Origin of the sequence: Agromyces tardus (assembly GCF_003710805.1) — a bacterium.
Classification (GTDB): Bacteria; Actinomycetota; Actinomycetes; order Actinomycetales; family Microbacteriaceae; genus Agromyces; species Agromyces tardus.
This window is the reverse complement of sequence record NZ_RHHB01000005.1, coordinates 57,092-153,241: the sequence shown is the minus strand read 5'-3', so window position 1 is coordinate 153,241 and position 96,150 is coordinate 57,092. Positions and strand designations below refer to the sequence as shown.

Below are 96,150 nucleotides of genomic sequence, written 5' to 3'. Positions count from 1 at the left end.
GGCCGCTCGGCACGCCGCCGGCCCCGCGCGCGGGCTCGGTCGCGGGGCGAACGGACCGCGCACCCGGCCGCCGCCGCGCCGCGCGGCGGAACCTGTTCTCGGCGCTCCTGTTCCTGAGTCCGTGGCTCATCGGATTCGTCGTGTTCACGGCGTGGCCGATGATCTACAGCGCCTACCTCTCGCTGACGGACTACGACGTCATCAACAGTCCGGAGTTCGTCGGCTTCGCCAACTACGCGCAGATGGCGGCGGACCCGAAGGTGCTCATCGCGCTCGGCAACACCGTGTACTTCACGGCGCTGCAGGTGCCGCTCTACGTCGTGGTCTCGCTGGCACTCGCGTTGCTGCTCGACCGTGCCGGCCGCGCGTCGGGGTTCTTCCGCACCCTCTTCTTCCTGCCCAAGATGACGCCGCCGGTCGCAGTGGGCGTGCTGTTCCTGCTCCTCTTCAACGGCCAGAACGGGCTCATCAACTCCGTGCTCGGCTGGTTCGGCATCGATGGGCCGGCGTGGACGACGGATCCCGCCTGGGTGAAGCCCGGCCTCGTGTTCATGTCGCTCTGGACGGTCGGGGCATCCGTCATCATCCTGCTCGCCGCCCTGCGGAACGTGCCGACCGAGCTGTACGAGTCCGCCAAGCTCGACGGCGCCGGCTTCTGGCGGCAGTCGTTCAGCATCACCGTGCCGATGATCAGCCCGGCGCTGTTCTTCGTGATCATCGTGAACACGATCGCGGGACTGCAGACGTTCGACGAGGCGTACACCGCGTTCTTCGGCGCGGGCAACACGACGTACAGCAACGATGCGGCCCTCTTCTACGTCATCTACCTGTTCCAGCAGGCGTTCGAGTACCTCCACATGGGCTACGCCTCCGCCTTGGCGTGGGGCCTGTTCCTGGTGATCATGATCGTCACCGCGGTGCAGCTCGTCGTCTCGAGGCGGCTCGTCTACTACGAGGGGGACCGATGACCACCGACATCCGCCCGACCGCCCCCGCAGCGTCGGCCGCCGCGCAGGCCGCCGCCGTGAACTCCACGACGGATGCCGCGGCGCGAGCCGCCGGTCGCGGCCGGTACCGCGCTCGCAAGCGCGCCGGCACGATCGTCGCGTGGGTCGGACTCTCGCTGCTCGGCGTCGTGTTCCTCTACCCGTTCGTCTGGCTCGTGAGCGCCTCGTTCAAGCCGCGCGGCGAGGTCTTCGACAACCAGTTGATCCCGCAGACGTTCACCCTCGACAACTACGTCCAGGTCTGGCAGGAGGCGCCGCTTGCGCTGTGGCTCCTCAACACGTTGCTCGTCACCGTGCTCGCCGCCGTCACCGTCACCCTGTCGAGCGCCATGGTGGCGTGGGGCTTCGCGTACTTCCGGTTCCGCGGCCGGGGCGCGTTGTTCGTACTCGTGCTGGCGACGATGATGCTGCCGGGCGCGGTGACCATGATCCCGGTCTTCCTGATCTGGAACGCGCTCGGGCAGGTGGGCACGCTGACACCGCTGTGGGCGGGCAACCTCTTCGGCAGCGCGTTCTACATCTTCCTGCTGCGCCAGTTCTTCCTGGGTCTGCCGCGCGATCTCTTCGAGGCGGCGCGCATCGACGGCGCGTCGCAGTGGGGCGTCTTCTGGCGCATCGCCCTGCCGCTCACCAAGCCGGCGCTCGCCGTGGTGCTCGTGTTCGAGGTGCAGGCGGTGTGGACCGACCTCATGCGTGCGCTGATCTACCTGCGCGACTCCGACACGTTCACGGTGCCGAGGGGACTCAAGTCGCTCGTGGACGCCTACGGCTTCGGCGGCGAGTGGCACTGGGAGGTGATCATCACGGCGAGCGTCATCACGACCGTGCCGCTCATCATCGTGTTCTTCCTCGCGCAGCGGAAGATCATCGACGGCGTCGCTTCGACGGGCATCAAGGGCTGAGCGGGCGGATGCCGCGGGGCTCCTGCCGCGGCCGCGGCCGTCAGCCGTCAGCCGTCAGCCGTCGGAGGTTCGCGGGCCGAGCGCCGCGTCGTGGCGCTCGTAGCCCGCGCGCAGGGCGACGCGACCGACGTCGACCATCGACACATCCTCCCAGTGCACCAGGAAGAGGCCGCGGTGCAGCCACCGGAGCCACTGCGCGATCGGCCAGGGCCCCGTCGCCCCACTGCGTTCGTAGCCCCACGTGGACGAACGCCCGTGCGGACTCACGAGGAGACCGGCCAGGCGCGCATCCGCGAGCAACTGGCCGGGGTTGCCGTCGATGACGAACCGCACGTCGACGACGGTGCCGACGTGGGTGCCCTCGGCATCCGCGACCTGCGCTCCGATGAGATCACTCAGGATCATGGCGGCCTCCCGGGATCCGAGCGATGATGTGCTCGCTCACCCAGCGCTCGACCCAGCCCGCATCGAGGGAGTCGCCGGCGACGCCGAGCCGCACGACCGTTCCCACGTCCGAGACGAGTCGCCACGAGATGGGCATGCGACGCGATGCCGGCGGCCTGCCGCCGAAGATGCGGGTCGCGATCTCGGTGCCCACCAGCAGGTCGGTGATGACGGGCGGCGGGGCGGCGGGGTCGACGGGCTCGCCGGGCCGGATGCCGCCCACCTCCACGTCGTCGACGGTCGAGACCGGCACCCCGTCGCGGTCCAGCACCTGCCGGTCGAGCAGGTGCAGCTGCGCGTCGAGCACGAGCCCCGCGGTCTGGTCACGTCGGATGGTCATGCGCCCGCTCCCGTCAGGATGAGCAGTGGGATCGCCGCGAGGGCGGCGATGAGGATGATGACGAGGTAGACGACGCCGAGGGCGTTGGCGCCGCGGCCGTTGACCTCGGTTCCCATGTACTCGCGGTCGTTCGCGACGAGCAGGATCGGCAGGTACGTGAGCGGCAGCGCGACCGCGGAGAAGACGACCGAGTACTCGGTCACCGCGATGGGGTCGACGCCGGTGAAGAGGATGAGCACGCCCACGACGATGCACACGATCATCGAGAGGTGGAAGCGGGCGGCGCGTGCCGGGCGGCGGAACTTGCCCCACGACCAGCCGAAGTACTGCGCCAGGGTGTATCCGCTCGACAGGGTCGTCTCGAGCGCGGCGCCGAACGTCGCCGCGAGGATGCCGACGATCGCGAAGCTCAGCGCCACCGTGCCGCCCGCCTGCGCCACGGGCAGCACCACCTGGCTGAGCGAGGTCACCGAGATCGCCTCGGGCAGCAGCACCACCGCGGCGCAGCCCGCGATCGCGATCGAGAGCAGACCGCCGAGCGGGAACCCGACGAAGACGTTGAGCCGTTCGGTCATGAGGTCCTTGCGCTTCCAGCCCTCCTCGATGGCGCCCGACGAGAAGAAGAAGACCTCGTACGGCGTCATCGCCGCGCCGAACAGGGCGACCGCGTAGAACCAGTACGTCGCCACGGACTCACTGGACGGGACCGTGGGGGCCAGCGCCTGGCCGGCGAGCGAGCCCCAGTCGGGCGACAGCAGGAACAGGGCCACGGCGAACACGATGAGCGTCAGCCCGAGCATCCCGGTGACGTTCTCGAGCAGGTCGAACTTGGCCCGCCAGACGACGATCCACACGCCGAACGCGGCGAGCGGCACCCACAGCATGGGGTCCACACCGGAGGCGAGCTGCAGCGCGAGCGCGACGCCGCCGATCTCGGCGGTGAGGGTCAGCAGGTTGATGAGGAACGAGGCCGCGAGGTTGGCGAAGCCGGCGCGGGGGCCCAGGCGCTCGCGGATGATCTCGAACGTCGCTCGTCCGCTCACGGCGGCGACCCGGCCCGCCATGTTCGCGTACAGGCAGATGCCCACGACGCCGACGAGCACGACCCACACGAGCCCCAGTCCGAACCGCGAACCGACGACGGCATTGGTCACGAGATCCCCGATGTCGACGAATCCGCCGATCGCGGTGAGGATGCCGAGGGCGACCGCGAAGATGCGCTTCACGAGGCGTCCTCCTTCGCGAGGTCGCGGAGCACGGACTCGGCGTGCTCCACCTCGCGGAGTGCCGTGTCGAGGTCTCCCACGCCGGCGAGCGCGTCGGCCGCGGAATCGACCGCGACGATCGCGTCGGTCACGGCGGCCTGGGTCTCGTCGCGATGGTCGGCCTCGGCGGCGGTCGTGGCATCCGTCTCGGCCACCGATCGCGACGCGCCGATGAGCTCGCGGCGGGCGTCGGTGACCGTCGCGCTCGCCGTCGTGGTGAACATGCGTCCGTCGCCCTGCAGGTCGAGCGCGATGCGTGCGGACGCGATCGCGGCGATGGACTGGTCCACGGCGTCGTCGACCCGTGCCGTGGGGGAGGTGCACGCGGTGAGCGCGACGATCGAGAGCAGCGCGGTCGCCGCCATCGCCCCGACCCTGCGTCGCATGCCCGCTCCTTCGTCCAGTCCGATGCTGCGACTTGGACGGGGTCGGCGCTAGGCCTTGACGCAGCGCCCCCGATTGGCGTGCGCGCGCGACGTGCGTTAGAGTAACGGGGTTGCCTGCTCGCGAAGCTCGCCCAGGCGGCATCTGATGCGCCCGTAGCTCAATGGATAGAGCATCTGACTACGGATCAGAAGGTTGGGGGTTCGAGTCCCTCCGGGCGCACACTGGTTGAGACAGTGAAGAGGAAGCGGTCCGCGGATGCGGACCGCTTCGCTCGTCTCCGGGGTCGCTGACCGTCCATCTCCTGGGCCGGTCCCCGTCGCTCACAGGTCGTCGTACCAGCGGTCCACGCTCGGATAGCGGACGCGCTCCCGCGGGTCGTCGTGCCGGCGCTCGAAGCCCCAGATGCGCTCGTCGATCTCGGCCACCGTGGGCTCGTCGACGAGTTCCTCGACATCCAGGGGGCCGGGCGTCGTGACGATCTCGCTGGCCGGACCGAGCAGCAGCGTCGCCTGTCCGACGTCGCCGCCGAGCAGCTGCATCGGGATCCGGATGCGCGCGGCGGAGCGGTGCTCCGCCGCCACCTCCGCGAGTTGCACGAGGGCCTCCGCGATGGCGTCGCCGGTCAGGAGTGTCTCGCCTGCATATCGCACGTACCTCATGCGGGCCATGCTCATGCACTCCGGTGGGAGCCTCTACGGGGTTGACAACCCGGTTCCGGATGTCGGGGGCGTGCGCGTCGCGAGCTCAGCGGTGTTCCAGCGGGATCCTCACGTGGTGCTCGCCGTCGGCGAAGTGCGGGGTCGGAATGGTGCGGGTGTGCCGCGTGAGGTCGGCCGTCGCGAGGCAGATCCCGCCATTGCTGTTCGCTGCGATCATCAGGCACTCCAGCCACGCGTGGTCCAGGCGCTCCTTGCGCGAGGAGTCGTAAGTGGCGCGCAGCAGCGCGGCGGCCTGCACGAGCACCTGCTCGAGTCGGCCGTCGGGGTCTTCCCAGCTCAACAGCACCGGCTCGTTCCGCCGCAGTTTCGCGACCAGAACGGCGAAGACGTGCTCCAGCAGGTCGTCGTCGAGATCGACGACCGCTTCGTGTCCGATGTGCAACGTACCCATGACGACCTCCTCGACTGCGACAGTTGTGGAGCTCCGGCGAACGGCGATCCGCCGCTTCCGATGAGCTGGATTGCAGGGGCTGTTGACCCGATTCCAGTGTCGCGCTCGCGCTCGATCGGCGGTAGGTCTTGACCTTCTCCGACGACTGCGTTATACGCCGCACAACCCCCCATTCGGGGGAGCATCGACAACGCCGAGCCGGTACTGGCACACCGCAGGCGGCGACGCGTCAACCGGGGATGCCGACTTCGGGTCGAGACGTCTCGCGCCCGGTTATACGCGCCCCTTCCTGATGTCGCAAGGGTCTGTTTCCCGACGAACCGCCGACCTAGCGTTGGCGTTCCGACAGCGGCTCGACGGTCGCGCCACCGCGATCTGCTCGGTCGTCCTCCACAGGAAGAGAGCCACCATGAACATGAGCAACCCCTACGATCAGGGCGGGATCGCCGCGGACGAGCGGTTCCCCACGACTCCGGTCGAGCCGACCGGCTCCACGGCAGGAGCCGACGCCTCGACGCTCGCCTCCGATGCGGGCGACGCCACCAAGCACGTCGCCGGCGTCGCGAAGACCGAGACCAAGTCGGTCGCGGCGGAAGCCGGCCGACAGGCTCGCCGACTCCTCGGGCGCGTTCAGGGCGAGCTGCGCACGCAGGCCACGACCCAGCAGTCCCGTCTCGCCGACGGACTCCACTCCACGGCCTCCTCGTTCTCGACGATGGCCGAGACCCCCGGGGCGAACGGCTACGCGCCCGAGCTCGTCCGTGCGGCCGGACAGCGCCTCGACGCTGCGGGCAACTGGCTCGGACAGCGTGATCCCGGTGCCCTCGTCGAAGAGGTCAAGTCGTTCGCGCGACGCCGCCCGGGCGTCTTCCTCGCGATCGCCGTCGGCGCAGGAGTCGTCGTCGGACGGCTGACCCGCGCGCTGGCCACCCCGTCGGAGGACGGCGACCGGAGCGCCGCGGCATCCGACCGCACGCTCGAATTCGACGCGCCCGCCGCAACCCCGCCGCGGCTCACCCAGCCGCCGGTCGCGACGACCGTCGGCGCGGGGGCGGGAACCACGGACTCCAACCTCGGATCCGGCCTCGGCGACCAGTCGGACGGCACGGGCGCAGGCACCCTGCCGCCTGCATACCAGCAGCCGAGCTACGAGACGGGTGACTTCCGATGACCCATGCCTCCCTCCCCGGCGAGCGCATGCCGTCGGAGCGCCGTGCGGCGCAGACCGTGCAGACGGGGCTGGCTGACGATCAGCCCACGCCGTCCGAGGTGCAGGCCGAGCGGACCTCGCTGGGCGACCTGCTCGCCGAGGTCTCCCGCGACATCTCGACGCTCATGCGCCAGGAGGTCGAGCTCGCGAAGGCCGAACTGCGCGAGTCCGCGAAGCGGGCGGGCAAGGGCGCCGGGTTCTTCAGCGGCGCCGGCGTCGCCGGCATGCTCGCGCTCGTCTTCCTGTCGGTGGCGATCTGGTGGGGGCTCGGCTTCCTCATGGGCCTCGTCTGGTCCGGCATCGTCGTCGCCGTGATCTGGGGCATCGTCGCCGCGATCCTCGCGGTCGTCGGGAAGCGGGAGATCGACGCGATCTCGGGCATGCCCAACACCGTGGACACCCTGAAGGAGATCCCGGACACACTGAAGCGAAATGAGGAGAACCGATGAGCAACACAGATCAGATCCGCGAGGACATCGAACGCACCCGTGCCGAGCTCGGCCAGGACGTCGACGCGCTCGCCGACAAGGTGAACCCCGGCAAGGCGGCGCAGCGCCAGGGCCGCAAGGTGCGCCGCGCCCTCACCTCGGTCAAGGACCGCGTCATGGGCGTCGCCGGCGACGTGGGCGACTCCGCCCATGACGCGCTCGAGAACGCCGGATCGGCCGTGGCCGACGCACCGCACAAGGTCGCGTCGAGCACCCGCGGCAACCCGATCGCGGTCGGTCTCATCGCATTCGGCGCCGGCCTGCTCGCGGCCTCGCTCGTGCCCGCGTCGCGGCCCGAGCAGCGGCTCGCCGACAAGGCGAAGGATGCCGCGGAGCCGCTCATCGACGAGGTGAAGGACGTCGCCGCCGAGTCGGCCGACCACCTGCGCGAGCCCGCTCGCGAGGCGGTCGACTCCGTCAAGGACCGCGCCGCCGAGGCGGTCGACACGGTCAAGGCCGAGGGTGCTGCCGCCGCGGACAGCGTGTCCGGCGAGGCGAAGCACGCGGCGGGCCCGCCGGGTTTCTGCGTCCCCCCCCGAGACGCGGCGAAGGCCGGTGACAGGGTGCCGCCGCGGCATCCGTCACCGGCCTTCGCCGCGGCTGTCGAACGTGCACTCGGTGGCGCCTCCTCGAGATCCGGCCTTGCCCGCGGCCGTGGCGCCGTGCCACGATCCCCGCAGGGGGAAGGGGCCTTCGCATGACCGACGAGTACCCGAACATCAGCGACCACGGGATCATCGGGGACCTGCAGACCGCAGCGCTCGTGGACGTGAACGGCACGATCGACTGGTTCTGCTGTCCGCGATTCGACTCGCCGAGCGTGTTCGCGTCGCTGCTCGATCCCGAGCGCGGCGGGCACCTCCGGGTCAAGCCGGCGGTCGACGACTACGTGACGAGGCAGCTGTACCTGCCGAACACGGCGATCCTCATCACCCGCTTCCTGACCGAGGCGGGCGTCGGCGAGGTGATCGACTTCATGCCGGTCATCGAGGGAGCGGCGACCGATCGCCACCGGCTCGCGCGCCTCATCCGCGTGGTGCGCGGGTCCATGACCTTCGAAGCCGACATCCAGCCCCGATTCGACTACGGGCGGATGCCGCACCGCACCGAGATCACCGACGAAGGCGCGATCTTCGTGGCCGACGACCTCTCGCTCACCGTGCACCGGGTGGGCGACCCCGTCATGCACGGCGACGAGCGCGCCGGCCGCGTCGAGCCCGACGGCGACGGCGTCCGCGTGACGGCCACGCTGAACGCGGGTGAGATCACCGGCATGCTGCTCGAGTCGGGCGGCGCCCCGCCGCGCAAGATGGCGAAGAAGCGACTGCTCTCGATGTTCCTCGAGACGCGACGGTACTGGCGCGACTGGAACAGCCGCTCCACCTACACGGGCCGCTGGCGCGAGATGGTCGAGCGATCGGCGATGACCCTCAAGCTCATGACCTACGCGCCGAGCGGCGCGCTCGTGGCGGCGCCCACGGCCGCCTTGCCCGAGCAGGTGGGCGGCGAGCGCAACTGGGACTACCGCTACACGTGGATCCGCGACGCGTCGTTCTCGGTCTATGCGCTGCTCAGCCTGGGCTACACGGAGGAGGCCGAGGCCTTCGTCTCCTGGCTCATGGACCGCATCCACGAGAGCGTGGGCGACACGTCGGGACCGCTGAAGATCATGTACCGCGTCGACGGCTCGTCGGACCTCGTCGAGGAGACCCTCGACCACCTCGCCGGATACCGCGGATCGAGGCCCGTGCGCATCGGCAACGGCGCGGCCGACCAGCTGCAGCTCGACATCTACGGCGAGGCCATGGACTCGATCCACCTCGCCGACACCCACGGTCTGCAGCTCCCGCACGTGGGATGGACCCAGATCCGGGAGATGCTCGACTGGGTCTGCGACCACTGGGACTCGCCGGAGGAGGGTATCTGGGAGACCCGCGGCGGCCGGCAGAACTTCACGTACGGCCGGTTCATGTGCTGGGTCGCCCTCGACCGCGGCATCCGCCTGGCCCAGTCGCGCGGTCGGCCCGCGTCGATCGACCGGTGGACGGAGGAACGCGACCGGATCTACGAGCAGGTCATGTCGAAGGGGTTCGATGCGGAGCGGCAGGCGTTCGTGCAGCACCAGGAGACCGACGTGCTCGACGCCTCGCTGCTGCTCATGCCGCTCATGGGGTTCGTCGCGCCGCGGGATCCGATGTGGCTGTCGACGCTGCGCGCGATGGACGAGGAGCTCGTCTCCGACAGCCTCGTCTACCGCTACAACCCGAGCGCCTCGCCCGACGGGCTGCGCGGCTCGGAGGGCACGTTCACCCTGTGCTCGTTCTTCTACGTCGACGCGCTCGCCCGGTCGGGGCGGCTCGACGACGCGCAGCTGACCTTCGAGAAGATGCTGACCTACGCCAACCACCTGGGTCTGTACGCCGAGGAGATCGGCCTCACCGGCGAGCAGCTGGGCAACTTCCCGCAGGCGTTCAGCCACCTCGCGCTCATCAACGCCGCGGTGAACCTCGACTACCAGCTCGATCACGGCTCCGGCTACGTCGACCCCGTGCTGAAGAAGGGCCGACGCGCGGGCTGACCGGCGCTCGGCGACGATGCGGACCGGGAGGGGCGGATGGTGCGAGCGGATGCGGACGACCGACGCGAGGCACGCGGCGACATCCTCGTGATCTTCGGGATCACGGGCGACCTGGCCAGGGTGATGACGTTCCGCTCGCTGTACCGGCTGGAGCTGCGCGGGCTGCTGGACTGTCCCGTCGTCGGCGTGGCCTTCGACGACTGGACCGTCGACCGGCTCGTCGAGCGGGCGCGGACGTCGATCGACGAGACGGGCGAGCCGCTCGACGAGGCGGTGTTCGGGCGCTTCGCGGCCCGTCTTCGCTACGTGCAGGGCGACTTCGGCGACCCCGCCACGTACCACCGGCTCGCGGTCGCGATGGACGGAGCGAACACGCCCGTCTTCTACCTCGAGACCCCGCCGAGCCTCTTCGCGACCGTCGTGCAGGGCCTCGCGGATGCCGGTCTCGCCGCGCACGGCCGCGTGGTCATCGAGAAGCCCTTCGGGAACGACCTCCCCTCGGCTCGGGCGCTCGCGGCAGAGCTGCACCAGTACGTGGACGAGTCGCAGATCTACCGGATCGACCACTACCTCGGGAAGATGGGCCTCGAGGAGATCCTCTACCTGCGCTTCGGGAACACCATGCTCGAACCGGTCTGGAACCGCAACTACGTCGACTGCGTGCAGATCACCATGGCCGAGGACTTCGGCATCGCGGGGCGCGGTCACTTCTACGATCCCGTCGGCGCGCTCCGCGATGTCGTCGTGAACCACCTGATGCAGGTGGTCGCCGCCGTCGCGATGGAGGCGCCGTCGCACGGGGATCCGGGGACGATCAAGGACATGCAGCTCTCGCTGTTCCGGGCCATGGTCGAGGCCGACCCGCGGCGGTACGTGCGAGGACAGTTCGACGGCTACCGTGACGTCGACGGCGTCGCCGCCGACTCCACGACCGAGACCTTCTGCGCGCTGGAGCTCGAGATCGAGAACTGGCGCTGGTCGGGCGTCCCGTTCTTCATCCGCACCGGCAAGCTCCTGCCCGTCACCCAGACGGAGGTGCGGTTGGTGTTCGCGCACTCCCCGAGACTCGGCTTCGGCCTGCGCGATGCCGAGACGGAGCCCGACCAGCTCGTGATCCGGCTCGACCCCTCGACGGGCGTGCGCATCGTGCTCAATGCGCAGCGGGCGGATGCCGCGATCCCTCGCTCGGTCGAACTCGACATGGAGTTCGCGGCCAAGGGCGGCGAGGGCCCGACCCCCTACGAGGTCCTGCTGCACGCCGCGCTCGTGGGCGCGAGTCCCCGCTTCGGCCGGCAGGACACGATCGAGGAGGCGTGGCGGGTCATGCAGCCGCTCATCGACGCGCCCCCGCCCGTGCGGCGCTATGCGCCGGGCACGTGGGGGCCGTACGACGCCGACTCCCTCGTCGCAGAGCACGGCGGGTGGCGCGAGCCCTGGGTCTGACCGGGTGGGCAGCCGGTTCGGGCGGCGACTTGGCCGGTGTCAGTGCGGCAGGTTCGGCACCCGCAGGTGGTGATCCCGCACGTCGGGGTGCCGGGTGGGGATGGCCCCGGCGCGGAGGGCGAGGGCGGCGACCGAGAGGCAGATGCCGCCGTTGCTGTTCGCGGCGAGCATCAGGCTGTCGAGCCACGCATGATCGAGTCGGTCGGGGCGCGTGGAGGCGAACTCCGCACGCACGAGCACGGACGTGCTCACGAGCACCTGCTCGGTGTGGCCGTCGGGGCAGTCCCACTCGAGCAGCACGGACTCGTGCCGCCGCAGCTTCGCGACGATGACGGCGAACACGTGCTCGAGCAGGTCGTCGTCGAGTTCGGCGGATGTCTCGTGACCGATGTGCAGTCTGCCCATGGCGATGGAACCTCCCCGCGATCCGGGATCGAGTCTGACCGTGCAGTCACGAGGAGGCAGGGACCTTCGGCCCGCGGCGGGACTCCCGTGCACGCCGACGCCGCAGCGCACGGTGCCGCCGGCTACTCCGCGCTCGAGGCGCTCTCCGCGTGGGGCGCTCCGACCGGCTTGGACTCCGACGATCCGCGCTGGCGGAGGAAGATCGACAACGCCACCATGGTGCCCACCGCGAGGAACTCCGACTGCCAGTTCTGCAGGGTGCGGTTCCAGAAGTCCGCGCTCACGACGTACCCGCTCCACGCGACGGTCGGCAGGTCGTGGTCGAGTTGTTCCTGGTTGTAGACGACCGTGCCGGCGATCGACTGCGCGAGCCACGAGAGCAGGAAGATCGCGCCCATCACGAGGAGGAGGGAGTTCGAGTAGACCACCTGGCGCCAGCCGCCGACGCTCGCCCAGCGCGGCGAGTCGGGCTTCGCATGCTCGCCGACGAGCTGCTCCGCATCGCTGTCGAGCCCCTCGTCGCCGGGCTTCTTCGACTCGGGGGAGCCCCGCTGCACGAGCCAGATGGTCGCGAAGATGAAGAGGAAGAACTGCAGGTACTCCGACTGCCAGTTCTCCGCGACATCCACGACGAACGCCGAGGACGTGAGGAAGGCACCCATCCCGACCGGCGGCGAGCCGTGGGCCGCCTGCTCCTCGTTGAACTGCGCGAACCCGGCGAACGCCTGGCCCACGAGGGCGAGCACGAAGGCCACGCCGAAGAAGAGGCTGAGGCCGTGCTGGCGCAGTCGCATCGCCCTCACCGCCCCGACAGGCCGATGGCCAGCATGTAGGCGAGCCCGGCACCGATCACGATCAGCCACGAACTGAAGACGACTCTCATGGGCTGAACGTATCCCGCGCCCGAGCGGCATCGCGTCCCCTTGACAGTCGACGGCGATGGTGCGGCGGCTGGGCGGCGCCGCTGGGTTCAGAACCGCGGCAGCGGAGCCACCGGCGTCACCCGGAGCCACGCCACGTGGCATCCGTCGAGCACGAGGCCGCGAGCGAGCGAGACCGTACGGCCCGTGATGAGCTCGTGCGCCTGCGGCGCGAAGCCCGAGAGCGTGAGCCCGTCGATCACGGCGGGCTCGTCGCCGAAGTTGGCGAGCACGAGCACGGTGGTCGCCGGGCCGCCCGCCGCCGTCGTTGCATCCGCCGCCGCCCGGCGCTGGTAGCCGAGCACGTGCGGATGCCGCGCGTCGAAGCCCACGAGCGGACCCACCGCGAGCTCGGGCGTCGCCCGCCGCGCCGCGATCAGCCGGGTGAGGCCCGCGTACACGGCGCCTGCGGGCGTCGTGGGGTCGGAACGGGACGCGTACGCCGCCGCGGGGTAGCGCGGCCGGTTCACCCAGCGGCTGTCGCCGGCGAGATCGGGGTCGTCGAGGTAGGAGTAGTCGTTGAGCTGCCCGACCTCGTCGCCGAGGTAGAGCAGGGGGATGCCGCCCGTGGAGAGGGCGATCGCGTGCGCGAGGAGCACCCGGTCGACGCCCCGGGGGTCACCCGCCTCGATGCCGGCGAGCGACGCCGTCGTGCCGGCCACCCGGGCGTCGCCGGTGCGCGGGTTCTCCTGGAACGGCACGCCGCGCGCGAAGCTCCCGGGATACCGGTTCACGTAGAACGCGTTGAGGAACCGGCGGTGGTCGAACCCGTCGATGCCGAACTCCGCGGCATCCTCGTCGGCGAAGGTCCAGCCGATGTCGTCGTGCCCGCGCACGTAGTTCACCCACGCGCAGCCGCCGGGCAGGGCGTGGCGCCGCTCGAGCGCCTGCGCGAGCATCTGCGGATTCCGCGTGGCGAGCGCCTCCCACGTGAGCGCCATCTGCAGCGGGTTGTACGAGAGTTGGCACTCCTCGAGGGAGATGTACTCGATCACCTCGTCGGGGTGCACGATCGCCTCGGACTTGAACAGGAGCGACGGCGCGGCGATGCGCAGCACCGCGTTGAACGCCTGCAGGAGCAGGTGCGCCTGGGGCAGCGACTCGCACGGGGTTCCGAGCTGCTTCCAGATGAACGCGACCGCGTCCATGCGCAGCACCTCGACGCCGAGGTTCGCGAGGAACACCATCTCGCCGGCCATCGCGCGGAACACCGCCGGGTTCGCGTAGTTGAGGTCCCATTGGAACGAGTGGAAGGTGGCCCACACCCAGCGCCCGTCGGGCAACTGCACGAACGAGCCGGGGTGGTCGTCGGGGAAGATCTCCCGCACGGTGCGCTCGTAGGCGTCGGGCATCGTGCGGTCGGGGAAGATCAGGTAGAAGTCCTCGTACCCGGGATCGCCGGCGACCGCACGCTGCGCCCACTCGTGGTTCGACGCGGTGTGGTTGAAGATGAAGTCGAGCACGAGCGAGATGCCGTTCGCGCGAAGCTCGGCTGCGAGCGCCTGCAGGTCGTCGATGGTGCCGAGGTGCGGCGCGACCGCGCGGTAGCTCGACACGGCGTAGCCGCCGTCGGAGTTGCCCTCCGGCACGGCGAAGAGCGGCATGAGGTGCAGGTAGGTCAGGCCGAGCTCCACGAACTCGGGAATTCGGGCCCGCACGCCCGCGAGGTTGCCGGCGTACCGGTCGACGTAGCAGACCCCGCCGAGCATGCGGTTCGACCCGTACCACTCCGGCTCGTGCTCGCGCCGGGCGTCGAGCTCGCGCAGGTCCGCGGGCCGTGCGGTCCAGGACGCCTCGGCGTCGCCGATCACGCCGGCGAGCGCTTCGAGGGCGTCCTCGCGCTCGCCGTAGAGTTCGGCGAAGAGGCGGTGGAGGGTGCCGAAGTGCTCGTCGAGCCGGCGATCGAAATCCGGGCCGCCGGGCGCGCGGCTCGCGGGGCTCGTGGAGCGCGCGGCTCGGATGCGGGCGAGATCGACATCGGCGTCGTGACCCAGACGTGCCATACGCACAGCCTGCCGCATCCGGCGCCCGAACGCGCGGTCATGACGGGGAGGATGGTCCCAGTCCTGCCCGCGCCCGGCCGCGGACGGCGGCGCGGCCCGCGAGCCGGCTCGGGCCGCCTCGTACCCCATTCGGGGGAGTGGATCCTCCGTTTTGCTGGGAATAGCCTGTTCGTCCCGCCGATTCCCCCTGATGTGGAAGCACCGGTGAACCCCGTTTGGGTAGGCTCCCACCCATCTGACTGTCCGCGATCGAGGATTCGGCTATGAGGATGCTGCGCAGCGGCCCCGGTCTCGATCGCGCGCCGGAAGCGGCGCTGCCGCGGTTCCGGCCGCGTCCGTCGGCCTCGGCGGGCGCGTTCGTCGGCGCGCTGGTGCGCAACGCCTGCCGCACGCTCATCCTCGCCGGGGTGCTGGTCGCGTGCGTTCGCCTGTTCGTCGTGCACTTCCACGACCCGGCCGGTCACTCGCCGGCCCTCGCCGAGGGGCCCGCATGGCTCATCCCGGTGGTCGCCGTCGCGGTCGCGCTGCTCGCGCTGCTCGTCGCGGTGACGCCGATCGTCGGCCCCATCTTCGGCGTCCTCGACGCCGCGCTGCGGGTGCGCGCCGGCCTCAACGGCCTCGCGTGGGGGGTCATCGTGATGCTGGCGGTCCAGTTCACGGGCGACGCGTTCAACGCGATCCCGGGGGGCCACGAGGTGGTCGGCCTCGTGCTGGGGTCCGCGATGGCGGTCGTCACGTCGCACACGCATCGACGCTCGGTCGCGAACGACACGTACCGCACCTTCAACCTGATGGCGATGCTGCTCGCCTCGGGCAGTCTCGCGAGCATGAGCCTCACGCCGACCGGTCACTGGTGGGCGCACAACTTCAGCACGCTCGGAACCTCCGACGATGTGGCGGCGATGTGCTTCAACGGCGCCGTCGTGCTCTCGGGCGGCGGGATCGCGCTGATGTCGGGCGCACTCACCCGCGCCCTCACGGCATCCCGGTTCGCCGTGCGGCGGCAGGGTCTCGTGGGCATGCGCGTGCTCATCTCCCTCATCGGCGTCAGCCTCATGGGGGTCGGCCTCGTGCCGATCGACGGTGCGACCGGCCTGCACGACTCGTTCGCGAGCACCGCGGGCGCGTCCTTCGGCGCGCTCGTGGTCGGCGCCCGGTGGTTCGCACGACGGATGCCGCGCACGCTCGTCGTGGTCTCCGACGTGTTCCTCGTGTTCCTGGCCACGGCATGGGTCGCCTATGCGCTGCTCTCGCTCGTGAACCTCACGCTGTTCGAGATCGTCGCCTTCACGCTCGTGTTCGTGTGGCTCATCACCCTCGTCGTCACGACGCACCGTGGAGCGGAGCAGGCCGCCCTCGCCGCCGCCGAACGGGGCGCGGTGCCTGCGGGCTCGCGCGTGCCCGCTCCACCCTTCACGCTCGCGACGGTTCGCGCGTTCGCCCTCAGCGCACGCGACCGCGGAATCTCCACGGTGATGGCGCGTTCTCCTCGAGTAGAAGTTGAGCCACCGGGGCTCAACTTGGTATCGTTAGGGCGAACCTGAGTCCCACCGACTCAACTTCGCTGATGGAAGGAGACCACCATGGCCAACCACGACCCGTTCCGCGACCTCGACCGCGTGGCATCCGCGCTGTTCGACAGCGCTCGCCGCGGCCCCCGTCGCATGCCGATGGACCTCTACCGCGACGGCGACCACTACGTGCTCACCGCCGACCTCCCGGGCATCGACCCGGGCTCGGTCGACATCGACGTCGACGGCCAGCTGCTCACGATCCGCGCTGAGCGCACGCTCGCGACCGGCGAGGGCGTCAAGTGGATCACGCGCGAGCGCGAGGCCGCGTCGTTCCTGCGCCAGCTGAGCCTCGGCCAGGGCGTCGACACCGAGCGCATCTCGGCGAGTTACGCCAACGGCGTGCTGAGCGTCACGATCCCCGTGAGCGAGAAGGCGAAGCCGCGCAAGGTCGCCGTCGAGACCCCGGAGTCGGGCGACTCGAGCGTGACCGCCGGCGACACCGTGCAGCCGGTCGAGTCGTGACCGACGAGCGGGTGCGGTACGACCGCGTCGAGGAGCGGCATCGCTACGAGATGTTCCTCGACGGCGAGCTCGCTGGGTACGCGGAGTACCGCGCCCGTCCGGGGCGCATCGTGTTCACGCACACCGTGGTGCTCCCCGGCCACGAGGGCCAGGGGCTCGGCACCGCGCTCGCCAAGCACGTGCTCGACGACGCCGTCGCGCGCGGCGAGCGCATCGTGCCGTACTGCCCGTTCATCGCCGCGTACCTCAAGCGACACGAGGGCTACGAGGCATCCGTCGACTGGCCCTGACCGGCCGCATTCGCGGTCGCCGAACGCGCTCGACCGTCCTCGGATCGGCACTGTCCCCCGGTCGGGGGAACTGCAACTGAGTGACCGTCGGGTTACGATTCGAGAAACCCGAGTCGGGTACCCGAACCCGACACACAGCCGTTCGCGGCCGCGATGAGACCGGATGTCCCAATGCTCCGGTCCCTCGGGAGGTGCTCGCCGAGCTCAGTTCGGGTCGCTCGGCGGGATTGGCCTCTCTGAGGCCGCGGTGGGGCGGGAGGTAGGGTTCCCGCCCCACCGTTTCAATCACGTTGATCGCGCCCGTTCGCGCTGAGTCACGGTGTTGGCGGCAGGTCGTCTCTCCATTGATTGCGCGGTTGCCCACTTTCCGCCCACACGTGCCACGCGATGTCGGTGTGTAATTGGGCCAATCTCACCGGCAAGGCACGAAATGTCCATGACCATCCGGGTCAGTACCTCTCGACCGCAAAGATCGTCCATTCGGCTCGATGAGTGGATCCCGGCGTCAAGGATTGGAGGTCGATACCCGTATTGAAGGCTGCGGGGGGACATGTCATTGGTTCAACGGCGAGTCCGGCCCGGTCGGAGCCATCCGCCGTGTGAATCTGCACCCAGCCGCACTCTGGACCCCACGCCATGCCCACGCCGGTGCCGTTGGGGCCAGTCAATCGCGCTGTCGCGCGGCTTTGCTGGTCACGTGCCAGCGATGTGTAGGCGTGATCGATAACGGTAGAAGCGATTGCACGACCTGCTCTGAAGTCAAGTTCGGAGGACGTGACCGCAACTCGATCGAGAGGAATCAGTCGGTCTTCTGTCACGGTCAGGACTTCATCGGCTGCCAGTTCGAGGACCCAATCGTCCACCACTCCATCTCCGGCGACCAGATATGGATGAGGACCGACACCGTAGGGGGCAGGACGGTTGCCCAGGTTGGTCGCGGCAACCGAAGTGCGGAGTCCTGCCTCATCAAGGCGGTACGTGATTCGTAACTCGACACGGAAGGGGTATCCGTCTTGGGGTTCGATGATCCCGATGAGTTGCAGGAGGTTCGTGGTCCGACGAGTCGGCGTGAACTCGAGCCAGACGACAAGCCCGTGCAGCGCGTGTTGCCGGTCAACTTCGTTGATTGGTAGCTGGTAGTTCCCGCCGTCCCACTCGTAGAGACCATCGATGACTCTGTTGGGCCAAGGTGCCAGAATTGCGCCAGAGTAGGCCGGTCGGATGCTGTCGACTTCGAACGGCAGCACGAGATCTCGGCCGCGGTACGTGAGCCGTCGCAGACTGGCGCCGATTCCCGTGATGGTGGCTTCGTATTCGCCGAAGCTCAGTTCATGCTGGTCACCGGAAGGTGGTCGCATCTTGTCTCTCCTATTTGACGGTTCCGTAGACGTCCGCGACTTGGCTGTGCCAGCCTGAAGCCGACCTCGGCGTCCCGAAGCGCACGCTCGCGTAGTTCAGTGATTCGAATTCCCATCACCCATGAGGACCGCTTCTCGGATGGCTTCGACCGGGATCTTCGGTGACCGATCCGCCCGCAGTAGGCCGTTCGTCTCCTGGCCGGTATCCGTGAGCTGTGTGTAGCAGAAGCCCGCAAGGACAGGCGAGGACTGCGCAGCGCGGAGGAGTCCCGTGACCTGTTCCTCGAACTGTGATGCATTCTCAGCGGAGCTGTATCCCCATGCACCCCTGATGTCATCCTCGATGAAGCTCACGCCGCCGAACTCTGTGAGCATCACCGGCTGATCGCGGTCTTCGAGCGTCGTCGACATTCGCCGGCCCGCCGGCCCGAAGCCGGCGAGCAAGTCGGCGACCGCCTCGGTTGATCCGTAGCGTGCGGCGAGACTCTGGGGGTTGCCGTCATAATCATGAACGGTCCAGATGTCGGAATCCGTGTGCTCCCAGCCATCATTGGAGATAACCGGCCGCGTCCCATCGACCGCCCGCGTAAGATCCGCAATGGCTCGGCTGAAGGCTTGTTGGCGGGGATCGTGCGAGATGTGCTGAACGCCCCAACTCTCGTTCAACGGCACCCAAGCGACAATCGACGGATGAGACCGATCGCGCCGCACCAGCTCGACCCACTCGTTGGTCAGGAGTGCGATCGCACGCGGGTTGAAGTCGTACGCGCTGGCGGTCTCGCCCCACACGAGAAGACCAAGCCGGTCCGCCCAGAACAAGAATCGAGGGTCTTCGGCCTTCTGGTGGACGCGGGCGGCGTTGAATCCGAGCGCTTTGATGAGCTCCACCTCTCGCCGTAGCGCGTCCGGTGACGGTGCGGCAAGATGCGACTCCGGCCAGTAGTTCTGTGAGAGTACGGAGCGCATGTAGATCGGTCGGTCGTTGAGGAGGAACGCTCGCTCGGTTGCTTCGACGCTTCGGAGCCCGAAGTAACTCGCCACCGCGTCCCCACTCGCCAGGAGATCACCAGGCTGATTGGATGCGAGCTCGAGCTCGATTCTTGCGGAGATCAGTCTCGGATGGTCGGGACTCCAGAGCAGCTCCTCGTACTGCTGTCCGTTCCGCTGGGCCGGTAGCCCGATCCGAAGGTGCGTGGTCTGGTCGATGAGGAGCTGCCGGGACTCTGCGAGAACCGCGTGTTCATAGGTGATGGTGATGTGCGCCCAGCTGCCGTTGAGTGGCCCAGCATTGAGGGTCATCTCGAGGTCGATGGCGGCATTGGGCACGTCCGCTTCCCACGCCAGTTCGCGGATGTACTGCTGCGGCACGGATTCCAGCCACACCGGCTGCCAGATTCCCGTCGTGCGGTGGTACCAGATCGAGTGCGGGTCTTCGCGCCAGTCCTGCTTGCCCCGGGGGAGGGACACGTCGTGCGGGTCGTCGACGGCGCGGACGATGAGCTCGTTGTCGGCGTCCGTGGTGGCGGCGTCGCTGATGTCGAACCAGAACGGGGTCTGTCCACCTTCATGCCGGCCAAGGAACGTACCGTTCAACCAGACCTCGGCGGCCCAGTCCACCGCACCGAAGTGCAGCAGCAGCGTGGGGCGATCGGCGCCATGTCCGCTCGTCTGGATCGCAGTCGGGCCGAAGGTTCGGCGGTACCAGACCACGGGGTGATATCCGGTGTCTCCGATGCCCGAGGCCGGCGACTCAGGCGGGAACGGAACGGTGATCTGGCGGTCGAAGACCACGGCCCCCGGGTTGGCGGACTGGAGGTCTTGTGCGAACGCGAAGTCCCAGTCGCCGGTCAGGTCGCTCCAGTGCTCCCGAAGGAGCTGCGGGCGAGGATAGCGACCGTCTTGATTCACCGGATCGGGAAGATGTCTGGGACTGGTCGTGGTGCTCATGCGCTCGCTCTCTTGATGATCTTGAAGGGAATGGAAGTCTCGATCGCGGGGCCCGGCTCGAGGACCAGATCAAGCGCTATCCGCGCGATCGCTGCCTTGTCGGGCGAAACGGATGTGAGGGTCGGGGTGCTGTAGCGTCCCTCATCGATGTCGTCGAACCCGATGACAGCGACATCGGCGGGCACATGAACGCCCCGTTCAGCTAGTGCGTGCATCGCGCCGAGCGCGAGCAGGTCATTGAACGCGAAGACCGCATCGAACCCGACCCCGCTGTCGAGAAGCCGGTTGGCAGCCGAGGCACCGTCGCTGCGGTGGAACGCTTCCACGGTCATGACCAGGTCATCGTCCAAGGGCAGACCGGCGGCGGTTAGCGCCTCACGGTACCCCGCCAGGCGAAGCATGGAGGTCTCGTTCGGACCCTCCACCTGGGCCCCGATGGCGGCGATGCGCTTCCGACCCCGCGCGATCAGATGGTCTGTCGCAGCTCGAGCAGCCAGCGTGTTGTCCACCGTCACGTGCGGAAAGGGGCTCTGACCGATGTGCTCGCCGAGGAGCACGAGCGGAGTCGTGTCGAGCCGGTGTGCCAGGTCGTCGGCGTTCAGCGCAAGTGCGCTCAAGATGAGACCATCCATGACTGGCAGACCGACGCCGTCACTCAGTCGACGTTCGCTGTCACGGTCGCCGTTCGTCTGGTTGATCAGCACGGTAATCGAGCGATCCTGCGCAGCACGCACGAGTTCAGAAGCGAGCTCGGCGAAGTATGGCTGGCTCAGTTCGGGCAATGCGACAGCGACCATGCCGCTGCGGCCGCTACGGAGTTGGCGAGCGGCCGCATTCGGCCGATACCCGAGACTCACGAGTGCCTCACGTACGCGCTCTTGCAGCTCGGGGCTTACCCATCCGGTGCCGTTCACCACATTCGACACGGTCTTCGCGGAGACGCCCACGTGGTCGGCGACATCTTTCAGCGTGGTTCGGTTCACCGCCGTATTCCCTTCCGCGAGAGCATCGCGCACTCGCATCATCGAGAGGTCGTCCTTCAACGATTACCTTCGCACATCCGGGGCAGCTTGTACAACGATTACCGTAGGGCTGTACAACGATTACCGGTCGGTGTATAACTTGAAACGCCATCATTCGTTCAACGATGAACTACGAAAGGGAATGTCATGCAACAGCACCGCAGCTCCACCCGACGTCGGGCGCGGAGGCGGCTCGCCGTCGTCCCGGCCGCGCTTGCCGTCGCCGCGCTCGCTCTCGCGGGATGCGCGGGTCAGGGCAAGTCATCCGCGGAAGAGGCTGATCCGAACGCCAAGGTGACACTCGACTTCTGGAACGGATTCACCGGACCCGACGGACCCGCGCTCGAGCAGGTTGTCTCTGACTTCAACGCGTCCCAGGACCGCATCACCGTCAAGACGAACATCATGCCGTGGGACACTCTGTACCAGAAAGTGCTTACCGCGGTGGCAGGGAAGAACGGGCCGGACATCGTCGCGATGTCTGCATCGCGGCTCCCTCAGTACGCATCGGAGGGACTCTTCCAGCCGGTGGACGACTACTACGAGAACGCCGACTACGAGTCGGATGCGTTGACGCCTGCAGCAGCGGAGGCGTCGGTGTTCGATGGCAAGAACTATGGCGTCCCCGTCAACCTCGCCACCATGCTCATGTACTACAACAAGGACCTCTTCACCGCGGCGGGTCTCGACCCCGAGGCCCCGCCGAAGACGTGGGACGAGTTCGCTGCGATGGTACCGAAGCTGACCGTGGACGAGGACGGCGACGGCAAGCCCGAGCAGTACGCCATCGCACTGGCCGACCACGAGACCGTGCCGATGTACCCGACGTTCCTCTGGAACACCGGCGGAGGCATCGTTGACGAGGACGGCGAGAAGTCGCTCCTCGACACGCCCGAGACCCTCGAGGCGCTGAACTTCTGGGTCGATCTCGTACGAGAGAAGAACGCTTCTCCGGTCGGACTCGCCGGTGCCGATGCTGACAAGCTGTTCCAGACGGGCAAGGCCGCGATCGAGATCGTGGGCCCCTGGATGACGACCGGATTCGATGAAGCCGGCCTCAACTACGGACTGGCACCCGCGTTCGCCGGACCGACGGACAGCGTCACGCTGGCGGATGTCGTGTCGATGTCCGTGCCGGCCAACGCGGATGCCACCACCAAGGAAGCGGCATACGAGTTCTTCGCCTACTGGAACTCGAAGGAGGGGCAGATCACGTGGGCTAACGGTTCTGGCTTCCCCCCCACGCGTTCGGATGTCGCGGCTGACATCACGGAGAGCCCGTACCCCGCGATCTTCGGCGCTTCGGACGTGACGAGCAACGCGCGCGTCCTCATGCCGGGCGTGGCCGCGGGCGGAACCATCATGGAGAACGTGTTCACTCCGGCTCTGCAGAAGGCCCTCAACGGCGAGGGGTCGGTCGACGACCTCTTCACCGAGGCGTCGAAGCAGGCACAGGCCGAGCTCGATAAGTAGCACCGCCAAGCTTGGGGCGCCGCGTCCCCCTGCGCGGCGCCCCAGTCACCTGGAGAAGATCAATGACGACTCTTGAATCCACCCGCCTCTCCGAGACCGTGCGCGCGTCGCGGCGCAGGGGCCGATTCGCCCGGAAACAGGAGCTCACGGCGTGGCTCTTTCTTGCTCCGGCGATCGTGATCCTCACGGCCTTCATGTTGTATCCGATGGTTCAGGCCGCCTACCTGTCGCTCACTGACTACAACCTGATCAGGGCCGCAGAGTGGGTCGGATTCGACAACTACATCGAACTCCTGCAAGATCCCGCATTCTGGAACGCATTCTGGAACACGGTCCTCTACGCCGTGGTCGTCACTCCGATCACGGTCGGGCTCTCCCTCGCGCTTGCCCTCTTCCTCAACCGGCAGTTCGTCGGACGTGCTTTCGTCCGGACCGCGATCTTCCTGCCGTTCATCGTCTCGCTCGGGATCATTGCGATCGCCTGGACGTTCCTCCTGGACCCGAACATCGGACTGCTTTCGTACTGGCTCGCGCAGATCGGTGTGGTAACAGAACAGGGCCTCCTCAGCGATCCGAACACCGCCATGGGTGCGGTGATGTTCGTCGGCGTCTGGAAGTTCGTGGGGTTCTACATGGTGATGTACCTGGCCGGGCTGCAGTCGATTCCCGAGGAGCTCTACGAGGCGGCCCGCCTCGACGGCGCCGGCGCGTGGCAGCGGTTCCGCAACGTCACCCTGCCTCTGCTGTCCAACCAGACGCTCCTGGTGTCAGTACTCGCACTCATCGCGACGCTTCAAGCCTTCGACCAGATCTATGTCATGACCCGGGGTGGGCCTTTCTTCAAGACCGAGACGATCGTGATGCTGATCTATCGCGAAGGCTTCCAGGAACTGCGATTCGGCTACGGCGCCGCCATCTCCATCGTCTTGCTCATCTTCGTCTTCCTCTTGTCCATGATCCAGTATGGCTACTTCCGTCGTAAGCAGGTGAGGTACTGATGACCGTAACCCTCGTGAACGAGACTGTGCAGCCCGACGAGCACCGGGGCTCTGCACAGTCGAAGCGCTCAAGGCGTTCAGGATCGATCGTCTCGACCTACTCCATCTGGAAGTGGCTCACCGTCATTGCCGGTATCGTGATCGCCCTTGCGATGCTCCTGCCGGTGCTGTGGATGGCGTTCACCGCCTTCAAGCCGGAAACCGACATCGTGACCTACCCGCCAACGCTGTGGCCGCGCGAGGTCACGTTCGAGAACTTCGCCGAGGTCTGGGAGCGAATCCCCTTCGCTCAGCTGTACCTGAACACGATCATCTTCGCCGGCAGTGTCACGCTGATCTCACTCCTCTTCGATTCGATGGCGGCGTATGCGCTAGCCCGTCTCGAGTTCCGGGGCAGCGGCGTCGTCCTCGTCCTCATCCTGCTGCTGCTGATGATTCCATTCCAGGTGACCCTCATCCCCCTCTACGACATGCTGAACGGAATCGGGCTGACCAACACCCTTCCCGGACTGATCATCCCGAGGATGACCAACGCATTCGGCATCTTCTTCCTTCGACAGTTCTTCCTATCGCTGCCGCGGGACCTTGAAGAAGCGGCTCGCGTTGATGGCGCAAGCGAATGGCGCATCTACTGGGGTGTGATCATGCCGCTTGCGAAGCCAGCACTGTTGACCCTCGGCCTATTCCACTTCCAGTACAACTGGAATGACCTGCTGTGGCCTCTGATCATGTCGGCGGACGTGGAGTCGGCGACTCTGCCGGCCGGCCTCGCCCTGTTCATGGGGCAGCACGTAGTGGAATACGGGCTTCTGATGGCTGGCGCACTGCTCGCGCTGCTGCCGGTCATCGTGTTCTTCCTCGTCATTCAACGCAGCTTCGTCGCTGGGATCGCCACTACCGGCCTCAAGTGACTCACGGCTGAGCTGACCCAGCCCGTGCAGCACTTCTCTAACGACTCAGGGCAACACCAGAAAGGAAGACTGTGGCTTCTGCGCAGTGGACAAACGACGGACGACTGCACTTCGGCGTGGGAATCGAGGACACCTTCATCCCCCAGGAAGCTCTCGGCCATCGCAAGCTTGACGAGTACGAATTGACACAGCACTACCAGAACTGGCGCTCTGACCTTGATCATGTCGCTGACAGCGGCGCCGAACTGCTTCGGTGGGGCATTCCCTGGTACCTCGTCGAGCCACGACCAGGCGAGTTCGACTGGCGATGGCTCGACGAGGTCGCCGCGCACATGAACGATCGCGGAATCCGCTGCGTCGTCGACCTCATGCATTACGGCACACCGCTATGGCTCGAGAACTCCTTCGCGAACGCGGCGTATCCAGAGCGTGTCGCCAGCTACGCTCGAGCGGTCGCGGAACGCTACGCCGGAGTCTGGGACGACTTCACTCCGCTGAACGAACCGGTGATCAACGCGATCTACTGTGGCGAGACCGGCGTCTGGCCGCCGAACCTGCAAGGCCAGGATGGGTTCGTCCGAGTCGCAGTAGCTCTCGCGCGCGGGCTGGTCCGCACCCAGCAGGAGATCGAGGCTGTGAATCCGGCGGCGACATTCGTCCACGTCGAGGCGGGCTTCCGGTGGGAAGGCGACACCACGCCGCTCTCGCGTGAGCTGCTCGAGGAACGACGGTTCATCATCCTCGACCTCGCAATGGGCCGGGTAGGTGAGAAGCATCCGCTGCGTTCCTACTTGGCGGAACACGGCGTCACCGGGGCGGACCTCGACTGGTTCGCACACAACCCGGTCACACCGGACGTGCTGGGCGTGAATTACTACCCTGGATTCACGACCGTCAGCATGGACGATTCCGGTACGACTCAACCCGTTGAGGCAGGCACCGCCGGACTCCGCGACCTGGTAGAGGTGTACTCCGAACGCTACGGGCTTCCGCTGGCGATCACCGAAACCTCACGGGGCGGATCGGTCGAGGCGCGGCTGGAATGGCTGGAAGAGTCCCTTACCGAGGTGAACGCGCTCCGTGAAGAAGGACATCCGGTGCTCGCGTACATTTGGTTCCCTTTCTTCACTCTGGTCGACTGGCTCTACCGCCTCGACCACCACACTCCCGACCACTGGTTCGTGCACATGGGCCTCATCGACCTCGTCCGCGGGGCCGACCAGCAACTCCAGCGGCACCACACCCCCGCGTTCGACGCATTCCGGTCGCACGCCACAGCGAGCAAGTAGCCAGGTCAGTCGGTCCTGTCGCGGTAAAGCGGCTGTGCGCCCCACATCAGCGGGGTTTGCCGCGACCGTACCCCGACTTCGAACGGTGGAATACGCGGCCGCTCTGTTGTCAGCATGGAGCGGCCACGTGCCCACAGTTTGCCCACAATCGGACTGGAACCACCGACGATCGACGGGCAGGTTTGTGAGCCAAGAAGCCCGGAATTCCGCGGAAGCTGACGACCAGAGCCGTCGACGCAACGGCGAAAAACGGGTTCCCGCCCCACCGTCACGCCCGGAATCGGAACGAACCGGCGATGCGGCGCGCCGGCTACAGGCGCCCGACCGTCTTGATGTCCTCGAGGAACTCCGCGGCGACCTCGGGGGACACCGTCGCCCGGGTGGCGGCGATCGCGGCGGTGTAGTCCTCCATGTGGGGGCCGCGGGCATCGGCTTCGCCCGAGTGGACGGCGTTCTCGAGCGCCGACTGCGACGCCTTGCGGGCCGCGTACTCGATGTCGGCGGGCGAGAAGCCGTCGGTCATCTCCACGAGCGCGCTGACGTCGATGTCCACCGCGGCCGCGGGGATGTAGCGACCCCAGATCGCGGTGCGGGCCTCCTCGTCGGGCAGGCCGATCGGGATGACGTAGTCGAAGCGGCCGTGCCGGAGGAACGCGGAGTCGAGCGAGCGGATGAAGTTCGTGGCGCAGATGAGCAGCCGGTCGGGCTGCTCGCGGAATGCCGGGATGATCTTCAGCAGCTCGTTCGTCACGCCCTGGGTGGGCGACGGCGGCTCGCCCTGGCGGTGGGAGGCGATCTCCTCGACCTCGTCGATGAAGACGACCGCGTGCTCGAGCTCGGAGATCGTGAGGAAGGTCTCGCGCAGCGCACCGGCGAGCGCTCCGGGGGTGGCGGCCAGGCGCGAGGGGAACACCTCGACGAACGACCACTCCAGTCGTGACGCGATCGCCTTGGCGAAGGTGGTCTTGCCCGTCCCGGGCGGGCCGAAGAGCACGACGGCGCGCGGCGGCGCGACCCCGAAGCGCTCCGCGAGCTCGGGCTGCGCGAGCGGCAGCACGAGTCGGCGTTCGAGCAGCTCCTTCTCGGCGGTCATGCCCCCGACGGCGTCCCAGAGCCCGCGGGGAAGCACCCGGCCGCCGAGCTCGGCGAGGAGCTTCAACTCCTCCCGCTGCACGGGGATGTGCCGCTCGAAGTAGTGCAGGTCCTGCTTCAGCTCGAAGCCCTGGTGCAGGAATACTCCGACACGGGTCTCCGCGGCGGGCATGAGCGCCGAGAGCTTCGCCACCCCCGACGGGGCCATGCGCGCCTCGAGGGCGGCGAGCAGCGACGATCCGATGCCCCGCCCCCGGGAGTCGGCGGCGGTGGCGAGGAAGACGACCCAGCCCTGCGCGTGGGCGGCACGGCCGACGGCCGCTCCGACGATGTGGTCGCCGCTCACGGCGACGACCGCATGGTCCTTCGCGCACGAGGCGAGCACCTCTGCGAGGTTGTACACGGGTTCCGCGTCCGCGGCGGCGACCTGCTCCCAGAGCCGCAGGATGCCGTCGACGTCGTCGGCGTGGTAGTCGCGGATGCGCCAGTTGGCCATGCGTGCCTCCTCGGGCGCAGGGTTCAGCGGTGCGCGTTCGCAGCCGGCGGTGCCGACGTGGCCGCCTCGGACTCTCGCAGCCGATCGCACAGCTCGGTCAGCTCGCGGAGTTCGGCGTCGTCGAGGGCGTCGCCGACGCGCGTGGTGATCGCCTCCATGTGACGGATCGCCACCGTGCGGAAGAGCGCGAACCCCTCGTCGGTGAGCTCCACGATCGTGCTCCGCCCGTCGTCGGGGTCGTCGTGCTTGCGCACGAGCCCGCGCGCCACGAGTCGGTCGACGAGGCGGCTCACACTCGGCTGCGTGATGAGCACGTTGCGATTCAGCTCCTTCAGTCGCAGCTGCCGACCGGGCGCACGCGAGATGTTGAAGAGCACGTCGTACTCGTTGAGCGACATGATGTCGGACGGGAACTCGGCGTGGAGCGTTCGCATCACCGAGACCTGGGCCCGGAAGAGCGATTCCCAGGCGGCTACCGCCACCATGCGATCAGCCAAGCGAGGCTCCCTCCGTCGGATGTCCGAGACTCATCCAAGGATAGGGACTCCGGGGCGAAGGGGAAGCCCCAGTACACATGGTTGAGGGCCGGTCGTAGAGGCTGACGACCGGCCCTCGCCCTTGCACCAAGAGTGTCCTGCAATCACATTCCGCACCGGCCGCCACAGCAAACAACCGGTGCACGCACCAATGTATAACGGATCGGTAACGGGCGCTAGTTATCAATCTGTGATTTTTCGGAGAGTCCCGAAACCGGTTCTGCGGGCGGCCCGCCGGGGGTGTTGCGGATGCCGCGACCCAGGCGGCCATGTGGGCAAGCGCGCACCCGGGGCGGCTCGGATCAGGCGCCTCCGTCGGCTGCGGTCGCGAGTCCCAGCGGGGCCAGCACGGCGTCGTCGAGGAAGGCTGAGACGTCGGCGAGTTCCTCGGCCGAGATGCCGTGGCCGAGGCCGCCGTAGGTGCGCCGCGTGAGCGTGACGTGCCCGGGCAGCCACGCGTCGGTGCGGGCAACCGCGTCGGCGGCGATGACCTGGTCGGCGTCGCCACGCCCGGAGAACACGGGCGGACGTGCGACGGCGAGCTCGGCGTCGCCGGGCAGCGAGCCGTCGAGCGTGAATCCGGCCAGCACGACGGCCGCCGCGAAGCGCTCGGGCCGGTTCCGGAGCAGCTGCGTCGCCATCAGCCCGCCCTGCGAGAACCCGAGGGGGATCACGGGGGTGGTCGCGGCGACGTGCTCGTCGAGCCAGTCGAGCACCGCGGTCGTGCTCGCGCCGACGAGTCCGGGGTCGGGACGCCCGGGCACGGTGATCGGCACCCAGGCATGACCGCCGTTGCCGAGTGCGAGCGGCGCGCGCAACGAGGCCCAGGCGAGGTCGCGGGGAAGGTGCGGCATGATCCCGGGGAGGTCGCGTTCGCTCGATCCGAATCCGTGCAGCAGCAGCACGAGGGGAGCGCCCGCGGCGGTCGCCCCGCCGCGCACCGCGGCAGCGTCGTCGATCCGAATCGTCATGGCGGTCTCTCCCTCGTCGAACGCCTCGCGAGCAACTCGCGCGCTCGCAGTTAGTTGTTGCAACAACCAACATCCTAGCTCGGATCCGACGCCGCGTCGGTCGACGGCAGCGTCGAGCGCTGATGGCGCGGCGGTCGGGCGGGTGCGGGAGGGCCGGCGCCCGGCCGGACAGCAGGAGACCCCCGGTGTCCCGGCCGGGGGTCTCTCATGCTCGGGCGTCGGGGCCCGATCAGAACACGTCGGGGCTCGGCGTCGAGGCCTGGCGGATCGACACGTCGGCGTGGCGGTCGAACCGGTAGCCGACGCCCCGCACGGTGCGCACGATGTCCTGGTAGTGCGCGAGCTTCGAACGCAGGCGACGCACGTGCACGTCGATGGTGCGCTCGTTGGGCGCCTCCTCGTCGGCCGCCCACAGGCGCTCGATGAGCTCGTGCCGGTCGATCGTGCGGCCCTCGCGCAGCACGAGGTACTGCAGCAGCTCGAACTCCTTGTAGGTGAGGCCGGCGGCCTCGCCGTCGAGCAGCACGCGCTTGCGGGAGATGTCGATGATGACGCCGTTGGGGTGGCGGTCGGTGTCGTCGGCCGCGCCCTGGGCCTCGCGCTGCTTGGCGAGCGCGGCGGGGTCCTGCAGGGCCAGGCGCACGACGTCGACGTCGCGGCCGCCGGCGCCCTCGGGGGCGAGCGCGACGGCGGCGTAGGTCTCGGCCGACGGGGCGATGTCGGCGGTGAGCGCGCGCAGCGCCTCGACGATGCGGTGCAGCGTGGTGCCGTCGGCCTCGGCCTTCGACTCGTCGATGCCGACGTAGAGCACGAAGCCGCGCGCCTCGGTGCCCTCGGGCACGGCGCGCACTCGGGGCTGGGCGGGGCGAGGGGCGGATGCCTGCGCCGCGGCGGCGGCGGGAACGGACTGGGCGGGGCGCGGCGCGAGCGAGACCGGGCTCGACGGGGCGGTCAGCGTGGTGGCGGTGCGGACGGTGGGTGCGAGTGCGAGAGACATGGCGGGAATCCTTGTGCTGAGGGTGCGTCGACGGACCCCGATCCTCGGGGTCGACAGCGAATGGCCGGGACGGCCGGGCGAACCCCTGCGGTGCGGAGGTTCAGCGGAGACCGAGCCGATCGGGATGTGATCGGGCTGACGGTTCGGCGGAAGGGGCGCGGGTCAGCGGCACATTCGACAACACATGGGGGCACGCGCCGGCATCATCATGCCGGCAGTCCTCTGAGCCTCGAGGGCGTTCAGGGGGCGTGCGGTGTCAGTCATGAGAGTGAGTAAAACCCACCATTCGGCATGTGTCAATTCGTGACGATCGGATGACGCCCCGTGACGTCGCACGGGGTGCGGGTGACGGCGACGGCTCGGCAGGATCGACCAGCACGAGACATCCGGTGCAAGATTCTGCGATAGAGTGCCGATTTCAAGAATCTTCTCGTTAGAGCACCCGGTCCGGCGTGTCTTGAGCCGAAGATCCTTCGAACGCTGACGCGCCCGCGCGTGGGCGGGCGCTGTCAAGCCGAGCGAGTCAGACGGTGCCGTAGAGGCGGTCGCCCGCGTCGCCGAGTCCGGGCACGATGTAGCCGTGCTCGTTGAGCTTCTCGTCGACCGCGCCGAGCACGACCGTGACCTCACGGCCGAACATCGCCTTCTCGACGGCCTCGAGGCCCTCAGGGGCCGCGAGGATGCAGATCGCCGTGACGTCCGTAGCTCCGCGCGCGAGCAGGAACTCGATCGCCGCGATGAGCGACCCGCCCGTCGCGAGCATCGGGTCGAGCACGAAGCACTGCCGGTCGCTCAGGTCGTCGGGCAGGCGCTCGGCGTAGGTCGTGGGCTCGAGGGTCTCCTCGTTGCGGGCCATGCCCAGGAACCCCACCTCGGCGCTCGGCAGGAGCTTCACCATGCCGTCGAGCATGCCGAGGCCGGCGCGCAGGATCGGCACGATGAGCGGCTTGGGGTCGGCGATGCGCACGCCCGTGGTGGGCGCGACCGGCGTGATGATGTCGACCGGCTCGACGCGCACCCCGCGCGTGCCCTCGTAGGCGAGCAGCGTCATGATCTCCTCGACGAGCGCGCGGAAGATCGGTGACGGGGTCTGGGCGTCGCGCAGCACCGTGAGCTTGTGGGTGATCAGCGGGTGGTCGGCAACGTGGACTCGCATAGGCTCGAGTCTAGTTGCGGGGGTTCCGCCAGTGAGAAGGGGCCAGAGGATGCCGGTGCAGCTGCCCGAGCACGCGGAGTGGATGCGGCTCGCGCTCGCCGAGGCATCCGCCGCCCTCTCGACGGGCGATGTGCCGGTCGGCGCCGTCGTCGTGCGCGACGGCGAGGTCATCGCCACGGGCCGCAACGAGCGCGAGCTGCACGAGGACCCCACCGCCCACGCCGAGCTCCTCGCCATCCGCGAGGCGGCCCGCGTCACCGGTGACCGCCACCTCGTGGACTGCACCCTCGTCGTCACGCTCGAGCCGTGCGTGATGTGCGCGGGCGCCATCGTCGCCGCGCGCATCCCCACGGTCGTGTTCGGCGCCTGGGACGAGAAGGCCGGCGCTGCGGGCTCGCTCTACGACGTGCTGCGCGACCGGCGGTTGAACCACCGCGTCGAGGTCTACGCGGGTGTCGAGGCGGATGCCGCGTCGACGCTGCTGCGCGACTTCTTCGAGGATCCGCTGCGCCGGCCGGCCCCGCCGGTCGAGTAGGGAGCGGAGCGAGCGTATCGAGACCCGTCGCAGATCTCGATACCCCTCCTGCGTCGGCTACTCGATCGGCGAGCCCGTCGGTCGAGTGCGAGCGGAGCGAGCGTATCGAGACCTGTCGGAGATCTCGATACGCCTCCTGCGTCGGCTACTCGATCGGCGGGATCGCGCGCCGCTGCTCGAGCCGCTCCAGGTATTCGGCGAGGATCGACCGCGACGCCGTCTCGGCGAGCGGCCCGCACGTCGCGCGTTCGGCGCGCAGCTGCTCCACCGTGAGCCCGTACTCGGGCAGCTCGTCGCCCCACTCGCGCAGCCAGTCCTCGTGGATCTCGGACGTGACCTCGGGGTGGAACTGCACCGCGAGCAGCCAGTCGCCCCGGGCGAATGCCTGGTTCTCGTACGCGGGCGAGCTCGCGAGGCGCTCGACGCCCTCGGGCAGGTCGAACGTGTCGCCGTGCCATTGCACGAAGCGGATGCCGCGGGCGTGCCGGACGGGCGAGGACGCGCCCGCGTCGGTGACGTCGACCCCGAGCCAGCCGACCTCCTTGCGCTCGCCGCGGTAGACGGGAGCGTCGAGCGCGGCGGCGAGGAGCTGCGCGCCGAGGCACACCCCGAAGATGGGCGCCTCCGCTGCGATCCGTTCCCGCAGCAGCGCGATCTCGTCGGCGAGGTACGGGTACGTGTCGGTCTCGTAGGCGCCCTCGTCGCCGCCGAGCACCACCACGACGTCGGGAGCGAGCGCGTCGAGGGCGGCGACATCCGCGTGCGGGGCGTCGACCGTGACGAGCTCGTACCCGTGGTCCTCGAGCACCGGCCCGAGGTTGCCGAGCCCGATGGCCGAGTCGTGGCGGAGGATCAGTGCGGTGCGGCCGGCGGGGAACGCCGATCGAGTAGCCGACGCAGGAGGCGTATCGAGATCGCCGACGGGTCTCGATACGGTCGCTCCGCTCCCTACTCGACCGGCGGGGTCTGCGGCATCCGTCATTCGAGGCCCTTGATGACGATGGCGTCGGTGGGCGGTGCCGAGAGGTTCGGGTCGACGTAGACGTCGGGCTCGATGTAGATCACGCGCGCCGCCGGCACCGCCTCGCGAACCCGCTGCTCGATGACGTTGACCGCGGTGGACACCTCGATGAGGCGCTGGTCGGCGTGGAAGCCGACCTTGGCGGCCACGAGCAGCTCGTCGGGGCCGAGGTAGAGGGTCTTCATGTGGATGATGCGGTCGGCCTCGGGGCCGGCGAGGATCGCCTTGACGATCTTGTCGTAGTCGGCGTCGGTCGCGCCCTCGCCCACGAGGAGGCTCTTCGTCTCGATGCCGAGCACGATCGCGACCACGATGAGCAGCGTGCCGATGAAGAGGGTGCCGATCGCGTCGAACACGCTGTTGCCCGTGATGACCGTGAGGCCCACGCCGATGAACGCGAACACGAGGCCGAACAGCGCCGCGACATCCTCGAGCAGCACGACGGGCAGTTCGGGGGCCTTCGCGCGCCGCACGAACTGGATCCAGCTGAGCTTGCCGCGCACGTGGTTCGACTCCTTGACCGCGGTGCGCAGCGAGAACGACTCGAGCACGATCGCGACCGACAGCACGAGCATCGGCAGCCACCACACCTCGAGCTCGTGCGGGTGCTGCAGCTTGTCGATGCCCTCGTAGATCGAGAACACGCCGCCGACCGAGAACAGGATGATCGAGACGACGAAGGCGTAGACGTAGCGCTCGCGGCCGTAGCCGAACGGATGCTCCTTGTCGGCCTCCTTGCGCGCCTGGCGGCCGCCGAAGATGAGCAGCAGCTGGTTGCCGGCGTCGGCGACCGAGTGCACCGCCTCGGCGAGCATCGAGGCGGAGCCCGAGAAGAACCACGCGATGAACTTCGTCAGGGCGATGCCCGTATTGGCGAGGAATGCCGCGATGATGGCCTTGGTGCCTCCGGATGCGCTCATGCGGTCAATCCTAGGATGACCTCCCGGGTCGGGTTACGCCCGGCCGAGGGCTGTGGAGCCGCGATCCTAGGATGGTCGGCATGAGTGCTGAAACGGCCGTGCGGCTTCCGTCGATCGCCTTCCTCGGGGCCGGGTCCATGGCCCGCGCGATCCTCTCGGGGCTGCTGCAGCCGGGGGTCGTCGTCGACGGCGGCATCCGTGCGACCAACCGCTCGGCGGCCAACGCGGCCGAGCTCGACGCGCTCGATGGCGTCACGGCCTGTGCCACCGAGTCGGATGCCGCGGCCAACCGCCGTGCCGTCGTGGGCGCGAAGATCGTGGTCGTCGCGGTGAAGCCCGCGATGGTGCCCGACCTGCTCCGCGAGATCGCCGACGCGCTCGAGCCCGGCACCCTCGTCGTCTCCGTCGCGGCCGGCGTGACCGTCGCGACCTTCGAGTCGCTGCTGCCCTCGTCGGTCGCCGTCATCCGCTCGATGCCGAACACGCCCGCGGTCGTGGGGCGCGCCGTCACGGGAGTCTCGGCGGGCACGCGGTCGAGCGACGCGGACCTCGCGCTCGCCGTGGCACTCTTCGAGACCGTCGGCGACGTGCTCGTCGTGCCCGAGTCGCAGCTCGACGCGCTGTCGACGATCTCGGGTTCCGGGCCGGCGTACGTCTTCCTGCTCATCGAGGAGCTCACCCGCACGGCCGTGCGCAAGGGCTTCACGCCCGAGCAGGCCGCGCTCATGGTGCAGGGCACGTTCCGGGGCGCGAGCGAGCTGCTCGCGGCATCCGACGTCGACCCTGCCGAGTTGCGCCGCCGCGTGACGAGCCCCAAGGGCACCACCGAGCGCGCCATCGCGGTGCTGCAGGAGGCCGACCTCGCGGGGCTCTTCGACCGGGCGACGGATGCCGCCCTCGCCCGCGCCCGGGAGCTCGCGGCCGGCGCCTGACGGCGTGCGGGTCTCGATACGCGCTGCGCGCTACTCGACCGGCGGTGGGGAGGGTCTCGAGACGCGCTGCGCGCTACTCGACCGGCGGTGGGGAGGGTATCGAGACGCGCCGCGCGCTGCTCGACCGGCGGTGGGGAGGGTCTCGATACGCGCTGCGCGCTACTCGACCGGCGGGAAGACGCGCTGCGCGACCGGCAACGCGGTCAGGGCTCGAAGCGGTAGCCCATGCCCGGTTCGGTGAGGAAGTGGCGCGGCTCCGACGGCACGGGTTCCAGCTTGCGGCGCAGCTGGGCGACATAGAGCCGCAGGTAGCCGGCGTCGTTCGCATGGAACGGACCCCACACCTCGCCGAGCAGCATCTGCCGGGTGAGCAACCTCCCCGGGTTCTTCACGAAGAGCTCGAGCAGTCGCCACTCCGTGGGGGTCAGGCGAACGGATGTCGCCCCGCCGCCGTCGCCGCGCCCGCGGATCGTCTTCGCCGCGAGGTCGACGACGAGCTCGCCGACCGCGACGGTCGCGGCATCCGCGTCGTCGCCGGACGCCGCGCGGGCGCGGGCCCGGATGCGCGCGAGCAGCTCGTCCATCGCGAACGGCTTGGTGACGTAGTCGTCGGCGCCGGCGTCGAGGGCGTCGACCTTCTCGGCAGAGTCGGTGCGACCCGACAGCACGAGGATCGGGACCCGCGACCAGGCGCGCACCGCGCGGATCACGTCGACGCCCTCGACCTGCGGCATGCCCAGGTCGAGGAGGATGAGGTCGGGTCGGTCGTTCGCCGCGCGGTCGATGGCCTCGGCCCCGTCGCGCGCCGCGATGACCTCGTATCCGCGCGCGTTGAGCGTGATGCGGAGTGCGCGCTGCAGCTGCTCGTCGTCGTCGGCGATGAGGATCTTCACGACGCGTGCTCCTCGATGGTCGCGGCGGGCAGGGTGACGACCATCGTGAGGCCGCCGCCCGGGGTGTCGTCCGCCTCGAGGGTGCCGTCCATGCCCTCGATGAACCCCTTCGACAGGGCGAGTCCGAGGCCCAGGCCGGTGTCGTTGTCGGTGTCGCCGAGGCGCTGGAACGGCGTGAACACCTCGGTGCGCCGCTCGGGCGGGATGCCCGGCCCTCGGTCGATCACGCGGAGTTCGATCCGGTCGCGGAACGAGCTCGCCGCCAGGCGAACCCGTTGGTCGGCCGGGCTGTGGCGCACGGCGTTCGCCAGCAGGTTCACCACGACGCGCTGCAGGAGCACGCCGTCGGCGAGCACAGGCCGCAGGTCATCGGGCAGGTCGAGCTCGACCGCGCCCGGACCCAGGCCGAGCTCGTCGAGGGCCGGGAGGACGACGTCGGCGAGGTCGGTCGGCGCCAGCGTGACGCCGAGGGCGCCGGCCTGCACTCGGCTCACGTCGAGCAGGTTCGTCACGAGCTCGGCGAGCGAGTCGAGGCTCTCGGCCGCGGTGTCGAGCAGCTCTGCGCGCTCGGCGGCGGGCAGGTCGAGGTCGGGGGATCGCAGTGCGCTCACCGCCGCCGACGCCGAGGTGAGGGGTCGGCGCAGGTCGTGGCCGACAGCGGCCAGCAGGGCCGAGCGCAGCCGGTCGGTCTCCGCGAGCTCGTCGGCGGCCTCGGCCGCCTGAGCGAGGGCGCCGTGCTCGATGGCCTGCTCGATCTGTGCGGCGATCACCTGCAGCAGTCGCCGCTCGGATGCCGCGAGGTCCTGACCGTGCAGTTCGAGCACCGCGTCCGCGCCGACCGGCACCGTCGTGACTCGCTCGTCGCCAGCCGGCTCGCCGTCGGTCACCCGGGGCTCGCCGGCGACGAGGAGGCGCACTCCGGTGAGCCCGAACGCCTCGCGCGTGCGCGTCACCATCGCCTGCAGCGCGTCCTCGCCGCGCAGCACGCTTCCGGCGATGGTCGCCAGCAGCTGCGACTCGGCGGCCGCGCGTTGGGCCACCCGGGTACGGCGTGCGGCCTGATCGACGACGTAGCTCACGAGCAGGGCGTTCGTGACGTAGAGCACGAGCGCGAGGAACTGGCGCGGATCGCTGATCGTGAGCGTGTAGCGGGGCTCGACGAAGAGGAAGTTGAGCGTGAGGCCCGAGAGCACGGCGGCGAAGAGTGCGGGCCAGATGCCGCCGATCAGCGCGACGACGATGACGAGGAGCTGGTACGAGAGTACGTCGCTCGTGATCGACGAGTCCGTGCGGAAGGTGGCGAGCAGCCAGCTGAGCAGCGGCCCGGCGATCAGCGCGACGGCGAAGCCCGCGACGAGCCGGTTGCGGCTCAGCGCGCCGCCGAGCCGGGGCAGCGAGAGGGTACGGCCGGCCGCGGCGTGCGTGACGATGTGCACGTCGATGTCGCCGGACTCGCGGATGACGGTCGCTCCGATGCCGGGTCCGGTGAAGGCCGCAGCCAGCCTGGAGCGACGGCTGACGCCGAGGACGAGCTGGGTGGCGTCCACCGATCTCGCGAAGTCGACGAGCGCACGCGGCACGTCCTCGCCGACGACCTGGTGGAAGGTGCCGCCGAGTTGCTCGACGAGCGTGCGCTGGCGGTCGAGGGCGCCCGGATGCCGCGCCTGCAGCCCGTCGGGACTCGTGACGTGCACCGCGATGAGGTCGCCGCCCGACGAGCGCGACGCGATCCGTGCGCCGCGGCGCAGCAGGGTTTCACCCTCGGGACCACCGGTGAGGGCGACGACGACGCGTTCGCGCGCCTCCCACTTGCGGTCGATGCCGTGCTCGGCGCGGTAGGTCTTGAGCGCCTGCTCGACCTCGTCGGCGAGCCACAGCAGCGCGATCTCGCGCAGCGCCGTGAGGTTGCCGAGCCGGAAGTAGTTCGAGAGCGCCGCGTCCACCCGCTCGGCCGGGTACACGAGCCCGCTCGCGAGGCGGTCGCGCAGGGCCTGCGGGGCCAGGTCGACCACCTCGATCTGGTCCGCGCCGCGCAGCACCGCGTCGGGGATCGTCTCGCGCTGGGGCACGCCCGTGATCTGCAGCACCACGTCGCCGAGCGACTCGATGTGCTGCGTGTTGACCGTGGAGATCACGTCGATGCCGGCGGCGAGCAGGTCGTCGACGTCCTGCCAGCGCTTGGGATGCCGCGACCCGGGCGCGTTGGTGTGGGCGAGCTCGTCGACCAGGGCGATCTCGGGCGCGCGCGCCAGGACGGCGTCGACGTCCATCTCCTCGAGGGCCATGCCGCGGTGCACCTCCGTGCGCCGGGGCACCACCTCGAGGCCGTCGACCATCGCGGCGGTGGCGGCCCGCCCGTGGGACTCGACGAACGCCACGACCACGTCGTGCCCCTCGCCCGCGAGGCGCTTGCCCTCCTCGAGCATCGTGTAGGTCTTGCCGACGCCGGGCGCGGCGCCGAGCAGCACCCGCAACCGTCCCCGTGGCATCCGCTACCCCTCCAGCTCCGCCAGGGCGAGGTTCAGCTGCAGCACGTTGACCGTCGGCTCGCCCAGGTAACCGAGGTCCCGTGCCTGGATCCGAGACTCCACGAGTGCGCGCACCTCGGCCTCCGGCAGGCCGCGCGCCTCGGCGACGCGGGCGACCTGGAGCCGAGCGTACTCGGGGCTGATGTGCGGGTCGAGGCCCGACGCCGAGGCGGTGACGGCGTCGGCCGGCACGTCCTGCGGGGAGACTCCGTTGAACGCGGCGACCTGGGCCCTGCGCTCCTCGATGAGGGCGATGAGGTCGGGGTTCTCGGGCCCGAGATTGCTGGCGCCCGATGCGGCCGCGTCGTACCCGTCGCCCGCGGCGGAGGGCCGCGGCTGGAACCACTCGGGCAGCGGGTCGCCCGCGGCATCCGTGAACGACTGCCCGATCAGGGCTGAGCCGACCGTGTCGCCGTCGGCGTTCGCGACCAGGGAGCCGTTCGCCCGGGCGGGGAACGCGAGCTGGCCGATGGCGGTCACGACGAGCGTGTACCCGACGCCGAGCACCAGCGTGAAGAGCAGCATCGCGCGGATCGCGACCCAGTGGGTGCGCACCGCGGTACGTGTCGCGCTCATGTCTGTCGGTTTCCTTTCGACGTCGTCGTCGGTCGAGTCGGCCCGCCGGGGCCGTATCGAGACCCGGACCGTGTGGTTTCGATACGCTCGCCGCGCTCGTTGCTCGATGGACGCATGGCTCAGAACCCGGGGATGAGGCTGACGACGAGGTCGATCAGCTTGATCCCGATGAAGGGGGCGACGATGCCGCCGAGTCCGTAGACGAGGAGGTTGCGGTTGAGGATCGCCGTAGCTCCGCCCGGCCGATACGCCACGCCGCGCAGCGCCAGCGGGATGAGCGCGACGATGATGACGGCGTTGAAGATGATCGCCGACAGGATCGCCGACGCGGGCGAGTGCAGCTGCATGAGGTTGAGCACCGCGAGCCCCGGGAAGATGCCGGCGAACATCGCCGGGATGATCGCGAAGTACTTCGCCACGTCGTTCGCGATCGAGAAGGTCGTGAGCGCGCCGCGCGTGATGAGCAGCTGCTTGCCGATGCGCACGATCTCGATGAGCTTCGTCGGGTCGGAGTCGAGGTCGACCATGTTGCCGGCCTCCTTCGCGGCCGACGTGCCCGTGTTCATCGCGACGCCGACGTCGGCCTGCGCGAGCGCGGGGGCGTCGTTCGTGCCGTCGCCGGTCATGGCGACGAGGTTGCCGCCCTGCTGCTCGCGTCGGATGAGCGCCATCTTGTCCTCGGGAGTGGCCTCGGCGAGGTAGTCGTCGACGCCCGCCTCGGCCGCGATGGCCTTCGCGGTGAGTGGGTTGTCCCCGGTGATCATCACCGTGCGGATGCCCATCGATCGCAGCTCGGTGAAGCGTTCGCGCAGGCCGTCCTTGACGATGTCCTTCAGGTGCACGACGCCGAGGATGCGGGCGACGCCGTCGGCGGCCTTCGCAGCCACGACGAGCGGCGTACCGCCGTCGGTCGAGATCACCTCGACGCGCCCCTGCAGTTCCTCGAGCACCTCCGACGGGATCGGCCCGGTGGTCTCCACCCACGCTCGCACCGCGGACCCTGCGCCCTTGCGGATGCTCGAGCCGTTCGCCAGGTCGATGCCCGACATGCGGGTCTGAGCGGTGAACGGCACGACCTCGCCGTTCGGGGCGGTCTCGTACCGGATGCCGTGCTGCGCGGCCAACTCGACGATCGAGGCGCCCTCTGGCGTGGGGTCCGCGAGGGAGGCGAGCGACGCCGCCTGCTCGAGGTCGGTCACCGCGACACCCGGCAACGGCACGAACTCGCTCGCCCGGCGGTTGCCGTAGGTGATGGTGCCGGTCTTGTCGAGGAGGAGTGTCGTGACGTCGCCGGCGGCCTCGACCGCGCGCCCCGACATCGCGAGCACATTCCGCTGCACCAGCCGATCCATGCCGGCGATGCCGATGGCCGACAGCAGCGCGCCGATCGTGGTGGGGATGAGGCACACGAGCAGGGCGACGAGCACGGGGATCGACGCGGGCTCCGCGGCGTAGGAGGCGATCGGGTTGAGGGTCAGCACGACGATCACGAAGATGATCGACAGGCTCGCCAGCAGGATGTCGAGCGCGATCTCGTTCGGCGTCTTCTGACGCGCCGCGCCCTCGACGAGCGCGATCATGCGGTCGACGAACGTCTCCCCGGGCTTCGAGGTGATCCGCACCACGATCCGGTCGGAGAGCACGCGCGTGCCACCGGTGACGGCGGAGCGGTCGCCGCCCGACTCCCGCACGACGGGCGCGGACTCGCCGGTGATCGCGGACTCGTCGACCGAGGCGATGCCCTGCACGATGTCGCCGTCGCCGGGGATGAGCTGTCCGGCCTCGACGACCACGACATCGCCGAGTGCCAGGTCTGCCGAGGCGACTTCGGTCACGGTCGTGCGCTCGGCCGCGGCATCCCGAACCGGATCGTAGCCGCGCACCAGCCGGGCGACCGTCGAGGTGCGGGTGCGGCGGAGGGTGTCGGCCTGCGCCTTGCCGCGTCCCTCGGCGACCGACTCGGCGAGGTTGGCGAAGATCACGGTGAGCCAGAGCCAGACCGCGATGGCCCACGTGAACGTGACGGGCACATCGGTGCCCCCTGACGACTCGGGGCCGCCGAGGAACGGCTCGGCGATCGCGATCGCCGTGGTCAGCGCCGCGCCGACCTCGACGATGAACATGACGGGGGTGTGCCACATCCGGCGCGGATCGAGCTTGCGGAGCGCCCCCGGCAACGCCTGGAGCAGTTGTGTCATGCCGAATGCGCCGCGGGGGCGCTTCGACGGGGAGCCCATCGGTCGCGGCGTGTGCCCGGAGGGTGCGTGTTCGGTGATGGTCGACATGGATCAGCTCAGCCCTTCCGCCAGGGGACCCAGCGTGAGAACGGGGAAGTAGGTGAGGGCGGTCACGATGACGGTGACGCCCAGGAGGAGGCCGACGAACTGCGGCTTCGTGGTCGGGAGCGTTCCGGCGGTCTCGGGCACCTTCTGCTGCGCCGCGAGGCCGCCGGCGAGGGCGAGCACGAGCACGATCGGCACGAACCTGCCCAGGAGCATGGCGGCGCCGAGGGCCCAGTTCAGCCAGGGCGTGTTCGCCGTGAGTCCCGCGAACGCGGAGCCGTTGTTGTTCGACGCCGACGTGAAGGCGTAGACGACCTCGGAGAGCCCGTGCACGCCCGGATTCCAGATCGAGGTGGACTCCACGTCCTCGCGCACACCCGGGATCGCGAAGGAGAGGGCGGTGCCCGCGAGCACGAGCGTGGGCGTCACGAGGATGTACAGGCTCGCGAGCTTGATCTCGCGGGGGCCGATCTTCTTGCCGAGGTACTCGGGCGTGCGGCCCACGAGGAGTCCGGCGACGAACACGGCGATGATCGCGAGCACGAGCATCCCGTAGAGGCCCGAGCCGACGCCGCCGGGTGCGACCTCGCCGAACATCATGTTGAGCATCGGCATCATGCCGCCGAGGGCGGTGTAGGAGTCGTGCATCGAGTTGACGGCACCGGTCGAGGTCAGCGTGGTGGCGGTGGCGAACAAGGCAGACGAGAGCACGCCGTACCGCTGCTCCTTGCCCTCCATCGCACCGCCCGCGAGCTGCGGGGCCGTGCCCGCGCCGGCCGCCTCGAGCGCGCTCAGCGCGGCGAGCGACCCGACGGCGATGACGATCATCACGCCGAGGATCGCGGCGCCCTGCCGGGGGTTCCCCACCATGCGGCCGAAGGTGCGCGGCAGCGAGAGCGGGATCGCGAGCAGGAGCGCGATCTCGAGCAGGTTCGTCCAGCCGGAGGGGTTCTCGAACGGATGCGACGAGTTGGCGTTGAAGAACCCGCCGCCGTTCGTGCCGAGCTCCTTGATGGCCTCCTGCGAGGCGACCGGCCCGCCGGGTAGGGCTTGCGAGTTGCCGGCGAGGGTCGTGACGTCGGTGAAGCCGGTGAAGTTCTGCACGACGCCGCCCGCGATGAGCACGACCGCCACCACGAGCGCCAGGGGCAGCAGCACGCGGAACGACCCGCGGAACAGATCGACCCAGAAGTTGCCGATCGTGCCGGAGCCACGGCGGGCCAGCCCCCGCACCAGCGCGATCGCGACCGCGATCCCGACGGCCGACGACACGAAGTTCTGCACCGCGAGGCCGGCGAGCTGCACCGTGTAGCCCATCGTCACGTCGGGGGAGTAGGACTGCCAGTTCGTGTTCGTGACGAACGAGGCAGCGGTGTTGAAGGAGAGTGCCTCCGGCACCGCGGGGAAGCCGAGCGAGAAGGGCAGCACCGCCTGGGCGCGCTGCAGCACGTACACGAAGACGACGCCGACCACCGAGAACGCCAGCACACCGCGCACATAGGCCGTCCACGATTGCTCCGAACGAGGATCCACGCCCACGAGCCGGTAGAGCACGCGTTCGACCCGCCAATCCCGCTCGGAGGTGTAGACGTGGGCCACGTAGTCGCCCAGCGGGCGGTACACGAGCGCGAGGACGAGCACGAGGGTGGCCGCTTGCGCGACGGCGAGGAGCGCGTCCATCAGAACCGCTCGGGCTTCACGAGGGCGACCACGAGGTACACCACGGCGGCGACGCCCAGGGCCGCGGCGAGGAGCTCGAACACGATCACAGCTTCTCGACCCCCTTGGCGATGAGGCCGATGAGCGCGAACACGGCGATGACGCCGAGGAGGGTGACGACGTCGAGCACGGAGACTCCCGATCCAGCGGATGCCGCGGGCCGCAGTGCGCGGCGGGCGGGCAGCGAGGTGCTGCGTCTCCGATGCAACACCCGCGCGGCCCTGGCGGGGAGGATCCTCACGGTTTCCTAACGCCCCGGCCGGACATCCCTACGGTGCCCTGACATGCGGCTCACGTGCTACTCGACCGGCGGAGGGGGCGCCGCGCGCTCCAGCAGCACCATGACCTCGACGTGCCCCGTCTGCGGGAACATGTCGAACATGCGCGCCTGCCGCGGCCGCAACGACGGCATCGCCGCGAGGTCGCGCGCGAGCGACGCGGGGTTGCAGCTCGAGTAGAGCACGTGCCGTGCCGACGACGCCTCGAGCCAGCCCGCGAGCGCGGCGCCGATGCCGCGGCGCGGCGGGTTCACGATCACGAGCTCGGGGGCGGATGCCGCGGCGAGGGCGAACTCGGTGGCATCCCCGGCGGCGAACCGCACGTGCGACAGCCCCGCCTCGGCGGCGCTCAACTCGGCGCTCGCGATCGCCTCGGCGCTCGTCTCGATGCCGACCACGTCGGCCGCGGCGCCCGCCACGTGCAGGGCGAACCCCCCGACGCCGCAGTAGAGGTCCCACGCCGTGGCGGGCGCGACGGCGTGGGACCACTCGCGGGCCTCGCGGTAGAGCGCCGACGCGATCTCGGTGTTCGTCTGGAAGAAGCTGCGCGGCCGCAGGTGCAGCGTCACGTCGTTCACGTGCATCGCGAGGGTCGACGCGTCGGTGAGCACGAGCTCCTCGTCGCCCTCGAGTGCCGCGCGGTGCTCGGGCAGCACGTTGACGGTGACGACGGCGGCCTGCGGCATCCGCTCGAGGAGCCAGCCGAGGTGCTTGCGGATGCGGGCGACGGGCTCGGTCGAGCGCAGCACGAACCGCAGCATGAGCTCGCCGTCGGGCGATTCGGTGAGGATCACGTGCTTGAGCTCGCCCCGCCGCGACGGCACGTCGTAGGGCGTGATGTGCGCGCGGCCGACGAACTCGGCGATCACCGGGAACGCCGCGCGGTGCCCGGGCGAGCAGATGCCGCATGCCTGCAGGTCGACCCCGCGGCCGTCGGCGTCGAGGATGCCGATCGTGGGCGCCTCGACCGTGCCGCCGACGACCATCTTCGCCTTGTTGCGGTAGGCCGCCTCGCGGCTCGTCACCGGCGGGCGCCAGTCGGCCACGCCGAGCGGGGCGAGCATCGCCTCGCAGTCGCGCTGCTTGCCGGCGAGCTGCGCGGGGTACGGCACGCCCATGAGCGCGCACGAACGGCAGCGCCCGTCGTCGAAGTAGTCGCACTGCATCGCCTCAAGGGTACGCGCGCGACCGAGCGGCCCGCCGCCGGGCGCTACGGTGTGGACATGGGTGTGCTCGACCTCGTCTCGGTGGTCGCCGAGGTGATCACGTGGATCGCGTTCGGCCTGGGCTTCGCCTGCCTCCTCGTCGCCGTGATCCTGCGGCTCGTCGACGGCACGTGGCTGCCGACCGACGCGGTCGTCGTCGACGGCGAGTCGGGCCACAGCACGGTGCGCTGGTTCGCCGGAGGCGAGTTCCAGCAGCGGCACCTCAGCGCCGAGGAGCGGGCCCACGTCACGGTGCCCGACGAGCAGCCGATGTTCTACCGGCGGCGAACGCCGGACCGGCTCCGGTTCGAGCGGGTCCGTCCCATCCGCCGGGTCTTCGCCACGCTCACGCTCGTGCTGCTCGGCATCGGCGTCGTGGCGACCCTCGTGCAGGTGATCATCACGCTGCTGGGCTGAGCGTCCTCACTCGAGCGCCGCGAACTTCTCGATGTCGGCCTCGGTGCCCGACACGATGATGAGGTCGTGGTTCGACACCACCGTCTGCTCGGTCGCGTAGGTGAACGGCTTGCCCGGACTCTTCACGCCCACGACCGTGACGTTGTGCCGCGAGCGCACGCCCGACTCGGTGAGGTTCTTGCCGCGGATGGGCTTCGGCGGATACATCTTCACGAGCGCGAAGTCGTCGTCGAACTCGATGAAGTCGAGCATGCGCCCGCTCACGAGGTGCGCGGTGCGCTCGCCCGCCTCGCGTTCGGGGTAGATCACATGGTTCGCGCCGATGCGCTCGAGGATCTTGCCGTGCGAGGTCGAGATCGCCTTCGCCCAGATCTGCGGCACTTTGAGGTCGACGAGGTTCGCGGTGATGAGCACGGATGCCTCGACCGACGACCCGACGGCGCACACCGCGATCGAGAACTCCTGCGCGCCGATCTGCTTGAGCGCGTCGATGGACCGGGCGTCGGCGACGACCGCGTGGGTGACCCGCTCGGCCCACTTCTGCACGAGGGCCTCGTCGTCGTCGACGGCGAGCACCTCGCGGCCGAGGCGGTCGAGCTGGCCTGCGGTGGCGGCCCCGAACCGGCCGAGGCCGATGACGAGCACGGGGGCGTCGTGCTTGATGCGATCAACCAACGATGGGCCTCTCTTCCGGTCGCTTGAACAGCTGGCGCCGCTGGCTCGCGGCGAGGGCCGCCGCGAGCGTGACGGTGCCGACACGTCCCATGAACATGGTCGCAGCCATGACGTACTTGCCCTCTGGTGGCAGGTCGAAGGTGAACCCCGTCGAGAGGCCGCACGTGGCGAACGCCGAGATCACGTCGAAGAGCACGTAGTCGAGCTGCGCCCTGGTGATCTGCGCCAGGATGATCGTCGACACCGCGACGATGGTCGCGCCCCACAGTACGACGCTCACCGCGAGCCGCAGGATGTCGCGCGGGATGCGTCTCCCGAAGGCCTCCATCGCGGGCGCGCCGCGGGCCTCGGCGAACGCGGCGAGGAACAGCACCGCGAGGGTCGTCACCTTGATGCCGCCCGCGGTCGAGGCGGAGCCGCCGCCGACGAACATGAGCATGTCGGAGACGAGGAGGCTCGAGCCGTTGAGGTCGGCCATGTCGATCGTCGCGAACCCGCCCGAACGGGTCATCGCCGACATGAAGAACGACTCGAAGACCGTCGTGCCGGCGTCGAAGCGGCCGTACGTCTTGGGGTTGTTGTACTCGAGCGCGAGGAACGCGAGCGCGCCGAGGACGAAGAGGATCACCGTCGTGGCGAGCGTGAGCTTCACGTGCACGCTCCACTTGCGCGGCTTGCGCCAGGCGCGCGCGAGCGTGTAGATCACCGGGAAGCCGAGGCTGCCGAGGAACACGCTGAGCATGAGGAGCGACAGGAACCAGAAGTCGTCCTGCAGCGGCTCGAGGCCGCCCGGATTCGGGCTGAAGCCGGTGTTCGTGAAGCCCATCGCGGAGTAGTAGAAGCTGTACCAGGTCGACGTCCACGCGTCGTAGCCGTCGGACAGGAAGCTCGGGATCATCGCGAGGGCGATCGTCAGCTCGATCACGAGGGCGCTGATCGCAACCGTGACGAGGAGCCCGCCGACCTCGCCGAGGCGGATCGCCTGGCTCTCGGAGACCGGGCCCTGGTGGATGCGCGACGGGTTCGTGTCGCTCGCCGCGATGAGGCGCGCGCGCAGGCCGAGCCGGCGGGAGATGACGAGGCCGAGGATCGACGCGAGCGTGAGCACGCCGATGCCGCCGATGTTCACGCCGATGTAGATGACGGCGTTGCCGAACGGCGACCAGTGCGTCGCCATGTCGACCGTCGTGAGTCCCGTGACGCAGATGACCGAGACCGCGGTGAACAGCGCGTCGGCGAGCGGCGTGCCCTCGCCCTCGCCGGCGCGCGCGATCGGCAGCGAGAGCAGGAGCGTGGTCACCATGACCAGGGCGAGGAAGATGAGGATGGCGAATCGCGAGGGGGAGCTTTTGACGAGGCCGTCGATCGCGTCGCGTACACCGCCGAGCCACGAGCGCCGCGCAGTGCCCCGGCGCCGCATCGGCTGTGCCGTCATCCGACCCCCTCAGTGCTGACGCGTGTGTCATGGTACTCCTCGCCGCAAGTGGCTAGCCTTGTGGCATGGCGGACATCTTCGACGTGGTGGCGGACCCCACGAGGCGCGATATCCTCGGCGTCCTCCTCGACCGCGAGACGAGCCTGCCGCAGTCGGGCGGCGAGATCAGCGTCGGCGAGATCGTCGCCGCGCTCGGTGCGAGCCAGCCCACCGTCTCGAAGCACCTCAAGGTCCTGCGCGAGTCGGGTCTCGTGGCCGTGCGCGAAGAGGGGCAGCACCGGTACTACAAGCTCGACCGCGCGCCGCTCGAACGCCTCGAGGACTGGCTCATCCCGTTCGTCTCCTCGGATGCGGCCGCCGACGCGGCGATGCTCGCGGGCGTCGAGGCCGCGTCGCACGAGGAGCCGCTGAACTCCGAGCAGCGGGCGTTCGCCTCGGCGCTCGGCAAGGCCTTCGCCGAGACGGCGCACCAGGTGACCGCCGTCGTCGCCCCCAAGAAGCGCCGCTGACCCGCCTTCTGCGGGTCGAGTAGCGCGAACCGCCGGTCGAGTAGCGCGAACCGCCGGTCGAGTAGCGCGAAGCGCCGGTCGAGTAGCGCGAACCGCGGGTCGAGTAGCGCGAACCGCCGGTCGAGTAGCGCGAAGCGCGTATCGAGACCAGCGACCCGAGGTCTCGATACGCTTCGTTACTCGACCAGCGGCCCTCACCGCAGCGGCTTGATCATCTCCAGCTCGAGCCCGCCGGGTTCGAGCTCGTACGCGCGGCTGCGTCCCGTGAGCGTGAAGCCGAGCTTCTCGTAGAACCGGCGCGCACGCGGGTTCGCCTCGTGCACCTCGAGCCGGAGCGTGTCGCCGTGCGCCGCCGCCCAGTGCTCGATCTCGGCGAGCAGCGCGCGCGTCACGCCGGCGTCGTCGCCGCGGCGGTCGGGGGCGACGTACACGCCGACGAGCATCGGCCCGGTGATCGTGTCGGGGAGATAGCAGCCCATCGCGCCGATCCAGCGCTCGCCCTCGACGGCGACGATCGCCGTCTGGGTGGCCGATTCGCCGCGAGCGGCACGCAGGCGCCACCCGGCCTCGTCGACGGTGAGCGCGTGTTCGAGGGTCTCGCCGTAGGCGAGCGGGTAATCGCGGAGCATCTCGAGCCGGAGCGCGCGCACGGCCTGCCAGTCGTCCTGCCGGGTCGCCCGGATGGTGAACTCGTTCGAAGGCATCCCTCGACGCTAACGCACGGGAACGCGCCCGCAAGGCGTGCTCCCGCGAATCGGCTAGACTACCCCGAGGCATTCCTGCCCCAGGCTGCGGCACGCGCGGCCGACTCGATCTTTTCTGTGAGGTTTTGATGGGTTCCGTCATCAAGAAGCGTCGCAAGCGCATGGCGAAGAAGAAGCACCGCAAGCTGCTTCGCAAGACGCGCCACCAGCGTCGCAACAAGAAGTAGTCGCACCGCGACCACCGGCAGAGCGTCAGGCCGACGGCCTGGCGCTTTTCGCTGTGTCCGCGCCGCCGGAGGCGACGCGTATCGAGACCTGCCCGCCGGACGAGTAACGGCGGAGCCGCGTATCGAGACCTGCCCCGCCGTCGAGTAGCGGCGGAGCCGCGTATCGAGACCCCGATTAGGCTGATCGCATGACCGGTCGCGACATCCGCCTCACCCTCATCGGCAAGCCCGGATGCCATCTCTGCGACGACGCCCGCGACGTCATCACCGCCGTGCGCGACGAACTCGCTGCGACGCCCGACGCACCGACGACGACGCTCGACGAGCGGTCCATCCTCGACGACGAGGCGCTCGCCGCCCGTTACGCCGAGGAGATCCCGGTCCTGCTCGTCGACGGCGAGGTGCACGGCTACTGGCGCATCGACCCCGTGCGCCTCAAGACCGCGCTGCTCTCGCTCGGCTGAGCCGCGCCACCCCGCGACCCCGCGACCCGCGCGCCGCCGCACTCCGCTACCCCGCGGCATCCGCTCGATCAAGGGGGGTGACGGGGGCGCCCGCAGGGCGTTGACTGGCGGCATGACCTCCATCGACGAGTCCACCCTCGACCTCCACGGCGTCGACGACCACGCGGATGTGATCGTGGTGGGCGCGGGGATCACGGGCCTGGCGACGGCGCTCATGCTGCTCGACGCCGGCCGGCGCGTCATCGTGCTCGAGCAGGACGTGCCCGGCGCGCTCGCGAGCGGGCGCAACACGGGCAAGGTGAGCCTGCTGCAGGGCTCCCGGCTCTCGACGATCCGCCGCCGTCATCCGGCCCGGCTGGTGCGCGCCTACGTCGACGCCAATCGTGCGGGCCAGCAGTGGCTGCGCCGGGCGAGCGAGCGCGCCGGCGTGCCGGTGCGCGAGGCCACCGCCTACAGCTACGCGAACTCGGCCGACGGGCTCGACGTCGTCGACGCCGAGGCGCGGGCGGCGCGCGAGGCGGGTCTCGACGCGCGCCGGGTCCAGGACGTCGACGACACGGTGGCGTTCCCCGTGGCGGGTGCGGTGGCGCTCGACGGCCAGTTCGCCCTCGACCCGGCCGAGCTCATGCGCGGCCTCGCCGACCAGGTCGTCGATCGCGGCGGCAGCCTCGTGACCGGGGTACGGGTGCTCGGGGTGCGCGCGACCGATCCCGTGCAGGTGCGCACGAGCGCCGGCGTGCTCACCGCCGGGCAGGTGCTCATCGCGACCGGCGCGCCCATGCTCGGCCGGGGGCTCTACTGGGCGAAGACGAGCGGCTCGCGCTCGCTCCTGCTCTCGTTCGCGCCGCCGCCCGAGCCATCGGCCCTGCCCGAGGGCCTGTACCTGTCCGTCGACCAGCCGGGTCGCAGCATCCGTTCGGCGACATGGGGCGGCCAGACCCGCCTGCTCGTGGGTGGCGGCGGCCACCCCGTCGGACGCGAGGAGAGCTCGCTGCGGCTCGTCGACGAGATCGCCGACTGGACGCGCACGTGGTGGCCCGAGGTCGGCGAGCCCGAGCACTGGGCCGCCCAGGACTACGAGTCGCACAATCGCGTGCCCTTCGTGGGGCGGATGCCGCGCGGCCGCGGCCGCGTCTGGTTCGCCACGGGCTACGCGAAGTGGGGCCTCACGAACGGCGCCGCCGCCGCGATCCGCATCGCCCACGAGATGCTCGGCGCCCGCCGGCCGGACTGGGCGCGCGTGATCGGCTCGCGCCTGACCGTGCCGGCGGACTTCGCGCGCGGCGCCTCCGAGAACGCGAAGGTCGGCGCGGCGGCGGCGCGGGGGTGGCTCGGTGCGTTGCGCGGTGCCGACCTGGGCGAAGCGGAGGCCGCGGCGCCCGCGGAGGGTCACGGCGAGGTGGCCCGGCGCGGCCTCCGCCCGGTGGGCGTCTCGACGGTGGGCGGCGAGACCTGCGCGGTGAGCGCGGTGTGCACGCACCTTGGGGGAGTGGTGCACTGGAACGATGCCGAGCTCACGTGGGACTGCCCGCTGCACGCCTCACGTTTCGACCATCGCGGGCACCGCATCGAGGGGCCGGCGCTGCACGACCTGGCGCGCGTCCCCGACCTGGAGACCGCCGCCGCGACCGCGACCGAGGTGGGTGCCGCCCCGCAGGAGTGACGGCCATCAGGCGGCGTCGCGCGCGCAGCGGAATCCGATGTGGGTCGTCGCCGTGTCGTCGGCCTGCGGCGATCGCGCCGCCGGCCGGTAGCGCAGGCAGTAGTCGGGCGAGCAGAGGTGCGAGCCGCCCTTGAGCACCCGTCGCGGGATGCGTGAGCCCGGCTCCGCGGATGCCGCGGCGAGCAGGTTCGCGCGGGCGCCCGGGTCGACGGCGTCCTGCCCGGGCACGACGTGCCGCGGCGTGTAGTAGTCGCTCGTCCACTCCCACACGTTGCCCGTGACGTCGAAGAGCCCGTAGCCGTTCGGCGGGAACGTCATCACGGGCGACGTGCCGACCCAGCCCTCGGCGCCGGTGTTGCGGTACGGGAACGAGCCCTGCCACCGGTTCACCATGAGCCGGCCGCCGGGGAACTCCTCGTCGCCCCACGCGAAGCGGGCCCCGTCGAGGCCGCCGCGCGCCGCGTACTCGAACTCGGCCTCGGTGGGCAGTCGCTTGCCGGCCCACTCGGCGTAGGCCGCGGCATCCGCGAAGCTCACCTGCACGACGGGGTGGGTGGGCTTGTCGTCGACGGATGACTCGGGGCCGAACGGATGCCGCCAGCTCGCGCCCGCGCCCCACCGCCACCACTGCCGCCAGTCGTCCAGGTCGACGGGGCCGTCGGTCGGTGTGAACACGAGCCCGCCCGGCACGAGGTCGGCCGGATCGGCTCCGGGGAAGTCGGCGGGATCGAGCGGGCGCTCCGCCACCGTCACGTAGCCGGTCGCCGCGACGAATGCGGCGAACTGCGCGTTCGTCACGGGGTGCACGTCGAGCTCGAACGACGACACCGTGCGTTCGTGCACGGGCGTCTCGTCGGGCGAGTACTCGGCGGATCCCATGCGGAAGGTGCCCCCCGCGATGCGGATCATGGGCGTGGTCGTCGTCACGCGTCGAGCCTACGTCTCGGTCGGCTCGGCAGGTCCGGCGCCGGGCGGACCCGAGGTCGGCGCCGGTGCGGCCGGGGCCGACCGGGCACGATCGCGGTCCTCGGCCTCCTTGCGGGCGAACCAGGCGGCGATGGGCACGTCGGTCGACGAGTGCGCGACGATCGAGAACACGATCGCCACGACGATGACGTGGAACATGAACTCGGCCGAGGGCGCGCCGCTCGCGAGCACGAAGAGGCCGTAGAGCACGGAGGCGAACCCCTTGGGGCCGAACCACGCGGCGGTGAGCTTCTCCTCCCAGGGCAGGCCGCTGCCGACGAGCGAGAGCTCCACGGCGACGGGACGCGCGAACACGAGCAGCAGCAGGGCGAAGAGGTACCCGGTCCAGGGCACGTCGGCCAGGAGTGCCGGCGAGATGAGCGCGCCGAACAGCAGGATCGCGAGCAGCTTGAAGAGCTCGGAGACCTGCCCGCCGAACGCGTGGAACGCGTTGCGCATCTCGGGCGAGACGGTGGCGATCGTCATGCCGGCCGCGTAGGCCGCGAGGTAGAGGTTCGCCTCGGTTGTCGTGCAGATCCCGAGCACGATGAGCGCCACCGCGATGGGCGTGAGCGCCGCGTAGAGCGGTGTGCGCGCGAACACCCTGAGTCGCACGAGCCACGACACGACGACGGGGACGACGATGCCCACCGCGACGCCGAGGCCGAGTTCCCACGCGAGCACCATGGGCTCGACGTCGGGTCCGCCGGAGGCCGCGATGAGGAAGAGCACGACGGGCAGCGCGAGGCCGTCGTTGAGTCCCGACTCGACGCCGAGCAGGTGCCGCACCCGGTAGGGGATCTCCTGCCGCCCCACGATCGCCGAGGCGAAGACCGGATCGGTCGGCGCGAGCACGGCGGCGACGAGCAGCGCCTCGGGCCACGAGAAGCCGAGCATCCACACGCCGAGCACGGTCGTGATGCCGAAGGTGATCGGCATGCCGAGCAGCAGTGCCCGGCCCGGCAGGCGCCAGGCCGCGCGCAGGTCGCGCAGGCCCACCTCCTGCCCGTCGGTGAACAGCACGATGAACAGCGCGAGCGACGAGACGATCGTCACGGTCGGATCGGTCGGCGTGAGCGGGATGACCCCGAGCATGCCGTCGCCGAGGAGGAACCCCGCGACGAGGAAGAGCACGGTCGTCGACAGCACCGTTCGGTGCGCGTATCCCGAGATCAGGATCGCGGCGAGCAGGACGAGCGCGAAGACGAGCAGCAGCTCCACCCTCGTACTCTGCCCGAGCGGTGGGCCCGTGTCGACGCCTCCGCCGGTCGAGTAGGCCCGCCAGGGCCGCTCCGCCGGTCGAGTAGGCCCGCCAGGGCCGCTCCGTCGGTCGAGTAGGCCCGCCAGGGGCCGTATCGAGACCCCGTGCGCGTCTCGATACGCTCCTGCGTCGCTACTCGACCGACGGCACTACGGCAGCAGGCGCGTCGGCCCGCGGAACAGGTACGTCGTCTCGCGGATCGAGTGCTCGTGCAGCATGAGCATCAGCACTCGGGCGAGGCCCATGCCGAAGCCGCCGTGCGGGGGCACGCCGTACCGGAAGAAGTCGAGGTAGAACTCGAGCTCCTCGGGGTCGAGCCCCTTCTCCTTCGCCTGCTCGACGAGCACGTCGATGCGGTGCTCGCGCTGCGCGCCCGTGGAGATCTCGACGCCGTTGTAGATGAGGTCGTACGAGTTCGTGAGGTTCGAGTCGCCCTCGTGGCGCATGTGGTAGAACGGCCGGATGCTCGACGCGTAGTCGGTGAGGAACACGAACTCGTGCCCGTACGTCTCCTTGACGTACTCCGAGATGCGGCGCTCGCCCTCGGGGTCCATGTCGGCGTCGGCGCGGGGCACGACGTAGCCGTGCTCGGCCACGATCTGCTTCGCCTCGGCGAGCGGGATGCGCGGGAACGGCGTGGTCGGCACCGTGATCTCGAGCCCGAACAGCTCCTCGATCTCGGCGCCGTGCTTCTCCCTGACGGCCGTGAAGCCGGCGACGAGCAGCTCCTCGTGCATCTTCATGACGTCCTCGTGCGAGTCGATCCAGCTCATCTCGGCGTCGATCGAGGTGAACTCGGTCGCGTGGCGCGAGGTGAACGAGGGGTCGGCGCGGAACGCCGGGCCGACCTCGAACACGCGGCCGAGGCCCGCGGGCTGCGCCATCTGCTTGAAGAACTGGGGGCTCTGGGCGAGGTACGCCTTGCCCTCGAAGTAGCCGAGCTCGAACAGCTCGGCGCGCGACTCGGATGCCGAGGCCATGAGCTTCGGCGTCTGGATCTCGACGAAGTCGTGCTCGACCCAGTAGGTGCGCAGCGCGTGCAGGAACGTCGTCTGGATGCGGAAGATGAGGTTCTGCTTCGGGTGGCGTAGGTCGAGGAAGCGCCAGTCCATGCGCTTGTCGAGGCTCGAGTCGGCGGCGATGGGGGTCTCGAGGGCCTCGGCGACGACCTCGAGCGAACCGATCTTCACCTCGAGCCCGCCGAGCTTCACGCGCTCGTCGTGCTTGAGCTCGCCGGTCACGCGCACGAACGTGCCGTGCCCGAGCTCGGAGATCTGCTCGGTGAGGGCGAGGCGAGCGGATGCCGCGGCGTCGGCGCCCTCCTCGAGCTCCCGCGTCGCGGGGTTCACGAGCTGCACCGCACCCGACTCGTCGCGCAGGATGACGAACTGCACCTTCTTCTGGTCGCGCACGGTCTCGACCCAGCCGGCGACGCTGACGGGGCCGTCGGGAAGGGCGGCGAGCTGCTTGACGAGGGTGCGCGTGATCACGATCGACCATCCTACCCGCGCGGCTCCGGCCGATATCGTGGCGGGAGGTGCGACGGGTGCCGCCACGAGGCGAGACGGCGAACGCGGCGCATCCGGCCGCCGCGCTCGAGCGACGCGCGCCGCGCACGTGAAGGGAGCACGTCCATGCAGGAGACCGACCGCAGAGTGCCGATCGATGCGCAGAAGGTGGACGCCCCACTGTCGCAGTTCGCCGTGTTCCTCGTGGTGTCGATCCGCCCCGGCGACGGCGACCTCGCATCCGTGCGCGACGTGCTCGCCGGCATGGACGACCTCGCGAAGACCGTCGGGTTCCGCGACATGGGCGCCAACCTGTCGTGCGTCGTGGGCATCGGCTCCGCCGCGTGGGATCGGTTCGGGCGGCCCGACCGCCCCGCCGAGCTGCGGCCCTTCCCGACCATCAAGACCGCGGCCCACTCGGCGCCGTCGACCCCGGGCGACCTGCTCTTCCACATCCGAGCCGATCGTGCCGACCTCTGCTTCGAGTTCGAGCGCCTGCTGCTCGACCTGCTCGGCGACGCCGTCGAGGTGGTCGACGAGGTGAACGGCTTCCGCTACTTCGACGCGCGCGACCTGCTCGGCTTCGTCGACGGCACCGCCAACCCGAGCGGCGCCGGCATGGCCGAGGCGACGCTCATCGGCGACGAGGACCCGGCGTTCGCGGGCGGCAGCTACGTCGTCGTGCAGAAGTACCTGCACGACCTCGCCGCCTGGAACGCGATGACGACCGAGCAGCAGGAGGCCGTCATCGGCCGTCGCAAGGCCGACAACGTCGAGCTCGACGACACCGAGCCGCAGAAGGCGCACAAGACGCTCGCGACGATCACCGACGACGACGGTGCCGAGTTCGAGATCCTGCGCGACAACATGCCCTTCGGCAGCCCCGCATCCGGCGAGTTCGGCACGTACTTCATCGGCTACACCCGCCGGCTGTGGGTGATCGAGCGCATGCTCAAGCGCATGTTCATCGGCGACCCGCCGGGACTGCACGATCGCATCCTCGACGTCTCGACCGCCGTCACCGGGGGCACCTTCTTCGTGCCGCCGCTCCACCTGCTCGAGGCGCTCGGCGACGGAGACTGATCCGCGACGCGGGTCGCGGCGGCCGAGCGAGGGCGGGCCGACCGCCGCTGGCCGACCCTCGGCGGATTCAAAGGGAACTGCTCCGTAGACTGGGAACCGTGCCGGCCGAGCAGATCCATCTCGTGCGCCATGGCGAGGTCTTCAACCCCCAGGGCGTGCTCTACGGTCGTCTCCCCGGGTACGGCCTGAGCGACCTCGGGCGCGAGATGGCGGAGACCGCCGCGGCCGACCTCGTCTCGCGCAAGCGCCCCGTGAGCGCACTCGTCTCCTCGCCGCTGCAGCGCACGCAGCAGTCGGCGGAGCCCATCGCCGCCGCGTTCGGTCTCGAGCCCACGCTCGACGACCGCATCATCGAGCCCACGAACCGCTTCGAGGGCATGCGCATGCGCGGTCGCGACTCGGCGCTGCGCGACGTGCGCAACTGGTCGTTCCTCGTGAACCCGTGGGAGCCGAGCTGGGGCGAGCCGTTCCGCTCGATCGCCGACCGCGTGCTCGCCGCGATGACGGATGCCGCGGACTCGGTCGAGTCGGGCGACGTCGTGCTCGTCAGCCACCAGCTCCCCATCTGGATGGCGCATCGCCGCATCACGGGCCGGTCGCTCGCCCACGACCCGCGTCGTCGTCGCTGCGCGTTGTCGAGCATCACGACCTTCGAGCGCCGGGGCGGCCGCTTCGTCGAGGTCGACTACCGCGATCCCGCCATCCGGCTGGCCGCGCAGGCCACCGACCTGGGGGCGGTGTGATGGGCCTTCGTCGGTCGAGTAGGCCCGCCAGGGCCGTATCGAGACCTCGCGACGGGTCTCGATACGCTCGCTTCGCTCGCTACTCGACCGGCGCGCTCGCGCTCGCCACGGCATCCGTCATCGCCCTCGCCGGCTGCGCGAGCGACCCGCTCGCCGAGCAGTACCGCGAGGGCAGCGGCAAGGGCTTCATCTCGGGCGACGGCACGGTGTCGGAGTACCCGGCGGCAGACCGTGGCGAGCCGATCGCGTTCGACGGCACCACCGTCGACGGCGACGAGTTCGATTCCGCCGACCTCGCCGGCGAGGTCACGGTCGTGAACTTCTGGTACGCGGGCTGCGCGCCGTGCCGCGTCGAGGCGCCGCTGCTGCAGCAGGTGTCCGAAGAGGTGGCCGACGAGGGCGTCGCGTTCGTCGGCGTGAACGTGCGCGACCAGGCCGCGACCGCGGCATCCTTCGAGGACGACTTCGGCATCACCTACCCGTCGATCGTCGACGTGAACGACGGCGGCGCGCAGTTCGCGTTCGCGGGCGACGTGCCGCCGGCGGCCGTGCCCACGACGATCGTGCTCGACAAGCAGGGCCGCGTGGCCGCGCGCATCCTCGGGCAGCTCACCGACGCCTCGATCCTCGAGGCCATCGTGCGCGACCTCGTCGCCGAGCAGGCCTGAGCGGCGCCGGCGAGATGGGCGGCATCGGAGAGGTCGTGTTCAGTGGGCAGTTGCTCGCCGCGGTGCCGATCGCGCTCGCCGCGGGGCTCGTGTCGTTCCTGTCGCCGTGCGTGCTGCCGCTCGTTCCGGGCTACCTCGGCTACCTCGGCGGGTTCGCGGATGCCTCGGCCGAGGCCGACGAGCAGAAGCGCGCCCGGCGCCGGCTGCTGCTCGGCGTGCTGCTGTTCATCGCCGGGTTCACGCTCGTCTTCCTCGTGTTCACGACGGCGTTCGGGGTGCTCGGCGCGTGGCTGCGGCTCTACTCCGACCTCATGATCCGCATCCTCGGCGTCGTGCTCATCGTCATGGGCCTCGTCTTCGTGGGCCAGTTCACGTTCCTGCAGCGCACGTTCAAGCCATCGTGGCGACCGGCCACCGGGCTCGCCGGCGCGCCCCTGCTCGGCATCGTGTTCGGCCTCGGCTGGACGCCGTGCATCGGCCCGACCCTCGCCGTCGTGCTCGCGCTCAGCGCCGACAGCGCCTCCGCGGGCCGCGGCGCCCTGCTCGGCCTCGCGTACTGCATCGGGCTCGGCATCCCGTTCCTGCTCGTGGCGCTCGGCTTCACCTGGGCGACGAACGCGATCGCGTTCGTGCGGCGGCACATCCGCGCCGTCAACATCGTCGGCGGCGCGCTGCTCATCGTCATCGGCCTGCTCATGGTGTCGGGCCTCTGGACCATCTGGATGTACGAGTTGCAGGCGGTGATCAGTGGTTTCGTCCCCGCGATCTGACGCTGAGCGAGCGGATGCCGCGTCCCGCAGGGACGCGGGCGTGGATCCACTGCGCCCGTCCGACTACGACGACGGCACGACGCCGTCGCGCGGCGCCTCCGGCGACGGCGGCGGGCCCGGAGGCGGCGGCGACGCGACCGTGACGTCGCCCAGGCTCGGTCCGGTGGGCTGGCTGCGCTTCGCCTGGCGGCAGCTCACGAGCATGCGCACCGCCCTGCTGCTCCTGCTGCTGCTCGCCATCGCGGCGGTGCCGGGCTCCCTCGTGCCGCAGCGGTCGAGCGACCCCAACGGCGTCACGCAGTACTTCGCCAGCAACCCCGACCTCGCGCCGGTGCTCGACAACTTCCAGATGTTCGACGTGTACACGTCGGCGTGGTTCTCGGCGGTCTACCTGCTGCTGTTCGTCTCGCTCATCGGCTGCATCATCCCGCGCACGAAGCACCACCTCGAGGCGCTCCGGGCACGACCGCCGCGCACCCCGGCGCGACTCTCGCGGCTCGCGGGCTACACCGAGCGCGCCCTGCCGGTCCCCGAGGGCTCATCGGTCGAAGCGGCCGCTGAGGCCGCGATCGCCCGCGCCGCGACGCAGCTGAAGAAGGCGGGCTACCGCGTCGAGCGCTACGAGCTGCGCGGCGAGGCGTCCGTCTCGGCCGAGCGCGGCTACCTCCGTGAGACCGGCAACCTGGTCTTCCACACCGCCCTCATCGGCGTGCTCGCCACGGTCGCGATCGGCGGCGGCTTCGGCTTCGCGGGCCAGCGCGTCGTGGTCGAGGGGCAGTCGTTCGTCAACACGCTCGCGGCGTTCGACTCGTTCAACCCGGGCCGATTCTTCGACCCGACGTCGCTCGAGCCGTACCGGCTCACCCTCGACGGCCTCGACGCCGTGTACGAGACCCAGAACCCCGACGCGCTCGGCCAGCCGATCGACTTCACGGCCCGCGTGACGGTGCAGGGCAGCGACGGCGAGCCCGCGGCCCGCACCGTGAAGGTGAACGAACCGCTGCGCGTGTACGACACCGACGTGTACCTGCTCGGCAACGGCTACGCGCCGACGATCACGGTGCGCGATCCCGACGGGGAGATCGTGTTCACGGACTCGGTGCCGTTCCTGCCGCAGGACAAGAACCTCACCTCGATCGGCGTCGTGAAGGTGACCGACGGCCTCGACGAGCAGCTCGGCATGGTCGGCTTCTTCTATCCCACGCAGACCACGCTCTCGTCGGGCGCATTCGCCTCGAGCTACCCCGACCTCGTCTACCCCGTGCTGACGCTCAACGTCTACGCGGGCGACCTCGGCATCAACGAGGGCACGCCCACCTCGGTCTACACGCTCGACCCCACCGGCATGGAACAGCTCACGGGCGGCAAGACGGGCGTCGACTCGCTCGAGCTCATGCCCGGCGAGACCGCGGACCTGCCGGGCGGCCGGGGCACGGTGACGTTCGAGAACGCCGATCCGGATGCCGCGGGCGGCGAGTACGCGAAGAGCGTGCCGCGCTTCGCCTCGTTCGACATCCACCACGATCCGTCGCAGGGCTGGGTGCTCGTGTTCGCGCTGCTCATCCTCGCCGGACTCATGGTGTCGCTCTTCGTGCCTCGCCGCCGCCTGTGGGTGAAGGCCGCGACACGTGCCGACGGCACGGTGGTGCTGGAGTACGCGGGCCTCGCCCGAGGCGAGGATCCGGGCCTCGACCGGGCGGTCGCCGAGTTCGCCGACGCGCATGCCTCGCCGGTCGAGTAGCCGCGGAGCGGCGCCCCGCCGGTCGAGTAGCCGCGGAGCGGCGCCCCGCCGGTCGAGTAGCCGCGGAGCGGCGCCCCGCCGGTCGAGTAGCCGCGGAGCGGCGTATCGAGACCCTCGACGGCCCGGGGTCTCGATACGCGTGCTTCGCTCGCCACTCGACCGGCGGTTCCACAGCAAGTTCTTCGACGTAAGGTAGAAGCCGTGACGCTCGACGAGATCTCCATCCTCTGCGTGTACTCGGCGATGGCCGTGTACGCGATCGCGTTCATCGCCTACTCGCTCGACCTCGCACGCCGCTCCGCCGCGGCCGCGAAGGCCGCCGACGAGCAGGCCGCCGGCGCAGCCGTGGCGACGGATGCCGCGGCCGGACGCGAGCGCGTCGGGGCGCTGCAGGGCGCGGCCGCGACGAGCGCGAGCACCGCATCCGCTGCGACGGCCACCGGTGGCGCCGTCGCCGGCACGGCGGCGGCCAACGGTGCGGAGGGCGCGCCGAAGCGTCGCTGGGCGAGCGCGTTGAGCGCAGGGGCATCCGTCGACTACGGCCGATCGCCTGCGCTGCGGGTCGCCGTCGCGATGACCGTGCTCGCGTGGGCGCTCCACCTCTCGGCCGACGTGCTGCGCGGCCTCGCCGCGGGCCGCGTGCCGTGGGCCAACATGTACGAGTTCGCGCTCACGGGCACCCTCGTGATCACGACCGTGTACCTCGTGGTGATCCTCGTCGCGAAGCAGGACCTGCGCTTCCTCGGCACCTTCATCACCGGCCTCGTGCTCGTGCTGCTCGGCGTCGCGACCGTGAACTTCTACGTGAGCGTCGTGCCGCTGCCGCCGGCACTGCAGTCGGCGTGGCTCGTGATCCACGTGTTCGTCGCGAGCTCGTCGGTGGGCTTCTTCGCGCTCGGGTTCGCCCTCTCGGTCGTGCAGCTCATGCAGTCGCGGCGCGAGTCGATGGCCCTCACCGCGACCGCGATGAAGAAGTCGTTCCTCGCCACGCTGCCCGACTCGCACACGCTCGAGAACCTCGCGTACCGGGTGAACATCATCGGCTTCATCCTGTGGACCTTCACGCTCATGGCGGGCGCGATCTGGGCCGAGAAGGCGTGGGGCCGCTACTGGGGCTGGGACACCAAGGAGGTGTGGACCTTCATCATCTGGGTGATCTACGCCGGCTACATCCACGCCCGGGCGACCCGCGGCTGGCGGGGCTCGCGTTCGGCGTGGCTCGCGATCATCGGGTTCTCGGCGGTGCTCTTCAACTTCACGATCGTGAACCTGTTCTTCAAGGGGCTGCACGCCTACTCGGGCCTCTGAGCCGGGCGGATGCCGCGGGGCCATCCCCCGCGTGAGTGCTGCCGACGGGCGACTCAGCCCGGCCCGAGGGCCAGGCTCAGCGCATCGCTCCGTGACAGTGCGCGGCCGCGCGCTCGCGCCGCGTCGAACTCGGCGGCCCCGGCCGAGGCGAGGATCATCTGGACGTACGGCGCATGGGTCATCCGCGCCCGCTGATCGGCCATGCCGGTGCGAGTGCGCGCCGCCTCCGCGGCACCGAGCAGCAGCCCGGCACGCTCCACGTCGCCGAGCAGGGCCGCGCACGCGCCCATCCCCTCCAGCCCGTACCCGGTGCCGTCCTCGAACCCCAGCTGCAGCGCGAGCTCGAGCGCCCGTCCGAAGAGCTCGGGGTGCGGGTCGCCGAGAGCGAGCCGCGCCCATCCGGCGTTCGTGAGCAGGACGGCCTCGACGAAGTGGTCGCCGGTGTCGACGGCGTCCGCGACCACCGACTCGGCGATGGCCAGCGCTGCCTCCGGATGCCCCCGGTAGAGCTCGATGGTGCCGAGCCCGGCGCGGAAGAACGCGTTGAAGGTCGGGTCCCGCTCGGCGGGGACCAACTCGAGCGCCTGACGCTGGACGACCTCCGCCCGGTCGAGGTCCGGCGGCGATCGGTACATCCAGGCGACGCTCAGCACGGTCAGGGCGCACCCCTCCCCGAACGGATCCCCGTCCGCGCGGAACAGCGCGGCGCTCTCCTCGATCGGCGCCGGGTCGACCTCCGTGCCCGGCTGCAGCAGTGAGACCCATGCCGAGAGCGCGAGCGCGATCGCGCGGGTGCGATCCGAGAGTCGTGCGCCCGAGCCGAGCACGTCCGCCATCCAGGCCTTCGCCTCGGGAAGCAGGTTCCGGATCCACCAGTACAGGAGCAGGCGCCAGACCGCGTCGACGACCGGGTCGGAGTCGCCGAGGGCGATGAGGTGGCGGTAGCCCGATCGAAGGTTGTCCCGTTCCGCCTCGAGCCGGTCCAGGGCCGCCGGCTGGGTGGATCCGCGCAGCAGCGGCTCGGTCTCGAGGGCGAGACGCACGTAGTGGTCGGCATGCGCCCGGCGCGCGGCCGCGGCATCCGGGCCCTGCTCGAAGCGAGCGGTCGCCAGCTCGCGTACGGGCACGAGCATCGAGAAGTACGGCGTGCCGGCGGCGTCGTGCTGGCGGAGGAGGCTGCCGTCGACGAGCTCGAGGACCGTGTCGAGCAGGTCGGCCGACCATGGCGTGCCGGCTGCGACCGCCTCGACGGCATCGAGGCTGAAGTCGCCGGAGAACACGCCGAGCCGTGTGAACAGGGCCTGCGCGTCGGCGCTCAGCAGGTCGACGCTCCACTCCACGGTCGCGCGGATCGTGCGCTGCCGCTCGGGCACGTCGCGAGCGCCGGACGCCGGCAGGGAGAGCACCTGGTCGAGTCGATCCAGCATGGCCGCCGGCGTGAGCACCCGGATCCGGCTCGCTGCGAGCTCGATCGCGAGCGGCACGCCCTCGAGGGCCCGGCAGATGCGGGCGACCTCCTCGGCGTTGTCGTCGGTGACGTCGAAGCGCGGATCGGCCGCCCGCGCGCGGTCGCGGAACAGCCGCACGGCCGGTGCGGCCATGATCTCGGCGGATGCCGCTCCGGCAGGATCCGACGGAACGGCCAACGGGTCCACGTCGAAGACGTGCTCGCCGTGCAGCCGCAGCCGGGTCCGGCTCGTCACGAGCACCGTCGCGTCGGGCAGCGCGGTCAGCAGCGTCGCGACCAGTGGGGCGGACGAGACCACCTGCTCGAAGTTGTCGAGCACGATGAGATCGCGTCGACCGGCGCGGGCGACGGCGAGCCGGTCGAGCATCGGCCGGTCGCCGTAGTCGCGCACGCCGAATCGGCGTGCGATCGCCGGGAGCACGTCGCGGTCCTCGCGTACCTGCTCGAGCGCGACGAACGTCACCCGGTCGAAGCGATCGCGTGCGCGTCGCGCGACCTCGAGTGCCAGGCGGGTCTTGCCGATTCCGCCGGCACCCACGAGCGTGACGAGTCGTCGGCGGTCGTCGCCGTCGTCGTCGAGCCACTGGAGCAGTGTCGCGATCTCCGCGTCGCGTCCGACGACGCCGGTCGACGCCATCGGGAGGGCCTCGGCCGGCGGGGCGTCCTCGGCATCCGCCCCCGAGACCGTCGGCGCGCGTGATGCGTCGAATCGCTCGGCGAGCAGGGTCGCGAGGTCGGCCTCGATGAGGTCCGCGAGTTCGTCCGCGGTGGTGAACGGCTTGTACGACGCGGTGTCGTCGTCGCGGATCCGCCCGATGAGCCCGACGAGCCGTTCCTCGCGTTCCGCGGGCTGCTTGACGTAGATGAGCTTCGGCATCTCCGGCGCCGCGAGACGGTACTCGTCCTCGAGGCCCGAGACCTCCTCGCCGGGTGCGATCCAGCCGTAATGCTGCCAGTACACGCCCACGAACACGTCGCTCTGCCCGAGGTACGCGCGATACAGCTCCCGCGGCGGATGCGGCCTGGCCCCGAGCTCGAACATGACGGGCGCGAGGTGCAGGCGCTCGATCGCATGGCGCGCTGCAGCCCGTTCCGGCTCGAGTTCGCGGAGGGTGGAACTCACGAAGATCCGCAGCCGCTGGTCGGGCGTTCGGATCGGCGGCGCATCGGACGGGCCGTTCACGGCGACCCCGCCGAGCAGCGCGCGCACCCCGACCGGTGCCACATGGTGCCATTGTGCGCCGGTCGGCGCGAGTCCGTCCAGTGCCGCACGGGTGGGCTCCGCCCCCGCCGAGGCTGGGAGCGTTGCGCACGCGACGCGGAGCGAGCACGATCGCACTATGAGGCTGCTCGAGCGCGGGCGTGGGCTCGCCGAACTCGGCGATGCGGTGCGGCCGCGATCGACGGCAGTGGGTGCGTCTGGGCGGGGGCGGGCATGCGGGCGATCGTGATCGAGGCCCATGGTGCGGCTGACGCGCTGCGGGTGCGCGAGCTGCCCGACCCCGTGCCCGCGCCGGGCGAGGTGCTCGTGCGGAACCGCGCCATCGGCGTGAACTTCGTGGACCTGCAGCACCGTGCCGGTGCACCGTACCCTGTCGACCTCCCGCTCGTTCCCGGCACCGAGGCGGCGGGCGTGGTCGTGGCGGTCGGCGAGGGCGTCGACGCAGCGATGGTCGGCGCGTCCGTGGCGCACTTCGGGCACCTGGCCGGCGTGTACGCCGAACTCACCGCGGTGCCGGAACGGTTCGTGGTGCCCCTGCCCCCTGGCGTCGACCCCGAGACGGCAGCGGCGGTCGCGCTCGCCGGCACCACTGCGCACGTGCTCACTCGCGTCGCCGAACGGGTCGCCCCCGGTGACGCGGTGCTCGTGCACGCGGCGGCGGGCTCCACGGGCGGGGCGATCGTGCAACTCGCGGTCGCGGCGGGCGCGCGCGTGATCGCGGTCGCGTCGAGGCCCGGGCGAGCGGATGCCGCGCGGGCGCTCGGAGCGCACGCGGCGATCGTACTCGACGACCGCCTTCCCGAGCGGGTGCGCGAGCTCACCGCGGGACGTGGCGCCGACCTCGTGTACGACGCGAACGGCGGACCCACCTTCGACGCGAGCCTCGCGAGCGTCGCACGCGGCGGAACGCTCGTGCTCTACGGGCAGACGGGCGGACCGGTCGCGCCCTTCGACCCGGCACGGCTCTCGGGCATCACGGGAGGCGACGCGGCCGGATCGCTCGCGCTGCACTGGGTGGCGGCGAGCCACTACCTCGACACGGGCGCCGAGCGCAGGGCGGCGCTCGAGGCGGTGCTCGCCGACGTTGCGGCGGGGCGTCTGGGTCCTCGCGTCTCGCACCGGTTCGCACTCGAGCAGGCGCCGGACGCGCACCGTGTGCTGGAACGCCGCGAGGCCGACGCGAAGGTGCTCCTCGTCGTGTAGTCGGGTGCCTGCCCGGCAACGGAGCCGATGGTGCGTCATCGGGGCTCCTCGCCGAGCCGCGGTGCGACGGATGGAGTCATCCGCGTTTGCGCTCGCGCAACGGAGCGAGCACGATCGCAGTATGAGGCTGCTCGAGCGCGAGCGTGAACTCGCCGAACTCGGCGATGCGGTGCGCGACGCGATCGTGGGCCGCGGGGGCGTGCTGCTCGTGCACGGCGAGGCGGGCATCGGCAAGTCCAGCCTCATCGGCGCGCTCCGCGATCAGCCGCCGGCCGGCAGTCGCGTGCTCGTCGGTGCGTGCGACGCGCTGTCGACGCCGCGCACGCTCGGGCCGCTGCGCGACCTGACCCCGTTCGTCGGACCGCGGCTCGGCGACGCGCTCCGCGCCGGCGACCGCGAGGAGGTCCTCACCGCGCTGCAGGAGGAACTCGCCTCGGCGCCCGGCACCGTGCTCGTCGTCGAGGACGTGCACTGGTCCGATGAGGCGACCCTCGACGTGCTGCGCTTCCTGGGCCGGCGCATCGACGAGCTGCGGGCGGTGCTCGTGCTCACCTACCGCGACGACGAGCTCGACCGCGACCATCCACTCGCGCGACTGCTCGGCGACCTGCGCGTGAACGTGCGCCACCTCCCGCTGCGGCGACTGTCGGCTGCGGCGGTCGGCGAGCTCACCGCCCACAGCGGCGTCGACCCCGACCGGGTGTTCGCCCTCACCGACGGGAATCCGTATTTCGCGAGCGAGCTCATCGCGTCAGCGGATGCCGCGCACGTGCCGCGTACGGTGGTGGATGCGGTCACCGCCCGGCTGCGCCGTCTCGACCGCGCCACGCAGTCGCACGTCGAGCAGCTCGCCGTCATCCCCTCGGCCGTCAGCGTGGCCGAACTCGGCCACCTCGTGCCGGGTGGCCTGGGTGCGCTGGGCACGGCCGAGGAAGCGGGCCTCGTCACGGTGCGGCCCGAAGCCGTGCAGTTCCGGCACGAGTTGACGCGCCGTGCCATCGTCGACACGTTGCCCGCATCCCGGCGCATCGCGCTCAACGCCCGCGTGCTCGCGATGCTGCTCGACGTCGGGGGCGACCCCGGCCGCATCGTCTCCCATGCGGTGGAAGCCGGCGACGTCGAGGCGATCGTGCAATGGGCGCCGCGCGCGGCGCGCGATGCCGCGGTGAGCGGGGCGCACCGGCAGGCGGCGGAGCACTACCGGGCGGCACTCGCGCATCCCGAGGCCTACGGCCGGGCCGAACGCACCGAGCTGCTGGAGAACTTCGCGATCGAGGCCTACACGCTCGGGCGCGGATCCGAGGCCGTCGAGGCTGAGACGGAGGTCGTCCGCCTCCGACGGGACCAGCAGGACCCGGCCGCGCTCGGCGCGAGCCTCCGCTGGTTGTCGAGATTCCAGTGGCTCGCCGGGAACCGTGCCGCCGCGGAGTCGGCAGCCGCTGAGGCGTCATCCGTCGTCGGCGGGCTCGACGACCAGGGCCTGCTGGCCATCACGCTCAGCAACGAAGCGCAGCTCGCCATGCTCGCCAACGAACTCCCGCGGGCGATCGACCTCGCCACCCGCGCCATCGCGCTCGCGAAGGCGGCCGGTGAGCCGCGGGCGCTGTCGCATGCGCTCAACAACCTCGGCACCGTCCACCTGCTGCAGAACCGCGACGAGGGGATCAGGGAGCTCCTCGAGGCCGCGGACATCGCGATCGCGGCGAATCTCATGGACGACGCGGCACGCGCCCACGTCAACCTCGTCTGGAGCCTGCTGGAGGAGTATCGACTCGACCTCGCCGAGCGCTACCTCGAACCGGCCCTCGAGTTCTCGGAGCGGACCGAGACCCTCGCCCTCTGGAGCTACCAGCAGGTCGAGCGAGGCCGGCTGCATCTCGCACGGGCGCAGTGGGACGAGGCCGTGGCAGCCGCCGCGCACACCGACGAGTCGTTGCCGCAGCCGCACTGCGTCGCGCTCATGGTCATCGGCCTGGCCGGCATCCGCCGCGGCGATCCCTCGGGCGAACCGACCCTCGAGGAGGCGAGCCGGCTCGCCCGGCGCCTCGACGAACTGCAGCGCACGGGCCCCGCTGCCGCGGCCCTCGCCGAGGCGGCGCTGCTGCGCGGCGACCCTCGTGCCGCCCGGGCGGTCGCCCGGCCCGCGTACGACGAGGCGGTGCGGCTGCAGAACGTCATCCTGCAGGCCGAGCTCGCCTCGCTGCTTCGCCGGGCCGGCGAGCTGGTCGAGGCGCCCGAGGGCGATCATCCCTTCGCGGTGCAGGCGCGCGGGGATTGGAAGCGCGCGGCCGAGCTGTGGCATGACATCGGATGCCCCTACCACGAGGCCTGGGCGCTTGCGGAGAGTCCGCACGAAGCCGACCTGCTCGCGGCGCTCGCGATCCTCGATCGCATCGAGGCGGTCCCGCTGGCGCGCCGCGTTCGTGCGCGGTTGCGGGAACTCGGTGCGCGGAGCATCCCGCGGGGACCCTCGACCCTGACGCGGGGCAACCCCGCGGGCCTCACCGCTCGGCAGGTGGACGTGCTGCGGCTCGTCGCCGAGGGACGCACCAACGCCGAGATCGCCGATCGGCTGGTGCTCTCGGTGCGCACGGTCGACACGCACGTCGCCGCGGTGCTCGCGAAGCTCGGCGTCGCGACGCGTGCCGAGGCGGCGCGGCTCGCCCCCGAGGTGCTCGAGCAGGCCGGCTGAGTCGGCGCGCCTCGCTGCTCGGAGGGCCCCGCCGACCCGGGCCCGGAGCGCGCTGCGCTGCGCCCACTCCGCGCCGCCCGTGCTGCGCTCGGTAGCAGGCATCGGCAGATGTCGGTAGCGCTGCATGCCGATCTCGGTACTCCTCGCGGACGAGCCGGCATGCCCCCTCGCCGTAGAACAGTGATGAGCCCGCAATCGGGGCCGCACTTCACTGATCGAGAGGGGGGAATGATGCTCGCAACCATGATCCTGCTGGGGCTGCTCTCAGCCACGGCGGTCGCTGGCGCGTTCGTGCAGTTCCGACGCGACGGCTACCGTCGCACGCCCACGCTGCCGCGCTGACCGACCGCGATTCCGCAGCCCACCGACGACGTACGCCACCCACGCACCCTGCCTCCGCTCGACCGATCGGTCGGAACGCCCAGGCCCCCGAATGCACCGAGGAGTCATCATGAACACCGCAGTCATCTCGGCCGGAACCGCCTCCGGCCGCCCGATCCGGCACTCGACCGTCGCCGAGCGCCTTCGTCGCGCAACGGCGGCGCTCGCCTGGAACCGCTCGGCGGGGCGCCGCCACGCAAGCGAGGACCTCGCCCTGCTGCACGAGCGTCGGCTCGAGGCCGAACGACTTCGCGAGGAGAACTTCCGGAGCGTCACCTTCGCCCGCCTGTTCTGATCGACGCGGTCGTGTCGGTTGTCGATCGACGCCGTCGCGTTCCTTCTCGATCGGTGCCCGATCGGCCCGTGATCGGTGCCCGTTCGTGCCCGATTCGCCGCCGGCTCGTGTGCGTGCGGCCTCATGTGAGGCGGCCCGCACACGAGCCACGACGAAACTGCCGCGCGATCTCGGAACCTCGTCGGGTCGCAGGTCCCTCGTCCGGCCAGAGCGCGCCACCCGCGAACGAGGGTCACGATTTGAGAGCGCTTGCAACCCCGCAGGCGGCCTGATCCCCTTAATTGCGCGGACGCGCGACTCGCGCCGCATGCCGAATCCCCAGACTTGTAAGCGCTTGCATTAACCGACTCCCCGCTGATAGCGTCGCGAGCATTGTCGGTGGCACGTCGTCGTGCCGGGGAATCGGAGTCAAGGATGACGCAACGGGCACGCGCTCGCAGGTGGTTCGCTCTGGGGATGTCGGGTGCCGTCGCGGCATCCGCCCTCGCCTTCTCACCGGGACTCGCGGCCGCGGCCGACGGCCCACGCACCTTCGCCCTCGTGGGCTCGCTGCAGAGCGAGCTCGGTTGCGCCGAGGACTGGTCGCCCGCCTGCGCCGAGACCGAGCTACTGCCCACCGAGACCGCCGGCGTTTACGCCGCGGACTTCACCGTGCCGGCCGGCAGCTACGAGTACAAGGTCGCCGTGAACGACGCGTGGGACGAGTCCTACGGGCTGAACGGCGGCGGCGACAACATCCCCCTCACCGTCGGCGGCGACACCCAGGTGCGCGTCGTGTTCGACGACACGCTCAAGAAGGTCGGGCTCGAGCTCACCGGCATCCGCGGGGCGTACGACGAGGCGGCCGACGCCTCGCTCGTCAGCGCCCCCGTGCGCCAGCCCGGCAGCGACGAGGTCTTCTACTTCGTCATGACCGACCGCTTCGCGAACGGCGACCCGTCCAACGACGAGGGCGGCCTCACCGGCGACCGTCTCGCCACGGGCTACGACCCCACCGACAAGGGCTTCTACAACGGCGGCGACCTGCAGGGCCTGCGCGACCAGCTCGACTACATCGACGGGCTCGGCACCACCGCGATCTGGCTCACCCCGAGCTTCAAGAACCGTCCCGTGCAGGGCGAGGGCGCGAACGCGAGCGCGGGCTACCACGGCTACTGGGTCACCGACTTCACCCAGATCGACCCGCACCTCGGCACCAACGCCGAGCTCGAGGCCCTCATCGCCGAGGCGCACGCCAAGGGCATCAAGGTCTACTTCGACATCATCACCAACCACACGGCCGACGTGATCGACAACGAGCAGCAGCAGTACTCGTACATCGACCAGAAGACCCGCCCCTACACGGATGCCACGGGCACGCCCTTCGACCCGGCCGACTACGCTGCCGCCGACGCGCCCGCGTTCCCGGCGCTCGACCCCGCGACGAGCTTCCCGTACACGCCCGTCATCGACCCGGCCGACGCGCACCTCAAGGTGCCGGACTGGCTCAACGACCCCACGCTGTACCACAACCGCGGCGACTCGACCTGGAGCGGCGAGTCCGTCACGTACGGCGACTTCGTCGGCCTCGACGACCTCATGACCGAGCACCCCACCGTGGTCGACGGCTTCGTCGACGTCTACGACGACTGGATCGACCTCGGCATCGACGGCTTCCGCATCGACACCGCCAAGCACGTGAACTTCGAGTTCTGGCAGCAGTGGTCGACGCAGGTGCTCGACTACGCGCACGCCGCCGGCAAGCCCGACTTCTTCATGTTCGGCGAGGTCTACGACGCCGACCCCGTGAAGCTCAGCCCCTACGTGCGCAAGTCCGACATGAACTCCGTGCTCGACTTCACGTTCCAGTCGCAGGCGGTCACGTTCGCCGCCGGCAACTCGGCCAAGGGCCTGCAGTCGCTCTTCGCGGGCGATGACTACTACACGACGCCCGACTCGTCGGCGACGGCACTGCCCACGTTCCTCGGCAACCACGACATGGGCCGCGTCGGTTACTTCCTCGCCTCCACGGGCGACGCCCTGCAGCGCGACGAGCTCGCGCACGAGCTCATGTTCCTGACCCGCGGCCAGCCGGTGGTGTACTACGGCGACGAGCAGGGCTTCGCGGGTACGGGCGGCGACAAGGACGCGCGACAGACGCTCTTCGCGAGTCAGGTCGCCGAGTACGAGAACCAGCCGCTCATCACCGGCGAGCAGCTCGGCAGCGTCGACCGCTACGACACGAACGCCCCGCTGTACCAGCAGATCTCCGAGCTCGCCGCGCTGCGCGAGTCGACGCCGGCGCTCGCCACGGGCGCGCAGATCGAGCGCTACGCCGACAGCGGAGCGGGCGTCTACGCGTTCAGCCGAGTCGACCGCGAGGAGCAGGTCGAGTACCTCGTCGCGCTGAACAACTCCGCCGCCGACAAGGCGGTGGAGGTGCCCACGCTCACCGCGGGCGCGTCGTTCGACGTGCTCTACGGCGACGGCCAGTCCGTGTCCACGGATGCCGCGGGCCTCACGAGCATCACGGTGCCCGCCCTCGGCGCGGTCGTGTGGAAGGCCGACCGCACGGTCACGGCGCCCGACGCGGCATCCGCCATCGCCGTGGACGTGCCCGCAGCCGGCGCCGGCGTCACGGGCGTGACCCCGGTCTCGGCCGACGTCGCCGACTCGACCTGGCAGGAGACGAGCTTCGCCTGGCGCATCGCCGGCTCCGACGAGTGGACCCCGCTCGGCACCGCCGAGGACACCACGCCGCGCGTCTTCCACGACACCGCGGGCCTCGCGAACGGCACGCTCATCGAGTACCGCGCCGTGTCGACGGATGCCGCGGGCCACCGCGCCGCCGCCTCGACCTACGCCTCGGTCGGCAACGCCGTGAACCTCGTCGTGGAGGAGGAGCCCGAGCAGCCGATCGACCTCGTCACGGTGCCCGGAAGCCACAACTCCGAGATGGGCTGCGCGGGCGACTGGCAGCCCGGCTGCGAGGCCGCGAAGCTCACGCTGCGCGCCGACGGCATCTACTCCGGCACCTTCGACCTGCCCGCGGGCGACTACGAGTACAAGGTCGCACTCAACGGCAACTGGAACGTGAACTTCGGCCTGAACGGCGTGCAGGACGGCCCGAACGTCACCTACACGCACCCGGGCGGACCCATCACGTTCTTCTGGAACCCGACGACCAAGGTCGTCTCCTCGACCGCCGAGGGTCCCGTGGTCACCGCGCCCGGCAGTTTCCAGTCCGAGGTCGGATGCCCCGGCGACTGGCAGCCCGACTGCCTCGCGACGCTCCTGCAGGACGGCGACAAGGACGGCGTATACACGTGGTCGAGCTCGTCGATCCCCGACGGTGCGTACGAGGCGAAGATCGCGCACGGAATGAGCTGGGGCGAGAACTACGGCGTCGGCGGCAACCGCGACGGGGCGAACTACTCGTTCACCGCGACCGAGGGCAAGCTCGTCGAGTTCCGCTACACCCTCGCCACGCACGTGCTCGACATCGTCGTGACCGACCCGCCGCTCGCCGGCACCGGTGAGTCCCGCGCCCACTGGGTGAGCGAGGACACGCTCGCGTGGCCCGCGAGCCTGCTCGGCGGCGTGCCCGCGGCCGACGCTGCGTTCGCGCTGCACCACTCCGCCGATGCCGGCCTCGCGGTCGCCGACGGCGCCGTGAGCGGCGACAGTGGCGACCCCGTCGAGCTCGCCGTCGACCCCGCGGGCCTCAGTGAGGCCCAGCTCGCGAAGTTCCCGGCACTCGAGGGCTTCGTGGCACTCCACCCGGTGGGGCTCGACCGTGCCGAGGTCGCCGAGCTCCTCACCGAGCAGCTCGCGGTGTCGCAGACGACGGGCGACGCGCTGAGCGCGTTCACCGGCGTGCAGCTGCCGGGCGTGCTCGACGACCTGTACGCCGACGCCGTGGCATCCGTGCCGCTCGGGGTCGGCTGGCAGGGCGGGAAGCCGACGCTCTCGCTGTGGGCGCCGACCGCGCAGAAGGTCGCTCTCGAGGTCTACCCGACCGGCGAGTCCGGCGAGCCGGCCAAGACGCCCGCGGAGTTCGACGCCGCGACCGGCGTCTGGACGGTGGCCGACGCGACCGACGTGCACGGCGACCCCGTCGCATCCGGCGCCGAGTACCGCTGGTCGGTCGAGGTCTACGCACCCACCACGGGCGCGATCGAGGAGAACTCGGTGACCGACCCCTACTCGGTCGCCCTCACCGCGAACTCGACGCGTTCGGTGATCGTCGACCTCGACGACCCGTCGCTCGAGCCCGAGCTCTGGGCCGACACGCCGGCGCCCGTCGTCGATCGCCCCGTCGACCGTGCGATCTACGAGCTGCACGTGCGCGACTTCTCGATCGGCGACGAGACGGTTCCGGCCGAGGAGCGCGGCACCTACCGCGCCTTCACCCGGGACTCGGCGGGCACCCAGCAGCTGCGCCAGCTCGCCCAGGCGGGCATCAACACGGTGCACCTGCTGCCGACGTTCGACATCGCCACGATCGAGGAGCGCCGCGACCAGCAGGCCACGCCCGACTGCGACCTCGAGTCGTTCGGGCCGGCCTCCGAGGAGCAGCAGGCCTGCATCGACGCGATCCGCGACCTCGACGGCTTCAACTGGGGGTACGACCCGTTCCACTTCCAGGCGCCCGAGGGCTCGTACGCGGTCGACCCGAACGGCGGCGCGCGCGTCGAGGAGTTCCGCGAGATGGTGGGCGCGCTGCACGCGACGGGCCTCCAGGTGGTGCTCGACGAGGTGTACAACCACGCCGCCGAGTCGGGCCAGGGCGCGAAGTCGGTGCTCGACCGGGTCGTGCCCGGCTACTACCAGCGCCTGAACGGCGCCGGCAAGGTCGAGACCTCCACGTGCTGCCAGAACATCGCCACCGAGCACGAGGTCGCCGAGAAGCTCATGGTCGACTCCGTCGTGCTGTGGGCGAAGGAGTACAAGGTCGACGGGTTCCGATTCGACCTCATGGGCCACCACTCGAAGGAGAACCTGCTCGCGGTGCGCGCCGCGCTCGACGAGCTCACCCTCGCCGAGGACGGCGTCGACGGGAAGTCGATCTACCTGTACGGCGAGGGCTGGAACTTCGGCGAGGTCGCGAACAACGCCCTCTTCGAGCAGGCCACCCAGGGCCAGCTCGGCGGCACGGGCATCGGCACCTTCAACGACCGGCTGCGCGACGCCGTGCACGGCGGCAGCCCCGTCGACGGCGGCTCCACGTTCCAGCAGGGCTTCGGCACGGGCCTCGGCACCGACCCGAACGGCAACCCGATCAACGGGTCGACGGATGCCGCGCTGGCCGACCTGGCGCACCAGACCGACCTCGTGAAGCTCGGCCTCGCGGGCAACCTCCGCGACTACGAGCTCGAGGATGCCACGGGCGCGACGGTGCGCGGCGACCAGCTCGACTACCGTGGCTCGCCGGCCGGCTACGCCGACCAGCCCGACGAGGTCATCAACTACGTCGACGCGCACGACAACGAGACCCTCTACGACCTCTCGGTGTTCAAACTCCCGACCGACACGTCGATGGCCGACCGCGTGCGCATGAACACGCTGTCGCTCGCGACCGTGACCCTGTCGCAGTCGCCCTCGTTCTGGCACGCCGGCACGGAGCTGCTGCGCTCGAAGTCGCTCGACCGCAACAGCTACAACTCGGGCGACTGGTTCAACCGCATCGACTGGACCGGCCAGGAGTCGACCTTCGGCTCCGGCCTGCCGAACGAGGCCGACAACGGCGGCAAGTGGTCGATCATGACGCCGCTGCTGGCCGACCCGGCCCTCAAGCCGGGCGCCGAGGACATCGCCGCAGCCGAGGCATCCGCCCTCGACCTGCTGCGAGTGCGCTCGACGGTCGACCTGCTGCAGCTCGGCTCGGCCGACCTGATCGACGAGAAGGTCTCCTTCCCGAACAGCGGGCCGGATGCCACGCCGGGCCTCATCGTGATGCTCGTCGACGACCTCGTGGGCGCCGACGTGGACCCGAAGCTCGAGGGTGCGCTGGTCGTGTTCAACGCCTCGCCCGAGGCGATCACCGAGCAGGTCGACGGGCTCGCGGGCCGCGACTTCACGCTCGCGAAGGCGCAGCAGACGGGCGCCGACGAGGTCGTCAAGGAGACCAAGTGGGCGAAGAAGACGGGAACGGTCACGATCCCGGCGCGTTCGGTCGCCGTGCTCGTCGATGGCCAGAAGAGCACCGGACCCGGCAACGGGAACGGGAACGGGAACGGGAACGGCAACGGCGGGGGCAAGCCCGCCAAGCCCGGCTCGTCGGCGACGGGCAGTGCCGCGGCATCCGCCCCGCACGCCGGCATCTCGGACGGCTCGGTGCAGGCGGGCTCCGCGCTCAGCGTGACCGGAACGGGCTTCGAGCCGGGCGAGCTCGTGCAGGTCTGGCTCCACTCGACGCCGCGCCTGCTCGTGGCCGAGCACGCCGACGCCGACGGGTCGATCAAGCTCGAGGTGACGACCCCGGCCGACACCGAGACGGGCGACCATCACCTCAGGCTGGTGGGCGTCGACTCGTCGCTCGAGGCGACCGCGGCACTCTCCGTGGTGGGGCCGCTCGGCCTCACCGGGGTGCAGACGACGCTGGCGGGGCTGTTCGCACTGGCGCTTCTGGCCGCGGGCGCACTGCTCCTGCTGCCGCGCCTGCGCGCCGCACGGCGCGGCGCCTGACAGCGGGCCCGGGTGGGGTGGGTGTGCGCCTCCCCGCCCGGGCCTCACGCATGCGCCGCCGGTCGAGTCGGTCGTGAAGCGACCGTATCGAGACCTCGGCCCTTCTCCCCGGACACTGGTCTCGATGCGCGTCGTGCTGCGCTCGGCGCTACTCGACCGGCGGAGCGGCGAGCAACGCGTGGCAGCGCTCGAGGCGAGCGAGCCACCAGGCGGTGCGCTCGGGGTCGGCGGCGTACCGGTCGAGCAATGCGGGATCGGGGTCGACCCGGCGCACGTCGATCGCGCCGTCGACGGGCAGCAGCGGCGCGCGCGTGACATCCGCCGCCAGGAGCGACGCGGTGCCGAGCCCGCAGTCGTAGTCGAGCTCGGGCACGGATGCCGCGAGGTACGCGCCCATCGCGAGGCCCACACTCGTGTCGAGCGCACTCGACACGACCACCGGCAAGCCGGCACGCGCCACGATCTCGAGGGCACGACGGATGCCGCCGAGCGGCGCCGCCTTCACGACAAGCACGTCGGCCGCGCCCGCCTCGGCGACGGCCAGCGGGTCCTCGGCCCGTCGCACGCTCTCGTCGGCGGCGATCGGGATGCCCATGTACTTCGTGCGGACGCGGATCTCGGCGAGCTCCTCGACCGACGCGCACGGCTGCTCCACGTACTCGAGGTCGAACGGGGCGAGCGCGTGGATCGCGTGCTCCGCCTCGTCGACGTTCCAGCCGCCGTTCGCATCGACGCGGACGCGTCCCTCGGGGCCGAGCGCCTCGCGCACGGCGCGCACCCGCGCGACATCCTGGGCGAGCGTCTGGTCGGATGCCCCGACCTTCACCTTGGCCGTGCGGCATCCGGGGAACCGCTCGAGCACCGCCCGCACCTCGTCGGGGTCGACGGCGGGCACCGTCGCGTTGACCGGGACGCGCTCGCGCAGCGGCGCCGGGGTCGCGTTCCAGCCGAAGTCGATCGCGGCCGCGAGCCAGGCAGTTGCCTCATGGTCGTCGTACTCGGCGAACGGGGCGAACTCCGCCCAGCCCTCGGGACCCTCGACGAGGAGCGCCTCGCGCACGTCGAGGCCCCGGAACCGGGTGACCAGCGGCAGCGCCACGACCCGGGCGGTCGCGAGCAGGTCGTGCAGGGGCGGGACGGCGTTGTCGCTCATGACCCCATCGTGTCACCGACGGCCCCGAGACGGCGCGCGCGACCCGAACGCAGGGGTTCCGAGCTCATGGGTCGGCGTGGGGAGGGGGAGTCGCCCGGATCTCCCGAATCGCGAAGCGGCTGCACCAGAGCCGCGGCAGCACCGAGCCGCGTCTGTTAGCGTGGGCGACCTTGGGGGTGCTGGATGAGCGACGATCTCGACACGCGTGGCGATCTCGACGAGCGCAGTGATCTCGACACGCTCGGCGTCGAAGCCGACGAGGTGCGGCCCGACTCCGCCGGGCGGAACGTGCTGATCGCCGTCGTCGGCCTCGCGCTCGTGATCGGCGCGCTCATTCCGCTCACGATCGGCGCGCTCTACCTCGGCTCGTTCCTCTGGGTCGGCATCGCGTCGCTGCTGGACGGCTCGGGCGCCGTCTCCGGCCCCTGAGTCGCGGCGCGTGGGGCACCGCGCCCCGCATCAGACCCCGTGGCTGTCGGCCGGCGCGGCGATGCGGGTCACCACGGTCGCCGGGGCGTTGAGGAGCACGAACACCGAGAACGTGCGGGGCGGGTCGAGGGTCTCGTCGACGACCACCGCCGGACCGCGCGCGATGTCGAACTCGGGGTAGCTCTCATACGTGTCGGGGTACGTCCTGCGCACCGTGCCGGTATCGGTGCCGATCGTCACTCCCTCCGGCGTGCGCACCTCGACGCCTCCGGTCGCGTCCCCGGTCGCCCGCACGTCGAACGTGACGTCGGGCGCGGGGTCGGCGCCGAGCCGGAGGCCGTCCCATGTGTAGATGTCGTACGGCGCGCGTTCGATGTTGCCGGGGTCGGTGCCCTCGACCGGCGCGGCGCCGAGCACCGTCTCCAGCCCGGCGACGACGTCGTCGAGCGTGTCGTGGTAGGTGGCCGCGAACAGCGACCCGCCCCCGGCGTCGAGCACCTCGATGCCGAGGGGGCCGATCACGATCGCATCGGCTCCTGAACCGGCCGGCTCCGTCGTCGTGTCGGGCGCCTCGGTGGCGGCGACGGGCGACTCGGCGGTGGGTGTCGGCGTGGGCGCCGCGCCGGGGGCCGCGGTGCACGCGGTGAGCGCGGCAGCGGCCGCGATGAGGAGGGCGAGGCAGGGCCCGCGAGACGTCATGGCGAGAGCGTAGCGGGCGGCGCCCACGACCCCGTCGGGGCTGTCCCTGACGACATAGGCTGGAGGGCATGGCAGCTGCGGTCTCCGAACTGTTCGATCCCGCTGAGTGGGTGGATGCGGCACCCGCGGTCACCGGTGAGCACGGTTTCACCGACATCACCTACCACCACTCCACCGACGGACGCATCGCGCGCATCGCGTTCCACCGGCCCGAGGTGCGCAACGCATTCCGCCCGCACACCGTCGACGAGCTGTACCGCGCCCTCGAAGACGCCCGCACCGACCCACGGGTCGGCGTCGTGCTGCTCACCGGCAACGGCCCGAGCCCGAAGGACGGCGGCTGGGCGTTCTGCTCCGGCGGCGACCAGCGCATCCGCGGGCGCGACGGCTACAAGTACTCCGACGCCGAGACGGCGATCGTCGACGGCGGCATCGGGCCGCACGGCAAGCACGGCGGCCGCACCCCGGTCGGGCGCCTCCACATCCTCGAAGTGCAGCGCCTCATCCGCTTCATGCCCAAGGTCGTCATCGCGGTCGTGCCGGGGTGGGCGGCGGGCGGCGGCCACTCGCTCCACGTCGTCTGCGACCTCACGATCGCGAGCCGCGAGCACGGGCGATTCAAGCAGACGGATGCCGACGTCGGCAGCTTCGACGCCGGCTACGGCTCGGCGTACTTCGCCCGCCAGATCGGACAGAAGTTCGCTCGCGAGGTGTTCTTCCTCGCCGAGGAGTACTCCGCGGATCGTGCCTACGAGATGGGCGCCGTGAACCGGGTCGTGCCGCACGCCGAGCTCGAGCGCGAGGCCCTCGCGATGGCGCGCACGATCCTCACCAAATCGCCCACCGCGATCCGCATGCTCAAGTTCGCCTTCAATGCGGTCGACGACGGCATGGTCGGCCAGCAGGTGTTCGCGGGCGAAGCCACGCGCCTCGCGTACGGCACCGACGAGGCCGTCGAGGGGCGCGACGCGTTCCTCGAGAAGCGAGACCCCGACTGGGGCCCCTACCCGTGGCACTTCTGACCGGCGGATGCCGCGGCATCCGCGCCGGGCGATGAAACCGCTGGTGCGGGTTCCCGCCGCCGACGTCTCAGCTGTGACGGCCGCGCTCCGCGCCGCCCTCGCTGGCGGACCCGCGGTCTGGCCGGTCGCCGACCCCACCCCCGCCGGTCGAGTAGGCCCGCAGGGCCGTATCGAGACCCGCGCCGAGGGTTTCGATACGCCGACTCCATCGGCTACCCAACCCATGGAGGTCGAGGACACCGTCGCCCTCGTCGTCGAGACGAGCGGCTCCACCGCGCGGCCGAAACGCGTCGCGCTCTCGGCCGACGCCCTCGTCGCGAGTGCCGACGCCACGCACGACGCGCTCGGTGGCCCGGGGCGGTGGCTCCTCGCACTTCCGGCGCACTACATCGCGGGCGCGCAGGTGCTCGTGCGGTCCATCGTCGCGGGCTCGGAGCCGGTCGTGCTCGGCGAGGGGGGCTTCGACGCGGGGGCGTTCGCCGCGGCATCCGCTCGCCTCGATGCGCGCACGCCGCGCTACACGTCGCTCGTGCCGGTGCAGCTCGCACGGCTCGTGGAGGCCGCCGGGCGCGACGCGTTCGTCGCGGCGGCGCTCACGTCGTACGACGCCGTGCTCGTCGGCGGCCAGGCCCTGTCGCCCGAGCTCGCCGACCGCGCGGCCGCGCTCGGCGCGCGCATCGTGCGCACCTACGGTTCGAGCGAGACGGCGGGCGGATGCGTCTACGACGGGCGTCCGCTCGACGGGGTGCGCGTGCGCACCGTCGACGACGTGATCGAGCTGGCCGGACCCGTGCTCGCCGAGGGCTACCTCGGCGACCCCGAGCGCACGGCGGCGGCGTTCACGACCGATGCCCGCGGGACGCGCTGGTATCGCACGGGCGACCTCGGCGGACTCGACGACGACGGGCTGCTCCGCGTGCGCGGCCGCGCCGACGACGTGATCATCTCGGGCGGCGTCAAGGTGGTGCTCGGTGAGGTCGAGCGGGCGATCCGCGCGGTGCCGGGGTTCGGTGCGGCCGTCGTCGTCGCGGTCGCCGACGCGGAGTGGGGCGAGCGCGCCGCCGTCGTCATCCCGGGCGAGGACGGGCGCGGGGCATCCGCCCTCGAGTCGGTGACGTGGGCGACGGATGCCGCTGGCCTCGGCCCTGCCGCCCGGCCGGTGCTCGTCGTGCCCGTCGACGAGCTGCCGCTGCTGCCGTCGGGCGTGATCCGTCAGGCTTCGGGCGCAGCGGGGGCGCCGGCGATGACGGCCGGCCGACCGGCCGCCTCCGCCGCGGCGTCGGCTTCGGCATCCGCCTCGGCCAACCGCCGTGCCTCCTCGAGGTGCGCCTGCACCTGCGCCCGGCTCGGCAGCAGCAGGCTCGCCAGCGCCGCGATCGCGAACCCGGCGACCGAGACGAGCACTGAGGCGTTGAGCGCCTCGAGCACGTGTTCCCGGCTCCAGTCGTCGCCGACGATCGTGAAGAACACGGTCGTCGAGACGGCCACGCCGGCCGCGGCGCCGAGCTGCTGGAACGTGCTGTAGGCGCCGGATGCCGCGCCCGCATCGGCGACCGGAACGGTCGCGAGCGCGACATCCACGAGCGGGATGACGAGCAGCGCCAGCCCCACGCCCGACAGGAGCATCGGCCACACCGCCGCCCAGCCGGTGAACGCGGCTCCGGTGTCGGCGAGCACGGCGAACACCCACAGCACGCCGGCGGCGAGGAGCACGCAGCCGGCCGTCACGAGGTACTTGCCCACCCGTGCGACGAGCGGGATGACGGCTCCCGTGCCGAGCATGGCCCCGAGGCTGAACGCGAGCAGGTTGAGGCCCGCGGTGAGCGCGTCGAAGCCGAGACCGACCTGCAGGTAGATGATGAACGGCAGCGTGAAGGCGTTGAGCGAGCCCTGGAACGCGGCCTGCGTCACGATGCCGGCCGAGAAGCCGCGGTCGGCGAACAGCGGCATCGGGAGCAGGGCCGATCCGTCGCGGCGCATGCGCCGGCGCGAGTGGGCGATGAAGGCCGTGAGCAGCACGACGCCCGCGGCGACGGGGATCCACAGCCACGCCGGCCAGCCGAGCGACTGCCCTTCGACGAGCGGCACCATGAACGCGAGCACCACGGCGCTGAGCAGCGCGACGCCCACCAGGTCGAGCCGCATCGGTCGCGGCGAGCGGGTTTCGGGCACGAACCGGGCCGCGAGCGCGAAGATCACGATGCCCACCGGGATGTTGATGAGGAACACGCTGCGCCAGCCGAGCCCCCACAGGTCGGCGTCGACGAGCCAGCCGCCCAGCACGGGGCCGAGCACCGCGGCGAGGCCGGCGACGGCGCCGATGAGCCCGTACATCGGGGCTCGCTCGCGGGGCGAGTAGAGCGCCTGCACCGATGCGAGCAGTTGCGGCACCATGAGCGCGGCGAAGAGCCCTTGCGCGAGGCGCGTGACGACGAGCACGTCGCCCGTCCACGCGGCGGCAGCGGCGGCGGACGCGAGCGTGAAGCCGGCGATGCCGACGAGGAAGATCCGGCGGCGGCCGGAGAGGTCGCCGAGGCGGCCGCCGGTGATGAGCCCCATCGCGAACGCGAGCATGTAGCCGCTCACGATCCATTCGAGCTGGGCGTCGGATGCCGCGAGGTCGGCGCCGATCGAGGGGAGCGCGACCTGCACGATCGTCACGTCGAGCAGGTCCATGAATGAGGCGAACAGCAGGATGCCGATGGCGAGGTTCCGGCGCGGTGCACTGGTCATGCTCGTCGTCCTTTCGTAGGCTGAGCTTGTCTCCGGAACGGAATAGTTCCACTGTGGGATAATCCCATGACGGGAACAATAGGGAGTCGGATCGAGGATGTCAAGCAAGGCCGAAGTCACGGCGCGCATCGTGGAGCTGCTGCAGCTCGTGATCGCATCGTCGGTGATGTCCAATGAGCGCATCGCGCACTCGCTCGGGCTCAACGTGGTCGACCTGCAGGCATTCGGCTTCATCGCGCGCAACGGTGCGCCGATGACGGCGGGAGAGGTGAGCCAGCAGACCCAGCTGCCCACGAGCACGACGACGCGCGTGCTCGACCGCCTCGAGAAGGGCGGTTTCATCGAGCGGTCGACGGATCCGAACGACCGTCGCCGCGTCGTCGTGCGGGTGCGCGACGGGGCACTCGACGGAGCCGGACGGGGCGGCGACGGCGATCCGTACGCCGACATCCTCGTGGGCATGAGCCGGGTGCACGCCGGGTTCTCCGTCGACGAGCTCGAGGTCGTGGCGCGCTACCTCGACGCCGTCAAGGACGTGCGCTGACTCGTGCGCCGCGCCGGGCCATGGCGACGGTGACTAGCATGGTCGCGTGGCACGCCCGAAACCCCAGCGCTTGAACCCCCAGCCCGCGCCCGAGCGGGCCTCCGGCCAGTCCTCGAAGCCGGCCGCGAAGCCGGCCGCGAAGCCCGCCGCGAAGTCCGCCGCGAAGCCCGCGAAGGCTCCCGCCCGCGGACGCTCCGGCAACCCCGCGAAGGCCGCGACCGGCCCGACCGCAGTGCGCGGGCCTGCGACCGCTGCGGACTGGATCGCCGGGGCGCGACTGCGCACCCTGCCGCTCGCGATCGCCCCGGTGGCGCTCGGCACGGGCGCGGGCGTCGTCGCGATCGCCGACGGTCCGTGGCATCCGGCCCGCGCCCTGCTCGCGCTCGTGGTGTCGCTCGCCCTGCAGATCGGCGTGAACTACGCGAACGACTACTCCGACGGGGTGCGCGGCACCGACGCGCACCGGGTCGGGCCGGCGCGGCTCACCGGATCGGGCGCCGCCTCGCCGAAGCAGGTGCTCGCCGTGGCACTCTCGTTCTTCGCGATCGCGGCGCTCGCCGGGCTCGCGCTCGTCGTCGTCACCGGGCAGTGGTGGCTGCTCGCCGTGGGCGCCGTCGCGATCGTGGCGGCATGGTTCTACACGGGCGGCAAGCACCCCTACGGCTACTACGGCCTCGGCGAGCTGTTCGTGTTCGTGTTCTTCGGGATCGTCGCCACTGCCGGGTCGGCGTACGTGCAGGCGCTCTACGTGAACCTCGAGGCGTGGACGGGCGGCGCGGGCGTCGGACTCATCGCGTGCGCCGTGCTCATGGCGAACAACCTGCGCGACGTGGAGCAGGACCGCGTCGCGAAGAAGCGCACGCTCGCCGTGCTCGTCGGGCCGCTCGCGGGACGCATCCTCTTCACCATCTTCATGCTCGTGCCGTTCGGGCTCGTGGTGTTCTGGTCGTTCCTCTACCCGACGGCGGGGCTCGTGCTCTTCGCGCTGCTCCTCGCGGTGCCGGCCTGCGTCATCGTGCTGTGGGGCAGGACGCCGCGGGAGCTCATCACGGCGCTGCAGCTCGCGAGCGTGACGGCACTCGTGTACGGGGTGGGGCTGGGGCTGGCGTTCGCGCTCTAGGCGGCGGGTGGGGCCTGACGTTCGCGCGACGGCTCGGCGGGTGCGGGCTCGGCGACGGGTGCCGCGTCGGCCGCCGCGTCGACCGCGGCATCCTCGGCGAGGTCGTCGTCGCGCACGACGGGCTGCTCGCGGTGGCGGGCGGCGTAGAGCTCCTCGGAGAGGCGCTCGCGCATGCCGCGCAGGAACACCAGTGAGCTGCTGAATCCGAACAGGGCCGCGACGATGACGGAGATCCACGGGTCGACTCCGGCGATGAGCAGCACCGCCAGCGGTGCCGCGAACAGCAGCACGCGGAGCAGTGTGTAGCGGAGCCAGGTGGGTGCGGATCTCACCATGACAGTGTAGGCATCGCGGGCTGGGTGCCCGCTCCCAGCCGACTGTGACCAGACCGGCCTAAGATTGCTCCATGGTCCGGGTCTGGGTGATCCTCGGCGTCGCTGTCGTGGTCTTCACGGTGTACGCAATCGTCGACTGCGCACTCCTCGATCGCACCCGCATCCGGGGGCTCGCGCGCGGGTGGTGGATCGTCATCATCCTCTTCGTGCCCGTCATCGGCGGGCTGCTCTGGTTCATCATCGGACGCGGCAGCGCCGCCCGGGCGAGCCGCGGCGCGCGGCGCACGGTCGCCCCCGACGACGACATGGAGTTCCTGCGCCGCCTCGACAGCGATGTGGAGCACGAGGAGCGCATCCGCCGCCTCGAGCAGGAGCTCGCCGAGCTCGACTCCGACGACAACAACCCGCTCGGCACCGACCGCCGTCGCCCCGACGGCCCAGAGACCCCCGGCGAGAGCGGCGGACCCTCGGGCCGGCCGAATGCCTGAGGCTCGCACCGACGCGAGCCCCGCAACGACGACCTCGGTCGCGCTCCTCTCGGAGTTCGTGCGCGCGGGCGTCACCGACCTCGTCGTGGCGCCGGGCTCCCGGTCGCAGGCGCTCGCGCTCGCCGCGGCCGAGCTCGAACGGGTGGGCGCGGTGCGGCTGCACGTGCGCATCGACGAGCGCGGCGCCGCGTTCCTGGCGCTCGGGCTCGCGCTCGAGTCGGGGCGTCCGGCCGTGGTGATCACGACGTCGGGCACCGCGGTCGCGAACCTGCACCCCGCCGTGCTCGAGGCCCATCACGCGGGCGTGCCGCTCATCGTCGTCACGGCCGACCGCCCGGCGGAGCTGCGCGGCATCCGCTCGAACCAGACCACCATGCAGCCGGGCATCTTCGCGGGGGCGGTGCGCCTCGAGCGCGACGTCTCCGCACCCGTCGGCAGCCCGGGCGAGGCGGATGCCGCGCGGGCACTCGCTCGCGCCGCTGTCGACGCCGCCGTCGGCCGCGACGCCGACGGCGAGCCCGTGCCGCATCCGGGACCGGGCCCCGTGCACGTCAACCTGCAGCTGCGCGAGCCGCTCTCGACTCCGGTCGCTTTCGACGGGGCGCCGCGAGCGGATGCAGCGGCCGCGACGCGCTTCGAACGCACCGCCGAGGCATCCGCACCCCACGGTGCGGTGATCGAGCCCGGACCGCGCACCGTCGTGGTCGCGGGCGCCGGGGCAGGACCCGAGGCCGAGGAGTTCGCACGCGCGGGCGGGTGGCCGCTGCTCGCCGAGGTCACGAGCGGGGCGCGCTTCGGGCCGAACCTCGTCGTCGCGTACCGCGAGCTGCTGCGCGAGCCCGGATTCGGCGACCTCGTCGAGCGGGTCGTCGTATTCGGGCACCCGACGCTGTCGCGCGAGGTGCCGGCCCTCGTGCAGCGCGACGGCGTCGAGGCGATCGCGGTCGCGCCGTCGGGCATCGAGTGGTTCGATCCGGGGCACCGCGTGGCACGCTTCGAGCGCGCCGTGCGGGCGGAGCCCCGCACGCCGACCGCCGAGGAGCGGGCGTGGACGGGCCGCTGGGTGTTCGCGAGCCGCGAGCTCGTGGCCGCGGCATCCGCCGTCGCCGACCCGGCCGCAGGCCTGCGCGACGGCGTCGACGAGACCGGCCACGTCACCGACTTCGCCGCCCAGCGCGAGTACCTGAAGGGGCAGCTCGCCCGGGTGCGGGAGCCCGTGTCGCGCCGCATGCTCGCCGAGGCGCTCTGGTCGGCCACCTGGCCGCACGACCGGCTGCTGTTCGGGGCGTCGCGCCTCATCCGCGACGCCGATCGCGTCGTGCCGGGCCGCCGCATCACGGCCCTCGCGAACCGCGGCCTCGCCGGCATCGACGGCACGGTCGCCACGGCCCTCGGCGTCGCGATCGCGAGCCAGACGCCGATGCCGGGCTCCGCCGAATCGGATGCCGCGACGCGACCCTCCGTGGGCACCACGCGAGTGCTCCTCGGCGACCTCACCTTGCTGCACGACGTCGGATCGCTGCTGCTCGGGGCGGGGGAGACGCGGCCGCGCATCCTCGTCGTCGTCGGCAACGACGGCGGCGGCACGATCTTCGACGCGCTCGAGGTAGCCGGTTCGGCCCCCGCCGAGGCCTTCGACCGCGTGCAGTACACCCCGCAGCAGGTCGACCTGGCCTCGCTCGCCGCCGCCTACGGGTGGGAGTACCGCCGCGCCACGACCCGCGGCGAGCTCGACGATGCCCTCGGCACCGCGGTCACCGGCCCGACCCTCCTCGAGGTCCCGCTGGCCCGCTGATCCGCCGGGCCCTCGCTCGACCCCGCCGTTCGCGGTCGTCTGCGCGCAAGCCGGACGAGTCCTTCGCTCCGCGCGTCCGGTGCACTTGTGGATTCGTGTACTTGTGAACGAGTCCACCGGATTCCGGAAAGCAACGTCAACGTGTCGTCGAGGTAGGCACACCCCGGGGAGCCCGGCAAGCCGTTGACGCGGAGTGGGTGGGGTCGGACAGGATGGGGGAGGCGGCGCGGATGCCGCCCTGAAGGGAGCACCGTGGGTCTCGAGACATACTGGGCAACTGATCCGTCGGACGTGCTGCGGGTTCGCCAGGACTTCGTCCTCGACGACGTCGACACGCGCGGCACGCCCGGGTTCGAGGGCGACAAGGACGCGGCCGAGGGATCGCTCGGCATCGGCGCCGCGATCCTCGCCGACCTGCAGGAGAAGCTGTTCGCCGGCAACCAGATGGGCGACGATCCCCGCAGCCTCCTGCTCGTGCTGCAGGCGATGGACACCGCCGGCAAGGGCGGCATCGTCAAGCACGTCATGAGCGCCGTCGATCCGCAGGGCGTGCAGGTGGCGACCTTCAAGAAGCCCACCGAGGAGGAACTCGCGCACGACTTCCTGTGGCGCATCCGCAAGGAGGTGCCCGAGGCGGGCATGATCGGCGTGTTCGACCGATCCCATTACGAGGACGTGCTCATCGCGAAGGTGCGCGAGCTCGCGCCGCCCGAGGAGATCGAGCGCCGCTACGACGCGATCAACGAGTTCGAGGCGGAGCTCGCGGCATCCGGCACGACCATCATCAAGGTCATGCTGCACATCTCCATGGACGAGCAGCGGCAGCGGCTGCTCAAGCGGCTCAAGCGGCCCGACAAGCACTGGAAGTTCAACCCCAGCGACATCGACGAGCGCGTGCTCGCGCCCAAGTACCGCGAGGCCTACCAGGTCGCGTTCGAGCGCACCACGACTCCGCACGCGCCCTGGTACGTGATCCCCGCCGACCGCAAGTGGTACGCGCGACTCTCGGTGCAGCACCTGCTCATCGAGGCGCTCGATGCGATGCGCCTCGACTGGCCGATCGCCACGTTCGACATCGACGCCGAGAAGAAGCGGCTCGCCGCCAGCTGACCTCCGCCGGTCGAGGAGGCGCGCCAGCGCCGCCCCTGTGCTGGTCGAGTAGGCGCGCCAGCGCCGCCTCTGTGCTGGTCGAGGAGGCGCGCCAGCGCCGCCTCTGTGCTGGTCGAGTAGGCGCGCCAGCGCCGTATCGAGACCCGGCGGCACGGGTCTCGATACGGGCTCCGCCCTACTCGACCGGCGCAGAGTGGGCCTCGATACGGGCTCCGCCCTACTCGACCGACGCAGAGTGGGCCTCGATACGGGCTCCGCCCTACTCGACCGGCGCGACCGGCGGCACCGGCGGCGAGGGCGGCGGCGCGCCGAACGCCTCGACGATCGGGCGGAACTTCATGTCGGTCTCGGCGAGCTCCTCAGCCGACACCGAGTCGTGCACGATGCCGCAGCCGGCGTACGCGTGCACGGTGCCGTCGGGCTCGACCTGCGCGCAGCGCAGGGCGATCGCCCATTCCCCGTCGCCGTCGGCGTCGACCCAGCCCACCGGTCCGGCGTAGCGGCCCCGGTCGAATCCCTCGAGCTCCGCGATCGCACGCAGCGCCACGTCGCGCGGGGTGCCGGCCACCGCGGCCGTCGGGTGCATCGCCCGCGCCAGTTCGAGCGAGCTCGACCCGTCGCCGAGGGTGCCCTTGAGGTCGGTCGCGAGGTGCCACAGGTTCGGCAGCTGCAGGGTGAACGGCTCCGGGCTCGCGTCGAGGCGCGCGGTGTGCGGCGCGAGCGTGAGCACCGCGCTCTCCACGGCGAGGGCGTGCTCGGCGAGGTCCTTGTGCGAGGCGGCGAGCCGCGCGGCCTGCGCGCGATCGGATGCCGCGTCCGCACCCCGCGACGCGGTCCCCGCGAGCACGCGCGCCGAGACGGTGCCGTGGTCGACGCGCACGAGCGTCTCGGGGCTCGCGCCGATGAGCCCGTCGACCGCGAACACCCACGTGTCGGGGTAGTCGTCGGCGAGCTTCGCGAGCGCGGCGCGCAGGCCGGCGTCCTCCTGCAACCGCCCGCGCAGCTCGCGTGCGAGCACGACCTTCTCGAATTCGCCGGCGTCGATGCGTCGCACGGCCTCCTCGACGGCGGCGGTGTACGCCTCGGGCGGCACCGATCCGGGGTCGAACCGCACCCGCGGAACGTCGCGCTTGGGCGCCGGGGCGGGCAGCTCGACGGGCGCGGGCGGCTCGGATGCGGCATCCGCTCGCTCGATGCGGGTGACCCACGCGCGGCCGTCGCGGCGCCCCAGCACGATCTCGGGCACGACGAGCACGCTCGTGGCCGCGGATTCGTCGGCGAACGCGATCGCGCCGAACGCGACGAGGCCGCTGCCCGGCAGGCCTACGCGGTCGTCGACGTCGGCGGCAGCGGCGACGGTGCGCCAGGCGCGGGCGGCATCCTCGATGCGGGTCGCGCCCGACGTCTCGATGCGCAGGGCTTCGCCGATGCCGATGATGCCCTCGCCGCGTCGCATCCAGAGCAGCGGATGCCGCGGGTCGAGCCTCGGCACGAGCGGCGCCGTCTCGTCGACGGCGACGGTGCGCACGCGCAGCCTGGTGCCACCGGCGGGCCCGGCGGTGGAGTCAGGCCGGGCCGTGGAATCCGGCCGCGCCGCGGCATCCGTGTGGGTCACCGGAACAGCCTACGACCGGGGGCCGTGAGCGACGACGCGCCTGCGGGTCTCGATACGGGCTTCGCCCTACTCGACCGGCGGGCGCCTGCGGGTCTCGATACGGGCTTCGCCCTACTCGACCGGCGGGCGGGCGCCTGCGGGTCTCGATACGGGCTTCGCCCTACTCGACCGGCGGGCGGGCGCCTGCGGGTCTCGATACGGGCTTCGCCCACTCGACCGGCGGAGGCGACTATGCCTCGACGACCTCGACGCCACGCCAGAACGCCACGTGGTCCTTGATCTCGGATGCCGCAGCCGACGGGGTCGGGTAGAACCAGGCCGCGTTCGGGTTGCGCTTGCCGTCGACCTCGACGTGGAAGTAGTCCGCGGTGCCCTTCCAGTGGCAGACGCTGTGGTTGTCGCTCGAGGCGAAGTACCGCTCGTCGATCGCCTCGCGGGGGAAGTAGTGGTTGCCCTCGACGACCACCGTGTCGTCGGACTCCGCGATCACCGCACCGTTCCAGATTGCCTTCATGTCATTCCTCTCGGTCGCGCGGCGCAGGGGCCGCTTCGATCTCCACGTGCGACAACCGGGTGGCCGGATATTGCATTCCCGTGCATGGAAATGCACGGCGTTCGCTCAGGTTCCCGGGCTCGCGCGTGGCGTCGCGGCGGTGTCTCGACGCCGCGGCGGCGACCCCGCGGCATCCGCCCGGCAGCGCTCAGGATGCGCCCGGCGCCCGACCGTAGACTCGAGGGATGACGCGCGCAGACCTCGGCAAGGATCCCTCGCAGGTGTCGGCCATGTTCGACCGGGTCGCCGCCCGCTACGACCGCACGAACAACGTGCTCTCGGTGGGCAACGCCCCCCTCTGGCGCGTCGCCACGACGCGCGCCGTCGACCCGAAGCCGGGCGAGCGCATCCTCGACGTCGCCGCGGGCACCGGCACCTCGAGCGCGAGCCTCGCCAAGTCGGGCGCGAGCGTGGTCGCCGCCGACTTCTCGCCGGGCATGATCGAGGTCGGCCGCCGCCGCCAGGCGCACGTCAACAACCTGGTCTTCGTCGAGGCGGATGCCACGAAGCTGCCGTTCGGCGACGACGAGTTCGACGCCGTCACCATCTCCTTCGGCCTGCGCAACGTGAACGAGCCCAAGCGGGCGCTCGCCGAGTTCCTGAGGGTCACCAAGCCCGGAGGCCGGCTCGTCGTGTGCGAGTTCTCGCACCCGCCCGCCGGGTTCGTGCGCGCCGGCTACGACTTCTACGGCCGCTACGTGATGCCGCCGCTCGTGAAGCTCTCGAGCTCGAACGACGACGCCTACGACTACCTCAACGAGTCGATCAGCGCGTGGCCCGACCAGCCCACCCTCGCGACGTGGATCCGCGAGGCGGGCTACACGGATGTCGCGTGGCGCAACCTCACCATGGGGGTCGTCGCGCTGCATCGCGGCCGCAAGCCCGCCGCCCCCGCGCCGGTCGAGTAGGCGCGCCGCTCCGCCGGTCGAGTAGGCGCGCCGCTCCGCCGGTCGAGTAGGCGCGCCAGCGCCGTATCGAGACCCGGGTACGCGCGACGGGTCTCGATACGCGCTGCGCGCTACTCGACCGACGGGTGGGTCTCGATACGCGCTGCGCGCTACTCGACCGGCGGGTGGGTCTCGATACGCGCTGCGCGCTACTCGACCGGCGGGTGGGTCTCGATACGCGCTTCGCGCTACTCGACCGGCAGAGCGCATTCACCAGCCTCGCAGCATCCGCCCGGCTCGCTCTCGATAGACTCGGGCACGTGAATCCGAGCCATCCGCGTCGAGGTTCGGCGCTCGCGGCCAATCTGGGCCTCAGCGAACGCGTCTTCGCCTCGTCGGCCGACCGGGCGATGGCGCGGGCCATCGACGACGGCATCGACCGCGTCGAGGCGGGCCTCATCCGCGAGGTGCGGTTCGCGGATTCCATCGCGGATGTCTCGGGCCGCTACCTGCTCGAGGCAGGCGGCAAGCGCGTGCGCCCCATGCTCACGCTCCTCACCGCGCAGCTCGGCGACGGTGCCGTCGACGACGTGGTCACCGCGGCCGAGGCGATCGAGATCACGCACCTCGGCTCGCTCTACCACGACGACGTCATGGACGAGTCCGAGCGCCGGCGCGGCGTGCCGAGCGCGCAGACCGTGTGGGGCAACTCCGTCGCGATCCTCACGGGCGACCTGCTGTTCGCCCGCGCGAGCCAGCTCATGGCGCAGCTCGGCGAGCGGGCGATCCGCCTGCAGGCGAACACCTTCGAGCGCCTCGTGCTCGGCCAGCTCAACGAGACCGTCGGGCCGCGCGACGACGAGGACCCGATCGAGCACTACATCCAGGTGCTCGCCGACAAGACCGGTTCGCTCATCGCCGCCGCCGCGCAGGCGGGCATCATCTTCTCGAACGCCGACTCCGCGCTCGAGCCGCCCATCATCGAGTTCGGCGAGCGCATCGGCGTGGCGTTCCAGCTCATCGACGACGTCATCGACCTGTCGCCGCAGCCCGAGGAGACCGGCAAGGTCCCGGGCACCGACCTGCGCGCGGGCGTCGTGACGCTGCCGCTGCTGCGCCTCGAAGAGCTGGCGAAGACGGATGCCGCGTCGGCCGCGCTGCTCGAGCGGATCCGCCGCGACGTGCTGCCGACCTCGGCCGCCGATGCCGGCGACCCGCTCGACACGAACACGCTCGCGTCGCGCATCGTGCCGTCGCGCGCGGCCGTCGACGCCGTCGTCGCCGAGCTTCGCGAGCACGAGGCGACGCGCGCTACGCTCGCTGAGGCCCACCGCTGGGCGCGCGACGCCGTCGCCGCGCTCGCGCCGGTGCCCGAGGGCAGCGTGAAGAAGGCACTGACCCGCTTCGCCGACACCATCGTGGAGCGTTCGAGTTGAACGCGTTCGATTCGACTACAGGAGGACGTTGCTGGTGACGAGGAACAAGTTGCGCCTGGCCATCGTGGGCGCCGGGCCGGCCGGAATCTACGCCGCCGACATCCTGCTCAAGGCGGAGCGGAACTTCGACGTGTCGATCGACCTGTTCGATCACCTCCCCGCCCCCTACGGACTCGTGCGCTACGGCGTCGCGCCCGACCACCCCCGCATCAAGGGCATCATCACCGCCCTGCGAGAGGTGCTCGACCGCGGCGACATCCGCATCTTCGGGAACGTGCGCTTCGGCGAGGACATCAGCCTCGACGACCTGAAGAAGCACTACAACGCGGTGATCTTCGCCACGGGTGCGGTGCGCGATGCGTCGCTGAACATCCCGGGCGCCGACCTCGACGGGTCGTACGGCGCCGCGGAGTTCGTGAGCTGGTTCGACGGGCACCCCGACTTCCCGCGCACGTGGCCGCTCACGGCCAAGGAGGTCGCGGTCATCGGCAACGGCAACGTGGCGCTCGACGTGTCCCGCATCCTCGCCAAGCACGTGGAAGACCTCATGAGCACCGAGATCCCGGCGAACGTCGCCGAGGGGCTCGCCGCCTCGCCCGTCACCGACGTGCACGTATTCGGCCGTCGCGGCCCGACCTCCGTGAAGTTCACGCCCCTCGAGCTGCGCGAGCTCGGCGAGCTGCGCGACGTCGACATGATCGTCTACGACGAGGACTTCGACTACGACGACGCCGCGCGCGCCGCCGTGTCGGGCAACAAGCAGGTCTTCGTCATCGACAAGGTGCTGCAGCAGTGGCGCAAGCGCGAGGTCGGCCAGGCGTCGCGGCGCCTGCACCTGCACTTCTTCGCGAAGCCGCTCGAGATCGTCGACGACGGAACCGGCAAGGTGGGGGCGATCCGCTGGGAGCGCACCGCGCCCGACGGCGAGGGCGGCGTCGTCGGCACCGGCGAGATCCGCGAGCTGCCCGTGCAGGCGGTCTACCGCGCGGTGGGCTACTTCGGCTCGCCGCTGCCGGGCATCCCGTTCGACAAGAAGTTCGGCGTCATCCCGAACCACGAGGGCCAGGTGCTCATCCGCGACAAGGAGTCGGGCGACACGCGCCAGATGTACGGCGTGTACGCCACGGGCTGGATCAAGCGCGGCCCGGTGGGCCTCATCGGCCACACCAAGTCCGACGCCATGGAGACGATCAAGCACGTCATCAACGACCTCGGCAACTGGTGGCGGCCCGAGTCGCCGTCGGAGGAGTCCGTGATCGAGTTGCTCGAGTCGCGCGGCATCCTCTGGACCGACCTCGACGGCTGGCACCGTCTCGACGAGCACGAGCAGGCGCTCGGCCACGCCGAGGGCCGCGCCCGCATCAAGGTCGTGCCCCGCGACGAGATGGTCGACGTCTCCCGCGGCGAGGTCTAGGCTCCGCCACCGCCGGTCGAGTAGGCGCGCAGCGCCGTATCGAGACCCGCCGCCCTCTCGAAGCCTCACCCGCCGGTCGAGTAGCGAGCGCCAGCGAGCGTATCGAGACCTACGACTCCCGCCCCACCGCCGGCTCGCCCACGAACTCGTGCGCCTCGCGCGCGAGCTCGGACCACAGCTCGCGGTCGGCGACGCGCACCCAGTTGCGGCTGGGGCCGCCGGAGTCGCCCGAGAACGGCACGACGATGCCGCGCCGGCGCAGGTCGGCCGATCGCGCCTCGGGCAGCTCCACCACGAGGTCGACGCCGTCGAGGAACGCGAACAGCCGGCCGTGCACGAGCAGGCCGTCGGGCGTCTGGTCGACGTCGACGTCGGCGTCGAGCAGCAGCTCCCGCGTCACCGCAGCGTAGGTGGCTTCCACTTCGTCCATGGTCCGGCTCCGTCCCGTTCGCGTTGGTGAGAGCATACGCGGGCGCCTTGCCGTGGGGCGCGGCTCACGGCACGCTGGCTTGAGCGGTCGCCGGATGCCGCGCGCCGGATGCCACGTGGCATCCGCTCGGAGGGAGGCTCGTGGAACCCCAAGCGTTCGTGGTCTGGGTCGTCGTCTTCGTCGTCGTCACGGTGGCCGTCACCGGACTCTCCCGCCGGGTCGGCTGGTCGGCTCCCGTGGCGCTCGTGACCGTGGGCGGTGTCGCCTCCTTCATGCCGGGCGTGCCGCAGGTCGAAGTGCAGCCCGAGCTCGTGCTGTGGGGCGTGCTGCCGCCGCTGCTGTTCGCGGCGTCGCTGCGCACCTCGATCGTCGACGTGCGCGCCCGGCGCGACAGCATCCTCGTGCTCTCGGTGGGGCTCGTGGTCGTCACTGTCGTCGTGGGCGGCTTCGCCTCGTTCTGGCTCATCCCCGGCATCACGCTCGCCGCCGGGTTCGCCTTCGCGGCGGTGGTCGCGCCGACGGATGCCGTGGCCGTGACCGCGGTGACGGGCGGCGTCCCGCTGCCCCGCCGGGTCGTGACCGTGCTCGAGGGCGAGAGCCTGCTCAACGACGCGACGGCGCTCGTCGCCCTCAACGCCGCGATCCTCGCGATCGTCGCCGTGGTGGATCCGTGGCAGGTGGCGGGCGAGTTCGTGCTCGCGGTGGCCGTGGGCGTCGCGGCGGGGCTCGCGACGGGGTTCGTCATGGGCGGCATCCGTCGGGTCGTGCGCAGCCCCGTGCTCGACACGAGCCTCGCCCTGGTGACGCCGTACCTCGCGTTCATCGTCTCGGAGGCGCTGCTCGGATCGGGCGTGCTCGCGGTCGTGATCGCGGGCCTCTACCTCGGCTACCGGTCGCCGGTGGTGCAGTCGGCCGATGCCCGCATCGCCGAGCGCGTGAACTGGCGCACCGTGTCGTTCCTGCTCGAGAACGCCGTGTTCCTCTTCATCGGGCTCAACCTGGCGGGCATCGTCATGGGCGCCGTCTCGACCGCGCCGGGCCTGTGGCCGACCATCGGCATCTGCGTGGCGATCGTCGCGGTGCTCGTGGCCACGCGGCTCGCGTTCGTGATGCTCGCCACGCTGATCTACCGGCGGGGGCCGCAGCGCCTGCGCGAGCGCTCCTGGAGCTGGCGCAACGGCATCGTGGTGTCGGCGGCGGGCGCCCGCGGGGTGGTGACGCTCGCGGCGGTCTTCCTCCTGCCGCCCGAGACGCCCGCGCGCGAGTTCCTGCAGTTCCTCGCGTTCGTCGTCGTGGTGGCGACCCTCATCGGGGCGGCGGGCCTGCCGCGCCTGGTTCGCTTGCTGAAGCTGCCGCCGCCGAGCCTCGACCAGGAGCGCGCCGAGTGGCGCATGCTCATGTCCGAGGCGCAGAGCGCCGGCCTCGAGCGGCTCGAACGGGAGCGCACCGACGTCGACGAGGAGCGCGTCATCGCCCGGCTGCGCGCGAACGCGACGCTCATCACGGACTCCATCGAGCACCCCGTCGGGGACGAGTCCGAGCCCACGCTCGCGGCCTACACGCGGCTGCGCCGGCGCATGATCGAGTCGGAGCGCGACGCGGTGCTCGCCGCCCGCTCCGAGGGCCGCTACTCCGACATGGCGGTGCGCGCGGTGCTGCGGGCGATCGACGCCGAGGAGATCACGCTGCGCGCGGGCGACCCGAAGAAGGACGGGGCGTGAGCGCGCGAGTTCGGGCCGACCCGTGCTCGCCCGGGGCCTGACCGCGCGAACGGAGTCGGTCGCGCGAACCGATACGCTGCACATCATGCCGCTCGCCCCCGTCCTGGTCATCATCGTCGCGATCCTGGTGGGGGCGGCGCTCGGCTGGTGGCCGCTCGCGCAGTGGACGCGCCGGTCGCTGCGCACCGACGAGGGCCTGCGGATGCAGCAGCGCACCGTGCGGCTCTGGTCGGCGTCGTGCACCGCCGTCGCCTTCGGCGCGCTCGCCTGGCGGTTCGGGTCGGACTGGGTGCTGCCTGCTCTGCTCGTATTCGCCGCGGCATCCGTGGTGCTCTCGATCGTCGACCTCGCTGAGAAGCGGCTGCCGAACGCCGTGATCGTGCCCGCGCTCATCGCGGTGGGCGTGCTGCTCGTGGTCGCGGCAGCCGCGACGGGCGAGTGGATGTCGCTGCTCTGGGCGTTCGGCGGCGGCGTGACGATGTTCGCGGTCTACTTCCTGCTGGCGCTCATCTCGCCGTCGGCGATGGGCATGGGCGACGTGAAGCTCGCGGCGCTCGTGGGGCTCGTGCTCGGCTGGTTCGGACTCGCGACCTGGCTCATCGGGCTGCTGGGCGCGTTCGTGGTCGGCGGCATCATCGCGATCATCGCGCTCGCGCTGCGCCGTGTCACCCTTCGGGGGTCGATCCCGTTCGGGCCCTCGATGCTGGTGGGGGCGCTGGCTGCGGTGCTGTGGCTGGGGCCGGTGGCATTCTGAGCCCCGAATCGGCGACTCTAACGGAGGGCTCCCTCCGAAATGTTACCGATGCATATCGATCGAGTCTCGAGCCACCCCCAATCCGAGGGATCCCCCGAAATGGGGCATATGCCAATGCATCTGTCCCCCGATAGCTTCAGGTGACCGTCTCTTGCCGGGCGGTCTCAATTACCTATTGCCGGGGTCGGCATCGCCGCCCGGGCGCCCGAACACGTAAGGACAACCCGACATGCTCAAGCTCATCACCGGCGCGCAGGCCCGCCTCAACTCCCTCCGCGTCGACGAGGACGGCAACGCCGCCGAGTACGGCCTCATCATCGCGCTCATCGCCGTCGTCATCATCGGTGGCCTCACCGCTCTCGGCGTCGCCCTCGCAGCCAACTTCAACCAGATCGCCGGCGCGCTCTGATCTGAGCGGCCCAATACGCGGGCACGGTCCTCGGTGTGTGCACCGAGGACCGTCGCGTCGTTGGTGAGGACATCATGATGCGACGACGATCTGGACGACGATCGGAACGCGGTGCTGCAGCGGTAGAGTTCGCCTTGATCATCCCGGTGATGCTGTTGCTCGTCTTCGGCGTCATCGAGTTCAGCAGGCTCTACAACGAGCAGATCTCATTGACGAGTGCCGCGCGATCGGCGGCGCGCGTCATGGCGATCGGGAACAACCAGGGGCAAGCGGTCACGGCGGCGATCAATGCCGCGCCCGGACTCAACCCCCTCATCAGCGGTGGCCAGGTCTCCTTCTCGCCCGCCGCCTGCACGGCCGGCGGAACGATGTCCGTCCGGATCGACTACACCTCGTCACTCATCACCGGGTGGTTCGGGGCGACATTGCCATTGCGCGGAGAGGCGGCCATGCCATGCGGAGGTTGATGCGACGCTTTCGTCGCGAGCGGGGCGCAAGCGCCGTGCTGTTCGGCCTGCTCCTCATCCCGCTTGTCGGTGCCGGTGGCTTCGCCGTGGATGTCGGCGCGCTCTACGCCGAAAAGGCACAGCTGCAGAATGGCGCCGACTCGGTCGCGCTGGAGGTCGCTATCGCGTGTGCAAACGGCGCCGCGACCTGTTCGGCTTCCGATCCTCAAGGACTCGCTGGCAGTAACGCACTCGATGGAGTCGCCGACATCGACTCCATTACTTTTCCCGACGACAACTTGGTCACGGTCACCACCAATACTGAGGATCTCGGAGTCCGGCACCCACTTGCATCGATCTTGCCCGGCGTAGCGGATTCCACAGTGGTGCATGCGACTGGTTCGGCCGAGTGGGGTGTACCAGTCCGGGGAAACGCCCTTGCTCTCGCGATCGGATATTGCGAGTTTGCCGACCATCCGCCGCAAGAAGGGGTCGCCAACCCGACCAAGATCCTCGTCGAGTACAACACCGGCACGCGACGCACATGCCCTGGCGCGTTTGCCCCAGGCGGATTCGGATGGCTTCCCTCACTCGATTGTTCGATCTATATCGATGTGAACGACCCCTGGGTGGATAGCAAGACGGGCAACAGCAATACCGGCACCGGGTGCACGGATAGCTACATGGCGACGCTTGTGGGCCAGACGGTTTTCATTCCGATCTACGACGATTTCGTGGGTTCGGGGACCAACGTCAAGTTCCACATTGCGAAGTTTGCCGCGTTCAAGATCACGGGATTCAAGATCAGCGGCTCAAACGCCTATACGGATTCGGCCGCACCTCGGTGCAACGGCGCGTGCCGTGGCATCCAGGGTTACTTCATGAAGTTCGTCTCTGTGAGTGACGCCTTTGAACTCGGACCGGGTAGTGATCTCGGTGCAAAGATCGTCCGACTGACGCTCCGTACCTCCTGAGCACGGCGTCGCCGTCCGCACTCCCTACAGAAAGGCGCTCGTGTGATTCGC

The 96,150-nt window shown here is 70.6% G+C and carries 88 protein-coding genes, 1 tRNA gene and 1 pseudogene (1 of these 90 running past the window's edge); 49 read left to right on the top strand and 41 right to left on the bottom strand.

Annotated features, from left to right (window positions below; translation table 11 throughout):
* Together EDM22_RS05525 and EDM22_RS05520 are read left to right on the top strand one after the other, a co-directional pair.
* Window positions 1–968: carbohydrate ABC transporter permease (locus tag EDM22_RS05525; RefSeq protein ID WP_425455157.1), on the top strand; the 968-nt coding region annotated here is incomplete at its 5' end.
* Window positions 965–1,909: a carbohydrate ABC transporter permease gene (locus tag EDM22_RS05520; protein ID WP_122936059.1), complete on the top strand. Its 945-nt coding sequence runs from the start codon at window positions 965–967 to the stop codon at window positions 1,907–1,909. The genes EDM22_RS05525 and EDM22_RS05520, both read left to right, overlap by 4 nt.
* Before the next feature lie 54 nt (window positions 1,910–1,963).
* On the opposite strand, the gene EDM22_RS05515 is transcribed toward EDM22_RS05520, so the two are convergent.
* The 4 genes from EDM22_RS05515 to EDM22_RS05500 are packed head-to-tail and all read right to left on the bottom strand — an operon-like array spanning window position 1,964 to window position 4,344.
* Window positions 1,964–2,314 (bottom strand): PRC-barrel domain-containing protein, encoded by a 351-nt coding sequence (locus tag EDM22_RS05515; protein WP_122936058.1) that lies wholly within the window; start codon window positions 2,312–2,314, stop codon window positions 1,964–1,966.
* Window positions 2,301–2,693: a hypothetical protein gene (locus EDM22_RS05510; protein WP_122936057.1), complete on the bottom strand. Its 393-nt coding sequence runs from the start codon at window positions 2,691–2,693 to the stop codon at window positions 2,301–2,303. The genes EDM22_RS05515 and EDM22_RS05510 overlap by 14 nt, the downstream gene beginning before the upstream one ends.
* On the bottom strand, window positions 2,690–3,919 hold the full coding sequence (locus tag EDM22_RS05505; RefSeq protein WP_122936056.1) for an Nramp family divalent metal transporter: 1,230 nt from the start codon (window positions 3,917–3,919) through the stop codon (window positions 2,690–2,692). The genes EDM22_RS05510 and EDM22_RS05505 overlap by 4 nt, the downstream gene beginning before the upstream one ends.
* Window positions 3,916–4,344, bottom strand: a complete 429-nt coding sequence (locus EDM22_RS05500) for a hypothetical protein (RefSeq protein ID WP_138708038.1) — start codon at window positions 4,342–4,344, stop codon at window positions 3,916–3,918. Before EDM22_RS05500 ends, EDM22_RS05505 begins: the two co-directional genes overlap by 4 nt.
* A gap of 147 nt (window positions 4,345–4,491) precedes the next feature.
* On the opposite strand from EDM22_RS05500, the gene EDM22_RS05495 reads away from it, so the two are divergent.
* Window positions 4,492–4,564, top strand: a tRNA-Arg gene (locus EDM22_RS05495).
* A 101-nt stretch (window positions 4,565–4,665) separates the two neighbouring features.
* On the opposite strand, the gene EDM22_RS05490 is transcribed toward EDM22_RS05495, so the two are convergent.
* Both EDM22_RS05490 and EDM22_RS05485 read right to left on the bottom strand, forming a co-directional pair.
* On the bottom strand, window positions 4,666–5,004 hold the full coding sequence (locus EDM22_RS05490; protein ID WP_138708037.1) for a hypothetical protein: 339 nt from the start codon (window positions 5,002–5,004) through the stop codon (window positions 4,666–4,668).
* A gap of 85 nt (window positions 5,005–5,089) precedes the next feature.
* Complete coding sequence (locus EDM22_RS05485; protein ID WP_122936053.1) at window positions 5,090–5,455, bottom strand: DUF7882 family protein; 366 nt, start codon at window positions 5,453–5,455, stop codon at window positions 5,090–5,092.
* Between the two features lie 415 nt (window positions 5,456–5,870).
* Between EDM22_RS05485 and EDM22_RS05480 the strand changes: the two genes are divergently transcribed.
* From EDM22_RS05480 to zwf, 5 genes are read left to right on the top strand one after another with little or no spacing between them, the layout of a single operon-like run.
* On the top strand, window positions 5,871–6,626 hold the full coding sequence (locus EDM22_RS05480; protein WP_138708036.1) for a hypothetical protein: 756 nt from the start codon (window positions 5,871–5,873) through the stop codon (window positions 6,624–6,626).
* A gap of 26 nt (window positions 6,627–6,652) precedes the next feature.
* A complete protein-coding gene (locus EDM22_RS05475; protein ID WP_122936073.1) occupies window positions 6,653–7,114 on the top strand; it encodes a phage holin family protein in 462 nt (153 codons plus the stop codon).
* Window positions 7,111–7,854, top strand: coding sequence for a DUF3618 domain-containing protein (locus EDM22_RS05470; RefSeq protein ID WP_122936051.1), 744 nt, complete (start codon window positions 7,111–7,113; stop codon window positions 7,852–7,854). The genes EDM22_RS05475 and EDM22_RS05470 overlap by 4 nt, the downstream gene beginning before the upstream one ends.
* Window positions 7,851–9,731 (top strand): glycoside hydrolase family 15 protein, encoded by a 1,881-nt coding sequence (locus EDM22_RS05465; protein ID WP_122936050.1) that lies wholly within the window; start codon window positions 7,851–7,853, stop codon window positions 9,729–9,731. Before EDM22_RS05470 ends, EDM22_RS05465 begins: the two co-directional genes overlap by 4 nt.
* A 36-nt stretch (window positions 9,732–9,767) precedes the next feature.
* Window positions 9,768–11,174, top strand: coding sequence for a glucose-6-phosphate dehydrogenase (gene zwf, locus EDM22_RS05460; protein ID WP_122936049.1), 1,407 nt, complete (start codon window positions 9,768–9,770; stop codon window positions 11,172–11,174).
* A 39-nt stretch (window positions 11,175–11,213) separates the two neighbouring features.
* Here zwf and EDM22_RS05455 read toward each other — a convergent pair whose 3' ends face one another.
* The 3 genes from EDM22_RS05455 to EDM22_RS05445 all read right to left on the bottom strand — a co-directional run bounded on the left by EDM22_RS05455 (window position 11,214) and on the right by EDM22_RS05445 (window position 14,502).
* On the bottom strand, window positions 11,214–11,579 hold the full coding sequence (locus tag EDM22_RS05455) for a DUF7882 family protein (RefSeq protein WP_122936048.1): 366 nt from the start codon (window positions 11,577–11,579) through the stop codon (window positions 11,214–11,216).
* Window positions 11,580–11,701: 122 nt separating this feature from the next.
* Complete coding sequence (locus EDM22_RS05450) at window positions 11,702–12,373, bottom strand: DUF6766 family protein (protein WP_122936047.1); 672 nt, start codon at window positions 12,371–12,373, stop codon at window positions 11,702–11,704.
* A gap of 176 nt (window positions 12,374–12,549) precedes the next feature.
* On the bottom strand, window positions 12,550–14,502 hold the full coding sequence (locus EDM22_RS05445) for an alpha-amylase family protein (RefSeq protein ID WP_122936046.1): 1,953 nt from the start codon (window positions 14,500–14,502) through the stop codon (window positions 12,550–12,552).
* A gap of 263 nt (window positions 14,503–14,765) precedes the next feature.
* Here EDM22_RS05445 and EDM22_RS05440 point away from each other — a divergent pair, with 263 nt between their 5' ends.
* The 3 genes from EDM22_RS05440 to EDM22_RS05430 are packed head-to-tail and all read left to right on the top strand — an operon-like array spanning window position 14,766 to window position 16,828.
* The gene (locus tag EDM22_RS05440; protein ID WP_138708035.1) at window positions 14,766–16,046 is read left to right on the top strand and encodes a hypothetical protein; all 1,281 of its coding nucleotides are present in this window, start codon (window positions 14,766–14,768) and stop codon (window positions 16,044–16,046) included.
* A gap of 39 nt (window positions 16,047–16,085) precedes the next feature.
* Window positions 16,086–16,538: an Hsp20/alpha crystallin family protein gene (locus tag EDM22_RS05435; protein ID WP_122936044.1), complete on the top strand. Its 453-nt coding sequence runs from the start codon at window positions 16,086–16,088 to the stop codon at window positions 16,536–16,538.
* Entirely contained in the window at window positions 16,535–16,828 is a 294-nt protein-coding gene (locus tag EDM22_RS05430; protein ID WP_245989226.1) for a GNAT family N-acetyltransferase, read from the top strand. The genes EDM22_RS05435 and EDM22_RS05430 overlap by 4 nt, the downstream gene beginning before the upstream one ends.
* Window positions 16,829–17,277: 449 nt before the next feature.
* Here EDM22_RS05430 and EDM22_RS05425 read toward each other — a convergent pair whose 3' ends face one another.
* The 3 genes from EDM22_RS05425 to EDM22_RS05415 form a co-directional block, all read right to left on the bottom strand.
* On the bottom strand, window positions 17,278–18,186 hold the full coding sequence (locus EDM22_RS05425; RefSeq protein WP_122936043.1) for an aldose 1-epimerase family protein: 909 nt from the start codon (window positions 18,184–18,186) through the stop codon (window positions 17,278–17,280).
* Between the two features lie 96 nt (window positions 18,187–18,282).
* Window positions 18,283–20,133 carry a glycoside hydrolase family 2 protein gene (locus EDM22_RS05420; RefSeq protein WP_122936042.1) on the bottom strand — a complete coding sequence of 617 codons (1,851 nt, stop codon included), beginning with the start codon at window positions 20,131–20,133 and terminating at the stop codon, window positions 18,283–18,285.
* Window positions 20,130–21,176, bottom strand: a complete 1,047-nt coding sequence (locus EDM22_RS05415; RefSeq protein ID WP_245989225.1) for a LacI family DNA-binding transcriptional regulator — start codon at window positions 21,174–21,176, stop codon at window positions 20,130–20,132. Before EDM22_RS05415 ends, EDM22_RS05420 begins: the two co-directional genes overlap by 4 nt.
* 126 nt (window positions 21,177–21,302) lie before the next feature.
* Here EDM22_RS05415 and EDM22_RS05410 point away from each other — a divergent pair, with 126 nt between their 5' ends.
* The 4 genes from EDM22_RS05410 to EDM22_RS05395 all read left to right on the top strand — a co-directional run bounded on the left by EDM22_RS05410 (window position 21,303) and on the right by EDM22_RS05395 (window position 25,826).
* Entirely contained in the window at window positions 21,303–22,628 is a 1,326-nt protein-coding gene (locus EDM22_RS05410) for an ABC transporter substrate-binding protein (RefSeq protein ID WP_122936041.1), read from the top strand.
* Window positions 22,629–22,690: 62 nt separating this feature from the next.
* Window positions 22,691–23,626 carry a carbohydrate ABC transporter permease gene (locus tag EDM22_RS05405; RefSeq protein ID WP_122936040.1) on the top strand — a complete coding sequence of 312 codons (936 nt, stop codon included), beginning with the start codon at window positions 22,691–22,693 and terminating at the stop codon, window positions 23,624–23,626.
* Window positions 23,626–24,537, top strand: a complete 912-nt coding sequence (locus EDM22_RS05400; RefSeq protein ID WP_122936039.1) for a carbohydrate ABC transporter permease — start codon at window positions 23,626–23,628, stop codon at window positions 24,535–24,537. Before EDM22_RS05405 ends, EDM22_RS05400 begins: the two co-directional genes overlap by 1 nt.
* 71 nt (window positions 24,538–24,608) lie before the next feature.
* On the top strand, window positions 24,609–25,826 hold the full coding sequence (locus EDM22_RS05395; protein ID WP_122936038.1) for a family 1 glycosylhydrolase: 1,218 nt from the start codon (window positions 24,609–24,611) through the stop codon (window positions 25,824–25,826).
* 310 nt (window positions 25,827–26,136) lie between these two features.
* On the opposite strand, the gene EDM22_RS05390 is transcribed toward EDM22_RS05395, so the two are convergent.
* The 5 genes from EDM22_RS05390 to upp form a co-directional block, all read right to left on the bottom strand.
* The gene (locus tag EDM22_RS05390) at window positions 26,137–27,414 is read right to left on the bottom strand and encodes an ATP-binding protein (protein WP_122936037.1); all 1,278 of its coding nucleotides are present in this window, start codon (window positions 27,412–27,414) and stop codon (window positions 26,137–26,139) included.
* 23 nt (window positions 27,415–27,437) lie between these two features.
* The gene (locus EDM22_RS05385; protein WP_122936036.1) at window positions 27,438–27,899 is read right to left on the bottom strand and encodes a MarR family winged helix-turn-helix transcriptional regulator; all 462 of its coding nucleotides are present in this window, start codon (window positions 27,897–27,899) and stop codon (window positions 27,438–27,440) included.
* A gap of 353 nt (window positions 27,900–28,252) precedes the next feature.
* Window positions 28,253–28,921, bottom strand: a complete 669-nt coding sequence (locus EDM22_RS05380; protein ID WP_122936035.1) for an alpha/beta hydrolase — start codon at window positions 28,919–28,921, stop codon at window positions 28,253–28,255.
* 229 nt (window positions 28,922–29,150) lie between these two features.
* Entirely contained in the window at window positions 29,151–29,918 is a 768-nt protein-coding gene (locus EDM22_RS05375) for a winged helix-turn-helix domain-containing protein (protein WP_122936034.1), read from the bottom strand.
* Window positions 29,919–30,441: 523 nt separating this feature from the next.
* Window positions 30,442–31,074, bottom strand: coding sequence for a uracil phosphoribosyltransferase (gene upp, locus EDM22_RS05370; RefSeq protein WP_122936033.1), 633 nt, complete (start codon window positions 31,072–31,074; stop codon window positions 30,442–30,444).
* A gap of 49 nt (window positions 31,075–31,123) precedes the next feature.
* Between upp and tadA the strand changes: the two genes are divergently transcribed.
* On the top strand, window positions 31,124–31,609 hold the full coding sequence (tadA, locus tag EDM22_RS05365) for a tRNA adenosine(34) deaminase TadA (protein WP_122936032.1): 486 nt from the start codon (window positions 31,124–31,126) through the stop codon (window positions 31,607–31,609).
* A 145-nt stretch (window positions 31,610–31,754) separates the two neighbouring features.
* Here tadA and EDM22_RS05360 read toward each other — a convergent pair whose 3' ends face one another.
* Together EDM22_RS05360 and EDM22_RS05355 are read right to left on the bottom strand one after the other, a co-directional pair.
* Window positions 31,755–32,591, bottom strand: coding sequence for a glutamine amidotransferase-related protein (locus EDM22_RS05360; RefSeq protein ID WP_122936031.1), 837 nt, complete (start codon window positions 32,589–32,591; stop codon window positions 31,755–31,757).
* Window positions 32,588–33,550, bottom strand: a complete 963-nt coding sequence (locus tag EDM22_RS05355; RefSeq protein WP_122936030.1) for a cation diffusion facilitator family transporter — start codon at window positions 33,548–33,550, stop codon at window positions 32,588–32,590. Before EDM22_RS05355 ends, EDM22_RS05360 begins: the two co-directional genes overlap by 4 nt.
* Window positions 33,551–33,630: 80 nt before the next feature.
* Here EDM22_RS05355 and proC point away from each other — a divergent pair, with 80 nt between their 5' ends.
* Window positions 33,631–34,482, top strand: a complete 852-nt coding sequence (gene proC / locus EDM22_RS05350; RefSeq protein WP_122936070.1) for a pyrroline-5-carboxylate reductase — start codon at window positions 33,631–33,633, stop codon at window positions 34,480–34,482.
* Between the two features lie 203 nt (window positions 34,483–34,685).
* Here the strand turns inward: proC and EDM22_RS05345 are convergent, their stop codons facing one another.
* The 8 genes from EDM22_RS05345 to rlmC form a co-directional block, all read right to left on the bottom strand.
* Entirely contained in the window at window positions 34,686–35,375 is a 690-nt protein-coding gene (locus EDM22_RS05345) for a response regulator (RefSeq protein ID WP_122936029.1), read from the bottom strand.
* On the bottom strand, window positions 35,372–37,864 hold the full coding sequence (locus EDM22_RS05340; RefSeq protein ID WP_122936028.1) for a DUF4118 domain-containing protein: 2,493 nt from the start codon (window positions 37,862–37,864) through the stop codon (window positions 35,372–35,374). Before EDM22_RS05340 ends, EDM22_RS05345 begins: the two co-directional genes overlap by 4 nt.
* A 3-nt stretch (window positions 37,865–37,867) precedes the next feature.
* Window positions 37,868–38,479, bottom strand: a complete 612-nt coding sequence (gene kdpC, locus EDM22_RS05335; RefSeq protein ID WP_122936027.1) for a potassium-transporting ATPase subunit KdpC — start codon at window positions 38,477–38,479, stop codon at window positions 37,868–37,870.
* 119 nt (window positions 38,480–38,598) lie between these two features.
* Window positions 38,599–40,764, bottom strand: a complete 2,166-nt coding sequence (gene kdpB, locus EDM22_RS05330; protein ID WP_122936026.1) for a potassium-transporting ATPase subunit KdpB — start codon at window positions 40,762–40,764, stop codon at window positions 38,599–38,601.
* Between the two features lie 3 nt (window positions 40,765–40,767).
* Entirely contained in the window at window positions 40,768–42,441 is a 1,674-nt protein-coding gene (gene kdpA, locus EDM22_RS05325) for a potassium-transporting ATPase subunit KdpA (RefSeq protein WP_122936025.1), read from the bottom strand.
* Window positions 42,441–42,530, bottom strand: coding sequence for a potassium-transporting ATPase subunit F (locus EDM22_RS05320; protein ID WP_122936024.1), 90 nt, complete (start codon window positions 42,528–42,530; stop codon window positions 42,441–42,443). Before EDM22_RS05320 ends, kdpA begins: the two co-directional genes overlap by 1 nt.
* Window positions 42,527–42,721, bottom strand: a complete 195-nt coding sequence (locus EDM22_RS19320) for a hypothetical protein (RefSeq protein WP_138708034.1) — start codon at window positions 42,719–42,721, stop codon at window positions 42,527–42,529. Before EDM22_RS19320 ends, EDM22_RS05320 begins: the two co-directional genes overlap by 4 nt.
* 57 nt (window positions 42,722–42,778) lie before the next feature.
* Window positions 42,779–43,924, bottom strand: coding sequence for a 23S rRNA (uracil(747)-C(5))-methyltransferase RlmC (gene rlmC, locus EDM22_RS05315; RefSeq protein ID WP_122936023.1), 1,146 nt, complete (start codon window positions 43,922–43,924; stop codon window positions 42,779–42,781).
* Between the two features lie 57 nt (window positions 43,925–43,981).
* Here rlmC and EDM22_RS05310 point away from each other — a divergent pair, with 57 nt between their 5' ends.
* Window positions 43,982–44,380, top strand: a complete 399-nt coding sequence (locus tag EDM22_RS05310; RefSeq protein ID WP_122936022.1) for a hypothetical protein — start codon at window positions 43,982–43,984, stop codon at window positions 44,378–44,380.
* A gap of 6 nt (window positions 44,381–44,386) precedes the next feature.
* Here EDM22_RS05310 and EDM22_RS05305 read toward each other — a convergent pair whose 3' ends face one another.
* Entirely contained in the window at window positions 44,387–45,055 is a 669-nt protein-coding gene (locus tag EDM22_RS05305; protein ID WP_122936021.1) for a potassium channel family protein, read from the bottom strand.
* Window positions 45,048–46,475, bottom strand: coding sequence for a TrkH family potassium uptake protein (locus tag EDM22_RS05300; RefSeq protein WP_122936020.1), 1,428 nt, complete (start codon window positions 46,473–46,475; stop codon window positions 45,048–45,050). Before EDM22_RS05300 ends, EDM22_RS05305 begins: the two co-directional genes overlap by 8 nt.
* Before the next feature lie 80 nt (window positions 46,476–46,555).
* On the opposite strand from EDM22_RS05300, the gene EDM22_RS05295 reads away from it, so the two are divergent.
* A complete protein-coding gene (locus EDM22_RS05295; protein ID WP_122936019.1) occupies window positions 46,556–46,999 on the top strand; it encodes an ArsR/SmtB family transcription factor in 444 nt (147 codons plus the stop codon).
* A 194-nt stretch (window positions 47,000–47,193) separates the two neighbouring features.
* Here EDM22_RS05295 and EDM22_RS05290 read toward each other — a convergent pair whose 3' ends face one another.
* A complete protein-coding gene (locus tag EDM22_RS05290; RefSeq protein WP_122936018.1) occupies window positions 47,194–47,703 on the bottom strand; it encodes a GNAT family N-acetyltransferase in 510 nt (169 codons plus the stop codon).
* A gap of 128 nt (window positions 47,704–47,831) precedes the next feature.
* Between EDM22_RS05290 and EDM22_RS05285 the strand changes: the two genes are divergently transcribed.
* The 3 genes from EDM22_RS05285 (at window position 47,832) to EDM22_RS05275 (ending at window position 50,057) form a co-directional block, all read left to right on the top strand.
* Window positions 47,832–47,930 carry a 30S ribosomal protein bS22 gene (locus EDM22_RS05285; RefSeq protein ID WP_003792170.1) on the top strand — a complete coding sequence of 33 codons (99 nt, stop codon included), beginning with the start codon at window positions 47,832–47,834 and terminating at the stop codon, window positions 47,928–47,930.
* A 188-nt stretch (window positions 47,931–48,118) separates the two neighbouring features.
* On the top strand, window positions 48,119–48,394 hold the full coding sequence (locus EDM22_RS05280) for a glutaredoxin family protein (protein ID WP_122936017.1): 276 nt from the start codon (window positions 48,119–48,121) through the stop codon (window positions 48,392–48,394).
* Between the two features lie 112 nt (window positions 48,395–48,506).
* On the top strand, window positions 48,507–50,057 hold the full coding sequence (locus EDM22_RS05275; RefSeq protein WP_122936016.1) for an FAD-dependent oxidoreductase: 1,551 nt from the start codon (window positions 48,507–48,509) through the stop codon (window positions 50,055–50,057).
* A gap of 6 nt (window positions 50,058–50,063) precedes the next feature.
* On the opposite strand, the gene EDM22_RS05270 is transcribed toward EDM22_RS05275, so the two are convergent.
* From EDM22_RS05270 to aspS, 3 genes are all read right to left on the bottom strand, one after another.
* Window positions 50,064–50,966, bottom strand: a complete 903-nt coding sequence (locus EDM22_RS05270; protein ID WP_122936069.1) for a formylglycine-generating enzyme family protein — start codon at window positions 50,964–50,966, stop codon at window positions 50,064–50,066.
* A 27-nt stretch (window positions 50,967–50,993) separates the two neighbouring features.
* Window positions 50,994–52,244, bottom strand: coding sequence for a cation:proton antiporter (locus tag EDM22_RS05265; RefSeq protein ID WP_122936015.1), 1,251 nt, complete (start codon window positions 52,242–52,244; stop codon window positions 50,994–50,996).
* Window positions 52,245–52,433: 189 nt separating this feature from the next.
* A complete protein-coding gene (gene aspS, locus EDM22_RS05260; RefSeq protein WP_122936014.1) occupies window positions 52,434–53,774 on the bottom strand; it encodes an aspartate--tRNA(Asn) ligase in 1,341 nt (446 codons plus the stop codon).
* A 144-nt stretch (window positions 53,775–53,918) separates the two neighbouring features.
* On the opposite strand from aspS, the gene EDM22_RS05255 reads away from it, so the two are divergent.
* From EDM22_RS05255 to ccsB, 6 genes are all read left to right on the top strand, one after another.
* Window positions 53,919–54,875 carry a Dyp-type peroxidase gene (locus EDM22_RS05255; RefSeq protein WP_122936013.1) on the top strand — a complete coding sequence of 319 codons (957 nt, stop codon included), beginning with the start codon at window positions 53,919–53,921 and terminating at the stop codon, window positions 54,873–54,875.
* Window positions 54,876–54,973: 98 nt separating this feature from the next.
* Window positions 54,974–55,618, top strand: a complete 645-nt coding sequence (locus tag EDM22_RS05250) for a histidine phosphatase family protein (RefSeq protein ID WP_122936012.1) — start codon at window positions 54,974–54,976, stop codon at window positions 55,616–55,618.
* Window positions 55,618–56,286 carry a TlpA family protein disulfide reductase gene (locus tag EDM22_RS05245; RefSeq protein WP_122936011.1) on the top strand — a complete coding sequence of 223 codons (669 nt, stop codon included), beginning with the start codon at window positions 55,618–55,620 and terminating at the stop codon, window positions 56,284–56,286. The genes EDM22_RS05250 and EDM22_RS05245 overlap by 1 nt, the downstream gene beginning before the upstream one ends.
* A gap of 14 nt (window positions 56,287–56,300) precedes the next feature.
* Window positions 56,301–57,056, top strand: coding sequence for a cytochrome c biogenesis CcdA family protein (locus tag EDM22_RS05240; RefSeq protein ID WP_122936010.1), 756 nt, complete (start codon window positions 56,301–56,303; stop codon window positions 57,054–57,056).
* 40 nt (window positions 57,057–57,096) lie between these two features.
* On the top strand, window positions 57,097–58,797 hold the full coding sequence (gene resB / locus EDM22_RS05235; RefSeq protein WP_376917759.1) for a cytochrome c biogenesis protein ResB: 1,701 nt from the start codon (window positions 57,097–57,099) through the stop codon (window positions 58,795–58,797).
* A gap of 243 nt (window positions 58,798–59,040) precedes the next feature.
* Window positions 59,041–60,105: a c-type cytochrome biogenesis protein CcsB gene (gene ccsB / locus EDM22_RS05230; protein ID WP_122936067.1), complete on the top strand. Its 1,065-nt coding sequence runs from the start codon at window positions 59,041–59,043 to the stop codon at window positions 60,103–60,105.
* Between the two features lie 53 nt (window positions 60,106–60,158).
* Here the strand turns inward: ccsB and EDM22_RS05225 are convergent, their stop codons facing one another.
* Window positions 60,159–62,798 (bottom strand): ATP-binding protein, encoded by a 2,640-nt coding sequence (locus EDM22_RS05225; protein WP_170964027.1) that lies wholly within the window; start codon window positions 62,796–62,798, stop codon window positions 60,159–60,161.
* Between the two features lie 210 nt (window positions 62,799–63,008).
* On the opposite strand from EDM22_RS05225, the gene EDM22_RS05220 reads away from it, so the two are divergent.
* The 4 genes from EDM22_RS05220 to pulA all read left to right on the top strand — a co-directional run bounded on the left by EDM22_RS05220 (window position 63,009) and on the right by pulA (window position 74,032).
* Window positions 63,009–63,998 carry a zinc-binding dehydrogenase gene (locus tag EDM22_RS05220; RefSeq protein ID WP_122936008.1) on the top strand — a complete coding sequence of 330 codons (990 nt, stop codon included), beginning with the start codon at window positions 63,009–63,011 and terminating at the stop codon, window positions 63,996–63,998.
* Between the two features lie 121 nt (window positions 63,999–64,119).
* Complete coding sequence (locus EDM22_RS05215; protein WP_122936007.1) at window positions 64,120–66,690, top strand: ATP-binding protein; 2,571 nt, start codon at window positions 64,120–64,122, stop codon at window positions 66,688–66,690.
* 451 nt (window positions 66,691–67,141) lie between these two features.
* Window positions 67,142–67,366 (top strand): hypothetical protein, encoded by a 225-nt coding sequence (locus EDM22_RS05210; RefSeq protein WP_122936006.1) that lies wholly within the window; start codon window positions 67,142–67,144, stop codon window positions 67,364–67,366.
* Window positions 67,367–67,822: 456 nt separating this feature from the next.
* Window positions 67,823–74,032: a pullulanase-type alpha-1,6-glucosidase gene (gene pulA / locus EDM22_RS05205; RefSeq protein ID WP_245989222.1), complete on the top strand. Its 6,210-nt coding sequence runs from the start codon at window positions 67,823–67,825 to the stop codon at window positions 74,030–74,032.
* Window positions 74,033–74,180: 148 nt separating this feature from the next.
* On the opposite strand, the gene EDM22_RS05200 is transcribed toward pulA, so the two are convergent.
* Complete coding sequence (locus EDM22_RS05200) at window positions 74,181–75,185, bottom strand: o-succinylbenzoate synthase (RefSeq protein WP_122936004.1); 1,005 nt, start codon at window positions 75,183–75,185, stop codon at window positions 74,181–74,183.
* A 183-nt stretch (window positions 75,186–75,368) separates the two neighbouring features.
* Here EDM22_RS05200 and EDM22_RS05195 point away from each other — a divergent pair, with 183 nt between their 5' ends.
* Window positions 75,369–75,614, top strand: a complete 246-nt coding sequence (locus EDM22_RS05195; protein WP_122936003.1) for a hypothetical protein — start codon at window positions 75,369–75,371, stop codon at window positions 75,612–75,614.
* Window positions 75,615–75,644: 30 nt separating this feature from the next.
* Here the strand turns inward: EDM22_RS05195 and EDM22_RS05190 are convergent, their stop codons facing one another.
* A complete protein-coding gene (locus EDM22_RS05190) occupies window positions 75,645–76,313 on the bottom strand; it encodes a hypothetical protein (RefSeq protein ID WP_122936002.1) in 669 nt (222 codons plus the stop codon).
* Between the two features lie 68 nt (window positions 76,314–76,381).
* Between EDM22_RS05190 and EDM22_RS05185 the strand changes: the two genes are divergently transcribed.
* Both EDM22_RS05185 and EDM22_RS05180 read left to right on the top strand, forming a co-directional pair.
* Window positions 76,382–77,335, top strand: a complete 954-nt coding sequence (locus EDM22_RS05185) for a 1,4-dihydroxy-2-naphthoyl-CoA synthase (RefSeq protein ID WP_122936001.1) — start codon at window positions 76,382–76,384, stop codon at window positions 77,333–77,335.
* A gap of 31 nt (window positions 77,336–77,366) precedes the next feature.
* Complete coding sequence (locus EDM22_RS05180; RefSeq protein WP_212591894.1) at window positions 77,367–78,860, top strand: AMP-binding protein; 1,494 nt, start codon at window positions 77,367–77,369, stop codon at window positions 78,858–78,860.
* Between the two features lie 23 nt (window positions 78,861–78,883).
* Here the strand turns inward: EDM22_RS05180 and EDM22_RS19975 are convergent.
* Window positions 78,884–80,011: pseudogene (locus EDM22_RS19975) on the bottom strand (MFS transporter); the annotation flags it as partial.
* A 154-nt stretch (window positions 80,012–80,165) separates the two neighbouring features.
* Here EDM22_RS19975 and EDM22_RS05170 point away from each other — a divergent pair.
* Together EDM22_RS05170 and EDM22_RS05165 are read left to right on the top strand one after the other, a co-directional pair.
* Window positions 80,166–80,612 (top strand): MarR family transcriptional regulator, encoded by a 447-nt coding sequence (locus EDM22_RS05170; protein ID WP_122935999.1) that lies wholly within the window; start codon window positions 80,166–80,168, stop codon window positions 80,610–80,612.
* A 46-nt stretch (window positions 80,613–80,658) separates the two neighbouring features.
* Entirely contained in the window at window positions 80,659–81,732 is a 1,074-nt protein-coding gene (locus tag EDM22_RS05165) for a 1,4-dihydroxy-2-naphthoate polyprenyltransferase (RefSeq protein WP_122935998.1), read from the top strand.
* Here EDM22_RS05165 and EDM22_RS05160 read toward each other — a convergent pair.
* Entirely contained in the window at window positions 81,729–82,064 is a 336-nt protein-coding gene (locus tag EDM22_RS05160) for a DUF4229 domain-containing protein (protein ID WP_122936066.1), read from the bottom strand. The genes EDM22_RS05165 and EDM22_RS05160 overlap by 4 nt on opposite strands.
* Window positions 82,065–82,138: 74 nt before the next feature.
* Here EDM22_RS05160 and EDM22_RS05155 point away from each other — a divergent pair, with 74 nt between their 5' ends.
* The 3 genes from EDM22_RS05155 (at window position 82,139) to EDM22_RS05145 (ending at window position 85,460) form a co-directional block, all read left to right on the top strand.
* On the top strand, window positions 82,139–82,555 hold the full coding sequence (locus tag EDM22_RS05155; RefSeq protein WP_122935997.1) for a PLD nuclease N-terminal domain-containing protein: 417 nt from the start codon (window positions 82,139–82,141) through the stop codon (window positions 82,553–82,555).
* Window positions 82,548–84,350, top strand: coding sequence for a 2-succinyl-5-enolpyruvyl-6-hydroxy-3-cyclohexene-1-carboxylic-acid synthase (gene menD, locus EDM22_RS05150; protein ID WP_122935996.1), 1,803 nt, complete (start codon window positions 82,548–82,550; stop codon window positions 84,348–84,350). The genes EDM22_RS05155 and menD overlap by 8 nt, the downstream gene beginning before the upstream one ends.
* Before the next feature lie 252 nt (window positions 84,351–84,602).
* Window positions 84,603–85,460 (top strand): polyphosphate kinase 2 family protein, encoded by an 858-nt coding sequence (locus EDM22_RS05145; protein WP_245989218.1) that lies wholly within the window; start codon window positions 84,603–84,605, stop codon window positions 85,458–85,460.
* Window positions 85,461–85,719: 259 nt separating this feature from the next.
* On the opposite strand, the gene EDM22_RS05140 is transcribed toward EDM22_RS05145, so the two are convergent.
* Together EDM22_RS05140 and EDM22_RS05135 are read right to left on the bottom strand one after the other, a co-directional pair.
* Window positions 85,720–86,994, bottom strand: a complete 1,275-nt coding sequence (locus tag EDM22_RS05140) for an isochorismate synthase (RefSeq protein ID WP_376917767.1) — start codon at window positions 86,992–86,994, stop codon at window positions 85,720–85,722.
* A gap of 310 nt (window positions 86,995–87,304) precedes the next feature.
* On the bottom strand, window positions 87,305–87,589 hold the full coding sequence (locus EDM22_RS05135; protein ID WP_122935995.1) for a DUF427 domain-containing protein: 285 nt from the start codon (window positions 87,587–87,589) through the stop codon (window positions 87,305–87,307).
* 224 nt (window positions 87,590–87,813) lie between these two features.
* Here EDM22_RS05135 and EDM22_RS05130 point away from each other — a divergent pair, with 224 nt between their 5' ends.
* The 3 genes from EDM22_RS05130 to EDM22_RS05120 all read left to right on the top strand — a co-directional run bounded on the left by EDM22_RS05130 (window position 87,814) and on the right by EDM22_RS05120 (window position 91,365).
* Window positions 87,814–88,536 carry a class I SAM-dependent methyltransferase gene (locus tag EDM22_RS05130; protein WP_122935994.1) on the top strand — a complete coding sequence of 241 codons (723 nt, stop codon included), beginning with the start codon at window positions 87,814–87,816 and terminating at the stop codon, window positions 88,534–88,536.
* 299 nt (window positions 88,537–88,835) lie between these two features.
* Window positions 88,836–89,951, top strand: coding sequence for a polyprenyl synthetase family protein (locus tag EDM22_RS05125; RefSeq protein WP_122935993.1), 1,116 nt, complete (start codon window positions 88,836–88,838; stop codon window positions 89,949–89,951).
* 34 nt (window positions 89,952–89,985) lie between these two features.
* Window positions 89,986–91,365 (top strand): FAD-dependent oxidoreductase, encoded by a 1,380-nt coding sequence (locus tag EDM22_RS05120; RefSeq protein ID WP_122935992.1) that lies wholly within the window; start codon window positions 89,986–89,988, stop codon window positions 91,363–91,365.
* A 109-nt stretch (window positions 91,366–91,474) separates the two neighbouring features.
* On the opposite strand, the gene EDM22_RS05115 is transcribed toward EDM22_RS05120, so the two are convergent.
* A complete protein-coding gene (locus EDM22_RS05115; RefSeq protein WP_122935991.1) occupies window positions 91,475–91,795 on the bottom strand; it encodes a hypothetical protein in 321 nt (106 codons plus the stop codon).
* A 140-nt stretch (window positions 91,796–91,935) separates the two neighbouring features.
* Between EDM22_RS05115 and EDM22_RS05110 the strand changes: the two genes are divergently transcribed.
* The 6 genes from EDM22_RS05110 to cpaB form a co-directional block, all read left to right on the top strand.
* Window positions 91,936–93,516 carry a cation:proton antiporter gene (locus EDM22_RS05110; RefSeq protein ID WP_122935990.1) on the top strand — a complete coding sequence of 527 codons (1,581 nt, stop codon included), beginning with the start codon at window positions 91,936–91,938 and terminating at the stop codon, window positions 93,514–93,516.
* Between the two features lie 85 nt (window positions 93,517–93,601).
* Window positions 93,602–94,270, top strand: a complete 669-nt coding sequence (locus EDM22_RS05105; RefSeq protein WP_138708032.1) for a prepilin peptidase — start codon at window positions 93,602–93,604, stop codon at window positions 94,268–94,270.
* 229 nt (window positions 94,271–94,499) lie between these two features.
* The gene (locus EDM22_RS05100) at window positions 94,500–94,679 is read left to right on the top strand and encodes a Flp family type IVb pilin (RefSeq protein ID WP_122935988.1); all 180 of its coding nucleotides are present in this window, start codon (window positions 94,500–94,502) and stop codon (window positions 94,677–94,679) included.
* A 74-nt stretch (window positions 94,680–94,753) separates the two neighbouring features.
* Complete coding sequence (locus EDM22_RS05095; protein ID WP_342768502.1) at window positions 94,754–95,146, top strand: TadE/TadG family type IV pilus assembly protein; 393 nt, start codon at window positions 94,754–94,756, stop codon at window positions 95,144–95,146.
* Complete coding sequence (locus EDM22_RS05090; RefSeq protein ID WP_170964026.1) at window positions 95,146–96,099, top strand: TadE/TadG family type IV pilus assembly protein; 954 nt, start codon at window positions 95,146–95,148, stop codon at window positions 96,097–96,099. Before EDM22_RS05095 ends, EDM22_RS05090 begins: the two co-directional genes overlap by 1 nt.
* 42 nt (window positions 96,100–96,141) lie before the next feature.
* Window positions 96,142–96,150, top strand: partial view of a Flp pilus assembly protein CpaB gene (gene cpaB, locus EDM22_RS05085; RefSeq protein WP_122935986.1) — the 5' portion only. Its footprint extends 744 nt past the window's final position; 9 of the gene's 753 nt are visible here — the first part of the coding sequence; it begins with the start codon at window positions 96,142–96,144; its stop codon lies off the right edge, out of view.

Excerpts from the sequence above, each read along its gene's own strand:
- EDM22_RS05520 (WP_122936059.1), top strand. The coding sequence starts at position 965 with ATGACCACCGACATCCGCCCGACCGCCCCCGCAGCGTCGGCCGCCGCG.
- EDM22_RS05515 (WP_122936058.1), bottom strand. The coding sequence starts at position 2,314 with ATGATCCTGAGTGATCTCATCGGAGCGCAGGTCGCGGATGCCGAGGGC.
- EDM22_RS05510 (WP_122936057.1), bottom strand. The coding sequence starts at position 2,693 with ATGACCATCCGACGTGACCAGACCGCGGGGCTCGTGCTCGACGCGCAG.
- EDM22_RS05500 (WP_138708038.1), bottom strand. The coding sequence starts at position 4,344 with ATGCGACGCAGGGTCGGGGCGATGGCGGCGACCGCGCTGCTCTCGATC.
- EDM22_RS05490 (WP_138708037.1), bottom strand. The coding sequence starts at position 5,004 with ATGAGGTACGTGCGATATGCAGGCGAGACACTCCTGACCGGCGACGCC.
- EDM22_RS05485 (WP_122936053.1), bottom strand. The coding sequence starts at position 5,455 with ATGGGTACGTTGCACATCGGACACGAAGCGGTCGTCGATCTCGACGAC.
- EDM22_RS05480 (WP_138708036.1), top strand. The coding sequence starts at position 5,871 with ATGAGCAACCCCTACGATCAGGGCGGGATCGCCGCGGACGAGCGGTTC.
- EDM22_RS05475 (WP_122936073.1), top strand. The coding sequence starts at position 6,653 with ATGCCGTCGGAGCGCCGTGCGGCGCAGACCGTGCAGACGGGGCTGGCT.
- EDM22_RS05470 (WP_122936051.1), top strand. The coding sequence starts at position 7,111 with ATGAGCAACACAGATCAGATCCGCGAGGACATCGAACGCACCCGTGCC.
- EDM22_RS05465 (WP_122936050.1), top strand. The coding sequence starts at position 7,851 with ATGACCGACGAGTACCCGAACATCAGCGACCACGGGATCATCGGGGAC.
- zwf (WP_122936049.1), top strand. The coding sequence starts at position 9,768 with ATGGTGCGAGCGGATGCGGACGACCGACGCGAGGCACGCGGCGACATC.
- EDM22_RS05455 (WP_122936048.1), bottom strand. The coding sequence starts at position 11,579 with ATGGGCAGACTGCACATCGGTCACGAGACATCCGCCGAACTCGACGAC.
- EDM22_RS05450 (WP_122936047.1), bottom strand. The coding sequence starts at position 12,373 with ATGCGACTGCGCCAGCACGGCCTCAGCCTCTTCTTCGGCGTGGCCTTC.
- EDM22_RS05445 (WP_122936046.1), bottom strand. The coding sequence starts at position 14,502 with ATGGCACGTCTGGGTCACGACGCCGATGTCGATCTCGCCCGCATCCGA.
- EDM22_RS05440 (WP_138708035.1), top strand. The coding sequence starts at position 14,766 with ATGAGGATGCTGCGCAGCGGCCCCGGTCTCGATCGCGCGCCGGAAGCG.
- EDM22_RS05435 (WP_122936044.1), top strand. The coding sequence starts at position 16,086 with ATGGCCAACCACGACCCGTTCCGCGACCTCGACCGCGTGGCATCCGCG.
- EDM22_RS05425 (WP_122936043.1), bottom strand. The coding sequence starts at position 18,186 with ATGCGACCACCTTCCGGTGACCAGCATGAACTGAGCTTCGGCGAATAC.
- EDM22_RS05420 (WP_122936042.1), bottom strand. The coding sequence starts at position 20,133 with ATGAGCACCACGACCAGTCCCAGACATCTTCCCGATCCGGTGAATCAA.
- EDM22_RS05410 (WP_122936041.1), top strand. The coding sequence starts at position 21,303 with ATGCAACAGCACCGCAGCTCCACCCGACGTCGGGCGCGGAGGCGGCTC.
- EDM22_RS05405 (WP_122936040.1), top strand. The coding sequence starts at position 22,691 with ATGACGACTCTTGAATCCACCCGCCTCTCCGAGACCGTGCGCGCGTCG.
- EDM22_RS05400 (WP_122936039.1), top strand. The coding sequence starts at position 23,626 with ATGACCGTAACCCTCGTGAACGAGACTGTGCAGCCCGACGAGCACCGG.
- EDM22_RS05390 (WP_122936037.1), bottom strand. The coding sequence starts at position 27,414 with ATGGCCAACTGGCGCATCCGCGACTACCACGCCGACGACGTCGACGGC.
- EDM22_RS05385 (WP_122936036.1), bottom strand. The coding sequence starts at position 27,899 with ATGGTGGCGGTAGCCGCCTGGGAATCGCTCTTCCGGGCCCAGGTCTCG.
- EDM22_RS05380 (WP_122936035.1), bottom strand. The coding sequence starts at position 28,921 with ATGACGATTCGGATCGACGACGCTGCCGCGGTGCGCGGCGGGGCGACC.
- EDM22_RS05375 (WP_122936034.1), bottom strand. The coding sequence starts at position 29,918 with ATGTCTCTCGCACTCGCACCCACCGTCCGCACCGCCACCACGCTGACC.
- upp (WP_122936033.1), bottom strand. The coding sequence starts at position 31,074 with ATGCGAGTCCACGTTGCCGACCACCCGCTGATCACCCACAAGCTCACG.
- tadA (WP_122936032.1), top strand. The coding sequence starts at position 31,124 with ATGCCGGTGCAGCTGCCCGAGCACGCGGAGTGGATGCGGCTCGCGCTC.
- EDM22_RS05360 (WP_122936031.1), bottom strand. The coding sequence starts at position 32,591 with ATGACGGATGCCGCAGACCCCGCCGGTCGAGTAGGGAGCGGAGCGACC.
- EDM22_RS05355 (WP_122936030.1), bottom strand. The coding sequence starts at position 33,550 with ATGAGCGCATCCGGAGGCACCAAGGCCATCATCGCGGCATTCCTCGCC.
- proC (WP_122936070.1), top strand. The coding sequence starts at position 33,631 with ATGAGTGCTGAAACGGCCGTGCGGCTTCCGTCGATCGCCTTCCTCGGG.
- EDM22_RS05340 (WP_122936028.1), bottom strand. The coding sequence starts at position 37,864 with ATGCCACGGGGACGGTTGCGGGTGCTGCTCGGCGCCGCGCCCGGCGTC.
- kdpC (WP_122936027.1), bottom strand. The coding sequence starts at position 38,479 with ATGAGCGCGACACGTACCGCGGTGCGCACCCACTGGGTCGCGATCCGC.
- kdpB (WP_122936026.1), bottom strand. The coding sequence starts at position 40,764 with ATGTCGACCATCACCGAACACGCACCCTCCGGGCACACGCCGCGACCG.
- kdpA (WP_122936025.1), bottom strand. The coding sequence starts at position 42,441 with ATGGACGCGCTCCTCGCCGTCGCGCAAGCGGCCACCCTCGTGCTCGTC.
- rlmC (WP_122936023.1), bottom strand. The coding sequence starts at position 43,924 with ATGCAGTGCGACTACTTCGACGACGGGCGCTGCCGTTCGTGCGCGCTC.
- EDM22_RS05310 (WP_122936022.1), top strand. The coding sequence starts at position 43,982 with ATGGGTGTGCTCGACCTCGTCTCGGTGGTCGCCGAGGTGATCACGTGG.
- EDM22_RS05300 (WP_122936020.1), bottom strand. The coding sequence starts at position 46,475 with ATGCGGCGCCGGGGCACTGCGCGGCGCTCGTGGCTCGGCGGTGTACGC.
- EDM22_RS05295 (WP_122936019.1), top strand. The coding sequence starts at position 46,556 with ATGGCGGACATCTTCGACGTGGTGGCGGACCCCACGAGGCGCGATATC.
- EDM22_RS05290 (WP_122936018.1), bottom strand. The coding sequence starts at position 47,703 with ATGCCTTCGAACGAGTTCACCATCCGGGCGACCCGGCAGGACGACTGG.
- EDM22_RS05285 (WP_003792170.1), top strand. The coding sequence starts at position 47,832 with ATGGGTTCCGTCATCAAGAAGCGTCGCAAGCGCATGGCGAAGAAGAAG.
- EDM22_RS05280 (WP_122936017.1), top strand. The coding sequence starts at position 48,119 with ATGACCGGTCGCGACATCCGCCTCACCCTCATCGGCAAGCCCGGATGC.
- EDM22_RS05275 (WP_122936016.1), top strand. The coding sequence starts at position 48,507 with ATGACCTCCATCGACGAGTCCACCCTCGACCTCCACGGCGTCGACGAC.
- EDM22_RS05270 (WP_122936069.1), bottom strand. The coding sequence starts at position 50,966 with ATGATCCGCATCGCGGGGGGCACCTTCCGCATGGGATCCGCCGAGTAC.
- EDM22_RS05255 (WP_122936013.1), top strand. The coding sequence starts at position 53,919 with ATGCAGGAGACCGACCGCAGAGTGCCGATCGATGCGCAGAAGGTGGAC.
- EDM22_RS05245 (WP_122936011.1), top strand. The coding sequence starts at position 55,618 with ATGGGCCTTCGTCGGTCGAGTAGGCCCGCCAGGGCCGTATCGAGACCT.
- EDM22_RS05240 (WP_122936010.1), top strand. The coding sequence starts at position 56,301 with ATGGGCGGCATCGGAGAGGTCGTGTTCAGTGGGCAGTTGCTCGCCGCG.
- ccsB (WP_122936067.1), top strand. The coding sequence starts at position 59,041 with ATGGCCGTGTACGCGATCGCGTTCATCGCCTACTCGCTCGACCTCGCA.
- EDM22_RS05220 (WP_122936008.1), top strand. The coding sequence starts at position 63,009 with ATGCGGGCGATCGTGATCGAGGCCCATGGTGCGGCTGACGCGCTGCGG.
- EDM22_RS05215 (WP_122936007.1), top strand. The coding sequence starts at position 64,120 with ATGAGGCTGCTCGAGCGCGAGCGTGAACTCGCCGAACTCGGCGATGCG.
- EDM22_RS05210 (WP_122936006.1), top strand. The coding sequence starts at position 67,142 with ATGAACACCGCAGTCATCTCGGCCGGAACCGCCTCCGGCCGCCCGATC.
- pulA (WP_245989222.1), top strand. The coding sequence starts at position 67,823 with ATGTCGGGTGCCGTCGCGGCATCCGCCCTCGCCTTCTCACCGGGACTC.
- EDM22_RS05200 (WP_122936004.1), bottom strand. The coding sequence starts at position 75,185 with ATGAGCGACAACGCCGTCCCGCCCCTGCACGACCTGCTCGCGACCGCC.
- EDM22_RS05195 (WP_122936003.1), top strand. The coding sequence starts at position 75,369 with ATGAGCGACGATCTCGACACGCGTGGCGATCTCGACGAGCGCAGTGAT.
- EDM22_RS05190 (WP_122936002.1), bottom strand. The coding sequence starts at position 76,313 with ATGACGTCTCGCGGGCCCTGCCTCGCCCTCCTCATCGCGGCCGCTGCC.
- EDM22_RS05185 (WP_122936001.1), top strand. The coding sequence starts at position 76,382 with ATGGCAGCTGCGGTCTCCGAACTGTTCGATCCCGCTGAGTGGGTGGAT.
- EDM22_RS05180 (WP_212591894.1), top strand. The coding sequence starts at position 77,367 with ATGAAACCGCTGGTGCGGGTTCCCGCCGCCGACGTCTCAGCTGTGACG.
- EDM22_RS05170 (WP_122935999.1), top strand. The coding sequence starts at position 80,166 with ATGTCAAGCAAGGCCGAAGTCACGGCGCGCATCGTGGAGCTGCTGCAG.
- EDM22_RS05155 (WP_122935997.1), top strand. The coding sequence starts at position 82,139 with ATGGTCCGGGTCTGGGTGATCCTCGGCGTCGCTGTCGTGGTCTTCACG.
- menD (WP_122935996.1), top strand. The coding sequence starts at position 82,548 with ATGCCTGAGGCTCGCACCGACGCGAGCCCCGCAACGACGACCTCGGTC.
- EDM22_RS05135 (WP_122935995.1), bottom strand. The coding sequence starts at position 87,589 with ATGAAGGCAATCTGGAACGGTGCGGTGATCGCGGAGTCCGACGACACG.
- EDM22_RS05130 (WP_122935994.1), top strand. The coding sequence starts at position 87,814 with ATGACGCGCGCAGACCTCGGCAAGGATCCCTCGCAGGTGTCGGCCATG.
- EDM22_RS05115 (WP_122935991.1), bottom strand. The coding sequence starts at position 91,795 with ATGGACGAAGTGGAAGCCACCTACGCTGCGGTGACGCGGGAGCTGCTG.
- EDM22_RS05105 (WP_138708032.1), top strand. The coding sequence starts at position 93,602 with ATGCCGCTCGCCCCCGTCCTGGTCATCATCGTCGCGATCCTGGTGGGG.
- EDM22_RS05100 (WP_122935988.1), top strand. The coding sequence starts at position 94,500 with ATGCTCAAGCTCATCACCGGCGCGCAGGCCCGCCTCAACTCCCTCCGC.
- EDM22_RS05095 (WP_342768502.1), top strand. The coding sequence starts at position 94,754 with ATGATGCGACGACGATCTGGACGACGATCGGAACGCGGTGCTGCAGCG.
- EDM22_RS05090 (WP_170964026.1), top strand. The coding sequence starts at position 95,146 with ATGCGACGCTTTCGTCGCGAGCGGGGCGCAAGCGCCGTGCTGTTCGGC.